The organism is Amorphus coralli DSM 19760 (genome assembly GCF_000374525.1).
Classification (GTDB): Bacteria; Pseudomonadota; Alphaproteobacteria; order Rhizobiales; family Amorphaceae; genus Amorphus; species Amorphus coralli.
Genome location: NZ_KB894571.1, coordinates 391,652 through 503,212, shown reverse-complemented (window position 1 = coordinate 503,212; position 111,561 = coordinate 391,652). Strand labels below are relative to the sequence as shown.

112 protein-coding genes and 1 pseudogene (1 of these 113 running past the window's edge) are annotated in these 111,561 nt (G+C 67.8%); 59 read left to right on the top strand and 54 right to left on the bottom strand.

Annotated elements, in window-relative coordinates; genetic code table 11:
* The 3 genes in view from C507_RS22295 to C507_RS0106480 are tightly spaced (at most 6 nt apart) and all read right to left on the bottom strand, a layout consistent with a single transcriptional unit that may run on beyond the window.
* On the bottom strand, positions 1-723 hold the beginning of the coding sequence (locus tag C507_RS22295) for a PP2C family protein-serine/threonine phosphatase (protein ID WP_018698861.1). Its footprint begins 1,407 nt before the window's first position; the window shows 723 of its 2,130 coding nt (coding positions 1-723); it begins with the start codon at positions 721-723; the stop codon falls past the left edge of the window.
* A 6-nt stretch (positions 724-729) separates the two neighbouring features.
* The gene (locus tag C507_RS0106485; protein WP_018698860.1) at positions 730-2,613 is read right to left on the bottom strand and encodes a hypothetical protein; all 1,884 of its coding nucleotides are present in this window, start codon (positions 2,611-2,613) and stop codon (positions 730-732) included.
* A complete protein-coding gene (locus tag C507_RS0106480; RefSeq protein ID WP_156829178.1) occupies positions 2,613-3,335 on the bottom strand; it encodes a hypothetical protein in 723 nt (240 codons plus the stop codon). Before C507_RS0106480 ends, C507_RS0106485 begins: the two co-directional genes overlap by 1 nt.
* A 211-nt stretch (positions 3,336-3,546) precedes the next feature.
* On the opposite strand from C507_RS0106480, the gene C507_RS0106475 reads away from it, so the two are divergent.
* The 4 genes from C507_RS0106475 to C507_RS0106460 are packed head-to-tail and all read left to right on the top strand — an operon-like array spanning position 3,547 to position 8,037.
* Positions 3,547-4,233, top strand: a complete 687-nt coding sequence (locus tag C507_RS0106475; RefSeq protein ID WP_018698858.1) for a hypothetical protein — start codon at positions 3,547-3,549, stop codon at positions 4,231-4,233.
* Positions 4,234-4,237: 4 nt separating this feature from the next.
* Positions 4,238-6,247, top strand: coding sequence for an MFS transporter (locus C507_RS22290; RefSeq protein WP_018698857.1), 2,010 nt, complete (start codon positions 4,238-4,240; stop codon positions 6,245-6,247).
* Positions 6,248-6,291: 44 nt separating this feature from the next.
* Entirely contained in the window at positions 6,292-7,326 is a 1,035-nt protein-coding gene (locus tag C507_RS0106465) for an ABC transporter substrate-binding protein (protein ID WP_018698856.1), read from the top strand.
* A 30-nt stretch (positions 7,327-7,356) separates the two neighbouring features.
* Positions 7,357-8,037 (top strand): GNAT family N-acetyltransferase, encoded by a 681-nt coding sequence (locus C507_RS0106460; protein WP_018698855.1) that lies wholly within the window; start codon positions 7,357-7,359, stop codon positions 8,035-8,037.
* 4 nt (positions 8,038-8,041) lie between these two features.
* Here C507_RS0106460 and C507_RS0106455 read toward each other — a convergent pair whose 3' ends face one another.
* Both C507_RS0106455 and C507_RS22285 read right to left on the bottom strand, forming a co-directional pair.
* Positions 8,042-8,389 (bottom strand): STAS domain-containing protein, encoded by a 348-nt coding sequence (locus C507_RS0106455; protein ID WP_018698854.1) that lies wholly within the window; start codon positions 8,387-8,389, stop codon positions 8,042-8,044.
* Positions 8,386-8,829, bottom strand: a complete 444-nt coding sequence (locus C507_RS22285; protein ID WP_018698853.1) for an ATP-binding protein — start codon at positions 8,827-8,829, stop codon at positions 8,386-8,388. Before C507_RS22285 ends, C507_RS0106455 begins: the two co-directional genes overlap by 4 nt.
* 296 nt (positions 8,830-9,125) lie before the next feature.
* Between C507_RS22285 and C507_RS0106445 the strand changes: the two genes are divergently transcribed.
* From C507_RS0106445 to C507_RS0106430, 4 genes are all read left to right on the top strand, one after another.
* Positions 9,126-10,433 (top strand): hypothetical protein, encoded by a 1,308-nt coding sequence (locus C507_RS0106445; RefSeq protein ID WP_040400647.1) that lies wholly within the window; start codon positions 9,126-9,128, stop codon positions 10,431-10,433.
* A 58-nt stretch (positions 10,434-10,491) separates the two neighbouring features.
* A complete protein-coding gene (locus C507_RS20565; RefSeq protein WP_156829177.1) occupies positions 10,492-11,370 on the top strand; it encodes a COG3904 family protein in 879 nt (292 codons plus the stop codon).
* Between the two features lie 122 nt (positions 11,371-11,492).
* Positions 11,493-11,774, top strand: a complete 282-nt coding sequence (locus C507_RS0106435; RefSeq protein ID WP_018698850.1) for a type II toxin-antitoxin system RelE/ParE family toxin — start codon at positions 11,493-11,495, stop codon at positions 11,772-11,774.
* 13 nt (positions 11,775-11,787) lie between these two features.
* Positions 11,788-12,087: a HigA family addiction module antitoxin gene (locus C507_RS0106430; protein WP_018698849.1), complete on the top strand. Its 300-nt coding sequence runs from the start codon at positions 11,788-11,790 to the stop codon at positions 12,085-12,087.
* 5 nt (positions 12,088-12,092) lie between these two features.
* On the opposite strand, the gene C507_RS0106425 is transcribed toward C507_RS0106430, so the two are convergent.
* The 4 genes from C507_RS0106425 to C507_RS0106410 form a co-directional block, all read right to left on the bottom strand.
* A complete protein-coding gene (locus C507_RS0106425; RefSeq protein WP_018698848.1) occupies positions 12,093-13,268 on the bottom strand; it encodes a vWA domain-containing protein in 1,176 nt (391 codons plus the stop codon).
* 91 nt (positions 13,269-13,359) lie between these two features.
* Positions 13,360-13,821 carry a GNAT family N-acetyltransferase gene (locus C507_RS0106420; RefSeq protein WP_018698847.1) on the bottom strand — a complete coding sequence of 154 codons (462 nt, stop codon included), beginning with the start codon at positions 13,819-13,821 and terminating at the stop codon, positions 13,360-13,362.
* The gene (locus C507_RS0106415; RefSeq protein ID WP_018698846.1) at positions 13,818-14,840 is read right to left on the bottom strand and encodes a YcjF family protein; all 1,023 of its coding nucleotides are present in this window, start codon (positions 14,838-14,840) and stop codon (positions 13,818-13,820) included. Before C507_RS0106415 ends, C507_RS0106420 begins: the two co-directional genes overlap by 4 nt.
* The gene (locus C507_RS0106410; RefSeq protein ID WP_018698845.1) at positions 14,837-16,288 is read right to left on the bottom strand and encodes a YcjX family GTP-binding protein; all 1,452 of its coding nucleotides are present in this window, start codon (positions 16,286-16,288) and stop codon (positions 14,837-14,839) included. The genes C507_RS0106415 and C507_RS0106410 overlap by 4 nt, the downstream gene beginning before the upstream one ends.
* A gap of 358 nt (positions 16,289-16,646) precedes the next feature.
* Here C507_RS0106410 and C507_RS0106405 point away from each other — a divergent pair, with 358 nt between their 5' ends.
* Positions 16,647-17,756, top strand: coding sequence for a histidine kinase dimerization/phosphoacceptor domain -containing protein (locus tag C507_RS0106405; protein ID WP_018698844.1), 1,110 nt, complete (start codon positions 16,647-16,649; stop codon positions 17,754-17,756).
* A gap of 42 nt (positions 17,757-17,798) precedes the next feature.
* On the top strand, positions 17,799-18,410 hold the full coding sequence (locus C507_RS0106400; RefSeq protein ID WP_018698843.1) for a LysE family translocator: 612 nt from the start codon (positions 17,799-17,801) through the stop codon (positions 18,408-18,410).
* A gap of 25 nt (positions 18,411-18,435) precedes the next feature.
* On the opposite strand, the gene C507_RS0106395 is transcribed toward C507_RS0106400, so the two are convergent.
* Complete coding sequence (locus C507_RS0106395; protein WP_018698842.1) at positions 18,436-18,951, bottom strand: SixA phosphatase family protein; 516 nt, start codon at positions 18,949-18,951, stop codon at positions 18,436-18,438.
* Between the two features lie 27 nt (positions 18,952-18,978).
* Complete coding sequence (locus C507_RS0106390; RefSeq protein ID WP_018698841.1) at positions 18,979-19,824, bottom strand: AAA family ATPase; 846 nt, start codon at positions 19,822-19,824, stop codon at positions 18,979-18,981.
* 223 nt (positions 19,825-20,047) lie between these two features.
* On the opposite strand from C507_RS0106390, the gene dksA reads away from it, so the two are divergent.
* Positions 20,048-20,464 (top strand): RNA polymerase-binding protein DksA, encoded by a 417-nt coding sequence (dksA, locus tag C507_RS0106385; RefSeq protein WP_018698840.1) that lies wholly within the window; start codon positions 20,048-20,050, stop codon positions 20,462-20,464.
* Between the two features lie 111 nt (positions 20,465-20,575).
* On the opposite strand, the gene C507_RS23240 is transcribed toward dksA, so the two are convergent.
* Complete coding sequence (locus C507_RS23240; protein WP_018698839.1) at positions 20,576-21,697, bottom strand: flagellar biosynthetic protein FliO; 1,122 nt, start codon at positions 21,695-21,697, stop codon at positions 20,576-20,578.
* Between the two features lie 370 nt (positions 21,698-22,067).
* On the opposite strand from C507_RS23240, the gene C507_RS20555 reads away from it, so the two are divergent.
* The 6 genes from C507_RS20555 (at position 22,068) to gyrB (ending at position 31,239) form a co-directional block, all read left to right on the top strand.
* Positions 22,068-24,338, top strand: coding sequence for an ATP-binding protein (locus C507_RS20555; RefSeq protein WP_051089704.1), 2,271 nt, complete (start codon positions 22,068-22,070; stop codon positions 24,336-24,338).
* Positions 24,339-24,662: 324 nt separating this feature from the next.
* Positions 24,663-24,974 carry an XdhC family protein gene (locus C507_RS0106370; RefSeq protein ID WP_018698837.1) on the top strand — a complete coding sequence of 104 codons (312 nt, stop codon included), beginning with the start codon at positions 24,663-24,665 and terminating at the stop codon, positions 24,972-24,974.
* A 7-nt stretch (positions 24,975-24,981) separates the two neighbouring features.
* The gene (locus tag C507_RS0106365) at positions 24,982-25,695 is read left to right on the top strand and encodes an XdhC family protein (RefSeq protein WP_018698836.1); all 714 of its coding nucleotides are present in this window, start codon (positions 24,982-24,984) and stop codon (positions 25,693-25,695) included.
* Complete coding sequence (locus C507_RS0106360; protein ID WP_018698835.1) at positions 25,692-27,332, top strand: NTP transferase domain-containing protein; 1,641 nt, start codon at positions 25,692-25,694, stop codon at positions 27,330-27,332. The genes C507_RS0106365 and C507_RS0106360 overlap by 4 nt, the downstream gene beginning before the upstream one ends.
* Entirely contained in the window at positions 27,329-28,663 is a 1,335-nt protein-coding gene (locus C507_RS20550; protein WP_018698834.1) for a cation:proton antiporter, read from the top strand. The genes C507_RS0106360 and C507_RS20550 overlap by 4 nt, the downstream gene beginning before the upstream one ends.
* A 143-nt stretch (positions 28,664-28,806) precedes the next feature.
* On the top strand, positions 28,807-31,239 hold the full coding sequence (gene gyrB, locus C507_RS0106350; RefSeq protein ID WP_018698833.1) for a DNA topoisomerase (ATP-hydrolyzing) subunit B: 2,433 nt from the start codon (positions 28,807-28,809) through the stop codon (positions 31,237-31,239).
* 70 nt (positions 31,240-31,309) lie between these two features.
* On the opposite strand, the gene C507_RS0106345 is transcribed toward gyrB, so the two are convergent.
* On the bottom strand, positions 31,310-32,440 hold the full coding sequence (locus C507_RS0106345) for a TauD/TfdA family dioxygenase (RefSeq protein ID WP_051089719.1): 1,131 nt from the start codon (positions 32,438-32,440) through the stop codon (positions 31,310-31,312).
* 281 nt (positions 32,441-32,721) lie between these two features.
* Here C507_RS0106345 and C507_RS0106340 point away from each other — a divergent pair, with 281 nt between their 5' ends.
* On the top strand, positions 32,722-33,180 hold the full coding sequence (locus C507_RS0106340) for an Rrf2 family transcriptional regulator (RefSeq protein ID WP_018698831.1): 459 nt from the start codon (positions 32,722-32,724) through the stop codon (positions 33,178-33,180).
* Complete coding sequence (locus tag C507_RS0106335; protein WP_018698830.1) at positions 33,167-34,066, top strand: NAD(P)/FAD-dependent oxidoreductase; 900 nt, start codon at positions 33,167-33,169, stop codon at positions 34,064-34,066. Before C507_RS0106340 ends, C507_RS0106335 begins: the two co-directional genes overlap by 14 nt.
* 52 nt (positions 34,067-34,118) lie before the next feature.
* Here C507_RS0106335 and C507_RS0106330 read toward each other — a convergent pair whose 3' ends face one another.
* Entirely contained in the window at positions 34,119-34,760 is a 642-nt protein-coding gene (locus C507_RS0106330) for an MBL fold metallo-hydrolase (protein WP_018698829.1), read from the bottom strand.
* A 282-nt stretch (positions 34,761-35,042) separates the two neighbouring features.
* Here C507_RS0106330 and C507_RS0106325 point away from each other — a divergent pair, with 282 nt between their 5' ends.
* The 3 genes from C507_RS0106325 to tsaA all read left to right on the top strand — a co-directional run bounded on the left by C507_RS0106325 (position 35,043) and on the right by tsaA (position 36,559).
* Positions 35,043-35,255 (top strand): cold-shock protein, encoded by a 213-nt coding sequence (locus C507_RS0106325; protein ID WP_018698828.1) that lies wholly within the window; start codon positions 35,043-35,045, stop codon positions 35,253-35,255.
* A 256-nt stretch (positions 35,256-35,511) separates the two neighbouring features.
* Entirely contained in the window at positions 35,512-35,859 is a 348-nt protein-coding gene (locus C507_RS0106320) for a BA14K family protein (protein WP_018698827.1), read from the top strand.
* Positions 35,860-36,055: 196 nt separating this feature from the next.
* Positions 36,056-36,559 carry a tRNA (N6-threonylcarbamoyladenosine(37)-N6)-methyltransferase TrmO gene (gene tsaA, locus C507_RS0106315; protein WP_018698826.1) on the top strand — a complete coding sequence of 168 codons (504 nt, stop codon included), beginning with the start codon at positions 36,056-36,058 and terminating at the stop codon, positions 36,557-36,559.
* A 65-nt stretch (positions 36,560-36,624) separates the two neighbouring features.
* Here tsaA and ettA read toward each other — a convergent pair whose 3' ends face one another.
* The 3 genes from ettA to serB form a co-directional block, all read right to left on the bottom strand.
* Entirely contained in the window at positions 36,625-38,280 is a 1,656-nt protein-coding gene (gene ettA, locus C507_RS0106310; RefSeq protein WP_018698825.1) for an energy-dependent translational throttle protein EttA, read from the bottom strand.
* A gap of 225 nt (positions 38,281-38,505) precedes the next feature.
* Positions 38,506-40,392, bottom strand: coding sequence for a KUP/HAK/KT family potassium transporter (locus tag C507_RS0106305; RefSeq protein ID WP_018698824.1), 1,887 nt, complete (start codon positions 40,390-40,392; stop codon positions 38,506-38,508).
* Between the two features lie 144 nt (positions 40,393-40,536).
* Positions 40,537-41,430, bottom strand: coding sequence for a phosphoserine phosphatase SerB (gene serB / locus C507_RS0106300; protein ID WP_018698823.1), 894 nt, complete (start codon positions 41,428-41,430; stop codon positions 40,537-40,539).
* A gap of 31 nt (positions 41,431-41,461) precedes the next feature.
* On the opposite strand from serB, the gene miaA reads away from it, so the two are divergent.
* The 3 genes from miaA to ilvN all read left to right on the top strand — a co-directional run bounded on the left by miaA (position 41,462) and on the right by ilvN (position 45,015).
* Positions 41,462-42,358, top strand: coding sequence for a tRNA (adenosine(37)-N6)-dimethylallyltransferase MiaA (gene miaA, locus C507_RS0106295; RefSeq protein WP_018698822.1), 897 nt, complete (start codon positions 41,462-41,464; stop codon positions 42,356-42,358).
* A gap of 304 nt (positions 42,359-42,662) precedes the next feature.
* Complete coding sequence (locus C507_RS0106290) at positions 42,663-44,438, top strand: acetolactate synthase 3 large subunit (protein WP_018698821.1); 1,776 nt, start codon at positions 42,663-42,665, stop codon at positions 44,436-44,438.
* A gap of 40 nt (positions 44,439-44,478) precedes the next feature.
* Positions 44,479-45,015, top strand: a complete 537-nt coding sequence (gene ilvN / locus C507_RS0106285) for an acetolactate synthase small subunit (RefSeq protein WP_018698820.1) — start codon at positions 44,479-44,481, stop codon at positions 45,013-45,015.
* A 69-nt stretch (positions 45,016-45,084) separates the two neighbouring features.
* Here ilvN and folK read toward each other — a convergent pair whose 3' ends face one another.
* Genes folK through folP form a run of 3 tightly spaced genes read right to left on the bottom strand, consistent with a single transcriptional unit; the run spans position 45,085 to position 46,782 of the window.
* On the bottom strand, positions 45,085-45,591 hold the full coding sequence (gene folK, locus C507_RS0106280; protein ID WP_018698819.1) for a 2-amino-4-hydroxy-6-hydroxymethyldihydropteridine diphosphokinase: 507 nt from the start codon (positions 45,589-45,591) through the stop codon (positions 45,085-45,087).
* Positions 45,588-45,968, bottom strand: a complete 381-nt coding sequence (gene folB / locus C507_RS0106275; RefSeq protein WP_018698818.1) for a dihydroneopterin aldolase — start codon at positions 45,966-45,968, stop codon at positions 45,588-45,590. The genes folK and folB overlap by 4 nt, the downstream gene beginning before the upstream one ends.
* Positions 45,961-46,782: a dihydropteroate synthase gene (gene folP / locus C507_RS0106270; protein ID WP_018698817.1), complete on the bottom strand. Its 822-nt coding sequence runs from the start codon at positions 46,780-46,782 to the stop codon at positions 45,961-45,963. Before folP ends, folB begins: the two co-directional genes overlap by 8 nt.
* 200 nt (positions 46,783-46,982) lie before the next feature.
* On the opposite strand from folP, the gene C507_RS0106265 reads away from it, so the two are divergent.
* From C507_RS0106265 to C507_RS0106250, 4 genes are all read left to right on the top strand, one after another.
* Complete coding sequence (locus C507_RS0106265) at positions 46,983-48,098, top strand: ATP-dependent DNA helicase (RefSeq protein ID WP_018698816.1); 1,116 nt, start codon at positions 46,983-46,985, stop codon at positions 48,096-48,098.
* 152 nt (positions 48,099-48,250) lie between these two features.
* On the top strand, positions 48,251-49,270 hold the full coding sequence (gene ilvC / locus C507_RS0106260; RefSeq protein ID WP_018698815.1) for a ketol-acid reductoisomerase: 1,020 nt from the start codon (positions 48,251-48,253) through the stop codon (positions 49,268-49,270).
* 34 nt (positions 49,271-49,304) lie between these two features.
* Positions 49,305-50,018, top strand: a complete 714-nt coding sequence (locus tag C507_RS20545; RefSeq protein WP_018698814.1) for an NUDIX hydrolase — start codon at positions 49,305-49,307, stop codon at positions 50,016-50,018.
* Between the two features lie 35 nt (positions 50,019-50,053).
* The gene (locus C507_RS0106250) at positions 50,054-50,971 is read left to right on the top strand and encodes a PhzF family phenazine biosynthesis protein (RefSeq protein ID WP_018698813.1); all 918 of its coding nucleotides are present in this window, start codon (positions 50,054-50,056) and stop codon (positions 50,969-50,971) included.
* 200 nt (positions 50,972-51,171) lie between these two features.
* Here C507_RS0106250 and rpsU read toward each other — a convergent pair whose 3' ends face one another.
* Positions 51,172-51,528, bottom strand: a complete 357-nt coding sequence (rpsU, locus tag C507_RS0106245; protein ID WP_018698812.1) for a 30S ribosomal protein S21 — start codon at positions 51,526-51,528, stop codon at positions 51,172-51,174.
* Positions 51,529-51,543: 15 nt separating this feature from the next.
* A complete protein-coding gene (locus tag C507_RS0106240) occupies positions 51,544-51,753 on the bottom strand; it encodes a cold-shock protein (protein ID WP_026318894.1) in 210 nt (69 codons plus the stop codon).
* 362 nt (positions 51,754-52,115) lie between these two features.
* On the opposite strand from C507_RS0106240, the gene C507_RS0106235 reads away from it, so the two are divergent.
* Positions 52,116-52,781 (top strand): hypothetical protein, encoded by a 666-nt coding sequence (locus tag C507_RS0106235; protein WP_018698810.1) that lies wholly within the window; start codon positions 52,116-52,118, stop codon positions 52,779-52,781.
* 120 nt (positions 52,782-52,901) lie between these two features.
* Here the strand turns inward: C507_RS0106235 and C507_RS22275 are convergent, their stop codons facing one another.
* Positions 52,902-53,249 (bottom strand): YjiS-like domain-containing protein, encoded by a 348-nt coding sequence (locus tag C507_RS22275; protein ID WP_018698809.1) that lies wholly within the window; start codon positions 53,247-53,249, stop codon positions 52,902-52,904.
* Between the two features lie 226 nt (positions 53,250-53,475).
* Here C507_RS22275 and C507_RS0106225 point away from each other — a divergent pair, with 226 nt between their 5' ends.
* Positions 53,476-54,363 (top strand): LysR substrate-binding domain-containing protein, encoded by an 888-nt coding sequence (locus C507_RS0106225; RefSeq protein ID WP_040400759.1) that lies wholly within the window; start codon positions 53,476-53,478, stop codon positions 54,361-54,363.
* A 92-nt stretch (positions 54,364-54,455) separates the two neighbouring features.
* On the opposite strand, the pseudogene C507_RS23425 reads toward C507_RS0106225, so the two are convergent.
* A pseudogene (locus tag C507_RS23425) lies at positions 54,456-54,614 on the bottom strand (YjiS-like domain-containing protein); the annotation flags it as partial.
* A gap of 146 nt (positions 54,615-54,760) precedes the next feature.
* On the opposite strand from C507_RS23425, the gene C507_RS0106220 reads away from it, so the two are divergent.
* Complete coding sequence (locus tag C507_RS0106220) at positions 54,761-55,627, top strand: LysR substrate-binding domain-containing protein (RefSeq protein WP_026318893.1); 867 nt, start codon at positions 54,761-54,763, stop codon at positions 55,625-55,627.
* 12 nt (positions 55,628-55,639) lie between these two features.
* On the opposite strand, the gene C507_RS0106215 is transcribed toward C507_RS0106220, so the two are convergent.
* The 7 genes from C507_RS0106215 to C507_RS20535 form a co-directional block, all read right to left on the bottom strand.
* Complete coding sequence (locus tag C507_RS0106215; RefSeq protein ID WP_018698806.1) at positions 55,640-56,296, bottom strand: hypothetical protein; 657 nt, start codon at positions 56,294-56,296, stop codon at positions 55,640-55,642.
* 129 nt (positions 56,297-56,425) lie between these two features.
* Complete coding sequence (locus C507_RS0106210; RefSeq protein ID WP_018698805.1) at positions 56,426-57,076, bottom strand: L,D-transpeptidase; 651 nt, start codon at positions 57,074-57,076, stop codon at positions 56,426-56,428.
* A gap of 161 nt (positions 57,077-57,237) precedes the next feature.
* On the bottom strand, positions 57,238-58,053 hold the full coding sequence (locus C507_RS0106205) for a DUF1194 domain-containing protein (protein ID WP_018698804.1): 816 nt from the start codon (positions 58,051-58,053) through the stop codon (positions 57,238-57,240).
* Between the two features lie 162 nt (positions 58,054-58,215).
* On the bottom strand, positions 58,216-58,887 hold the full coding sequence (locus C507_RS0106200; protein WP_018698803.1) for a LutC/YkgG family protein: 672 nt from the start codon (positions 58,885-58,887) through the stop codon (positions 58,216-58,218).
* Positions 58,884-60,302, bottom strand: coding sequence for a LutB/LldF family L-lactate oxidation iron-sulfur protein (locus C507_RS0106195; RefSeq protein ID WP_018698802.1), 1,419 nt, complete (start codon positions 60,300-60,302; stop codon positions 58,884-58,886). The genes C507_RS0106200 and C507_RS0106195 overlap by 4 nt, the downstream gene beginning before the upstream one ends.
* A gap of 16 nt (positions 60,303-60,318) precedes the next feature.
* Positions 60,319-61,107, bottom strand: coding sequence for a (Fe-S)-binding protein (locus C507_RS0106190; RefSeq protein WP_018698801.1), 789 nt, complete (start codon positions 61,105-61,107; stop codon positions 60,319-60,321).
* On the bottom strand, positions 61,104-61,973 hold the full coding sequence (locus C507_RS20535; protein WP_018698800.1) for an FCD domain-containing protein: 870 nt from the start codon (positions 61,971-61,973) through the stop codon (positions 61,104-61,106). The genes C507_RS0106190 and C507_RS20535 overlap by 4 nt, the downstream gene beginning before the upstream one ends.
* Before the next feature lie 495 nt (positions 61,974-62,468).
* Between C507_RS20535 and C507_RS0106180 the strand changes: the two genes are divergently transcribed.
* The 3 genes from C507_RS0106180 (at position 62,469) to C507_RS0106170 (ending at position 65,681) form a co-directional block, all read left to right on the top strand.
* Positions 62,469-63,569, top strand: a complete 1,101-nt coding sequence (locus C507_RS0106180) for a TRAP transporter substrate-binding protein (RefSeq protein WP_018698799.1) — start codon at positions 62,469-62,471, stop codon at positions 63,567-63,569.
* Between the two features lie 113 nt (positions 63,570-63,682).
* Complete coding sequence (locus C507_RS0106175; RefSeq protein ID WP_018698798.1) at positions 63,683-64,282, top strand: TRAP transporter small permease subunit; 600 nt, start codon at positions 63,683-63,685, stop codon at positions 64,280-64,282.
* A 43-nt stretch (positions 64,283-64,325) separates the two neighbouring features.
* Complete coding sequence (locus C507_RS0106170) at positions 64,326-65,681, top strand: TRAP transporter large permease (RefSeq protein ID WP_018698797.1); 1,356 nt, start codon at positions 64,326-64,328, stop codon at positions 65,679-65,681.
* Positions 65,682-65,811: 130 nt separating this feature from the next.
* Here the strand turns inward: C507_RS0106170 and C507_RS20530 are convergent, their stop codons facing one another.
* A complete protein-coding gene (locus tag C507_RS20530) occupies positions 65,812-66,177 on the bottom strand; it encodes a DUF6665 family protein (protein WP_018698796.1) in 366 nt (121 codons plus the stop codon).
* 222 nt (positions 66,178-66,399) lie between these two features.
* Between C507_RS20530 and C507_RS0106160 the strand changes: the two genes are divergently transcribed.
* From C507_RS0106160 to C507_RS0106140, 5 genes are all read left to right on the top strand, one after another.
* On the top strand, positions 66,400-67,653 hold the full coding sequence (locus tag C507_RS0106160) for a lytic murein transglycosylase (protein ID WP_018698795.1): 1,254 nt from the start codon (positions 66,400-66,402) through the stop codon (positions 67,651-67,653).
* Positions 67,654-67,657: 4 nt separating this feature from the next.
* Complete coding sequence (locus C507_RS0106155) at positions 67,658-68,065, top strand: (R)-mandelonitrile lyase (protein ID WP_018698794.1); 408 nt, start codon at positions 67,658-67,660, stop codon at positions 68,063-68,065.
* Between the two features lie 28 nt (positions 68,066-68,093).
* Positions 68,094-68,546 carry a DUF1801 domain-containing protein gene (locus C507_RS0106150; RefSeq protein WP_018698793.1) on the top strand — a complete coding sequence of 151 codons (453 nt, stop codon included), beginning with the start codon at positions 68,094-68,096 and terminating at the stop codon, positions 68,544-68,546.
* Between the two features lie 101 nt (positions 68,547-68,647).
* Entirely contained in the window at positions 68,648-69,916 is a 1,269-nt protein-coding gene (locus C507_RS0106145) for an MFS transporter (RefSeq protein WP_018698792.1), read from the top strand.
* Positions 69,917-70,007: 91 nt separating this feature from the next.
* Positions 70,008-70,919 carry a LysR family transcriptional regulator gene (locus C507_RS0106140; protein WP_018698791.1) on the top strand — a complete coding sequence of 304 codons (912 nt, stop codon included), beginning with the start codon at positions 70,008-70,010 and terminating at the stop codon, positions 70,917-70,919.
* Between the two features lie 406 nt (positions 70,920-71,325).
* Here C507_RS0106140 and C507_RS0106135 read toward each other — a convergent pair whose 3' ends face one another.
* A complete protein-coding gene (locus C507_RS0106135) occupies positions 71,326-72,396 on the bottom strand; it encodes a Glu/Leu/Phe/Val family dehydrogenase (RefSeq protein ID WP_018698790.1) in 1,071 nt (356 codons plus the stop codon).
* A 245-nt stretch (positions 72,397-72,641) separates the two neighbouring features.
* On the opposite strand from C507_RS0106135, the gene C507_RS20525 reads away from it, so the two are divergent.
* From C507_RS20525 to C507_RS0106120, 3 genes are all read left to right on the top strand, one after another.
* Positions 72,642-73,307 (top strand): DUF1007 family protein, encoded by a 666-nt coding sequence (locus C507_RS20525; protein ID WP_018698789.1) that lies wholly within the window; start codon positions 72,642-72,644, stop codon positions 73,305-73,307.
* Complete coding sequence (locus C507_RS0106125) at positions 73,304-74,425, top strand: nickel/cobalt transporter (protein ID WP_018698788.1); 1,122 nt, start codon at positions 73,304-73,306, stop codon at positions 74,423-74,425. Before C507_RS20525 ends, C507_RS0106125 begins: the two co-directional genes overlap by 4 nt.
* A gap of 66 nt (positions 74,426-74,491) precedes the next feature.
* Positions 74,492-75,181, top strand: coding sequence for an extensin-like domain-containing protein (locus tag C507_RS0106120; RefSeq protein ID WP_156829175.1), 690 nt, complete (start codon positions 74,492-74,494; stop codon positions 75,179-75,181).
* Positions 75,182-75,306: 125 nt separating this feature from the next.
* Here the strand turns inward: C507_RS0106120 and thpR are convergent, their stop codons facing one another.
* The 3 genes from thpR to acnA form a co-directional block, all read right to left on the bottom strand.
* The gene (gene thpR, locus C507_RS0106115) at positions 75,307-75,852 is read right to left on the bottom strand and encodes an RNA 2',3'-cyclic phosphodiesterase (protein WP_018698786.1); all 546 of its coding nucleotides are present in this window, start codon (positions 75,850-75,852) and stop codon (positions 75,307-75,309) included.
* Positions 75,853-76,094: 242 nt separating this feature from the next.
* Complete coding sequence (locus C507_RS0106110) at positions 76,095-76,904, bottom strand: Bax inhibitor-1/YccA family protein (protein WP_018698785.1); 810 nt, start codon at positions 76,902-76,904, stop codon at positions 76,095-76,097.
* Between the two features lie 179 nt (positions 76,905-77,083).
* Positions 77,084-79,783 (bottom strand): aconitate hydratase AcnA, encoded by a 2,700-nt coding sequence (gene acnA / locus C507_RS0106105; protein ID WP_018698784.1) that lies wholly within the window; start codon positions 79,781-79,783, stop codon positions 77,084-77,086.
* Positions 79,784-80,036: 253 nt separating this feature from the next.
* On the opposite strand from acnA, the gene ccmA reads away from it, so the two are divergent.
* From ccmA to C507_RS0106070, 7 genes are all read left to right on the top strand, one after another.
* Positions 80,037-80,714: a heme ABC exporter ATP-binding protein CcmA gene (ccmA, locus tag C507_RS0106100; protein WP_018698783.1), complete on the top strand. Its 678-nt coding sequence runs from the start codon at positions 80,037-80,039 to the stop codon at positions 80,712-80,714.
* Positions 80,714-81,382, top strand: a complete 669-nt coding sequence (ccmB, locus tag C507_RS0106095) for a heme exporter protein CcmB (protein WP_018698782.1) — start codon at positions 80,714-80,716, stop codon at positions 81,380-81,382. Before ccmA ends, ccmB begins: the two co-directional genes overlap by 1 nt.
* Positions 81,383-81,525: 143 nt before the next feature.
* Complete coding sequence (locus tag C507_RS0106090) at positions 81,526-82,293, top strand: heme ABC transporter permease (protein ID WP_018698781.1); 768 nt, start codon at positions 81,526-81,528, stop codon at positions 82,291-82,293.
* Positions 82,290-82,466 carry a heme exporter protein CcmD gene (gene ccmD, locus C507_RS22715; protein WP_156829174.1) on the top strand — a complete coding sequence of 59 codons (177 nt, stop codon included), beginning with the start codon at positions 82,290-82,292 and terminating at the stop codon, positions 82,464-82,466. Before C507_RS0106090 ends, ccmD begins: the two co-directional genes overlap by 4 nt.
* Positions 82,466-83,089: a DsbE family thiol:disulfide interchange protein gene (locus C507_RS0106080; protein WP_018698779.1), complete on the top strand. Its 624-nt coding sequence runs from the start codon at positions 82,466-82,468 to the stop codon at positions 83,087-83,089. Before ccmD ends, C507_RS0106080 begins: the two co-directional genes overlap by 1 nt.
* A 61-nt stretch (positions 83,090-83,150) precedes the next feature.
* The gene (locus C507_RS0106075) at positions 83,151-83,729 is read left to right on the top strand and encodes an NUDIX hydrolase (RefSeq protein WP_018698778.1); all 579 of its coding nucleotides are present in this window, start codon (positions 83,151-83,153) and stop codon (positions 83,727-83,729) included.
* A gap of 204 nt (positions 83,730-83,933) precedes the next feature.
* Entirely contained in the window at positions 83,934-84,719 is a 786-nt protein-coding gene (locus C507_RS0106070) for a DUF1223 domain-containing protein (RefSeq protein ID WP_051089703.1), read from the top strand.
* A 66-nt stretch (positions 84,720-84,785) separates the two neighbouring features.
* On the opposite strand, the gene C507_RS0106065 is transcribed toward C507_RS0106070, so the two are convergent.
* Both C507_RS0106065 and C507_RS0106060 read right to left on the bottom strand, forming a co-directional pair.
* Entirely contained in the window at positions 84,786-85,331 is a 546-nt protein-coding gene (locus C507_RS0106065; protein ID WP_018698776.1) for a DUF924 family protein, read from the bottom strand.
* Positions 85,332-85,377: 46 nt separating this feature from the next.
* Positions 85,378-87,222, bottom strand: coding sequence for a long-chain-acyl-CoA synthetase (locus C507_RS0106060; protein WP_281167837.1), 1,845 nt, complete (start codon positions 87,220-87,222; stop codon positions 85,378-85,380).
* A 112-nt stretch (positions 87,223-87,334) separates the two neighbouring features.
* Here C507_RS0106060 and C507_RS0106055 point away from each other — a divergent pair, with 112 nt between their 5' ends.
* Positions 87,335-87,613, top strand: coding sequence for a sulfurtransferase TusA family protein (locus tag C507_RS0106055; protein ID WP_018698774.1), 279 nt, complete (start codon positions 87,335-87,337; stop codon positions 87,611-87,613).
* A gap of 5 nt (positions 87,614-87,618) precedes the next feature.
* Here the strand turns inward: C507_RS0106055 and C507_RS0106050 are convergent, their stop codons facing one another.
* Positions 87,619-88,815: a CobW family GTP-binding protein gene (locus C507_RS0106050; protein WP_018698773.1), complete on the bottom strand. Its 1,197-nt coding sequence runs from the start codon at positions 88,813-88,815 to the stop codon at positions 87,619-87,621.
* Between the two features lie 28 nt (positions 88,816-88,843).
* A complete protein-coding gene (locus C507_RS22270) occupies positions 88,844-90,349 on the bottom strand; it encodes a D-alanyl-D-alanine carboxypeptidase family protein (RefSeq protein ID WP_169508953.1) in 1,506 nt (501 codons plus the stop codon).
* Positions 90,350-90,520: 171 nt separating this feature from the next.
* Between C507_RS22270 and C507_RS0106040 the strand changes: the two genes are divergently transcribed.
* Positions 90,521-90,796, top strand: coding sequence for a BolA family protein (locus tag C507_RS0106040; RefSeq protein ID WP_018698771.1), 276 nt, complete (start codon positions 90,521-90,523; stop codon positions 90,794-90,796).
* 9 nt (positions 90,797-90,805) lie between these two features.
* On the opposite strand, the gene C507_RS20515 is transcribed toward C507_RS0106040, so the two are convergent.
* On the bottom strand, positions 90,806-91,513 hold the full coding sequence (locus tag C507_RS20515; protein WP_210162096.1) for a class I SAM-dependent methyltransferase: 708 nt from the start codon (positions 91,511-91,513) through the stop codon (positions 90,806-90,808).
* Complete coding sequence (locus tag C507_RS20510) at positions 91,513-92,286, bottom strand: WecB/TagA/CpsF family glycosyltransferase (protein WP_018698769.1); 774 nt, start codon at positions 92,284-92,286, stop codon at positions 91,513-91,515. Before C507_RS20510 ends, C507_RS20515 begins: the two co-directional genes overlap by 1 nt.
* Before the next feature lie 189 nt (positions 92,287-92,475).
* Between C507_RS20510 and C507_RS0106025 the strand changes: the two genes are divergently transcribed.
* From C507_RS0106025 to C507_RS0106010, 4 genes are all read left to right on the top strand, one after another.
* Positions 92,476-94,638, top strand: coding sequence for a GumC family protein (locus C507_RS0106025; RefSeq protein WP_018698768.1), 2,163 nt, complete (start codon positions 92,476-92,478; stop codon positions 94,636-94,638).
* A 337-nt stretch (positions 94,639-94,975) separates the two neighbouring features.
* A complete protein-coding gene (locus C507_RS20505; protein WP_169508952.1) occupies positions 94,976-95,635 on the top strand; it encodes a polysaccharide biosynthesis/export family protein in 660 nt (219 codons plus the stop codon).
* Positions 95,635-97,077, top strand: coding sequence for a PilZ domain-containing protein (locus tag C507_RS0106015; RefSeq protein ID WP_083923382.1), 1,443 nt, complete (start codon positions 95,635-95,637; stop codon positions 97,075-97,077). Before C507_RS20505 ends, C507_RS0106015 begins: the two co-directional genes overlap by 1 nt.
* A gap of 46 nt (positions 97,078-97,123) precedes the next feature.
* Positions 97,124-97,981: an endonuclease/exonuclease/phosphatase family protein gene (locus tag C507_RS0106010; RefSeq protein WP_018698765.1), complete on the top strand. Its 858-nt coding sequence runs from the start codon at positions 97,124-97,126 to the stop codon at positions 97,979-97,981.
* Between the two features lie 28 nt (positions 97,982-98,009).
* On the opposite strand, the gene C507_RS0106005 is transcribed toward C507_RS0106010, so the two are convergent.
* The 8 genes from C507_RS0106005 to pheS form a co-directional block, all read right to left on the bottom strand.
* Positions 98,010-98,924: a lipid A biosynthesis lauroyl acyltransferase gene (locus tag C507_RS0106005; RefSeq protein ID WP_018698764.1), complete on the bottom strand. Its 915-nt coding sequence runs from the start codon at positions 98,922-98,924 to the stop codon at positions 98,010-98,012.
* Positions 98,925-98,928: 4 nt separating this feature from the next.
* Entirely contained in the window at positions 98,929-99,954 is a 1,026-nt protein-coding gene (locus C507_RS0106000; protein ID WP_018698763.1) for a zinc-binding dehydrogenase, read from the bottom strand.
* Between the two features lie 35 nt (positions 99,955-99,989).
* Positions 99,990-100,769: an SDR family NAD(P)-dependent oxidoreductase gene (locus C507_RS0105995; RefSeq protein WP_018698762.1), complete on the bottom strand. Its 780-nt coding sequence runs from the start codon at positions 100,767-100,769 to the stop codon at positions 99,990-99,992.
* A gap of 10 nt (positions 100,770-100,779) precedes the next feature.
* A complete protein-coding gene (locus tag C507_RS0105990) occupies positions 100,780-102,054 on the bottom strand; it encodes a beta-ketoacyl-ACP synthase (RefSeq protein ID WP_026318884.1) in 1,275 nt (424 codons plus the stop codon).
* A gap of 43 nt (positions 102,055-102,097) precedes the next feature.
* Positions 102,098-103,318, bottom strand: a complete 1,221-nt coding sequence (locus tag C507_RS0105985) for a beta-ketoacyl-ACP synthase (protein ID WP_018698760.1) — start codon at positions 103,316-103,318, stop codon at positions 102,098-102,100.
* A 1-nt stretch (position 103,319) separates the two neighbouring features.
* A complete protein-coding gene (locus tag C507_RS0105980; protein WP_018698759.1) occupies positions 103,320-103,784 on the bottom strand; it encodes a 3-hydroxyacyl-ACP dehydratase FabZ family protein in 465 nt (154 codons plus the stop codon).
* Positions 103,785-103,793: 9 nt separating this feature from the next.
* Positions 103,794-104,072 (bottom strand): acyl carrier protein, encoded by a 279-nt coding sequence (locus C507_RS0105975; RefSeq protein WP_018698758.1) that lies wholly within the window; start codon positions 104,070-104,072, stop codon positions 103,794-103,796.
* A gap of 295 nt (positions 104,073-104,367) precedes the next feature.
* Positions 104,368-105,480, bottom strand: coding sequence for a phenylalanine--tRNA ligase subunit alpha (pheS, locus tag C507_RS0105970; RefSeq protein ID WP_018698757.1), 1,113 nt, complete (start codon positions 105,478-105,480; stop codon positions 104,368-104,370).
* 238 nt (positions 105,481-105,718) lie between these two features.
* Here pheS and C507_RS22710 point away from each other — a divergent pair, with 238 nt between their 5' ends.
* From C507_RS22710 to C507_RS0105955, 3 genes are all read left to right on the top strand, one after another.
* Positions 105,719-106,408: a CPBP family intramembrane glutamic endopeptidase gene (locus C507_RS22710; RefSeq protein ID WP_169508951.1), complete on the top strand. Its 690-nt coding sequence runs from the start codon at positions 105,719-105,721 to the stop codon at positions 106,406-106,408.
* 69 nt (positions 106,409-106,477) lie between these two features.
* Positions 106,478-107,647, top strand: a complete 1,170-nt coding sequence (locus C507_RS0105960; protein ID WP_040400644.1) for a serine hydrolase domain-containing protein — start codon at positions 106,478-106,480, stop codon at positions 107,645-107,647.
* Between the two features lie 44 nt (positions 107,648-107,691).
* Complete coding sequence (locus C507_RS0105955; RefSeq protein WP_018698754.1) at positions 107,692-108,108, top strand: VOC family protein; 417 nt, start codon at positions 107,692-107,694, stop codon at positions 108,106-108,108.
* Between the two features lie 139 nt (positions 108,109-108,247).
* Here the strand turns inward: C507_RS0105955 and rplT are convergent, their stop codons facing one another.
* The 4 genes from rplT to C507_RS0105935 all read right to left on the bottom strand — a co-directional run bounded on the left by rplT (position 108,248) and on the right by C507_RS0105935 (position 111,415).
* On the bottom strand, positions 108,248-108,616 hold the full coding sequence (gene rplT / locus C507_RS0105950) for a 50S ribosomal protein L20 (protein ID WP_026318882.1): 369 nt from the start codon (positions 108,614-108,616) through the stop codon (positions 108,248-108,250).
* A 124-nt stretch (positions 108,617-108,740) separates the two neighbouring features.
* The gene (rpmI, locus tag C507_RS0105945) at positions 108,741-108,938 is read right to left on the bottom strand and encodes a 50S ribosomal protein L35 (RefSeq protein ID WP_018698752.1); all 198 of its coding nucleotides are present in this window, start codon (positions 108,936-108,938) and stop codon (positions 108,741-108,743) included.
* A 387-nt stretch (positions 108,939-109,325) separates the two neighbouring features.
* The gene (locus tag C507_RS0105940; protein WP_018698751.1) at positions 109,326-111,206 is read right to left on the bottom strand and encodes a pyrroloquinoline quinone-dependent dehydrogenase; all 1,881 of its coding nucleotides are present in this window, start codon (positions 111,204-111,206) and stop codon (positions 109,326-109,328) included.
* Entirely contained in the window at positions 111,203-111,415 is a 213-nt protein-coding gene (locus C507_RS0105935) for a hypothetical protein (protein WP_018698750.1), read from the bottom strand. The genes C507_RS0105940 and C507_RS0105935 overlap by 4 nt, the downstream gene beginning before the upstream one ends.
* Between the last annotated feature and the right edge of the window lie 146 nt (positions 111,416-111,561).

Genomic DNA, 111,561 nt, shown 5'->3' with positions numbered 1-111,561 from the left:
TCCCGCCATGTCCGCGACGGGCACGCCGGTGGCCAAGAGCAGCCGGTCGTCCGTGCGGATGATCTGGGCGTCCGCCGTGCGCGGCGGAATGTTTGGATCGACCTCCTGCCAAAGCAGTGGCGAGGTGCCCTCCACCATCCGGCCGCGGAGCGAAACCAGGTAGCTCGGCTCGCGCAGTGTTTCGGTGAAGCGGCCGAGGACGCGCTCCGCGTCGGCCGCCACGACGACGATCGCGACGATCTCTTCTCCCTGCAGCACGGGCGCGGCCGACGTCACGACGTAGGTGTCGGGGTTCGCCTGGCGCAGGCCGCCGAGCGGCGTACGCCGGCCGGAAATGACGCCGAGGGCCTTGGCGTCCAGGAGCAGGCGCTGCTCGATCTCCGCGGCGCTCGAATAGACCAGCTCGCCGGCTGGGCCGATGACCTGGATGTTGTCCACGATGTCATCGGGAAAGACGGCTTCGGCAAGAGCCGTTGAAACGGCATCGCGGGTGATCGGCTGGTCCGCCGGGATCCGGGAGGCGATCTCCACGGCGACGATCCGGAGATCGTCCGCTTCCTCTTCCACGAGGCTTTCCCAGAGGGAGCGCTGGCCGTCGATGGCGATCCGTGCAAGCCGCTCCTGCTCGAACTGGGAGCGCGCATAGCCCACCGCGACGAGGCCTGCGATGACCAGCAGGAAGGCGATGGACAGGAAGAGGGTGACGCGGGTGCGCAGGAGCATGGAGGGTCAGCTCCCTTCGCCGGTTGCGGTGTGGCCGGGCGCGCTGCGCGGCAATCGCTTGGAAATCAGGGCGTTCGCGGCGAGGGCGGCGAGAGCGGCGGTGGCGATGCCGGCGGTGAGGGTCAGCGGATCGGCGCCCGTCCAGAAACTCGCTCCGCCGAGCGCGCCGGCCCCGAGCAGCCCGAGCGTCATACCCGTCGCGGCGGGAAGGCTGTAGGTCCGCGATGCGAGCGCGGCCCAGACCAAGCCCAGCCCCAGGCCTGCGATTGGGGAGACGAGGAAGGCCGGCGCCGGGGTCAGGACGGCGAGCCAGACGGCGGCAACGGCGAGCGCCGCGCCGGCGGTCGCCGGGAGCCGTGTGGGCACCAGCCAGGGCAGGGTCATGGCGGTGGCGGCCAGGCCGAACTGCAGAGCCATGCCGGCATAGTTGTCGCGCATCACGTGGCCCGACAGGTGCACCTCCAGCCAGGCGGTGACCGCCAGGACCGCGATCAGCGGGGCAAGGATGTCGCTGGCCGCCGCCGGCCGCCAGGCGAACACCGTCCGGCTGGTCGGACGGTAGGGCTGCAGCAGACAGACGGCAGAGAGCGCGGCGATGGCGCCGCCGAGCGCAAGGAAGCCCGTCCGCCGGCCGAGGATTTCCGCGACAAGCCCGCCCAGGATCGGCCCGATGCCCCACAGGGCGACGAGCAGCAGGGCGCCCTGCCAGGGCCTTCGCGCCAGCCCGCCGGTCCGCGCGAGCAGGCTCCAGGCGCTTAGCCAGAGGCCGAAGCCGACGGCGATCCGGGCGGCCGCGAAGGGCAGGGTTTCGTGGATGGTGAAGGTGGCTGCGGTTCCGGCCGCGGCAACGAGAAGCCCGAGCACGACGCCGGCGCGCGGCAGCCACAGGGCGATGGCGTAGGCCGCGAGCACGCCGATCAGCCGGCCCAGGGCGTCGCCGGACAGGGCGAGCCCGATGGCCACCTCGGTGAGCGGGTCGGTGCCGATCCGGTCGGCCGCAAAACCGGCAACGAGCGGCCGAGCGGCCTCCACCAGGGCGAACACCGGAAGCGCCATCCAGCCGCCCCAGCCGTGCCGGCGCACGGGCTGCCGCAGATGGTCGAACCGGTAGGCGGCAAGCGGTTGCAGCGCGGCATCAACCCGACCGGAAAAGGTCTTGGTCACGTCGATGGCGCGGATCTCGTCGGCGAGCGCGGCGGCGTTTCGCGCCTGCCTGCGCACCGGGACGATGAGCCGGACGGCAGCCCGGCCGAGGGGGCGCAGCGGGCTGTCCTCGGGCGGCGGCGTGTAGTCGGCGAAGCCGCCGCGTCCGACAGCCCGGCTGGACGCGACGAAGCGGGCGCGCGGCAGATCGATGAGCTCGAGCCTGTAGATGCGGTACCACAACCCGGCCAGGAGGCCGGCGAACAGGCTCGCCGCCAGGGCGGCCGCCACGAGCCGCAGGCGCACCATGGTTGCTACGCCGTAGGACGGGTCGATGGCGATCTGGCCGACGACCGTGTCGCCCCGCCGGATGGGCACCGTCACCGTCGCGTCGAAGGCGACACCCGCGCGCCGGGTCTGCTGGAAGAGCGCCTTGCCGTCCGCATCGGTGATGGCGATCCCGTCAACCTCCGGATTGGCGGCGATGACGCCTTGGAGATAGCCGTCGACGCCATAGAGGTCGGCAAGCGGGATGCCGAGCTCGACAGCCCGGGAAACCAGACCGCCGATGGAATGGCCGATGGTGCCGACCACCTCGTCGGACGCGAAGCGAAGGCCGCTGCGGTCCAGCCGGTCGCCGGTCGTGAGCATCAGGGCGCCGACGGCAGCCACGATGAGGGCCACGGCGAAGCCGAACGCCGCCGCGGCGCGAGTGGATCTGTCCGAGCCGCTGAGATGCACCGCCATCAGATTTCGCTGTCGATGCGGCGCAGCGTGTCGACGGTAGCGTCGATTTCCTGCTTCGCGCGGTTCGATGTGGCAATGGCCTGCGGGAGGCCGCGGATCGCCGGATCGCCCGGGCCGGTCACGCCGTCCTGGCTGTCCAGCCGTCTGGCGAGCTGGCGGAAGTGGTGTCCGATTCTGCCGCCGAGGACGATCGCAAGCACGAGGGCGGCTGCGATGCCGAGGACAACGTATGGGGCCGCGCGCAAGGCGATGCCCGGCAGGTGGTGTCCGGGTTTGGGCTCCACCGAGCTGTCGAGGATCATGGTAATCCAGCCCGCCGTCATACCGAAATCATTCTCGATCGAGGTGCCGATCACCACCGTTTCCAGATACTCGACGCGCCATGGCCGTCCAGGGAGGCGCTCGTTGATGGCCTCCTGCCACGCCGGGGGGATCGGTTCGCCCAGCGCCCCGCGATCGGTTGAATAGAGCGCGGTTCCGTCCGGCCCGAGCACTTCGATCGCGTGCAGGCCGCTGTTGTTTGCGACGGTCTGTTCGAGAATCCGTTCGATGGGCTGCAGTTCGTTCAGCGGCAGCCCAAGGCTCAGATTGCGCTCGATCGTCTGGTCTAGGTCGGCAAGCACGAAACCGATCTGGGCATCGCGCAGCGACACCTCACCGCGCTCCAGCACGCGCGCCATCGTCGTCACCGACAGAATCAGCGCCACGACCGTCGTCGTCACGGCTATCAGGCTCACGGGTCGGGATACGCTCATCGGGAACCGCTGCTTCCTCGGCTTGCCGCGCGTGATCCTAGTCGCGGTGGGCGTTCGCGAACAGGGACGACCTTGTCCTGTTGTGGTCGTCGTGTACGGAGTATGCTACCGGACCGGTCAATAGTCGCATTCGGCGGAAAGTTCTACGCGTACGCGGCGACAACGGAAAGAAGGCGGCATGCGGCGACTTGCATTCGTCCTGATGGTGGCCCTTACCCCTGTCGTGCTCGCCGCGGTCGCGCTCGGCGCATACCTGAATTACGGAAGTATCCGCCAGAGCTATCTCGACATGGTGGGCGACCGGCTTGAGACCGTGGCCCGCCGCGTCGCCTCCGATTCGGAAAGTGCGCTGTCCATCGGCATCCCGCTGGCGGGACAGGCGACCCTGTCGCGACTGCTTCAGCGTGAGCGCGAAGCAGACCTCGTGCTTTCCTCCATCGATGTCGTCGACGCCACCGACACCATTCTCTTTTCCAGCGACAAGAGCCGGATCGGGATGAAGGAGACCACCGACCCGGAGCTGACCCTCGATCGCTCGGCGGCGATCCAAAACGCCTTCGAGACCACCGAAGGCACCGTGGTCGTTCGCGCCTCGCGCGCGGTCCTGGATTCCGAATTGCAGGAGCTGGCTGACGGCATCGAGCATGTCGCGATCTACGCCATGCTCGGCGCGCTGTTCGGCTCGTTTGCGGCCGTTCTGCTCGGGCTGAGGGTGCTATGGGCGCGCGTGTCGAACACCGCTGAAACCGCCGGTGGCCAGATCGTGCCGAAGGAAACCGTCGCCACCTTCCGGATGGTTGACGACGCGCACCGCTCCATTGCCCGCCAACTGGGTGTGGCCGAGGCCCCGAAAGAGGTGAGCTGATTTCATGCGGCGCTTCGACGTCATCATCCTCGGTCTGGTCACGGCCGTTCTGCTTGCCGCCCTCGGAGCCATCTCGTGGCAGTCCATCCGAGGCGCTGAGAATCTGCTGCTCCCTTCGCTGGACCGCAAGGCGGATGTCGTCGCGCGCTCTCTCTCCGGGCTGGTCGGCGAGGCGGTCGGCTACGGCATGACGCTCGACGAGATCGTCGGTGCCGACGAGGTCCTCGCCGAGGCGCTGACGGAGAATCCGGAATTCGCCTACGCGGCGATTGCCAAGCCCGACGGGCGGGTGGTGGCTCTTTCCAGCAATCAGCAGGATCACGATGGCGCCGCCGTCCTGTCCGACCTGATCGGCGAACTGCGCACCGTCACCGCGCCGGTCGAGGTCGATGGCCGCACCGTGGCATCCGTCGTCGTGGGCATTCCAAACGCGGTCGCGGAAACCCTGATCCGGCGCCTCTGGCTCGATATCGCGGTGCTGCTGCTGGTCTCGCTGCTGATCACGCTCGAACTCCTGTCCTTCGCCTTCACCATCTCGTCCGCCTCGCTGCTGCGTGGCCTGGCACGGCGTCTGAACGCTCTTGTGAAGCATGACTTCCGCCCGCACGCGCCGCTGGCCGGAACGGGGCCGCTGGCCGAGGAGGTCGCCAACGTCGACCACGAGATCGACCGGGTGCGCGCCGAGCACGCGCGCCTGACACGGGTCGCGGAAGCGAAGAACGACGAGGAGGCGCTGGCCGACCTGGAGCTGATGGAGCGACGCTACCACCTCTCCACGGAGCGCACGGATCCGCCGGTCAGCCTGATCGCCGTGCGCGCGCCGGTGTTTCTGTTCTTCTTCGCGGAAGAGCTCACCCGTCCGTTCCTGCCGAACTACATCAAGAGCTTTGCCGAACCGATCGCAGGCCTCTCGATCGAGATGGTCATCTCGCTGCCGATCGTTCTGTTCATGGCCATCGTCGCCATTGCGCAGCCCTCGCTCAACGGTATCACGGAACGCTACGGCCGGGCCCGCTCGCTGCGCGTCGGCGCGATCCTGGCGCTGTTGGGCTTCGTCGGCACCGCCTATTCCGCCGACATGCTGCAACTGATCCTGTTCCGGTCGATCACCGCGGTGGGCCTGGCGACCGTGTTTGTCGCCGCACAGGGCTACATCGTCGACCGGACCGGTTCGGTGAACCGGGCACGGGGCATCGGCCTGTTCGTGTCCGGCATCATGGTGGCCATGCTGTGCGGCCCGCCCATCGGCGGCATCCTGGCCGCCCGGCTCGGCCCCAGCGCGGCCTTCCTCGTCTCCGCCGGCCTGTGCTTCGCCGCCTATGTCTGCGCCTCGGTCGCCCTGCCCGGCGACAAGCCGGCGTCCGGCAGCGTCGCGCCGGGACTGCGGCTTTCCCAGGTGGGCGCCGTGTTGCGCCGGCCGGCAATGCTGCTGCTTCTCGCCGGCTGCGCGCTGCCGGCGAAGATGATGCTCATCGGCTTCTGCTTCTACTATCTGCCGCTGTCGCTCGCCTCGGCCGGCTTTGATTCAGCCACCATAGGCCGCGTGCTGATGCTCTACGGGCTGGCCATGGTGATCCTGATCCCGCTCGTCTCGCGGCTCAGCGACGATGCCGGCAAGCGCACGCTCTATGTGGTGATCGGTGCGATCCTGTCCGGTGCGGCCGTGCTGCACGTGTTCGTCTGGCCGGAGCCCTGGGGCGCGGCCATCGCCGTGCTGCAGATCGGCATCGCCCAGGGGCTGTCCACCACGCCACAGTCGGCGCTGGTGGGCGAGTTGGGCTCGCGCTACGTGCCGGACCTGTCCCAGGGCGGACTGTATGGCGTGTTCCGCCTGATCGAACGCGCCGGAACGGCCATAGGCCCCGCCGCGATGGCCTTTGTCTGGGGTGCCTACGGAGCAACCGCGGCGATCGTCGGCATGGGGCTTCTCGTGGCCGCCGGCGGCCTGCTGTTCGCGATTTCCGCGATCGTCACCGGGGGCGGGCGCACCGAAGCGTCGATGCCGGCCCGCTAGAAGGGAAGTCGGGGGGACCAATGAGGGGAAAGGGAAAAGACGCCATGACCGGCCGCACACTGACGCGCCGCGGCCTGCTTGCCGGCAGCGCCGCCGTCGCCCTGGCAGGCAGCCCGCTGGTCCGGACCGCGCTCGCGCAGGACGCGACGCCGCGCGAAGAGCCCTACACGATCTATCAGATCACCTTTCGCGGCCCCACCGACGTGGAGCGCGGCTTCGCCGATTATTTGAAGCAGCGTGGCATCCCGGTGGAGTTTATCGAGCGCAATGCCGATCTCGACCCCTCCCGCGTCGCCGACTTCGTCAAGGAAATCGAGGAAATCAAGCCGGACCTCGTCTACACCTGGGGCACGCCGGTCACCATCGCCACCTACGGCAAGGCCGCCGACAACGATCCGGCCCGCAACGTCACCGACATTCCCGGTGTCTTCACCATGGTGTCCACCCCGGTCGGGGCCGGAGTGGTGCCGACGCTGGGCTCGTCGGAGCGCAACATCACGGGCACCTCGCACGTGGTGCCGCCGGAGCCGCAGATCCGGGCGATGCAGTCCTACCGGCCGTTCAAGACGCTTGGCGTGCTTTACACACCGACGGAGCAGAACTCTGTCGTCATCGTGTCCTCGCTGCGCGAAATCGCCGACCGGATGGGCTTCAAGCTGGCCGAGCGCACCTTCCCGCTCGACGCTGACGGCAAGCCCAGCACCGACACAGCCGGCGACCTCGTTCGCGAGCTTCATGAAGATGGCGCAGAGTGGCTGTACTACCTGCCGGACACGTTCCTCTCCACCAACATCGACAAGGTGGCTCCGGTGGCGACCGAGCTCGGCATTCCCGGTTTCTCCGCGACGGAGCTCCTGAAGAACGACGCGCTCGTTAGCCTAATCAGCCGCTACTATTCGCTCGGCCAGCTGACCGCCCACAAGGCCGAACAGATCCTGGTGCAGGGCGTGGCGCCTGAAGACATCCCGATTGAAACGCTGAAGCGTTTTTCGCTGATCATCAACATGCCGCTTGCCCGCAAGCTGGAGCTCTATCCACCGCTTGCGATGCTCAATTACGCCGAAGTCATCACCGGCTGAGCCACCGCGCCGGGCGCCGAGGGAAGAAACATGGCCGCTCTTGCGACCCTGGACGAACCGATCGAAACCGTGGCGCTCGGCATGGGCGACATCGAGGCGATCGACGGTCTCTTCCGCGCCACGGTGGCGGCTGTCCCGAACCCGGCCGCCGTGCGACCGGACGAGCCGGCCTTCTTCGAGGAGGTCCTGGACAGGGGCGGGGAGATCGTGGGGCTCACGGTTCACGGTGCGCTGGTCGCCTACGGCGTGCTGCGACCGGAATTCCCGGATCAGCATGACCGGCGCGGCCTTTCGCGGCTGGTGCGCGACGACTGGCCGCTCTTCGTCACCGACGGGTCGGCGGTGCATCCGGCCTACTGGACCCATTCGCTGCAAAGGGTGCTGATCCGCGAACGCATCGACCGGGCCGTCCGCCAGGGCGCCCGGACGATCATCGCCAAGGTGTCCCCGGCGAACCTGCCCAGCATGCGCAATCTCCTGAAGGAGCACTTCCGCATCGTCGCGTTGGTGCGCAAGCCTTATGGCTGGCGCTATGTGCACCAGCGCTCCGCGGTGGACTATCCTGAGACGTCCGTCATTCCGGAGATCTGGCGGACCGCCGCGGACGTGGACGCGGCTCAGATCCTTTTCGAAGCCGGATATGGCGCGGTGCGCTTCCGCCTCGGCGAGGAGGCCCGACCCGAACTCGGTTTCGTGAAGGTAGGCGCCTGAGAGATCAGCCGCGCGCGGCGGCGATGGCGTCTTCCCGGCTGTCGTGAACCGGGAACAGCGAAATGAAGCCGGAAATCTCGAAGACGTCGTGGATGGTGGGGCCGAGCTTGCAAAGCGCCAGCACACCGCCCGTCGCCTTGACCTTCTTGCCGGCGATGAGCACCACCCGCAGCCCGGCGCTCGAGATATATTCCAGCTGATCGAAATCGAGCACGATGCGAGACATGCCGTCCTGGATCTTCTGCAGCACCTCGGTCTCGAACGCCTTGGCGTTGGCGCTGTCGACGCGGCCGACGGGGGCCATCACCACGACGCCGTCGATTTCCTCTTCCGTTACCGTGAGCGCGGTCACTGCGTTTCCTCCTTCCGGGGCGGCAATTCGTCGACAAGCGTGAAGCGGACGACGTTGGTGTCGCCGACGCGGGCATACGTCAAGTCGCGGGTCATGGTCAGGCTGAGATAGACGCCCAGCCCGCCGATCTCTCGCTCCTCGATCGAGGCCTCGACATCCGGCGGTGGCAGGCGGGTCGGATCGAACGCGGGAGCGTGGTCGATGATCTCGCCGACGATGAGCTCGCCCTCGTGCGCGATCTTGAGCGCGATTGGCTCTCCCTCGGTGCCCTTGTAGCCGTGGTTGACGACGTTGGTCAGCAACTCTTCCAGGATCAGGTTGAGCACGAAGCCGGTGCGGGGCGACAGGTCGTGCTCGTCGCAGAACGCCTCGATATCGGACTGGACCGACATGACCGCGTCGAGCGTCGCCTCCAGGCTCACATCGATCGCTTTTGGCATCGGCTGCGCACTCGATACAGGTTGTGTCGCGGGCACTCCGGATCCCGCCGGCACCTTGTGGGAGGACCGTAGCAACAAAAGATCGCGACACCAACGGAAACGGGAATCGCGATTAACGCCGTCTCCCGCCGGGCCGTCTCCGCCTCCCCGAAACGTGACTCAACCCTGGGCGCGCTGGCGCGTTACCCTAGCCTCGCTGTCGTCCGTTGGGGCGGCTGCGTCCGCTCGACCGGACCATCGGCCGCAACCGCGGTCACGTTCGGGATCCGGATCTCCAACCGCTCGGCCGAGGCGCCATGTCGCAAGCATTGAGAGCGGGCCTGTCAAGGCTCGACACCACCACGCGGATCACGCTTGCGGTTCTGGCGCTGGCGTCCGGCGTCTACACCTATCTGGGCGTCCGCGACCTCCTGGAGGGCGAGGGGCTGCCGGTCTTCTTCGCGGCGGTGGTCTATTCGGTGGCGGTGTCCGTCGGCATCTACGCCTTCTGGTCCTACCTGCTGTTCTTCCTGCCGCACGTCCGGAGCTGGAGGGACCGGCGCACGCTGACGCTGGCACTGATCCTCGGCAGCGCCATGATCGTCGCCATGTCGTCGTGGCTCAACGCGGCTGCGCTGGCGGGTGGGGCGGCGCTGGAGCAGCATCTCGCAACCACGGCGGAAGAATATCAGCACCGGCTGGACGCCGCCCATTCCAACGCGCTGGCCGCCCAGGGACTGCTGCCGGACATCGAGCTCGCCTCGTCGCGCTTCCGGAGGCTGGCCGAGGAGGAAGAGGCCGGCGGTGCGCTCACGGGCACATCCGGCTCCGGCACGGTGGTGCAGCTCCTGCGCCAGATGGCGGCCGACCTGGAGAGCCTGGCCGGCGAGGTGCGGGCCTCGCGGGATCTGGTCGACCGGCTTTACGAGGAGGGCGGCGAGAATCTGTCCGCCATGCGCACCATCGTGTCGGCCTCCGGTCCGGTTGAGGAGCGCTCCAACGCATTCGGCGAGGAGGCCGTGGCGCTCGCCGGCGTTATCGCCAGCCTGCAGCAGACCTCCATCGCGCCGGCCGTCAAGCGCGCCGCCGACGATCTCGCCGCCACCTTCGTCGCGCCGGCCGCGGGCGGTGGCACCGCCGATCTCGCCGCCCGCCAGAGCGAGGTGGTCGAGCGCGTTCAGGATGCCGTGGAGGCCCAGGCCCAGGCGCTGTCCGCGGCCGCCCAGCAGATCCTCGATCGCGAGCCGGTCCAGCCGCTGCGCTTTACCGCGCTGTCGGCGCCGGAGGCCGTGGTCCGCTACGCCCGGGATTTTCTCCCGAGCTGGGCCGGCGCCATTTCCATCGACCTCCTGCCGGCGGTGATGATCCTGATCCTTGCCGGCGTGCAGTCCGCGATCCGGCGCGAGGAAGGCGAGGAACTGGAGGAGCATTCCATGACGGCCGGCGAGCTGATGCGGGCCATGCGCCTCTATCACCGGATGCGCGACGAGGAGCGCGAGATCGAGGCCGGTATCCCGGAAGGCGCCGGACCAGCGCCGCTGGCCTCCGACGACCGTGATCATCCGCTCCATGTGACCCGGCTGTCGGACGCGGGCCCGCGCCGGTCGAGCCCGGGCAGCGACTAGGCTCATGGCGGGTCTTGTTTCTCCGGGCCCCGGCACCCCGCCGGCGGGCAAAAGCCGGTTGCAGAAGGCCGAGGACACCGTCCTGCGCCTGGTCTTCTTCGGGTTGCTTGTCGGTGCCGCCGTGGTGCTCGGAACGGACGCGCGGCCGGCCATCGAGGCGGCGCGGCAGAGCCTGCCGGAGGTGCTGAGCCCCGCGCCGACCGGGCCTGTCCCCATGCCGCCGGCGGAGCCCGGCGACCAGGTGCGCCGCTACAGCCCCGTCGCCGTGCCGGACCTGCCCCAGGACGGACCGGAGGCTTTGCCGGGCTATGTCGGACGGCCGGGCCGCGAGGCGCTTGTGGAGGCGATGGAATTCCGGCGTGGCACCGAAGGGCGGGCGAGCGCCGTCGGTCGCATCGACGTCGGCAGCGCGTCCGCGTTCGCCGAATTCCTGGAAAGCCAGGGCGACGAGCTTCAGGTGCTCGTCCTGCATTCGCCCGGCGGTTCGGTGCGCGATGCCATCGAGATGGCCCGGGCGCTGCGCGAGAAGGGGATCGCCACGGAGGTGCCGGCGAACGGCTACTGCGCCTCCTCCTGCCCGCTGGTATTCGCCGGCGGCACGGCCCGTCACGTCGGCGAGCCGGCCTGGGTCGGCGTTCATCAGGCCTTTGCGCCGGGCGAGCGGGAGGGCACCGTCGCCGACGGGCTTGCCGGCGGCCAGGAGATCAGCGCCGAGGTGCTGGCGCTCCTCGTCGACATGGGTGTCGACGCCGCCGCCTGGATCCCTGCCATGCGCACGCCCAAGGACCGGCTCTACGTCTACAGGCGGGAAGAGCTGGATCAGTACGGCTGGCTGGCGGAGGGGGAGGATGAGGCTGCCGCTGCGGAGGAGCAGGCGGGAATCTCTAGTGAGGAGGCGGAAGCCTCAGGCGAGCCTGAGGTTCGTTCCCCGAACTGACGGTCGCTATCTGCGACCTCCGCCTCATTGAAGCCTCGGTAGCGGTCGGGCAAATGTCTCCCTGACTGTCCCTCTTGAATCTGATGCGTATCGCCATATGATACGTTCCGAGGGTTGGTCGAATGATCGCATCGTTCAAGGGGAAGTGGACAGAAGCGGTTGCTGCCGGCCGCGGCTCGAAAGGCTTTCCCGCCGATCTCGTGCGAACGGCACAGAGAAAACTGTTCATTCTCCAGCACGCCACATCCCTGAATGATCTTCGTTCGCCTCCCGGCAATCGGCTCGAGGCTTTGAAAGGGGATCGGGCGGGACAGCATTCGATCCGGATCAATGACCAGTTCCGGATTTGTTTCCGCTGGATCGATGGAGACGCCCATGACGTCGAGATCACCGACTACCACTGAGAACGAGGCGCCCATGTTCATGGTCACGCCTCCTGTTCATCCCGGTGAGATCCTGCGCGAGGAGTATCTCGCGCCGCTCGGCCTCAAGCCCTACACGCTGGCGAAGAAACTGCACGTCCCGCGCACCCGCATCGAGAGGCTTGCGGCCGAGAAGACGCCGGTTACCCCCGATACCGCGCTTCGGCTTGCCCGGTTCTTCCGCACCTCGCCACGCTACTGGTTGGGAATGCAGGCGACCTACGATCTCGCGATCGAGGGGGAGGCGAAGCGGGCGGAGATCGACGCAATCGATCCGCTTGGTGAGGTTGCCTGACGCCCCTACCGCGCCAGCTCCCGCATCGCGCCATCCAGCCCGTCGAGGGTCAGCGGGTACATCCGGTCGCCGACGATTTCGCGGATCATCTGGATGGAGCCGGTGTACTGCCAGAGCCGGTCCGGCACCGGGTTGATCCAGGCGAGCGACGGGTAGGTGGCCACGAGGCGCTGCAGCCAGACCTGGCCGGCCTCCTCGTTCCAGTGCTCCACCGAACCGCCAGGCAGGGCGATCTCGTAGGGGCTCATGGAGGCGTCGCCGACGATGACGATCTTGGTGTCGGCCGGATAGGTGTGCAGCACGTCCCAGGTCGGCGTCCTGTCGGAATGGCGGCGCCGGTTGTCCTTCCACAGCCCCTCGTAGAGGCAGTTGTGGAAGTAGAAATGATCGAGCGACTTGAATTCCATCCTGGCGGCGGAAAACAGCTCCTCGCAGACGCGGATGTGGTCGTCCATGGAGCCGCCCACGTCGAGCAGCAGCAGCACCTTCACCGCGTTGCGCCGTTCCGGGCGCATGCGGATGTCGAGATAGCCCTTCTCGGCGGTGGCCTTGATGGTGTCGTCGAGGGCGAGCTCCTCGGCCGCGCCCGTCCGGGCGAAGCGGCGCAGGCGGCGCAGCGCGATCTTGATGGTGCGCGTGCCGATCTCGACGGTGTGGTCGTAGTCCTTGAAGTCGCGCCGGTCCCAGACCTTCACGGCGCGCCGGTGGCGGCTTTCGTGCTGGCCGATGCGCACGCCCTCCGGGTTGTAGCCATAGGCGCCGAAGGGCGAGGTGCCGGCCGTGCCGATCCACTTGGAGCCGCCCTGGTGGCGCCCCTCCTGCTCGGCGAGGCGCTCCTTGAGCGTCTCCATCAGCTTCTCGAAGCCGCCGAGCGCCTCGATTTCCGCCTTCTCCTCCTCGGTGAGGTATTTTTCCGCGAGCTTGCGCAGCCACTCCTCGGGGATCTCGGCCTCGATGGATTCGCCCACCGTCTCCACCCCCTTGAAGACAGTGGCGAACACCCGGTCGAAGCGGTCGATGTTGGTCTCGTCCTTCACCAGAATGGCGCGCGAGAGATAGTAGAAATCCTCCACCTTCTTGTCGGCGAGATCGGCCTCCAGCGCCTCCATGAGCGTCAGGTACTCGCGCAGCGTGACGGGCACGCCGGCGCGCTTGAGGTCGTGGAAGAAGGTCAGGAACATCGACGCTCTCGGGGTTCTGGGTAGGCGCGGCAAGACTATACCAGCCGTCGGCCGATGGCACGGGGGAGGCAAGCTGCCTCGGCTGACAAGCCTATGCCAGAGACAGCTTCATGCCCTCGTGGCTGGCGACGAAGCCGAGGCGTTCGTAGAAGCGGCGGGCATCGGCGCGCGACTTGTCGGTGGTGAGCTGAACGAGGCCGCAGCCGCGCTCCCGGCAGCGCTCGATCGCCCACGCCACCATGGCGCCGCCGAGGCCCGTGCCGCGCTCCGATGCCGCGACGCGCACCGCCTCGATCTGGCCGCGCCACATGCCGAGCCGCGACAGGCCGGGGACGAAGGTGAGCTGAAGCGTTCCCACGACCGTGCCGTCCTGGTCGGCCACCACCAGGAGCTGGTTCGGATCGGCGTCGAGGGCGGCGAAGGCATCGAGATAGCGGCGGTCGAGCGGCAGGCCCGGGTTCTCGCGGCCCTGGCCGAGCCCGTCGTCGGCCAGCAGGGCGACGATGGGGGCCACATCGGCTTCGGTGGCGCGGCGGAAGACGGGTGTGCTCATTTCTTCCCCTTTGCCTCGTCGCCGGCAAAGGAGCCGAGTTCGGAGACAATGTCGGACACCCGCGGGCGTCGGGCGCTGACGAAGGGCAGGGGCCGGCAGACGTCCATGGCGGCAAGGCCGAGCCGGGCCGTCATCAGGCCGTTGACGACGCCCTCGCCGAGCTTGGTGGAGAGGCGCGAGACCACCGATCCGCCAACCACCTCGTGCAACAGGGAATCGCCCGCCGCCATGCCGCCGGTGACGGCGAGATGCTGGATGGTGTGGCGGGCGAGCCGCAGGAAGCCCAGCGTTCCCGGCCGTCCCGAATACAGCGCCGCGAGCCGCCGCATCAGCCGGAACGCTTCGATCCCTACATAGAGGATGTCGACAAGCGCGCGTGGCGACAGCGCGGTGACGACGGAGACGCGCTTGGCCGAGGCGACGATCATGGCCCGGGCCTGGGCATCGATCGGGGTCAGGATCTCGCGCTCCGCGAGACCGATCAGGTCGCGCCCGTCGATGATCTCGTCCATGTGTTCCGCCAGTGCCGCGCGTCCGCGCGCGGTCGACGTTCGGGACGCGTAGAGCGCGGTCAGGTCGCGACAGACGGACAACGCGCGGGCCCGGTCGTCGGCCTCCGCGGCTTCGCGGGCAGCGATGCGGAGGTGCTCGATCCTGGCGATCTTGCGCAGGGCGAATGCTTCCTTGAGCGCCAGGCCGAGCGCACCGATGGCGGCCATCGCGGCGAGCGCGACAGCCACCCAGCCGAGCCACGGCGCGCGCTCGAAGAGATCGGCGATCAGACGATCCACGGCGAAGCCGACGCCGAGGCTGACAAGACCGCCGAGCCCGATGGTGAAGAGCGTGCCGAGTGACCAGCCGCGCCTCTTCGGGAAGGCCGGTTCGTCGACGGGCACCAGGTCGCCGTGGCTCGCCATCTCGTCGAACGGGGTCTCCGGCTCCGCTTCGAAGGGGGGCGGGGCGGAGGACAGCTCGGCGTCCTCGACGCGGAAGGCGGTGGGTCGACGCGGCCCGCTCATGCCAGTCGGTCTCCGATGAGGAACTGCAGGACCCGGTCGAGCCGGATGTGGGGAAGCGACAGGGTGGTGCCGCCGGCGGTGGTCTCCAGCTGGGGCGGCCGGAAGCGCAGGAAGGCCAGCGCGCCCGCGTCCGCCGCCTCGTGACGGAGCACCGAGCGCGGCTCGGCGGGCAGGTCGCCCGGGAAGAGGGCGATCTCCGTCTTGCCGTCATAGACGGTGCCGTCGACGCGCTCACCGGGCAGCGGGGTGCCGATGATGGCCGGCAACTGCTCCAGCCCCTGGCGGACGCGGCCCTCGCGGGTGGCGCGCACGGCGGCGATGGCGGCAACGTCCACCTCGGCGCCGGAGAAGGTGGCGCGGTCGGTGGCGCTCTCCACCAGCGTGGCGAGAATGGCCTCCAGCTTGTCGTGGTCGGTGTGGTGGACGTGGTCGGCCTTGGTGGCGGCGAACATAAGCCGGTCGACGCGCCGGTCCACCAGCCGGGTCAGCCAGGACAGGCGTCCCGGCCGGAAGCAGGCCATCACTTCCGACAGCGTCGACTGCAGGGCGCGCACGGCCTCGGGCCCGGCGTTGAGTGCTGCAAGCACGTCGACGAGCACGATCTGCCGGTCGAGCCGGGCGAAGTGGTCGCGGAAGAAGGGCCGCACCACGTGCGATTTGTAGGCCTCGTAGCGTCGCTCCATCATTGCCCACAGCGCGTCGCGGGAGCGTTCGCCGGTGGGCGGGTCGATGGGGGCGAAGGTCAACGCCGGCGAGCCCTCAAGGTCGCCGGGCATGAGGAAGCGGCCCGGAGGAAAGGCCAGCGGCGTGGTGGATTCCTCGCGCACCGCCTTCAGGTAGCCGGTGAAGGCCTCGGCCAGGCGGCGGGCGGTGGCCTCGTCGGCCGGGGCGCCCGCATCGATGCCCTCAAGCGCTGCCAGCCAGGGCGTAGCGCTGTCGGCATGCAGCGGGCGGCGCGCCTCCTTGAGCGACTCCTCCGCCCACGTCCGGTAGTCCTTGGCGAGCAACGGCAGGTCGAGCAGCCACTCGCCGGGATAGTCGACGAGGTCGAGGTGCAGCCGCCCGGGGCCGATGTTGCGCTGGAAGAAGGACGCGGATTCGTACTCGATGGTCACCCGGAGCTCGGCGATGCGATGGGTCGATTCCGGCCAGACCCGGTCGTCGATCAGCGCCCGGACATGATCCTCGTAGGCGAAACGCGGCACGGCGTCGTCGGGCTGCGGCTCCAGATGGGCGCGCGCCATGCGACCCTGGGCGTAGGGTTCGAAGACCGGAAGTCGGCCGCCATGGACGAGGTTGTGGACGAGGGCGCTGAGAAAGACCGTCTTGCCGGAGCGGGCAAGCCCGGTCACGCCCAGGCGCAGGCTCGGCGAGACGATGCCGCCGGTCCGGCTGGCGAGCGTCTCCAGCGCGAGGCGCGCATCGTCGGTCAGGGTCGTGATTCGCATGCGGAGACCGGGTTCTTCCTCATTGGTGCCGGCAGGGCGGGGGCGGGCATCGTGCAGAACCGTCGCGCGCGGGCGCACCGGCCGATTTCCAACATGGGCATTGAAGTGTCCAGGCGGAAGGTTCAGACTCGGAGAGTTCGCATCCCTTAACCGCAATGCGGACGAGTCCGGTGGGGTTTCAATTGACTCTCGCGCCCACCGGCGCGTTATGTGCGGGGTGCAACTGCGCGTGGTGAGGCCTCAGGGCATGCCCGCGTCGTTGGCCGTGCGGCCATGCGGCCCAGATCCGCCCGCCCTTGCCGTTTACCAGATCCACCCCTCAGCCGCCGTGCGAGTCGGCGCAAAGCTCGAAAATCCCATGGAAGCTGGCCATCATCCCCGTCAGGGCGAACGCCTGAGCGCGCTCTACTCCTACGAAATCCTCGACACGGACCGGGAAAAGGATTTCGACGACATCGTCGAACTCACGGCAAAGCTGTGCGACGCGCCGATCTCGGTGGTGAATTTCATCGACGCCGAGCGGCAGTGGTTCAAGGCGGAAACCGGGCTGGGGACGCGCGAAACGCCGCTGGCCACGTCGATCTGCTCGCACATCATCCTTGAGGAGGAGTTCGTCGAGATCCCCGACACCCTCAAGGATCCTCGCATGGTGGACAACCCGCTGTGCTGCGGCGATCCGGGGCTGCGCTTCTACGCCGGCGCGCTTCTGAAGACGGAAGACGGCCTGCCGCTGGGGACCCTGTGCGTGCTGGACACTCGGCCGCGGACCCTGACACCACTCCAGCGCGATACCATCCGGGTGCTGGCTCGCCAGGTCATGGTGCAGCTCGACATGCGCAAGGCGCTGGCCTCGGCCTCCGCGTTGCGCCAGGAGGTCGACCACCGGGTCAAGAACTCGCTGCACGCGCTCTCCGCCCTGATCCGCGTCCTCAAGCGCCGGACCACCTCGGAGGAGACCCAGGTGGCTCTCACGACCATTCATTCGCGGATCGAGGCGGTGGCGGCGGTACACGCCGAACTGCACCGCACCGATGCCGGGCCGGTCATCGACCTGGAGCGCTACGCGCGCAATCTCGGCCAGCATCTCCTGGCGCTCGCGCCGCAGGACGTGACGCTCGACCTGTCGCTCGATGCGGTCAAGGTCAGCTCACGGCAGGCTGTCGCGGTGGGAACGCTGGTCAACGAATTCGTGGCCAATTCCTTCAAGCACGCCTTCCCCGGCGAACGCGCCGGCACCGTCCGCATCGAGATCCGGGATGCCGACGAGGGGCGGGCGGTCCGGCTGACCTGTCGCGACGACGGAGTGGGGCTGCCCGCGGCGAGCGAGACGACCACCGGAGGCATCGGCATCAAGATCGCCCAGGTGATCTGTTCGGAGCTCCAGTGCGAGCTCAACATGAACTCCACGCCGTCCGGCCTTGCGGTCTGGGTGGAGTTCCGGAAAGAGCATCAGTCTCTTGGCGCATGAGGCGGCGCACGATCCGCGCCGCCGGTCGAAGAAAGCCGCACGATGATGCTCGATTATCTCCCCTATGCCGTTGCGCTGGCGATTGCCGCGGCCATTCCGGGGCCGGGCATCGCCGCTGGCGTGGGCAAGGCACTGGGCTCGGGCTTCCGGCCGGCCTTCTTCTACATGAATGGCCTGATCCTGGGCGACCTGACCTACCTGACATTCGCCGTGCTCGGGCTGGCGGCCATTGCCGACATGTTCGGTGAGGTCTTCATCGTGGTCCGGATGGCGGGTGCGGCCTATCTGGCTTGGCTGGCCTGGCACTTCTGGAGGGCCGGCATCGACCCGGAGGCGGTTGACGCGCGCAAGGGATCCGGCTTCTGGCCGTCTTTCCTGTCCGGCTTCACCATCACGCTTGGCAACCCGAAGACCATCATCTTCTACATGGCGCTGCTGCCCACCGTGGTGGACCTGCATTCGGTGACGGTCGGCTCCTACGGCGTGCTGGCGGCGCTGACGGTCGTGGTGCTCTACGCCGTGGTGACGCCGTACATCGCGCTGGCGAGCCGCGCGCGGATCATGCTGCGCAACCCGCGCGCCCTGAAGATCATGAATCGCAGCGCATCGGCGGCCATGGCCGGCGCGGCCGCGGCCATCGTCGCGCGGCACTGAACGCCGGCGATCCGTGGCCTGAAGGTCAGTCCAGATCCTTGGGGCGGACGAAGGCGGAGAGATGGCCGCCGTCGGGCGCCAGGGCCTCCCAGGCGTCGATCTCGAAGTCGATCACCGCGACGGTGGCGGTTGGAAACTCCGTGGCGAAGGCCTCGGCGAGCCCATCACCGGTGCTGCCGACCAGCGTTTCCGCGCATTCTTCCATGCCCGGGTTGTGTCCGATGACGAGGACCGTTCGCGCGTCGCCTCCGAGGCGGCGGATCGCGTCGATAATGGCCGTTTCGCTGGCCTCGTAGATCTCGTCGATGAGCCGGATGTCGAGCGGGCCGCGTACCTCCGGGAGGAGGGCGGCGAGCGTCTCGCGGGTGCGCTGGGCGGTGGAGCAGAGGATGCGGTCCGGCACGAGATCGTGCGCGGCCATGTACCGCGCCATGATCGGCGCAACGCGACGGCCGCGCCGGTTGAGCGGCCGGTCGAAATCGGCCTGGGTCGGGTCGTCCCAGGACGACTTGGCGTGGCGCAAGAGAATCAGCCGGCGCATGGCTCAGCCTCCCGTCGGTTCGATGCGTCAGCGGCCGTCGCGGCGGGCCATGAAGGCGAGCCGTTCGAACAGGTGCACGTCCTGCTCGTTCTTCAGGAGCGCGCCGTGCAGCGGCGGGATCAGCTTCTTCGATTCGTGCTCGCGCAGGACGGTCTCGTCGATGTCCTCGTTGAGGAGCAGCTTCAGCCAGTCCAGGAGCTCCGAGGTGGAGGGCTTCTTCTTCAGGCCCGGAAGCTCGCGCACCTGGAAGAAGATCGACAGCGCCTGGGACAGGAGCCGCTGCTTGATGCCGGGGAAGTGGACCTCGACGATCTCCGCCATGGTGTCGGCATCGGGGAAGCGGATGAAGTGGAAGAAGCAGCGGCGCAGAAACGCGTCCGGCAGATCCTTCTCGTTGTTCGAGGTGATGATGACGATGGGCCGCTGGGCGGCTTTGACCGTCTCGCCGGTCTCGTAGACAAAGAATTCCATGCGATCGAGCTCCTGCAGGAGGTCGTTCGGGAATTCGATGTCGGCCTTGTCGATCTCGTCGATCAGAAGCACCGGGCGCTCCTCGGAGGCGAACGCCTCCCACAGCTTGCCGCGCTTGATGTAGTTGGAGATGTCGGACACGCGGGGATCGCCGAGCTGGCTGTCGCGCAGGCGCGAGACGGCATCGTACTCGTAGAGGCCCTGGTGCGCCTTGGTGGTCGACTTGATGTGCCACTCCAGCATCGGCAGGCCCAGCGAGCGGGCCACCTCGTGCGCGAGCACCGTCTTGCCGGTCCCGGGCTCGCCCTTCACGAGAAGCGGACGCTGCAGGGTGATGGCGGCGTTCACGGCCACCCGCAGGTCCTCAGTCGCGACGTAGTCGGCGGAGCCTTCAAAGCGCATGGAGATCCTCGTCGTTCGGGAAGTGCTGGTGGGCGCGTGCCGGGGGGGGGGGGGCGCTGGCCCAGCACTATACGAAGGCACGCCTCTCGCAAAGCCGGGCTGGCGGTCTGTGCGAGGCGGCCAAAAACAGGAAAGCGTGAATCTGCGGCCGTATAGCCGTTGTGGCGCCGGAAGGCCGCAGCTATAAAGGCGCCGCTTTCAACCCGAGTGCCGAGGACGATCTATGGCGGTTGAGATCGACGAAGACTACCGACCCTCGGAGGACGAGCCGTTCATGAACGAACGGCAGCGGACGTACTTCCGCAAGAAGCTCAACGCCTGGAAGGACGATATCCTTCGCGAGGCGAAAGAGACGCTCGAACAGCTTCAAGAGGATTCGAGCAATCATCCTGATCTCGCCGACCGGGCCTCCTCGGAGACCGATCGGGCCATCGAGCTCAGGGCCCGGGACCGGCAGCGCAAGCTGATCGCGAAGATCGACGCGGCGCTGCAGCGTATCGATGATGGCAGCTACGGCTACTGCGAGGAGACCGGCGAGCCGATCTCTCTCAAGCGGCTGGATGCTCGCCCGATCGCCACGCTGTCCATCGAGGCACAGGAGCGACACGAGCGTCGCGAACGAATCTACCGGGACGACTGAGGCCGCATTCGGGCCTCTGCCCTCGATCCCGCGTCAAGACCACCTGAAACGATGCCGGCGCCGCCCCTGCGGTCGCCGGCATTTTCTTGTCTGGAGTACCGTGACCGGGCCTCAGCGCTGGTCGCCGACGCCGCGCAGCAGGCGCGCCATCTCGTCGTCGAGATCGAGATCGTCGTCCTTTCCGTCCGCCGCGTCGTCCTTTTCCGTGGAGGCGGAGGTGTCCGCTGCGTCGGAAGCGGACGCGGGACCGCCGGCAGCCTCTACACCGGACGAAGTCGGCTGGCCGCGCTCGGCCGTCGCTTCCGGTGCCGCAGCGTCGGCGGCCTTCTTCTCGGGCTCGTCGGCGGCCGGTGAAGCTGCGGCAGACGCCGCCGCGGTGGTCGGCGCGGAGGCGGAAACGAAGCCGGGAGCGGGTTTGGTTTCGCTCGCCGGACCGGTCTTTGCCGGCTGTGGAGCAGGGGCCGGAGAGGCGGCGGGTGGACGCGCCGCGACCGGGCGTTGCGCCTGGGCCGGGCGGGCCGGAGCCGCCGGAGCGGGCGGGACCTTGCTGGCTGCCGGCCGCGCGGCGGGCGCCGCTGCGCGCGCCGGAGCAGCCGGGGGCTGCGCGGCTTCGGTGCCCGATACCGGACGCGAGGAGCGCCAGCGCCGCGGTTCGCCGGCATCCGCGGTGCCGGGTGGCTGGGTGCGCGGTGCGGGCTGTACCGGTGCGCGGGGCGCGGCTGGGCTGCCATTGCCGTTGCCGTTCGCGCGGGCAGCGGGAACCGCGGCAGGCGCCGCGCGAAGCGGCGCCTCGACGGGAGCGGCGGGCATGGAGGGTGCGGCTGGCTCCAGCGGCGCCTCCGGATCGGGCGACAGGCTGTCGGTCGCGTCCTCCTCGCCGTACCCTCTTGCGCCGCGGCGGCCGCTCCTGCCGTGGAGGTCGGTGGCGGCGTTGCGGATAATGTTTTCCTCCACCACGACGTCGACCGGTCCGCCGATGAGGATCAGATGCTCCACGTGGTCGCGGCGCACCAGCACGAGCTGGCGGCGATGATCGATGTCTGTCGTGTCCATGACGGCCAGTCGCGGCTGGCGGTTGCGCCGGGAGCGGCTCAGCCGGCCGGAGGTCAGACCGCGCACGAAGGCGATGATGGCCCAGATGATGGCCACGAAGATCGCGGCGGTGAACACGAACAGGACCCCGCGCGCAAAGCCGGGATCGATACCGAACGTCGATGCAAACCAACTCGCCATGCCGTCCCCCGAGACGCAACTTAAACGGTAGCCGGCCGCCTCGGCGGTCCAGCGCGATGGAAGTGCCGACGGATCGCGGCAGCCGATGCCCCACCACCAGCTGTCATCCGTTCGTCACTCGATGACTGGTTAAAGAACGTCAGGCTGCATTTGGCAAATCTAGAATGGCGGAGTTGGGGATCGCGACCCCGATTGCCGGTCCCGCACGCCCCTTTCGGACGTCTGGTCACCCTGTGCTTGCCACAATCTCACGTGAACGCTTCCAAAGTGGGATGGACGTCTGATTCGGCGCGGGATCGGGCCGAATGGGTCATCGATCCGCCGACTCTGCTATGGATCGGGCGGTGTGAGTCTGGGAGGCGACGGCTTGGTGGACATCCGAACGGGGGAAACGAAGGTCGACGGGGCGCAGAAGGGGGGAGCGGCCCTGCTGCTCGCGGCCCTCGTGCTGGGCGTTTCGGCCGCGGCCGGCGCCACGGCGATCCTTCTGGCGGATGCGGCCATGGCCGGACCCGTAGCGGTCGGCGCCGCGGCGCTTACTGCCGGCGTGGCGCTCGCCGTGATGGCGGGACTACGCGGACGCCGGGACCGGTCGGGTGGGCTGGCAGCCGGCGCCCTGGTGGATGCGCTCGCGAATCCGGCCCTGATTGCATCGCCGTCCGGCGTTCCGCTTCACGCCAACGCGGCCTATGCCGATGCAAATCGCGCCCTCGGCTTCGCCCGGCTGGTATCGCCGTTGCGCTGGGCAGCGGGCGATCCCGCCGCCGCTGCTGGCCTTTATGCGGCGCTCAAGCGGGCGCGTGCCGGCGAGACCGTGACGACGCCGCTCGGCCAGCCCGATCCCGCTGCGCCTACGGTGGCGGTCCGCCTGAGCCCGGTTCTGGGCGGAGAGGGTGGCATCGCGGCGCTGCTGTTCGTGATCGAGGACATGGCCGCCACAGCGGCACCCGAGCCGATCGCGGCCGCCCCTGTCGAAGCCGTCGCGCCCAACGAGGCGCTCTTCTCGCAGATGTTCAGCCGGATGCCGGTGGCGGTGGGCCTGGTAACGGGTGCCGGCGAGGTGCACGAGGCGACGCCGCGCTTCTGGAGGCTCCTGGACCGCAGGGAGACCGGATCGGAAAACGGGCGGCGGGTTCTGGACATGATCGCGGAGCCGGACCGGGAGAGCGTGGCCGCGGCCATCGCGGGTGCGGCGGCCGGCGAGCCAAGCCCGGCGCCCATCGATGCCTCGCTGTCCGAGGAGGCGCCGCGCGACGTGCGCCTGTACGTCGCGCCGTTCCCGGAGACGGACGATGCACCGGGGCGGGCGATCCTCTACGCCGTCGACACCACCGAGCAGCGCGCGCTGGAGATGCAGTTCGACCAGAGCCAGAAAATGCAGGCAGTCGGCCAGCTCGCCGGCGGTGTCGCCCACGACTTCAACAACATCCTGACGGCGATCATCGGTTTCTCCGACCTCCTGCTGATGAACCACCGGCCGACCGATCCGTCCTTCCAGGACATCATGAACATCAAGCAGAACGCCAACCGGGCGGCCGGGCTGGTGAAGCAGCTCCTGGCGTTCTCGCGCCGGCAGACGCTGCGGCCGAGCCGGCTGCGACTGCCCGACGTGCTGGCCGACCTGTCGGTGATGCTCGACCGGCTGCTCGGCGAGAAGGTGACGCTGACCGTCGTGCACGGGCGCGACCTGTGGCCCGTTCTGGTCGATCAGAGCCAGCTTGAACAGGTCATCACCAACCTGTCGGTCAACGCCCGAGACGCCATGCCCGAAGGGGGCCGGCTCACCATCCGCACCGCCAACGTGCCGGCGACGGAGATGGCGCGCTACGGCGACGAGGGGCTGGAAGGGGATCACATCCTGATCGAGGTCACCGACACCGGCACCGGCATTCCGCCCGACGTGCTGGCGAAGATCTACGAGCCCTTCTTCTCCACTAAGGAAGTGGGTCAGGGGACCGGGCTGGGGCTGTCCACGGTCTACGGCATCGTCAAGCAGACCGGCGGCACCATCCAGGTGGACAGCCGGGTGGGGGAGGGCACGACGTTCCAGGTGCTCCTGCCGAGGGCCGGCGAGGTGGTGATGCCCGTAGCCGTGCCGCCCGCGTCGGGCGAGGGGGAGCCGGTGGAGGCCGCGACGGTGGAAGCCATCGCCGCCATCGAGGCGGATGCGGCGACCGACGCTGCCGCGGCCGGAGGCAGCGCGCCAGAACCGGCCACGCCTGCCCCGTCCCCGCCTCCGGTGGAGGATCTGACCGGCAGCGCCACCATCCTGCTTGTGGAGGACGAGGACACCATCCGCGCCTTTGCCTCGCGCGCACTGGAGGCGCGGGGCTACCGGATCCATGCCGCCCCCACGGGCGAGGACGCGCTGGCCATCGCCCGCGAACTCGACGGGCGGATCGACCTGCTGGTGTCCGACGTGGTGATGCCGGAAATGGACGGTCCGACGCTAGCGATCGAGGTGAAGGCGCTGAACCCGGCCGTGCCGATCATCTTCATGTCGGGCTACGCGGAGGACGTGTTCTCGCGCACGCTGCCCAGCGAGATGGAGTTCGCCTTCCTGCCCAAGCCGTTCTCGCTGAAGGCGCTGGCCACGGCGGTGAAAGAGGCCCTTGAGCCTGCGGCAGCCACGAAGCACTGAGCAAAGCAGGCGCCGTCCGGCTTTGCGGGGGTGAAAGGAGCGAACGCAGGAAAAGTGCTCTTGCGGTTATCCGTCCGCGATTGCGGGGTGAGAATTGCCCCTCACGCCGAGTTCGCTTGCGCTCACCGGCTCCGGGTGGGCGGCGCATAAGCGCCGGCGCGCGGTCGCGCGCTGGCTCCGCGATCCCAGGAAACGTGGAGGCCGGTTCTCCGTACGGGATTGTTGGGAATAGCTGTCCTACCTTGGCGTCGCCGCCCGCGACCGCCATATTCCATGGTATACAGCCCTTCCGGCGTTCAGGCCGCGTGGCAAGGAGCAACGAGCATGGACGATCCGCTGACGATTGCCGAACAGTGGAGCGAGGCCGGGCACCAGGTCGCGCTGGCCACGGTCGTGGACACCTGGGGTTCGGCGCCGCGCCCGACCGGCAGCCATCTGGTCATCGACGAGGGCGGGCGCTTCGAGGGCTCCGTCTCCGGCGGCTGCGTGGAAGGCGCGGTGGTGGCCGAGGCGATGGACGTCATCGAGACCGGCAAGCCGCAGATGCTGGAATTCGGCGTCGCCGACGAGACCGCCTGGGAGGTTGGCCTGTCGTGCGGCGGCACCATCCGCGTCTACGTCGAGAAGGTGACCTGAGGCGGCCATGGACCTCGCACTCCTGAAAGAGCTCAACGCCGAGCGCGCCGCGCGCCGGGCCGCTATCCTGGTGACCGATCCCGACAGCGGTGCGCAGCGCCTCGTCCGGGAGGCCGACGACCTGTCCGGCGATCCGCTCGCCGAGACGCTTCGCTCCCGGTTTCGGTCCGGCAAGTCCGGTCGCATCGAGCTGGACGACGGCAGTTCGGCCATCCTCACCGTCAGCGTTCCGTCGGCCCGCATCGTCGTGATCGGGGCAGTGCACATCTCTCAGGCTTTGGCGCCGATGGCGACGCTCGCCGGTTTCGACGTGACCGTCATCGATCCGCGCACCGCCTTCGCCACTCCGGAGCGCTTCGCGGGCGTGACCCTGCACGCCGAGTGGCCGCAAGACGTGCTGCCCGGGATCGCGCTCGATCCTTACACGGCGGTTGCCGCGCTCACCCACGACCCGAAGATCGACGACCCGGCGCTCACCGAGGCTCTGGCGAGCGGTTGCTTCTATGTCGGCGCACTCGGCAGCCGGAAGACCCATGGCAAGCGGCGCGAGCGGCTCGCGGCCCTGGGAGTGCCGGAGGCCGCGCTTGACCGGATCGCGGCGCCCATCGGCCTTGCGATCGGTGCGGCGAGCCCTGCGGAGATCGCCGTTGCTGTGCTGGCGCAGATCATCGAGACGCTCAGGATCCGCCCGGCCGAAACACGGACGAGCGAGGCGGCGTGAGGTTCGGCCCTGTCCCGACCGCCGAGGCGAAGGGGGCTGTGCTTGCCCACAGCATCCGGCTCGCTTCCGGCGCCATCAAGAAGGGCACCCTTCTGGACGATGCTGCCATCGCGCGGCTCGACGACGAGGGCGTGGCCGAGGTCGTCGCTGCGGTGCTCGAGGCGGGCGACGTCGGTGAGGATGCGGCGGCCGAACGGTTGGCCGGGCGGCTTGCCGGAGAAACCGTCCGCGCCGATGCCGCCTTCACCGGCCGTGCCAATCTCTTCGCCGAGCAGGCGGGCGTGCTGTGCGTCGACCGCGATGCGGTGGACCGGCTCAACCGGGTCGATCCCTCGGTCACCCTTGCCACCCTGCCGGCCTTCGAGGCGGTGGAGGCGGGGCGCATGGTCGCCACCGTCAAGATCATTCCGTTTGCCGTCGATGGCTCGGTGATGGAACGGGCGGAGGCGGTGCTGGCCGAGGCCCCGCGGACGCTGTCCGTTGCCCCGTTCAAGCCGATGAGGGTCGGGGTGGTCTCGACGCTTCTGCCCGGCCTCAAGCCGGCGATCGTCGACAAGACGCTTGCCATCCTCACGGACCGGCTGGCCCCGGCCGGCGCGACCATTGTCGCCGAGGAGCGGGTGGCCCACGAGGCACCGGCCCTTGCCGCCGCGCTTCGCGGTCTGTCCGAGGCGGGTGCCGAGCTGCTGATTGTGTTCGGGGCATCGGCGGTGGTCGACCGCAAGGACGTCATCCCATCGGCGATCGAGGCGGCGGGTGGCACGGTCGCGCATTTCGGCATGCCGGTGGATCCGGGCAACCTGCTCCTCCTCGGCGACCTCGATGGTCGGCGCGTCATTGGCGCGCCCGGCTGTGCGCGGAGCCCGAAGGAGAACGGCTTCGACTGGGTGCTTCACCGCACGCTCGCCGGCCTGACCGTCACCCCGGACGATATCGTCGGCCTGGGCGTGGGCGGCCTCCTCATGGAGATCGTGTCGCGGCCGCAGCCGCGCGCCGAGCCCACCGCCGAGCGCGAGGCGGCCGAACGCTCCGTCGCCGCCGTGATCCTTGCGGCGGGCCGCTCGTCGCGCATGGGCAGCCACAAGATGCTGGCCACCGTCGATGGCGTGCCGCTGGTCCGGCGCACGGCTGAAACCGCTCTTGCCAGCCTTGCCGAGCGGGTCGTCGTGGTGACCGGCCATCGCGGCGACGCGGTGGCCGCGGCGCTGGAGGGGCTGGACGTCGAGCGCGTTCACAATCCCGGCTTCGCCGACGGGCTGGCGACCTCGCTGGAGGCCGGGCTCGGCGCGCTCGGCGATGAGGTCGAGGCGGCCGTCGTCCTGCTCGCCGACATGCCGATGGTCGACACGGCGATGGTCGACCGGCTGATCGATGCGTTCGATCCGGAAACCGGCGCGCTCATCGTGGTGCCGACCCATGGCGGCAAACGCGGCAACCCGGTTCTCTGGTCGCGGCGCTTCTTCCCGGAGCTGATGGCGGTGACCGGCGACAAGGGCGGTCGCGAGATCCTCGCCGGCTATCCCGATGCCATCGTCGAGGTGGAATTGGGGGCAGCGGCGGCCCTCGATATCGACACGCCGGAGGCGCTGGCCGATATTGGCGGACGCGCGGCCGGCGAAGGGGAGCAGGGCGGTTGAACATCGAATCGGTGACGCTCGCGGCCCTGGCCGTGCTTTTGTTCGCGGGGGTCGGCGACCGTCTCGCCCGATCGCCGCTCAGCCCGCCGATGCTGTTCATCCTGTTCGGGGCGGCGATCGGTCCGCTCCTGCTCAACGTCGCCGAAATCGACGCCGAAGCCGATTCCGTCCGCGTGGTGGCGGAGCTCACCCTCATCCTGGTGCTGTTCACCGATGCATCGCGCATTCGGCTCGGTGAGGTGGGGCGTTACCACAACCTGCCGCTCCGCTCGCTGGCGATCGGCATGCCGCTGACCATTCTGGCCGGCACGCTTGCCGCCGTCTGGCTGTTTCCCAACATCACCGTCTTCGAGGCCGCTCTCCTGGCTGCGGTGCTGGCACCCACCGATGCGGCCCTCGGCCAGCCGGTGATGACGGACCGCTCGGTGCCGCCGCGCATCCAGCAGTCGATCAACGTGGAAAGCGGCCTCAACGATGGCCTGGCCCTGCCGGCGGTCCTGTTCTTCATCGCCTGCGTCGGGGCCGAGGGCGAGATCATCGGCCAGGAGGGCCGTGGTGTCGGAGCCTGGATGGTGTTCGCGGCCGCGCAGGTCGGTTTCGGCGCGCTTGTCGGGATCTTGGCCGGCGGCGGTGCCGCCCATGCCCTGCGGCGGCTGGCCGGCCGGGGCGAGGAGGCGGAGCCCTACGAGGGGCTCGGTGCGCTGGCCACGGCCATCCTTGCCTACGGCGTTGCCCACCTGATCGGCGGCAACGGCTTCATCGCCGCCTTCGTGGCAGGGCTCACCTTCGGCAACACGCTCGGCCGGCCGGCGCGGTTCCTCTATGCCTTCATGGAGACCGAAGGCCATCTGCTCGTGCTGCTCACCTTCATGGTGGTGGGCGTGGCGCTGCTGCCGGACGCGATTGCGCTCTTCAATCCGTGGATGCTCGTCTACGCCGTGCTGAGCCTGACGGTGATCCGCATGGTGCCGGTGCTGATCGCGCTGCTGGGCACCGACGTGCGCTGGCCGACGCGCCTCTTCCTCGGCTGGTTCGGGCCGCGCGGCATCGCGTCGATCCTGTTTGCGTTGTTGATCGTGGAGCGGGAGGACATCGAGCATGGCTCGGTGCTGATGGCCGCAACGGTGGTGACGGTGGTGCTGAGTGCCTTCCTGCACGGCGTCAGCGCTCCCGGCCTTGCGGCGCGCTACGGGGCCTGGGCCCGGCGCATCGGCGACGCCGCGGAAACCGTGCCGGTTCCGGAAATGCGCATCCGCCAGGGGCCGCTGATGCGGGCGCTGGCGAGGCGGCGCAATGGCGCGGAACCCGGGGTCGACGAACCGCCGCGCTGAGGCCGGTTCGCGTCCGTGCCAAAGTGCCCTGTTTCGGCCGAAAATTAGACCTATATATCAGAAGCTTGCGCTGTCCTTTGATGCACCCTGCCGAGCCCTTATAAGGGAGCAGGTCTTCTCCTCTTGATTCGGACGACACACTCTTGGTGACGGAACCCACTCCCGCCGACTCTTCCGCTGACTACGGTGCCGATTCCATCAAGGTCCTTCGCGGCCTGGATGCGGTGCGCAAGCGGCCGGGCATGTATATCGGCGACACCGACGACGGCTCCGGCCTGCACCACATGGTCTACGAGGTTGTCGACAACGCCATCGACGAGGCGTTGGCCGGCTACGCCGATCTGGTGCTGGTCAGGCTGAATCCGGACGGCTCCGTCAGCGTTTCCGACAACGGCCGCGGCATTCCCACCGACGTGCACTCGGAGGAAGGGGTTTCGGCGGCCGAGGTCATCATGACCCAGCTGCACGCCGGCGGTAAGTTCGACCAGAATTCCTACAAGGTCTCCGGCGGTCTGCACGGCGTGGGCGTGTCGGTGGTGAACGCGCTCTCCAGCGAGCTCGATCTGCGCATCTGGCGCGCCGGCAAGGAGCACTTCATGCGCTTCCGCCATGGCGTGGCAGAGGCCCCGCTGGAGGTCGTCGGCGATGCCGACGGCAAATCCGGAACCGAAGTGCGCTTCCTGCCGTCCACGGAGACCTTCTCGAAGGTCGACTTCGACTTCACCATCCTCGAGCGCCGCCTGCGCGAGCTCGCCTTCCTCAACTCCGGCGTCAAGATCACGCTCGTCGACGAGCGTGGCGTGGAGCGCAAGGAAGAGGTGATGATCTATGACGGCGGACTGGAGGCGTTCGTGCGCTGGCTCGACCGCACCAAGCAGCCGGTCCTGTCGATCCCGGTCGCCACGCGCGGCGAGCGCGACGGCGTGGTCGTGGAAGCCGCCATGTGGTGGAACGACAGCTACCACGAGAACGTGCTCTGCTTCACGAACAACATCCCGCAGCGCGACGGCGGCACACATCTCGCGGGTTTCCGCGCGGCGTTGACCCGGCAGATCACCTCCTATGCCGACAGCCACGGCATCGGCAAGCGCGAGAAGGTCTCGCTCACCGGCGACGACTGCCGCGAGGGCCTGACCTGCGTGCTGTCGGTGAAGGTGCCGGACCCGAAATTCTCGTCGCAGACGAAGGACAAGCTGGTCTCCTCCGAGGTGCGGCCGGTGGTGGAGAACGTGGTCAACTCCGCGCTCGGCACCTGGTTGGAGGAGAACCCCAACGAGGCGCGCTCCATCGTCACCAAGGTGGTGGAAGCGGCCTCGGCCCGCGAAGCGGCGCGCAAGGCGCGCGAGCTGACGCGGCGCAAGGGTGCGCTCGACATCGCCTCGCTGCCCGGCAAGCTGGCCGACTGCCAGGAGCGGGATCCGACCAAGTCGGAAATCTTCCTGGTCGAGGGTGACTCGGCAGGCGGGTCGGCCAAGCAGGGCCGGCACCGCAACTACCAGGCGGTGCTGCCGCTGCGCGGCAAGATCCTCAACGTGGAGCGCGCGCGCTTCGACAAGATGCTGTCGTCGAACGAGATCGGCACACTGATCACCGCGCTCGGCACGGGCATCGGCCGGGAAGAGTTCAATCCCGACAAGCTGCGCTACCACAAGATCATCATCATGACGGACGCCGACGTCGACGGCGCCCATATCCGCACGCTGCTCCTGACCTTCTTCTACCGGCAGATGCCGGAGCTGATCGAGCGCGGCAATCTCTACATCGCCCAGCCGCCGCTCTATAAGGTGCGGCGCGGCTCCTCCGAGCAGTATCTCAAGAACGATGCGGCGCTGGAGGACTACCTCACCGATACGGGCCTGGAAGACACGACCCTGACGCTCGCCTCCGGCGAGGTGCGGGCCGGGCCGGACCTGCGCGGCGTGGTGGAGCGTGCGCGCACCGTGCGCAACGTGCTGGAAGGTCTGCACTCGCGCTATCCGCGCTACGTGGTGGAGCAGGCGGCGATCGCCGGCGCCCTCAACGAGGAGATCCTCCACGACGCCGACAAGGCGAAGGAAGCGGCCGCCTACATCGCCCGCCGTCTCGATATCCTTGCCGACGACTGGGAGAAGGGCTGGGAAGGCTGGGCCGAGGAGGACGGCAGCCTGCGCTTCGAGCGCACCGTGCGTGGCGTGAAGGAAGTGGCGCTGATCGACGCCGCCCTGATCGGCTCGTCGGATGCCCGTAAGCTCGACAGCCAGGCCGCCCACCTGAAGGAAATCTACGGCAAGGCGGCACTGCTTTCGCGCAAGGACAAGACCACCGAGATCCGGGGGCCGCGGGCGCTGGTCGAGGCCGTCTACGACGTGGGCCGCAAGGGCATTTCCATCCAGCGCTACAAGGGGCTGGGCGAGATGAACGCCGACCAGCTGTGGGAGACGACGCTCGACCCCGATGCGCGCTCGCTGCTGCAGGTGCGGATTTCCGAGGCCGACGACGCCGACGATGTGTTCACCCGGCTGATGGGCGACGCGGTTGATCCGCGCCGCGAGTTCATCCAGGACAACGCGCTCCAAGTGGAAAACCTGGACGTCTGAGGCCGCACGGTCTCAGACCGTCGATGGCGCACCCGGGCGCGCAGCCCGGATGCGCTGATCGTGGTCGCGGTCAGGCCGCCTGGCTGGCCCCTTCCGCGCGTGCCAGAAGGCGCAGGCGCGAGGCGAATTCGCCCCGGTCGACATAGCATCCGTGCAGATGCCGGAAGCCGGTGGTCGGATCGAACGCTTCCCGGCCGTGCAGGATGCGCCGGTTGTCGAATACGACCATCTCGCCGGCCTTCAGCTTCAGGGTCAGGTGGTAGCGCGGGTCGCGCGTGCGGGCCATGTAGGCGCGATAGGCGCGGTAATAGTCCGCCATGATTTCCGCCGGCATGTCGAAGATCCCGGCCAGGTGGGCGTTGTAGCGGATCTCGATCACGGCCCCCGACCGGTCCAGGGTGATCACCGGCTCGTGCACCCGGATGTCCGCCTCGCCGTCATGGAAGCGGAACGGGATCGGCACCTCGCAGAGAAGCCGGAACGCCTCTGGGTCGTCCGCCCGCAGGTCCTCCGCCATGGCAAAGCCGTCGGCGAAGACCGAGCCGCCGCCGGTCGCCTCGTTGGCGAGGCAGTGCAGGAACTGGTAGCCGGGTGGCACCTCCTGGTTGGGCAGGTCCGTGTGCAGCGGCAGCGCCACCGAGGTGTAGGCGAGGTTGTTCGGATCCGGCTTGTTGATCACCTCGAAGGTCGTGCCGAAGTTCGTCTTCCGCAGAAAGCCGATCCGTTCGGCCACGTCGACACCGGCGCTGGTTCGGTCCTCCAGGTTGTCGACGATCGACAGGCCATAGGCCGAAGTCTCCTGCATCCACGCGCCGAGGGCGCGATCGTCCGCCATGATCAGGCCGCCGCGATGGCGCGGCAGCGTTGTCTCCGTCAGATCGTTGCGCCACAGGCGGGGCGCGATCGCTGCCGGATCCGTCGCGCGCTGGCCCGGCCGGTGGGCGTCGAGCAGCGACGTCGGCATGTGGCTGATATGGCCGTCGGCGTAGGTCAGGACGGCATGGCCCGCCGCGAGCCGGGCCTCGGTGAGCGCCGGTGCATCGTCAAGTTCCAGGAGATCGAGCAAGCGCTCGTGGGTCTGCGGATGCAGCCCGGACGGGCAATTGTCGCGCAGCCAGATGGTCGGGAATGCAGTCGTGGTGTCGTCCGCCCAGGACACGACGAGCGTGTCGGCGCGGACCGTGAGGTCCTTGATGGTCATCGGGAATCCCATTTGGTTCAGCGTGTTGATCGACAGTCGGCGGATCAACGGCGGGGCGGCGGCCACCACTCCTGCATCTTGGCGTAGGGCGCGCCGGAGGCGGGCCCGCCAAGCTCTGAACATGGGAATTCGGATTGCATGGTCTGAGGCTACGGCTGACGCGCCGCGCCGGCAAGCCGCCAGATGACACGGACGCCATGCCGACGCCGGCGATCAGCCCGCGCGAAATCCTTCGATCGTCCCTCTTGCGCTCGGTCATTTAACGTAACATATGAAGTTACATGAAGCTCGACAGCCGCCTTTCCTCCGTACTCCACGTCCTTCTCCACATGGCGGAGAAGGAGACGCCCGCGACCTCCGAGATCCTGTCGCGCTATCTGGGCACCAACCCGGTCGTCGTCCGACGGACGATGGCGAGCCTTCGCGAGGCGGGACTGGTGCGCTCGGAGCGCGGCAGGGGGGGCGGCTGGACGCTGGCGCGTCAGCTCTCCGCCATCACGCTGCGGCAGATCTACGAAGCGCTCGGCGCGCCGGCGCTGTTTGCGTTCGGCAATCGCAACGACCGTCCCGACTGCCTCGTGGAACAGGCCGTCAACGCGCGGATCGAGGGAGCCATGGAGGAGGCGGAAGCGCTGCTTCTCGCCCGTTTCGAAGCCGTCACCCTGGCCGACCTCCAGGCCGATTTCCGGGCGCGGCTTCCCGTTCACCTTCAGGAGATACACGTTCATGGACGCGCATGACGTTCTCATCGTTGGCGGCTCGTTCGCCGGACTCTCCACCGCGCTGACCCTGGCGCGCGCCCGCTTCACCGTGGCGGTGATCGATGCCGGCGCCCCGCGCAACCGGTTTGCCTCCGCTTCGCACAACGTCCTGGGCAGCGACGGGGAGAACCCGGCCGCGATCCTCGAACGCTCCCGCGCCCAGGTCGCCGCCTATCGCGAGGTGACATTCGTGAACGCAGAGGCCGTCTCGGTGCGCGGCGCGCGTGGCGCCTTTACCGTCGAAATGGCCGACGGCTCAACGGTCCACGGCGGTGGCCTTGTGCTCGCCACCGGCGTCACCGACGTGCTGCCGCCTATTCCCGGTCTGGAGGCGTTGTGGGGTGACAGTGTCATTCACTGCCCGTTCTGCCACGGCTACGAGTTCGACGGCGGGCCGCTTGGCGTTCTGGCGACCGGCCCCGCCTCTCTCGGCCAGGCCAGGGTCATTCCCCGCTGGGGCCCGACGACCTTCTTCCTCGACGGCAAGATCGAGCTGTCCGACGACGGCCGGCGCGACTTTGTCGCCCGCGGCGTGACCATCGAGGAAACGCCGGTGCACTCGGTGGAGGCGGAGGACGGAGCGCTCGCCGCCGTGCGCCTCGCCGACGGGCGCCGGGTGGCGCTGGTCGGTCTCTATCTCGTTCCGCAGATGCGGATGACCGGTGGGCTCGCCGAGCGCCTCGGCTGCGCTTTCACCGACACGCCGCTCGGACGGATCGTCCAGGTCGGTGCGGACAAGCGCACCAGCGTCCCAGGCGTCTTCGCGGTGGGCGACATGGCGCGGGTGCCGCACTCCGTGACCTTCGCGGTGGCCGACGGGACCTTCGCCGCCATGTCCATCGTGCACGACGCGGTCATGGGCTGATCGCGTCGCATGGTTCCGACGCTTCGGCCACGACCGAAGCGTCGGAGCCGGCTTAGCCCTGCAGGAAAGGGTTAGACTGGCGCTCGCGGCCGATGGTGGTCGCCTGGCCATGCCCCGGCAGCACCACCGTCTCGTCGGGGAGCGGCAGCAGTTTTTCCTTGATGCCCGAGATCAGCGCATCGTGGTCGCCATAGGGAAAGTCGGTGCGGCCAATGGAGCCGTCGAACAGCACGTCGCCGCCAATCACCACCTCCTTGTTGGAGAGGACCATTACCACGTGGCCCGGCGAGTGGCCGGGGATGTGCAGGACGGAGAAGCGGCAGTCGCCGATGGTGACCTCGTCGCCTTCCTCGAGCCAGCGTCCCGGTACAACCTTACGGCCGGGGATGCCCATGCGGGCGCCGTGCGCCTCGAGGTCGTCGAGCAGGAACTTGTCGGCGAGGTGCGGCCCCTCGATGGGCAGGCCAAGCTCCTCCGACAGGGTGGTGGCGCCGGCCGCGTGATCGATGTGACCATGGGTCAGAAGGATCTTCTCCGGCGTCGCGCCAGTCTCTTCCAGAGCCGCCTTTACGCGGTCAAGATCGCCACCGGGATCGACAATCGCCGCCCGATTGGTGGCTGTGCAGACGGCCACCGAACAATTCTGCTGAAAAGGCGTGACGGGGACGATCAAGAACTTGATGGGATAGGACATGGGCGGATGAAGAACCTTTCCAATTTACGAGCGAGATCTTGCTAACCGGTCGATCCGGAAAGCACAACGCGGCCGGATGTCTCAATTTCGCTTGTGCATAACCCGGTTCCGCGTCATATGTGGAGGCGTCGGTGCCTCGGACGAGGACGAGGTGCCCTCGGAATTTTGGTTAAGACGTGTCACCCGCTGGGTGGGCCTGGCTTTCCCGAGGTTTCCGAGATCGGTCCGGTCTCGGGCCGATGCGCCGCACCAAACTGTGACCATCGGGAAAGGGACTTCCCCATGCGCCAGAACGGCACAATGAAATTCTTCAATACTACCCGTGGTTTCGGGTTCATCACCCCGGACGACGGCGGCAAGGACGTGTTCGTCCACATCACCGCGCTCGAGCGGTCCGGGCTGCCGGCTCTCGACGAGGGGGCCAAGGTGTCCTTCGAGGTCGAGAACGATCGCCGGGGACGGGGTCCGCAGGCGGTCAACATCCAGATGGCCTGAACCGCCGGCCTGCCTGAACGAACCTTCAAACGAGACCCTTCGGGTCGCAATCATAAAGAAACCTTCCAGCGCCGTCGCCCAGCCGACGGCGTTTTTTGTTGGTCGTCACCCCGCTTCCGCTTTGCAACTTCCGGCTATCGACCGTCTTGTGACTGCCGTCACTTCGGTTTCGTTAAAACTTCTCCATCTTCCAATCATCAGGCACCGCAGAGGACGCGCCGAAGCGGGCCGATACCTGAAGGAACGGAGAAGATCCATGAACAAGTCATTTCGCAATACTGCATTCGCCGGTGCCGTTACTGCCGCAATGGCCGCTGCCTTCGTCGGTGCGCCGATGGACGTGGCCGAGGCTGGGCGCAAGCATCACCACTACGGTTCGGCCGCCGCCGCCGGCGTGATCGGTTTGGCCACCGGCGCCATCATCGCCGGCTCCCTGGCGCAGCCGCGCACCGTCACGGTCTACGAGGAGCCGGTCTATTATGGCGGCCGCCCGCGCCCCTGGACCCCGAGCTGGTACGCTTACTGCAGCGAGCGCTATCGCTCCTTCGATCCGCGCACCGGCACGTTCCGGGGCTATGACGGCCGCAATCACTTCTGCCGGTGATCGGTCGAAACCGGCCAGGACATCGCGCCGGACATCGACGGGGCATGCACCGACCGCCTTCCGGCATCCGGAGGGCGGCGGTTGCCGTTCCGGGATGGGGCACCGCCGTTGACTTCGCTATATGGTGGGTTCCGGGCGGGCGCGGACCCGCCATGCTGCGCGGCGCGGGCAGATGCGGGATCGGAAGGAAGCGGGTATGGCGGACCGGATGACGCGGATCGATCCTCCGCCGGCGGCTGCCGCCAACGCCGGGCTGGTCTTCATAGGGGCCATCCGCACGCCCTGGAGCGAACGCAGCCGCTGCCCGAAGAACAGCGCCGAAAGTGCCGAGACCGCCCGCATCGTGCTCGAGGGCCCCTACCGGCCGGGCCTCGCCTCGCTGGAAACCGTCTCCCACGTCATCGTGCTGACCTGGCTGGACCGGGCGTCGCGCGATGTGATCGCACTGGTGCCGCCGATGGACGACGTCCGCCACGGCGTCTTCGCCACCCGCTCGCCGAACCGGCCGAACCCGATCGGTGTTGCCGTCGCGGAAATCGTCACGGTTCACGAGGATGGCCTGACCATCCGCGGCATCGACTGCCTGGACGGCACGCCGCTCCTCGACATCAAGCCCTATTTCGCCTCCACCGATGCCCGGCCGGACGCGCGTGTCGGCTGGCACGAGCAGCGCGCGAAGCCGCTGCCACCGTCGGGCTGACCGGGACCCGCGGCGTCGGCAGGCACGAAAAAGGGGCCGTCGCCGGCCCCTCTCGTCGTCTGCGCTCAGCGCGTCAGCCGCTTGTATTTCACCCGGCGCGGCACGATCGCGTCAGGCCCGAGGCGGCGCTTCTTGTCCTCCTCGTAGTCGGCGAAGTTACCCTCGAACCACTCCACGTGGCTGTCGCCCTCGAAGGAGAGGATGTGGGTGGCCAGCCGGTCGAGGAAGAAGCGGTCATGCGAGATGACCACGGCGCAGCCGGCGAAATCCTCCAGGGCGTCTTCCAGGGCCGCCAGCGTCTCGGTGTCGAGATCGTTAGTCGGCTCGTCGAGGAGCAGCACGTTGGCGCCCGACTTCAGCATCGTGGCCAGGTGCACGCGGTTGCGCTGGCCGCCGGAGAGGTTGCCGACCTTCTGCTGCTGGTCGCCGCCCTTGAAGTTGAAGGCGCCGACATAGGCGCGCGACTGCATCTCGCGCTTGCCGAGCTGGATGACGTCGTTGCCGCCGGAGATCTCCTCCCAGACCGTCTTGTTGGGGTCGAGGGAGTCGCGCGACTGGTCGACATAGCCGAGCTGCACCGTCTCGCCGACGGAGATCTCGCCCTTGTCCGGCGTGTCCTGGCCGGTGATCATGCGGAACAGGGTGGTCTTGCCCGCGCCGTTCGGACCGATCACGCCGACAATGCCGCCGGGCGGCAGCTTGAAGGTCAGGTCGTCGATGAGCAGCCGATCGCCGAAGCCCTTCGAGATGTTCTCGAAGGTGATGACGGTGTCACCGAGGCGCGGCCCGGCCGGAATGATGATCTGGGCGTCCGACGACTGCGTGCGGGCGTCGTTGCGCTTCAGAAGTTCGTCATAGGCCTGGATACGAGCCTTGGACTTGGTCTGGCGGGCCTTGGGGCTCGACTGGATCCATTCGCGCTCGCGATCGAGCGCCCGCTTCTCCGCCGCCGATTCCCGCTTCTCCTGCTCCAGCCGCTTGGACTTCTTCTCCAGGTAGGCGGTGTAGTTGCCCTCGTAGGGAATGCCACGGCCGCGGTCGAGCTCCAGGATCCAGCCGGTGACGTTGTCCAGGAAGTAGCGGTCATGGGTGACGATCAGGATCGCGCCCGGATATTCCCGCAGATGGTTCTCCAGCCACGCCACCGTCTCCGCGTCGAGATGGTTGGTGGGCTCGTCGAGGAGCAGCAGGTCGGGCTGGTCGAGCAGCAGCCGGCAGAGCGCCACGCGACGCTTTTCGCCGCCGGAGAGCTTGGAGACGTCGGCCTCGTCCGGCGGACAGCGCAGCGCGTCCATCGCCTGGTCGACCTGGCTGTCCAGATCCCAGAGATTTTGGCTGTCGATCTCGTCCTGGAGCTGCGCCATCTCGTCGGCGGTCTCGTCGGAGTAGTTCATGGCGAGTTCGTTGTAGCGCTCCAGGATCGCCTTCTTCTTGGCGACGCCGTCCATGACGTTGTCACGGACCGAGCGGCTTTCATCGAGCTCCGGCTCCTGGGCGAGGTAGCCGACACGGGCGCCCTCGGCGACCCAGCCGTCGCCGGTGAACTCGGTGTCGATGCCGGCCATGATGCGCAAGAGCGTCGACTTGCCCGAGCCGTTGGGGCCGAGCACGCCGATCTTGGCGTCCGGGTAGAAGGAGAGGTGGATGCCGTCGAGGACCTTCTTGCCGCCGGCGTACGACTTGGTGAGGCCCTGCATGTGGTAGATGAACTGGCGTGCCATGGAAATCCTGTGAGAGGCTGAACGGCCCCTTGCGGGGCGGAGAGGCGGGTGCCCGGCGGAGCGGTCGGCTCCCGTCCTTGCGACCCCGGCCCGAAATCTTCGAAGCCTGGCGCCTGTCCCGCTTGACGGCGGAACCATCTTCGCGCCGTGTTCTACGCGAGGCGCGGCCTCGCTTCAATTGTGTCGCTATTCATCACCGCGCAAGGCAACCTGGCTCAGCCGTCCTCACAGCCGCACCGGAACCCCGACCTCCAGCGTGCGCCGCTGCGGCAGATTGAAATGATCGGTGCTCCGCTCCGTGAAGCGGGCGAGGAAGGCGAAGACCGCGGCCAGAACGTCGCCCGGCGTGCGCACGCGCTCCGGAAACACCGGGCGCTCGAAGCCGACCACGTAGACCAGCCTGTCCGCGTCGATGCCGTTGTCCTTGAGCACCGGACCGAGGATGGCCGGCAGGTTGACGCTCTGCATGTAGCCCACGGTGACGTCGATGCGCAGGATGCCGCCTGCGAGCGCTTCGACCTTCAGCCGGTCGTCGGGCGAGACCCGGGGGCGGCCCGCCACGCCGACGGAAACGACCACGGCACGGGAGAAGGTGGTGTCGAGCAGCCTGTCGAGCAGCACCAGCGTGTTGGGCGTCGCCGGTCCGGCCCGTCGGGAGATGAACGCCACCGGCTGCGAGAGGTTGGCTTCCTGCCTCTCTTCCCTGTGGGCGAAGACGGCGAGCGGCACCTGGTTCGGGGCGAGCCACTTGGCCGTCCGGCGGTTGCCGACGCGCCAGGCGCCCATCGCCAGAAGGGCGACGGCGGCCAGCGACAGCGGCAGCCAGCCACCGCTCTCGATCTTGCCGAGATTGGCGGAGAAGAAGAGGAGATCCACTGCCAGCAGCACCGCCGCCACCGCCCAGGCCAGCGGCTTCGGCCAGACGCGGCGCCGGATCAGCGCGGCGGCGTAAAGGACGGTGGTGGTGATCATCGCAGTGGCCACGGCCAGACCGTAGGCGCCGGCCAGCTCGCTCGACGACCCGAAGCCGACCACCACGAGGATGGAAAGCAGGCCGAGGATCGCGTTGACGGTCGGGATGTAGACGTGGCTCTCGTGCTCGGCGGCGGTGTGAACGGTGCGCAGCGGCACCAGGTAGCCCACGTCCATGGCCTGCCGGGCGAGGCTCATCACGCCGGTAATGACGGCCTGCGAGGCGATCACCGTCGCGGCGGTGGCGAGAAGCAGCAGCGGGATGCGCAGGGCGTGCGGCGCCAGCAGGTAGAACGGATTCTCGAGCGCAGACGGGGTCTGCAGCAGAAGCGCCCCCTGGCCGTAATAGTTGAGGAGCAGGCCCGGCATCGCGATCCCGTACCAGGCCCAGGCGATCGACCGCCGGCCGAACTGGCCGAGATCGGCGTAAAGCGCCTCGCCGCCGGTGATGGCGAGGAAGACGGCGGCGATGACGAACAGGCCGCGGGCCGGGTCGTGGACCAGGAGCAGGATGCCGTGATGCGGGGACAGCGCCGCGAGGATGCCCGGATTGCCGGCAATGCCAACCAGCCCCAGCGCGCCCAGAACCACGAACCAGACCAGCATGACCGGGCCGAAGAAGCGCCCGATCCGATTCGTCCCGGCACGCTGGGCGACGAACAGGACCGCGAGCACGGCGACCGTCAGCCCGACCACGAAGGGTTCGAGCGCCGGGGCGGCGAGCTTCAGCCCTTCCATCGCCGAAAGCACGGAGATGGCCGGGGTGATGACGCCGTCGCCGAACAGCATGGCGGCACCGACCAGTGCCGCGCCCATAAGCGCCATCCCCCAGCGCTGCGGGCTGGAGTGGACGCCGAGCAGGGTGGCGAGCGCCAGGATGCCGCCTTCGCCTTCGTTGTCCATGCGCAGCACCAGGCCGACATATTTCACCGCGATGGCGAAGACGATGGCCCAGGTGATCAGCGACAGGACACCGGGTACGGCGATCTCGATGGGCAAATGGCCGGCGGCGAGCACCGCCTCGCGCAGCGAGTAGAGCGGGCTTGTGCCGATATCGCCGAAGACGATGCCGAGCGCGCCGACGACGACGAGCGCGCCCTTGCGCTTGGGCTCGCTGGCTTGGGCCGCGTGATCGGTCATGCGCTGGCCTTCCCGGGCGTGACAGGCGCTGATGGTGACGGGTCGGGTTCCGGAGCGGGAAGAGGGGACCCGGCGATCAGGCCCGACCGTTGTTACCGATCCGGCCCGCCGCCGCAACGCTTCCGGGACGGCAATGGCGGTGCGTCAGTCGACGAAGGCGTCGCGCGAATAGCCCTGGAGGTAGAGAAGCGCGGTGAGGTCGCCGTGATCGATGCGCGCGTCGGCGCCTTCCGCCACCTTCGGCTTGGCATGGAAGGCGACACCGATGCCGGCCGCCTCCAGCATGGCGAGATCGTTGGCGCCGTCGCCCACCGCGATCACGTCGGCGGCCGCGATGCCCCGTTCGGCCACCAGTTCCTCCAGCCGGGTGCGCTTGGCGTCGCGACCGAGGATCGGCTCCGCGACCGTGCCGGCCAGCGTCCCGTTTTCCACATGCAGGATGTTGGACTGGTGCTCGTCCATGCCGAGCGCGTCGCGGACGTGGCCGGTGAAGGCGGTGAAGCCGCCGGAGACCAGCGCCGCGTAGGCGCCGTTCGCCTTCATGGTCTGCACCAGGGTACGAGCGCCCGGCGTCAGCGTGATGCGCTCGGCCAGCACCGTCGCGATGACCGCCTCCGGCAGCCCCTTGAGCAGGCCGACGCGTTCCTTGAGCGCCGGCTCGAACTCGATCTCGCCGCGCATGGCGCGCTCGGTGATCGCGGCGATCTGCGGCTTCAGGCCCAGCTCGTCGGCCAGCTCGTCGATGCACTCCTGGCCGATCAGGGTGGAATCCATGTCGGCGATCAGAAGCGCCTTGCGCCGGGCGAGCGGAGCCTGCACCACCACATCGATGGGGCGGTCGCCCATTGCCGCACGCAGCCGGTCCTGCCAGGTGCGGGCATCGGTGGCCGAGGCATCGACAAAGGCGAGATCCACCGCCACGCTGTCGGCGAGCACGGTGATGTCGGCGTCGGGCAGCAGCGTCTGGGCGGCGGCCACGGCGGCGGTGTCGACGGCGGGCTCGGCCGGGGACGCAATGAGGGTGGCGACGAGGTCCATCGTGGAGCGATCTTTGGAAACGGCAGGGGAAATGCGGGCCGTCTTGATAGCTGGGCCGACCGCGAGCGGCAAGTCGGCGCTGGCGCTCTCCGTCGCCAAGCGCACCGGCGGTGCCATCGTCAATGCCGATTCCATGCAGGTCTATCGCGAGCTCCGCATTCTCTCCGCGCGACCCGATCCGGATGAAGAGGCCCGCGCGCCGCATCGCCTCTATGGCCACGTGTCCATCCGCGAGGCCTATTCCGTCGCGCGCTGGCTCGAGGAGATCGCGGTGGTGCTCGAGGAGCTTCGGGCCGAAGGCCGGCTGCCCATCCTGGTTGGCGGCACGGGCCTCTATTTCACCGCGCTGACCGAGGGCCTGTCGCAGGTGCCGGAGATCCCCGACGCAATCCGCGAGCACTGGCGTTCCCGTGGCCGGGAGGAGGGCGGCGAGGCGCTGCACGCCATCCTCGCCGAGCGCGATCCGGTAATGGCCGAGCGGCTGCGGCCCTCCGATCCGCAGCGCATCGTGCGGGCGCTGGAGGTGCTGGAGGCCACCGGCCGTTCGCTCGCCGACTGGCAGGCGGAGACCGGCCCGGCGCTGCTGCCGGCGGCGGACTGTCGCCGCATCGTGCTTGCCCCGGAGCGGCCGCACCTGCGCGAGCGCATCGCAGATCGCTTCGATGCCATGATCGCCGCAGGAGCGCTCGACGAGGCCCGCGCCATCGCGGCGATGGACGTCGACCCGTCCCTGCCGGCCATGAAGGCCATCGGCCTGCCGCCGATGATCGCCCATGCGCTCGGTCTCGTAACGCTTGAGAACGCCCGCGAGCGCGCCGTGGCCGATACCGCCCGCTACGCCAAGCGTCAGGAAACCTGGTTCCGCAACCGCTTCGCCGACTGGGAGCGGCTGGAGCAGGGCGAAGCATTCGCAAAGCTTGGGCTCTGATTGCTTCTTTACGCCGCAAAGCCGGACGGCGAACCGGTTCCCACTTCGCCTGGCTTTGCTCGGCAAAACTTTCCGCTTGACCGCCAAGGCGACCCTTTCTACCGTGCTGCCGACCAGACAACCGGGGTTTCGATGAAACACTCGCTTCTCGTAATTCGCACGCGCATCGCCAGGACGGGGTAATTCCCCGGCCGCGATTGGTGGTGCGCGTATCCAAGGGCCCTCGGGGCCCTTTTTTATTTTCGGCAGTGCCGCGGCCGGCGGCTCCCACACAACCGGCCACCAGACAGGGTTGGAGGATGACATGCAGCGGGAGATGACAGGCGCCGAGATGGTCGTTCAGGCGATGATCGACCACGGGGTCGACAAGCTCTTCGGCTATCCGGGCGGCGCCGTGCTGCCGATCTACGACGAGATCTTTCAGCAGTCGGAGGTCCAGCACATCCTCGTGCGCCACGAGCAGGGCGCCGGCCACGCGGCCGAGGGCTATGCCCGCTCCACCGGCAAGCCGGGCGTCTGCCTGGTGACCTCCGGCCCGGGCGCCACCAACGCGGTGACCCCGCTCACCGACGCGCTGATGGATTCCATCCCGATGGTCTGCATCTCCGGCCAGGTCGCCACCCACCTGATCGGCAATGACGCCTTCCAGGAATGCGACACGGTCGGCATCACCCGGCCGTGCACAAAGCACAACTGGCTGGTGAAGCGCATCGAGGACCTGCCGCGCATCCTGCACGAGGCCTTCTACGTCGCCACCACCGGCCGTCCCGGCCCGGTCGTCGTCGATATCCCGAAGGACATCCAGCTGGCGCGCGGCGTCTACACCGGCCCGCAGAACATCGTCCACAAGACCTACCAGCCGAAGGTGAAGGGCGACCTCGACCACATTCGCGCGGCGGTCGATCTGATGACGACGGCGAAGCGGCCGATTTTCTATACCGGTGGCGGCGTCATCAACTCCGGCCCACAGGCCAGCCAGCTGTTGCGCGAGCTCGTCAAGCTCACCGGCTTCCCGGTGACCTCGACGCTGATGGGCCTGGGCGCCTTCCCGGCGAGCCATCCCAACTGGCTCGGCATGCTGGGCATGCACGGCACCTACGAGGCCAACCTCGCCATGCACGGCTGCGACGTGATGGTCTGCGTCGGGGCGCGCTTCGACGACCGCATCACCGGCCGGATCGATGCCTTCGCGCCGACCGCCAAGATCATCCACATCGACATCGACCCGTCCTCGGTCAACAAGACGGTTCAGTGTGACATCCCGATCATCGGCGACGTTGCCCATGTCCTGGAGGACATGATCCGGTTGTGGAAGGCGGCGGCAGTGACGCCGGACAAGAAGGCCGAGAAAGCCTGGTGGGACCAGATCCAGGCGTGGCGGGGCAAGGATTGCCTGGCCTACAAGACGCGCCCGGACGTGATCATGCCGCAGCAGGCGATCGAGGCGCTCTACAACGCCACCCACGACAAGGATGTCTACATCACCACCGAGGTCGGCCAGCACCAGATGTGGGCCGCCCAGTTCTTCAAGTTCGAAGATCCGAACCGGTGGATGACGTCCGGCGGTCTGGGAACCATGGGCTACGGCCTGCCGGCTGCGGTCGGCGTCCAGGTGGCGCATCCCGACAGCCTCGTCATCGACATCGCCGGTGATGCCTCGGTGCTGATGACGATCCAGGAGATGTCGACGGCGGTCCAGCACGACCTGCCGATCAAGATCTTCATCCTGAACAACCAGTACATGGGCATGGTCCGCCAGTGGCAGCAGCTGCTGCATGGCAACCGGCTGTCGCACTCCTACAACGAGTCGCTGCCGGACTTCGTGAAGATGGCCGAGGCCTATGGCTGCGTCGGCATCCAGGCGACCAGACCGGACGAGTTGGATGACGCCATCGCCGAGATGATCTCGGTGAAGAAGCCGGTCCTGTTCGACTGCCGGGTCGCCAACCTTGCCAACTGCTTCCCGATGATCCCGTCGGGCCGCGCGCACAACGAGATCCTGCTCTCTGCCGATGTCGACGACGTCGAGGCGGAAGCGCTGGAGAACGCCATCGACTCCACGGGCGCCGCGCTCGTCTGACGACGCGCGAGCCCCGAGTGCACAGACGACGGATATCGAGATGCTGATGAAACCGATCCAGCCCGCCCGCGACCCCGACCCGGTCGAACGCCACACCCTGTCGATCATCGTCGACAACGAGCCCGGCGTTCTCGCCCGGGTCATCGGGCTGTTCTCCGGTCGTGGCTACAACATCGACACCCTCACGGTGTCGGAGACCGAGCACGAGCGCCAGGTCTCGCGCATCACCATCGTCACCACCGGCACGCCGATGGTGATCGATCAGATCAAGCATCAGCTGGAACGGCTGGTGCCGGTCCACCGGGTCGCCGACCTGACGGTGGAGGGCGAGGCCATCGAGCGCGAGCTGGCGCTGGTCAAGGTGGCCGGACGCGGCGAGGCGCGGGTGGAGGCGCTGCGGCTCGCCCAGGCGTTCGATGCCAGCACCGTGGACGCGACGCTGGAGTCCTTTATCTTCGAGCTGACCGGGTCCACCGTCGAGATCGACCGCTTCATCGGCCTGATGAGCGAGATCGGCCTGGTGGAAGTATCGCGCACCGGCATCGCCGCCATCAGCCGCGGCGCCAAGGGAATGTGAGCGGGCGGCTTCGGCCGCCGGGCACGCTCCTGAGCTGAACGAAGGCGGGCGCTTGCGTCCGCCTTTCGTCTATCTGGGGGAGGGCGCCCACCCCGGCGCGATCTCGCGGATCGGATCGTCGGCGAAGCGCGCCGCGGCGTCCGCCACCTTTTCGCCGGCGACCTCGATGTCCGGCCGGATGGTCGCCAGCGGGATCAGCACGAAGGCGCGGTTCAGAAGCTCCCGGTGCGGGATGATCAGGTCCGGCTCGCCGATTTCGCTGTCGCCATAGGTGAGGATATCGATGTCGATGACGCGCGGGCCCCAGCGGAAGGTTTCCGTGCGTCCCAGCTCCGCCTCGATGGCCTTGCATGCGGCGAGCAGATCGCGCGGCGACAGGGTCGTGCTGCCGGCCGCGCAGGCGTTGACGAACCAGTCCTGCGCCTCGAAGCCCCACGGCGGCGTCGCGAAGAAGGGCGAGGCGGTCTGAAGCACGATGCTGTCGGTCGCGTGCAGCCGGTCGAGCGCCGAGCGCACGGTCGCTTGTGCATCGCCGACATTGGCGCCGAGCCCGAAGGTGACGGAAACGGGACTCATCCGGAGGCGCGGTCTCGCCGGATGGACAGGCCGATGGTGTCGAAGATGCCGGCCACCGGCGCCGACGGCTTGCGGATCTCGATCTCCACGGCGGTGAGGCGCGGAAAGTCGGCCAGAAGCCGCTCCGCGATGGTTTCGCCCAGCGCCTCGATCAGCTTGAACCGCTCGTTCTCGGCAATCGCCCGCACCGTCTCGAAGACAGTGCCGTAGCAGACGGTCCGGGAATAGTCGTCGGTGCGGCCGGCCTCGCTGGTGTCCAGTTCGAGCACCAGGTCGATGTCGAAGCGCTGGCCGAGCTCGGCTTCTGCCGCGTGCAGGCCGTGTCGGGCGAAAACGGCGATGCCGCGAATGAAGAGACGGTCGGAACGCTCAGGCACGGTTGACGGCCTCCACCAGGGTTCGGGCGGCCACATGCTCGGCCACGTCGTGCACGCGAATGATGTCGGCACCGCCGGCCAGCACCAGCGTGTCGAGAACCAGGGTGCCCACCAGCCTGTCATCCACCTCCGCGCCGAGCAGTTTGCCGATCATCGACTTGCGCGACAGCCCGACCAGCACCGGGTAGCCCATGGCCCGGATCCGCCGAATGTCTCCGATCAGCGCCAGATTCTGCTGCAGCGACTTGCCGAAGCCGATGCCCGGATCGAGCACGACGCGTCGGTCAGAAAGCCCGGCCTTGCGCGCGATCGCCAGGCTTTTCTCGAAGAACCGCTCCAGGTCGTCGAAGATGTCGATCGTCGGATCGATTTCGGTGCGGTTGTGCATGACCACCGTTTCGGCATCGAAGGCGGCAGCGACGGAGGCGATCTCCGGCTCGCGCTGAAGGCCCCAGATGTCGTTCAGGATGGCAACGCCGGCGCTCAGTGCGCGTTCCGCCACGGCCGCCTTGGTGGTGTCGATGGACATGGGCCGCTGCAGCCGGTTGCGCAGTTCGCGGATCACCGGGATCACCCGGGCAAGCTCCGTCTCCACGTCGACCTTGCTGTGGCCGGGCCGGCTCGATTCACCGCCGATGTCGATGATGTCGGCGCCGGCGGCTTCCATGGCGAGCGCGTGGTCGATGGCCGTGGACAGCCGATCGTGCTGGCCGCCATCGGAAAAGGAATCGGGCGTGACGTTCAGGATCCCCATGATCCTGGCGCGGGCCGGCGGAGCCGGCGGGGCTTCCTCGAAGCCGGAGAGCGCGGTCATGGGCGGTGGCCGGGTCGGACCATGGGCGGACGTTTCCTCGATCGTGGTCTGAAATCGGTTGATGCAAACGGAGGATGGCTGGACCGGTCGCGCCGTCACGTCAAGAAAGTTCGGCGCCGCAGTCGGCTTGCGGGTGGCCGTTCGGGGTCATTCGTGCAAACTCCCCCGGTTTCCGGATCGTAAGCGAATCGAGACGTTTCATGGAGTGGTCCCAGCAACAGGAGGCTGCGCTCACGGCGGTGAGCCGCTGGCTGAAGCGCGGCGACAGTCAGGTGTTTCGCCTGTTCGGCTATGCCGGCACGGGCAAGACGACGCTGGCGCGCGAGATCGCGGAAGGCGTCGACGGCGACGTCCTGTTCGCCGCCTTCACCGGCAAGGCGGCCCAGGTCCTGCGCGAGAAGGGGGCGGAAAGCGCCCGCACCATCCACTCGCTGATCTACCGTCCACGCGGCGAGACCACCGAGGACGAGGAGGGGCAGGTCTCGCCCACCTTCTCCCTCAACAAGCAGAGCTCGGTCTCCAAGGCGGCGCTGCTGGTCATCGACGAGTGCTCGATGGTCGACGAGGCGCTCGGCAAGGATCTCCTGTCCTTCGGCACGCCCATCCTGGTGCTCGGCGATCCGGGTCAGCTTCCTCCTGTCGCCGGCGGCGGCTTCTTCACCGAGACCGAGCCGGACTTCATGCTGACCGAGGTGCATCGGCAGGCCCGCGACAACCCGATCATCGATCTGGCCATGCGGGTGCGCGAGGGCAGCCCAATCGAGCATGGACGCTACGGCGATAGCGCCGTCATCAGCCGTGCCGACGTGGACCAGGACATGGTGCTGGCCGCAGACCAGGTGCTGGTCGGCACCAACCGCACGCGCCGCGCCTACAATGGCCGCCTGCGCCAGCTGAAGGGCTTCACCGACGTGCTGCCGGAATCCGGCGACAAGCTCGTCTGCCTGCGCAACAACACCGAGAAGGGGCTCCTGAACGGCGGTCTGTGGACGGTGTCGTCGGTGTCGCGCAAGCCGGGCCAGTCGGTGCAGATGCTGGTCAGGGCCGAGGATGGCGGGGCCAAGGGGCCGGTCGCCAAGATCAAGGTGCTCAAGCAGGCCTTTCAGGAAGGACCGGAATCCATCCCCTGGCAGATGCGCCGCGGCACAGACATGTTCGACTACGGCTATGCCCTCACGGTGCACAAGTCGCAGGGCTCGCAATGGGACGACGTGGTGCTCTTCGACGAAAGTTTTGCCTTCAAGGAGCACCGCGATCGCTGGCTTTACACGGCGATCACCCGGGCGGCGAAGCGTCTGACCCTGGTCAGGTCCTGATTTTCTAGGATTTCAGGGTCCCTCACCATTTGCATTCGCCCTGAGGAGCGGTACAACGCGCCACGCTGTCGTTCGGCCGACGGCCGCTAGAAGGGCCGGGCCAGAGGCTGCCCGCCCGTTCGGCATGCATATTCAAGGAGAACACTGCGGTCATGCGCGTCTATTACGATCGGGATGCCGACCTGAACCTCATCAAGGGCAAGAAGATCGCCATCGTCGGCTACGGCAGCCAGGGCCACGCTCATGCCCTGAACCTGCGCGATTCCGGCGTGGCCGAGGTGGCCGTGGCGCTGCGTGAAGGTTCGTCTTCGGCTCGCAAGGCGGAGGCCGAGGGCTTCAAGGTGATGTCCGTTGCCGACGCGGCCAAGTGGGCCGACGTGGTGATGATGCTCACGCCGGACGAGCTCCAGGCCGACATCTACAACGAGAGCCTCGCGGCCAACATGAAGGAGGGCGCCGCCCTCCTGTTCGCGCACGGCCTCAACGTCCACTTCAACCTGATCGAGCCGCGCGCCGACCTCGACGTGCTGATGGTCGCCCCGAAGGGCCCGGGCCACACGGTGCGCTCCGAGTATCAGCGCGGCGGCGGCGTGCCCTGCCTGATCGCCATCGCCCAGGATGCCTCCGGCAACGCCCACGACATCGGCCTGTCCTACGCCTCCGGCGTTGGTGGCGGCCGCGCCGGCATCATCGAGACCACCTTCCGCGAGGAATGCGAGACCGACCTGTTCGGTGAGCAGGTGGTCCTGTGCGGCGGCCTGGTGGAGCTGATCCGGGCCGGCTTCGAGACCCTCGTCGAGGCGGGTTACGCCCCGGAGATGGCCTACTTCGAGTGCCTGCACGAGGTGAAGCTCATCGTCGACCTCATCTACGAGGGCGGCATCGCCAACATGAACTACTCCATCTCCAACACCGCCGAGTACGGCGAGTACGTCACCGGCCCGCGCATCGTGACGCCGGAGACCAAGGCGGAGATGAAGCGCGTCCTGGAGGACATCCAGTCGGGCACGTTCACCCGCAACTGGATGCTGGAGAACAAGGTCAACCAGACCTCGTTCAAGGCGACCCGCGCCCGCAACAACGCCCACCAGATCGAAGAGGTGGGTGCCAAGCTCCGCGACATGATGCCGTGGATCCGCGAGAAGGCGCTGGTCGACAAGGACAAGAACTAGCGCATCGCGCGCCGCTCGGGGCGGGGAGGGCAGCATGGCCGGAGACGACACTGTCCCGGTCCGCACCCTCCGATCCGCCGCGATCGGGTTCCGGGACGGGGCACCGTCCTTCGCCATTAGCCGGCGCGCCGAGATCGAGGCGCGCTGGCACTCCGCCGTCGCCGCCAACCCGGCCCTCTTCAACGGCACCGTCCTGATCTTCGAGGACATGGCCGTGGACGACGAGACGCTGACGGCCACGGGCCGTCCCGTCGACTATGCCACCTTCTCCGCCTTCATCGCCTGGAACGGGCCCGATGCGGGTCTGGTCAACCTGTTCGGCGCGGCCGCGATCGTCTCTGCCGACGGCCACCTGCTGCTTGGCCGGATGGGAGCCTCCACCGATGATGCCGGCACCATCAAGCTGGTCGGCGGCACGCCGGACCTGAGCGATGTCGGCGCCGACGGCGTCGACCTCACCGGCTCCATCGCCCGGGAAATGGAGGAGGAGACAGGGCTCAGGGCCGCCGATGCCACGGCCGATCCCGACCTCCTGTTCGTGTTCGACCATCCCTATGGCGCCGTGGCGCAGGTCCTGCGCTTTCCCCAGTCGACCGACGCGCTCGTGGCCCGCATCGAGGCCCATCTGGCGGCCGAGGCCGATCCGGAGCTCGCCGGCATCGTCGTCGTCCGGACACCCGGCGACGACGCCGTGCTAACCTGTCCGCCCTATACACGGGCGATCGCCCGCTTCATCCTGCCGGACTGACCCGGCCGCCGACGAACCATCCGAGAGAGGCACCGATGGACCGACGCTATGCCGTGCTCGACGTCTTCACCGAGGAAGCGCTGAGCGGCAATCCACTCGCGATCGTGCTGGATGCGGAGGGGCTGGACACGGCGCGGATGCAGGCCATTGCCGGCGAGTTCAATCTGTCCGAAACGGTGTTCGTGCTGCCGCCGGAACACACGGCCCATACCGCGCGGCTGCGCATCTTCACGCCTGGCACGGAGCTGCCCTTCGCCGGCCATCCCACCGTTGGCACGGCCATCTATCTCGGCCAGCAGCGCTTTGCCGATGCCGGTGCGGACGTTGATGCCATGATCGTCTTGGAGGAGGAGGTCGGGCCCGTGCGCTGCGGTGTCGTCCTGCGGCCGGGCGGTACCCATTATGCGGAGTTCGATCTGCCGCGCCTGCCGGAGGTGTCGGATACCGCGCCCGGAGCCGATGCGGTGGCCGAGGCCCTCGGGCTGGCGCCGCACGAGATCGGCTTCGGCCACTACCCGGTTTCCGTGGCGAGTGCGGGCGTCCCGTTCCTGATCGTCCCGGTAAACGGCCTCGACGCCGCGCGCCGGGCGCAGCCCCGTCCGGAGAAATGGGCGCAGGTGTTCGGCGAAGGCGGCGGCGGCCACGATTCCATCTATGTGTTCACAGCGGAGGTGGAGCGGCCGGACGCCACGCTGCATGCACGCATGTTCGGGCTCGGCATGGGGATCGGCGAAGATCCGGCCACCGGCGCTGCCGCGGCAGCCCTTTCGGGCGTGCTGCATCGCTACGGCCAGCTGACCGAGGGCAGCCATCGCTATCTCATCGAGCAGGGTGTGGAGATGGGGCGTCCGTCGCTGATCAGCCTGGAGCTGGACGTGGCGGACGGCGACCTGCACGGCGCGCGCATCGGCGGCTCGGCGGTGGTGATCGCCGAGGGCACGCTCCGGATCTGACGGGGCAGGTCGGAAAAGGACTGCAGGGCGGGAGCGAGGACCAGCCTCCGTCGAGGAGGCGGTCGCGGGCTCCCGGCTGCCTGTCAGCGGCGGGCAGGCCGTGTCGGCTCCGTCCGCTGCCACGATACCGCCGATCGATCCGGCCGGGCCGGAGGCGGATATCGCTCGTGATCTGTCAGGCTACGGGAACAAGCCGCGTATCAGCGGCGGCCACCGGCCGTCTTGGCACGCGGCTTGGCGATCAGGCCCTCGCGCTGCGCCTGCTTGCGGGCGAGCTTGCGGGACCGACGCACGGCCTCGTTTTCCTTGCGGACGCGCTTTTCAGACGGCTTCTCGTAGGCGCGGCGACGCTTGAGCTCGCGCATGACGCCTTCGCGCTGCAGCTTCCGCTTCAGCACCTTGAGGGCCTGGTCGACGTTATTCTCTCGGACTTCGACTTGCAGGGGAATTCTCCTTTCAACGGGTTGGCGGACCGTTTGAGCCGATCCGACCCGAAGGATCAAGAGCGGCTCGGCGACATAACGAAAAAAGCCCGGCCGGCCGGCCGGGCCTTTCATTGGCGTGCGGCCGAATCAGGCGTTGGCGAGATTCGTCGCGGCGTTCTTGCCCGAACGACGATCCGGCTCGACGTCGTAGCTGATGCGCTGACCTTCCTCGAGCGGAGCCATGCCGGCGCGCTCGACAGCAGTCGCGTGAACGAACACGTCAGGACCACCCTCGGCCGGCGTGATGAAGCCGTAGCCGCGCGTGTGGTTGAAGAACTTAACGGTACCGATAGCCATGTTGGCCTCCATGTAGACTAACGCAAATCTTTGCGTCACCTGCGCAACCAGCGCGCAGGAACTTACCCGAATTCAGCTTTAACTTGGGAGGCCGTTCTGAGCCAACACAGCAAGGCAGCGTGAAATCGCGACAGCACCGTATATGAGCCTCTTCCGGCCTGCGGTCAATGCCGATTGGGGCCTTCGGGGCGGTTTAAGGTGCAGCCGTAGGGTGTCGGTCGCACGGTTTGCGCCTCGGTGTCCGGCGCGGCGTTTTTTCAGGCAGAGCGCGGTGGTCGGCCGGTGGGGCGGGGCGACCGCGATTTGACGAATGCATGGCCGTGCGTGACAGTTGCGCCAGTGCAGCGTGTTCAGGGCGTTCGATGGGACCGGAACTGGACTTCTCGAACTTTGCCAGTGCCGGATCGTCGATCGCGGCCATGGCCGACAAGCTCGACCTTTCCACCGCCGAGACGAGCCGTGCGCTGACCGCGCTGATGCCGGCCTTCGCCGTCGCCTATCAGAGGGCGGCGGCCGACCCCGAACGCCTCAAGGAAGCGATCCAGGAGGCGATGCCGGTGGGCCGTTTCGACGACGACAGCGAACGGCTCAGCAAGGCCTTCTTCGGCCAGGACGATCTCGCCCGCGCGGTCATCGATCAGGCGGCGCGCTCAAGCGGTCTCGGGGCCGACATCGTGCGGACCCTGTTTCCGGCTGTGGCGGCCGACTTCGCGACCTCGCTGACCCGCAGCAACCGTTTCGGCACGGCCGGCGATCTGATGATCGCCTTCTTCCGCGGGTACGCGCGCGGGCGGTCCGGTGATCGCTCCGCCCCCAGCACCTTCAATCCCTGGCTCGATGCCATGTCGGCCTTCACCGACGGCTTCATGCGCAGTCAGGGCGATGAGGGGCCGACGGTCGCCACGAACACCGCGGCAATGGTGGACTCCGCCAACAACGCCGCAGCCGCCATGGGCTTTCCGGATGTCCAGGCCTATCAGCGGCTGTTCGACCAGTTCAGCGCGTTTGGCAAGACGGGCAAGTCATAGGGCCGGGCGCGACGCTGCGCGAATGCAGAACGGCCGGCGCTGGGGCCGGCCGTACTCGTCTCGTGCGTGGCCGTCGAATGGCCAGCGTGTGTTGAGGCTCGCGCTCGACGACGGGTCGGGTCAGGCTGCGCGATCGGCCGGTGTCGTGGCGGCGACCGCCTGGGTCCGTGCGTCGACGATCTGGCGCAGTTCCTCACGCTCTGCGGCCCGGCGGGAGACCGCACGCAGCCGCAGATAGGCCGTCGGGTCCTGCGAGGTGGGAGCGTCGAGCGCCCAGCGCACGTCGTCCCGGGTCACGCCGATGTCGCGCAACATGCGGTCGTCCGCCTCGATCAGCGTGTGCAGGGCGCGGCGGCCGCGATAGGCGCGCCACAGGCCCAGGGCCGCCGTGGCCAGGCGCGCGGTGAGGCCGGCACGCGGCGCGGCCCGGTGAATGGTGTCTTCGCTCAACCTCGTTTCGATCGACATCGTCTCTGTCCTCTCGTCCCTGGCCGCCCGGCCTCGGAGCCTGCTGCTCCATCTGCGGCCACTGCCGTCCCGTCACTTTCGACCGGATGCGGCTGCCGGTGCTTCGGTCGGTTCCGAAGCCTTCCCCACGCTGCAACTCAGGGTCAGGCTTCGATGCGCCCTTCCAATCCATTCGTCCAGCGAATATAACTGATGCCATATATCAATAACTTTGATGTGGGCGTTCATGGCCGCAAACCTCGACCTCGATCAGCTGCGCACCTTTCTCGCCATCGCCGACACCGGCAGCTTCACGCGTGCCGCTGAAATCGTTCACAAGACCCAGTCCGCCGTTTCCATGCAGATGCGGCGGCTGGAGGAGCGGGTCGGCAAGCCGATCTTCCTCCGCGATGGCCGCCAGTCGCGGCTCACGGAGGAGGGCGAGCGGCTCGTTCATTTCGCCAACCGGATGGTCAAGCTGAACGACGAGACGCTGTCGGCCTTCGACGACACCGAGCTTGCCGGACGGGTCCGGCTGGGGACGCCCGACGACTATGCCGACCGGTTCCTCCCGGAGATCCTGGCGCGCTTTTCCCGCTCCAATCCGCGCTCCGAGGTTACCGTGGTCTGTGCCCCGACCCCGCTCCTGATCGATGCGCTGCGGACCCGTGAGCTCGACGTCGCCATCGTCACCCACATTCCCGATCGCCGCCCCGGCATGGGCGAGGTCGTCCGCCGGGAGCCGCTGCTCTGGGTCTCCTCGGCCCGGCACGCCGTGCACGAGGAAGACCCGCTGCCCCTGGCCCTCGGCCGCCCGACCTGTGACTGGCGGGCCGCCGCCGTGGCGGCGCTGGAAGAGGTGCGCCGGCCTCATAAGGTGCTGTTCGCCAGCTGGAATTCCACCGGCGTCGGCGCGGCGGTCCTCGCCGGCCTTGCCGTGTCGGTCCTGCCGGAATCAGCCGTCAGGCCAGGAATGCGGGTCCTCTCTGAGAGCGACGGCTTTCCGCGCCTTCCCATGTGCGAGATCGCCCTGGCGCGCTCCTGGCTCGACCGCTCGCCGCTGATCGATGCGCTGGCGGGCCACATCGTCTCCTCGCTCGACAATCTGGCGGTGCCCGACGTCGCGATGGCGTAGTCCGCAGCCCGGCGCTTCTCGCTCAGCTCTGCGAGACGGCGAGCGGGCGTGACGCGGTCACGCGTGTCCAGGGCGACGCCGATGTCCCCGCGCGTCAGCCCGATGTCCGTCAAGATGTGGTCGGGCAGCTCAGCCAGCGTCGCAACCTCCGGCCGTGCCAGCCGCCGCCGGATCGCGGTCCAGGTCTGACCGACACGGCCAAAGCCGTCGCGGACGGCCCACAGCTTTTCGGCGGTCTCTTCCACACTCATCTCGATCTGAAGTCGCATGTGAAATCTCCATGCATTTGCCGTTTCCTATCGACGATGAGTATGTGAGATTGGGTATTGATCGGACTAACGAATATTTTTAGAAATATGCATGACGAAACGCGATTGATGGAGCCGGGACCATGGTGATGCGCAGTCTTGACCCCGATTTGCTGCGGACGTTCATGGCGGTGGCCGAGGCGCCGAGCTTTGCCGACGCAGGCCAGCGCCTGAACAAGACGCAGTCCACCGTGAGCGTGCAGATGCGCCGGCTGGAGGAGATCCTGCAGGTGCCGCTGTTCCAGAAGCGGGGGCGCAAGAACGAGCTCACCACGGCGGGGCAGGAACTGCTCGATTACGCCGTGCGGATCGTGCGCCTAAACGACGAGGCGGTGGGCCGCTTCCTGCGGCCGGCCATGAGCGGGCGGATCCGCATCGGCTGCCCGGACGACTACGCGGAAAGCTACCTTCCCGAGATCTTCGGCCGGTTCTCCCGCAGTTTTCCCACGGTGGAGGTCTCGCTGGAGTGTCAGTCGAGCGACGCGCTGCTGCGCCTCGTGGACGAGGGCGAACTCGACATCGCGCTCGTCACTCTCGTCAAGCCGAACAACCGCGCGCGTGTCGTCTACCGGGAGCAGCTTCAGTGGGTGGCGGGCACGTGTTGCGACGCGGAGAAGCAGTCGCCGCTGCCGCTTGCCGTCTGGCAGCCGGGCTGTGGTTGGCGGACGCTCACCATGCAGGCGCTCGACGGAGCCGGGATCCCCTACAGGATCGCCTATTCGGGCACCAACGCGGCGGCGCTCAGCATGGTGGTCCGGCAGGGGCTCGCCGTCGCCACCATGCCGCTGTGCATGGCGGGTGCCGGTTTCAGGACGCTGGGGCGGGCCGACGGCTTGCCGCCACTGCCCTCCTTCGACATCGGCCTGGTGCGTGGCAGCGACGACAACCCCATCGTCGAGGCTTTCTATGACCACGTCGTGGAGTGTTTCGACCGGCTGGAGCCCGTCGCCGCCTGAGGCAGCCTGGCTTCAGGTCTCTGACGAGGGGTGCCAGATCGGCTGGTAGCCGTTGTCCAGGACCGCGATCACCGACGGAGGGGTAAGGGCATAGGCGATCCCTGCGCCCGGACGCGGCTGGATTTCGGTGTAGCCGCCGCCCTCCCATTTCAGCAGCCGGTCGCCCCGGATCGCCCAGGCCTGCCAGATGGCGCCGGGGTCGTCGGGATCGCTTTCGGGGTTCGGCAACGCGATCATCGTGCCGTCGGGCAGGTCGGGGATCGGCTCCAGAAAGTGCTGGCGCATGCCGAGCGGCGTGCGTTCGCGGTGAAGCACCCGATCCATCTCCGGCGCCCGCGGCGGGCGCGGAAGGCCTTGGGCCTGGGCCCAGGCGGCGGCAAAGGCACGGGCCGCTGCCCGCCGGCAGCGGTAGCAGGGACGATGGCCGGCCGTCAGCGCTGTGACCTCGTCGGTGAAGAACAGCTCCGTGTAGCCCGGCCCCATCACGTGCCGTTTGGTGTCGCCGTGGTGCAGCGAACAGGAGATCCAGGCGCGCGACGTCCAGCGGCGTCCGCTGAGGAGCTTCGTTTCCGGATCGTGCAGGCGTCCGCCGCGATTGCCCATGAGCAGGCCGCGGGCGGAGATCGCCACGATTTCTCCGAACGGAGTGACGCGATTCTGAAGGGGCATGGCCGTGTGTCTCATGGCGCACAGAATGCACGCCATGAGGTTAACAGACGGTTAACCCTTTCGCCCAGCCGGCAAGTAAGCCTTTGAAAAGACGCCGAATAACCGGTTCGTCAACAGGGTAGGCGGGTCTCAGGCCCTGGCGCGTCGGTCCTGCAGGACGACGACCTTCGTGCCGAGCGGGACACGCTCGTACAGGTCCACCACGTCCTCGTTCATCAGCCGGATACAGCCCGACGAGACCGCGTTGCCGATGGACTTCTCCTCCGCCGTGCCGTGCAGCCGGAACAGGGTGTCGCGGTTGCCCTCGTAGAGATAGAGCGCGCGGGCGCCGAGCGGGTTCTTCGGTCCGCCGGGCATGCCGCCGGCATATTTCTTCGTCTCGGGCTGGCGAGCGATCATTTCTGCCGGCGGTGTCCAGGTCGGCCACTTCGCCTTGCGCTTGATGGTGGCGCCGCCGGCCCACGACATGCCTTCCCGGCCGACGCCGATGCCGTAGCGGATCGCGGTGCCATCGTCCTCGATCAGATAGAGAAAGCGGCTCTTGGTATCGACCACGATGGTGCCGGGGTCGAAGCCGCGCGGGGCGCGCACGCGCTGGCGGCGATAGGCAACCGGGATGGCGTTGGTGTCGGTCTTCGGGACGGGGAAACGTTCCTTCCCCTTCGGCTCGAGCGGCGGCACCGGCTGGTAACCGAGCGGCGACGTGGCCGTGGACATGCAGCCCGACAGGGACACCGCCCCCGCCAGGGCTCCAAACGCAAACAGTCGCCGCGTGAGCATTCACCAACCTCCAGAAAACCGAATCCCGTCTTGGGTTGGTCAATCTACTCGCACAGAAATCGTTCGAAGGGATCACCGAAACCTTATGGGATCGGCCCTTGGCCGTGCCTGGCTTGCCTGGCGCGCGCGGCAGCGGCCGGGAGAAACGCAGGCCCGGGTGCTCAGCGCCGGGCGGTGGCGCGCTCGCCGACGGTGCACAGGTCGCCGCCGTCATTGGCCCCTGGCGCGGCGGCCTGCATCACCAGCGGCGTTTCCTCCGGCTCCACCCCGACGATCTCCAGCACCAGCTTGCGGCGGATCGCGGCGGCGAAATCCTGACGGTTTCGGATCGGAACCTGGAAGGAGCCGGCACCGCCGATCACGCAGTTGCGGTAATAGCGTTCCAGATCGTCGACCACCGACCAGCGCTTGCCGTGTTCGTCCAGGACGATCGGCAGGCCGTTGATGGTGACGTTGCGCGCCACCGCCAACTCCCGAGCCTGGGTGACGGGGCGGCCATGGTCGTTCGGCCCGTCGCCGGAGACGTCAATGACCCGGCGCAGCCCCTCGTAGGCGTTGGTGTCTATCTGGTTGATGGAGAAGATCACCGCCTCGGAAATGGAGGTGCGGGTCTCGCCGCGGATCGGGGCATCCGCCAGTGCGTCCGCAAAGGCCTTGGCGGTGGTCTCGTCCTCGACGATACGCCAGTCGATGAGCACCCGCTCTTCGCCGGCATTGCCCCATTCCACGTAGGTCAGGGCGATCTTGCCGAGCAGGCCCGATTGGACGGCGGCGAGGAATTCCGGAGAGCGGATCGCGTCGACATAGCCCTTTCGCTGTAGGATCTGCTCGCCCATGGCCATGGAGCGCGAGACGTCGACCGCCATCACCAGTTCGACGTCGACCTCTTCGAGGCCGGCGGCCGCCGGGTTGGCCGAAAATGCGGCCAGGGCGCCGGCAAAGCCGACCGCAGCGAGATTGCGCCAGATGCTTGCCATGCCGTGACCTCCGACTCACGATGCGCACTCAATGCGTCATGTGACAGGAAGATGACGGCGCAATCAAGCAAAAGCGCACGATGTGCGTTCACATCGCTGTGCGCACTGGGTGCATCGCTTCGGGTCTGTGGATAACGGGGGAGGGTGCAGGCGGGACCGGCCTCAGCCCACAATCAGCACGTGGAGCGCGCGCGGGCCGTGCGCGCCCAGGAGCAGCGTCTGCTCGATGTCGGCGGAGCGCGACGGGCCGGTGATGAAGTTCACCGTGCGCGGCAGCGCCGTGCCGTAGCGGGTGCGCAGGGCCGACAGCACCGTCTCCATGTCGCCGGCGATGGTGTCGGCGTCGACGAGGATGATCGCTTCCTCGGGCAGGAAGGAGAGGGTGGTCGGGTTGTCGGCGCCGGAAACGGCCACCGATGTCCCGGTCTCGGCGATGCCGGCGAAGGCATAGACCAGCCCCGCCGTATCGCCGTCCTCGGCCGGTCCGGTTGCGACCTCGAGCGCCCCGGCCCGCTCCCACGGCATCTCCTCCAGCCGCGGATCGCTGCCCCGGCGCAGGCGGAGCGGCAGGCCGCGCGCCTCCAGGTGGGCGGCCAGCGCTGTCGGCACCTCGGCGCGCGATGTCACCCGCCCGGTGGTCCCGGCGACGGCTTCGAGCATCCGCCGGAACAGCGCGATCCGCTCCTCGTCCGGAAGCTGGCCCCGCGCGGGAACCGTATGGCGGCCATGCCGTTGCAGCCGCTCGGCGACGGCGCGCCGCCGCGCTGCGTCGTGTGACGGATCGACCTCCAGCGCCCGCTGGATCTTTCCCAGAATGTGCTCGCGCGCCTTCATGCTCCGCGCCTCGCCTTCCAGTCCGCCATGAAGGTGCGCGGTGCCGGCGCAGGCAGGTCCCGGTGCTTCGTCCAGCCTCCGGCCAGCGGCAAACTGGAGAGCCGCCCCTTCGTGCCGCCCGCCAGCGACAGGGCGCGGGCAGCCAGGCCGGTCAGCATCCGGTAGGCGCGCGGTCGGCGGGCGAGGAAGGCCCAGGCGCCGAGCCCCGTGCGTGCGGCGCGCGGCTGCAGATGGCGGGCGAACTCGTCCTCGCGCCAGTGTCGCATCAGCTTCGGCAACGGGATGCGCACCGGGCAGACGCTCTCGCATCGTCCGCAGAAGGTGGAGGCGTTGGGAAGCTGTCCCGCCTGGTCGACGCCGACCAGCGACGGCGTAAGTACCGAACCCATCGGGCCGGGATAGACCCAGCCGTAGGTGTGGCCGCCGACGGCGTGGTAGACCGGGCAGTGGTTCATGCAGGCGCCGCAGCGGATGCAGCGCAGCATCTCCTGGAAGTCGGTGCCGATCATGCCGCTCCGGCCGTTGTCCACCAGCACCACGTGAAAGGCCTCCGGCCCGTCCGGGTCGCCCTCGCGCCGCGGCCCCGTCGCCATGGTCGTGTAGACCGACATGTCCTGGCCGGTGGCGGAGCGCGCCAGCACCCGCAAGAGCGTGGCCGCGTCCTCCAGCGTCGGCACCACCTTCTCGATGGACGCGACGACGATGTGCACCTTCGGCAGCGACTGGGTGAGGTCGGCGTTGCCCTCGTTGGTGACGATCACCGCCGAACCGGTTTCCGCCACCAGGAAGTTGGCGCCGGTGACGCCGACATCGGCGGTCAGGAACTTCTGGCGCAGGATGGTGCGCGCCTCGCCGAGCAGCGTGGCCGGCTCGGCCAGGTCCCGTTCGTTCGGAAGATGGGTGTGGACGCGGCGGAAATCGGCCTCGATCTGGTCGCGGTTGAGATGGATCGCCGGCGCGATGATATGGCTCGGCGCCTCGTCGCGGATCTGCAGGATGTATTCGCCGAGATCGGTCTCGACCGGCGCGATGCCCTTCTTCTTCAGATAGCGGTTGAGCTCGATCTCCTCGCTCACCATGGACTTGGCCTTGGTGACCGTCTTCGCCTCGTGCTCGCGGCAGATGTCCAGCACCGCCCGGCGCGCATCGTAGGCGGTCTCGGCAAAGGTGACCGTCCCGCCCCGGGCCTCGACCGTCTCGCAGAAGGCCTCCAGATAGAGGTCGAGATGCGCCAGCGTGTGATCCTTGATCGCCTTCGCCTCGTCGCGCAGTTGCTCGAACTCCGGCAGCGCGTCCGCCGCCACCCGGCGCTTCTCGACGAAGCCGTGGCGGATGTTGCCGAGCGCGCGCTGCAGCTGCGCGTCGTCGAGAGCGCGTGCGGCGTTCTCCTTGAATGCGGGGGAGGTGACGTCCATTCCGCGTCTCCCGTTGTCAGCCCTTGCGGCCGGCCGCGATCGCCGGCGCGTCGCCCATGCCCGCCAGCACCTCGGCCACGTGGCGCGCGGCCACCGGCGAGCCCTTCCTCGACAGCTTGCCTGCGATGTTCATCAGGCAGCCGAGGTCGCCGGCCAGCACGGTGCCGGCCCCGGACGCCTCGATCGAGGCCACCTTGCGCTCCACCATCTCGTTGGAGATGTCGGGATACTTGACGCAGAAGGTGCCGCCGAAGCCGCAGCAGACCTCCGCGTCCTCCATTTCCGCCAGCGTCAGGCCGTCGACGCTCTCGAGCAGCTTGCGCGGCTGCGCCTTTATGGAAAGCTCGCGCAGGCCCGAGCAGGAATCGTGGTAGGTCACGCCGCCCTCGAACCGGCTTGCGACCGCGTCGACCCCGCGCACGTCCACGAGGAACGACACGAGCTCGTAAGTCTTCGCCGCCAGCGCCTCGGCGCGGCCGTGCCATTCCGGATCGTGGGCGAACAGCTCGACATAGTGGCGGGACACCATACCGCCGCACGAGCCGGACGGGACCACCACGTAGTCAAACTCCTCGAACGCCTCGATGACCTGGCGGGCGATGGCGGTGGTGGTGGCGCGGTCGCCGGAGTTGAAGGCCGGCTGGCCGCAGCAGGTCTGCGCCTCCGGCACTTCCACCGTGCAGCCGGCGTCTTCCAGCAGCTTCACGGTGGCGAAGCCGACCGCGGGGCGGAACAGGTCCACGAGGCAGGTCACGAACAGTCCCACGCGGGGAGGGGCGGCGCTATCGTCCGGCACGGCGCTCATTCGGATGCTCCCGTCGCGGGTTCGGCGTCTTCGGTCGGCGCCTCCGGCGTGCGCTCGGCGGCCTTCTTCCGGCTCGAGCCGGTGGCTCTGGACGCTCCGCGCGCGGTATCGAGGCGGGACAGGCGGCGCTCGGCCACGTCTTCCCAGGCGCCGACCCGTTCGATTTCGCGCAGCGTGCCCTCAACGTAACTCATGTGCCGCCGGGCGGCGAGGCGCGCCGCCTCCGGGTCGCCGGCCATGATGGCGCGGTAGATGGTGCAGTGCTGGTCGAGCAGCTTGTCGCGCGCCTCGGCGCTCTGGTAGAGGCGCGCGCGGCTGTAGAAGACGCCGTCGGCGAGCAGCCGGTAGCAGCCCCGCAGCGTGTGCAGGAGCACGATGTTGTGGGCGCTTTCGCCGATCGCGTGGTGAAACTCCACGTCGATCTCCGCTTCCTCGTCGAACGCCCCGTCCTGGTGCGCCGCCTGCATCTTCTCGATGAGATGGGTGAGGATCTCGCGGTCGGCGGCGGTGGCGCGGGTGGCGGCGAGTGCCGAGGTCACCTGTTCGATCTCGCAGCGGAAATCCAGGTAGTCGAAGACGGCCGAGGGATGGCGGTTGAAGAGCCGCACGATGGGCTCTGAGAAAACGGTGCCGATCACGTCGGCCACGAAGGTGCCGCCGCCGTGGCGCGCCACGATCAGGTCGCGCTCCTCCAGCGTTTTCAGGGCCTGCCGCAGGATCGGTCGCGACACGTCGAGCGTCTTGGCGAGGTCGCGCTCCGGGGGCAGCCTGTCGCCCGTCCTCAGGACGCCCTGCAGGATCAGATCCTCGATCTGATGCACGATCGCGTCCGCGGTGCGGTTGTGCACGATACGGTCGAATACCATGGCCGATTGCGGTTCTTGTTCTTTGCTCCGCCGACGGGTGATCTGCCGCCGACGGTGGTCTCCCTATCCCTCGAAGTATGCGGCGTGCGCGAGAGAGGTCAACGATCTTGTCCATTGCCGTACTGGTCGAATGGGTGACGTGTGCGTCGCGTGAAACTTAGAACGCTGCAAAATGCAAGTTTTGAGTGAGCCGGATTCCCGCCACTTTCGCGGACCTTTGCCCATGGAAAATCGGGGGAAGCAGCCGCCACGTCCCCGCTGCTGTCCGGGTTTTGCGGCCTTCTCAAGGTGCTGCGAACGCCGCGCGTGCGACAGACCGCTTGACACTGGTGGTCGGTCCGGCAAACCATTCCATCAAGGCGGGGCCGGGGTGGATGCATCCTTGCGTTGCTTCGGGGCATCGGCGGCACGAGACGGGAGCAACCCGTCCGGAGCGGACCGCGTCGGTCGCCTCCAACGATAACAATTCAGAGCATTCCAAGGGAGAGAGACAGCATGCAAGTCGATCACAGGATTCGTACGGCGGGCGCCTGCGCGTTCGCGGCCCTGATGGGCCTTGCCGGGGCCGTGTCCCTGGCCACCGATGCCGACGCGGCGGATCGCGTCCGCTGGCCGATGCCGATGTCGTTCGCCTCGACCCTCACCGCGCTCGGCGACACTGCGCCATGGGTGGCGGAGCAGGTCGACAAGATGAGCGGCGGCACCATCCGCCTGGAAGTCTTCGAGCCGGGCAAGCTCGTTCCGCCGCTGGAAATCTTCGATGCCGTGTCGGAAGGCAAGGTGGAGTCCGGCTACGCCTGGATGGGCTACGAGCAGGGCAAGGTCCCGGCCTCGGCCCTGTTCGGTGCGCGTCCCTTCGGCCTCGAGCCCGACCAGTATGCCGCCTGGATGTATTTCGGTGGCGGTGACGAGCTTCTGAAGGAGCTCTACAAGCCCTACAACGTTCACCCGATCTTCTGCGGCACCATCGCTCCGGAAGCGGCCGGCTGGTTCACCTTCGAGATCGAGAATCTCGACCAGGTGAAGGGCCTCAAGTTCCGTGCGGCCGGTCTCGGCGGCAAGGTGATGGAGAAGGTCGGCGCCTCGGTGACCGTGCTGCCGGGCGGCGAGCTCTACCAGGCGCTCGAAAAGGGCGTGCTCGACGCCACCGAGTTCTCGCTGCCGACCGTCGACGAGCAGCTCGGCTTCTACAAGGTGGCCAAGTTCTACCACCTGCCGGGCTGGCATCAGCCGTCCACCAGCCAGTTCCTCTACGTCAATCTCGACGCCTGGAACGGGCTGGACGAGCAGCAGCAGGCGATCATCAACACGGCCTGCTACGCCGGCGTGACCCATGCCATCGCCAAGGCCGAGGCGCTCCAGGGTGCGGTGCTCAACCGCTTTCAGGAGGAGTACGGCGTGAAGGCGGTGCAGCTTCCCGACGAAGTGCTGACGGCCCTGCAGGCCGCATCCGCGGAGGTCTTCGCCGAGGAGTCCGCCAAGGACGAGATGTTCAAGAAGGTCTACGAGTCCCAGCTCGCCTTCCAGAAGGAGAACAAGGGCTGGCACGAGCTCGGCTACCTGCCGCGCAGCTGGCCCGTCGAGGCCCAGCAGTAGGCCTCGTCCTCTCCTGACGTGAGCCTGCGGCGGGCCTGGTCCCGCCGCAGGCCGACTTGCCGTCGGCGCCACCGCCACGTGCAGAGCATCCAAGCCCGGAAGGAGCCGTTCCGTTGAGCGACGCGCACGACCGCATCATCGAGGCCGTCGAGGCGGCCGAACACGGCAAGACCGCGATCCCGCTTCCCGAGACGACCCTGTCGCGGGCCATCGATGCGGTGGTCAACTTCTTCGGGCGTGCGGTGTCGTGGCTCTGGGTGGTGCTGATCGGCATCATCCTGGTCAACGTGATCCTGCGCTACGTCTTCAACGAGGGTCTGATCCTGTTCGAAGAGCTGCAATGGCACGTCTACGCCATCGGCTTCATGATCGGCCTTTCCTTCGCCGTTGTCGGCGACCGCCATGTGCGCATCGACGTCTTCGCCGAGCACCTGTCGACCCGTGGCCGCGCCTGGATCGAGCTCTTCGGTCTGCTGATCTTCCTGCTGCCGGTGTCGACGCTCATCGCCATCGAGGCGGTTCCCTTCGTCCAGCGCGCCTGGGACATGAACGAGGTGTCGATTGCGCCGGGGGGCCTCAGCCATCGCTGGGCGCTCAAGTCGGTGATCGTCGTCGCCTTCGCGCTGATCGCGCTGGCCGCGCTCGCCCGCCTGTCGCGGGTGACGTCCTATCTCTTCCGCTTCCCCCGCCCGCTCGCGCCGCGCGAGTCCTAGACCCCGTCCCGGAACCGCACCCAGCGACAGGCCGACAGGCGCCATGGAAACCTACGAGATCCTCGTCATCGCCCTTCTGGGCTCGTTCATCGTCCTGCTTCTCACGGGATTTCCCATCGCGTGGATCCTGGCGGGGCTGTCGCTCGTCTTCACGCTGATCGGCATCGCGGGGCCGGAATATTTCGGCATCGATACCTACTTCCTGGATTCCTGGTCCGACTTCGCCATCGTGGTGAACCGGATCTGGAACCTCATGGAGAACTGGGTCCTCACGGCCTTGCCCATGTTCATCTTCATGGGGCTGATGCTGGAGCGCTCGGGCCTCGCCGAATCCCTGATGAAGAACTTCGTCCAGGTGTTCGGCCGCTTCCGGGGCGGCCTCGCCATCGCGGCGATCCTCATCGGCATCCTGTTTGCGGCCTCCACCGGCATCGTGGGCGCCTCGGTGGTGCTGCTCACGGTTCTGGCCATGCCGATCATGCTGGAGCAGGGCTATTCCAAGAGCCTCGCCGCCGGCGTGCTCGCTTCGTCCGGTACGCTCGGAATCCTCATTCCGCCGTCCATCATGCTGGTCATCATGGCCGACCAGCTGTCGCTCTCGGTGGGCGACCTCTTTCTCGGCGCCGTCATGCCGGGGCTGATCCTCGGCACCCTCTACATTCTCTACGTGCTCATCACCGCGGCGCTGAACCCGAAGGCGGCCCCGGCGCCCACCCATCTGGAGCCGCTCACCTTCGCCGTCATCGGCCGCACGCTGATCTCCGTGCTGCCGCCGCTGATCCTGATCTTCGCCGTGCTCGGCACCATCTTCTTCGGGGTCGCGACGCCGACCGAGGCCGCCGGCATCGGAGCCTTTGGCGCGCTCATGCTGGCGCTGGTCAACGGCCGGCTGAACTTCAAGGTCCTGAAGGAGGTCAGCTACGAGACCACCTACACGACCGCCTTCATCTTCGGAATCTTCGTCGGCGCCACGGCATTTGCGCTGGTCATGCGCTCCCTCGGCGGCGACCAGTTCATCGAGCACATCCTGGAATCGCTGCCCTTCGGCCCGAGCGGCATCGTCATCTTCGTGCTGTTCCTGGCCTTCATCATGGGCTTCTTCCTGGACTGGCTGGAGATCACGCTGATCTTCCTGCCGCTCATGGCGCCGGTGATCATCACGCTGGGCTTCGACCCGGTCTGGTTCACCGTGATGTTCGCCGTGGCCCTGCAGACCTCGTTCCTGACACCGCCGGTGGGCTTCTCGCTCTTCTATCTGAAGGGCGCCGCGCCACCGGAAGTCACGACGGTGGACGTCTACAAGGGCGTCATCCCGTTCGTGATCCTGCAGCTGATCGCCTTGGGACTGGTGTTCTCGTTCCCGCAGATCGTGCTCTGGCTGCCGGCGCAGGCGTACTGAGCAATCCCAGGAAAAGTGGGAACCGGTTTTCCGTCCGGGATTGCGGGGTAGGGAGCAATCGCAGGAAAAGTGGGGACCGGTTTTCCGTCCGGGATTGCGGCTAGAGGAATCCCCGCGCTCCGGGTTGGCTTCAGGCCTCCTGCCCCGTGCTCTTGGAGGATGGATGCGGGCGCATACCCATCCTGAGACGGACCTCGCGAGGGATGGCGTATTCGTCCAGGAATGCGTTGGTCCGGCGCAGGCCCATGAGTTCGCGCTGGACGACGATGTGCCAGAGCGCCTCGCCGGCCGCGGCGACCAGGGCGTCACGGTCTGGCGTCGCCTCGGCGCTGTGTTCCGCGTCGTGGTCGGCGAGCGCCTGAAGCTGCTTCTGCAGCACGCGCATCAGGCGGCCATGGGTACCGGCCATCTCGCCCCGGATCTCGTGGTCGAGGGCTTCCTCGAAGGCCGTGGTGTGCGATTTCGGCGCAAGCGACCGGGGTGGTCTGACGGACATTCCGCGCCTTCCGGCTGGAGAAATGGATCCAAGACGCCCGTGTGGCGGGGTGCTGGAGCCGCCATCACGGGACCATAAGTGTCCGATCCTACTTGAGGCGGAGAACCCGAATGCGCAAGGGCGGGGCGGCCGTTCCGTCCCTTGCGGCGTTGATGGAATTCTCATGCTTTGATCCTATCCTCGTTCGGATCGTTGCCCGCCCTTTTGTCACGGAGCCTTTCCATGCGGACGTTCATGCCGGCCCTCTTCGGCGTCCTCGGCGCGCTGACGCTGTCCGTCGCATCCGCCGAGGCCAACTTCTCTTCCTGCGTGGCCGGCCTGAAGCAGGCGGCGGTGCGGGCGGGGATCAGCCCGGACCTCGCCGCGCGGGCGCTGGATGGCGCAAAGCCGGATCCGGACGTGATCCGCTTCTCCCGCTCGCAGCCGGAGTTCAAGACGCCGATCTGGGACTACATGGCCTTCCTCGTCGACGAGGAGAGGGTGCGCGACGGCAAGCAGATGTTGCGCAAGTACGACCGGGTGCTGCGCGACGTGGAGCGCCAGTACGGCGTCGACAAGCACGTGGTCGTGGCGGTGTGGGGCGTGGAGACCGATTACGGCAAGACCGTCGGTGAATTCTTCCTGCCGCACGCCCTCGCCAACATGACCTGCCAGGGCGGCCGGCGTGCCGACTTCTGGCGCGGCGAGCTGATCGCGTCATTGTCGCTGGTGCAGGGCGGCGACCTCGATCTCGACGAGCTCTACGGCTCCTGGGCAGGCGCCTTCGGCCAGACCCAGTTCATCCCGTCCACCTACAAGCGTCTGGCGGTGGACTTCGACGGCGACGGCCGGCGCGATCTCGTTCGCTCGGTTCCCGACGCGCTCGGATCGACCGCGAACTATCTGCGCAAGGCCGGCTGGCAGCCGGGGCAGCCGTGGATGATCGAAGTGAAGGTTCCGGCCAGCTATTCCGGACCGTCGGGCCGCAAGGCGAAGGCATCGCTATCGACCTGGGGCAGCCGCGGCGTGGTGCGCGCCGACGGGCGGCCGATCTCCGGCGGCGGGTCTGCCGGCCTCCTGCTGCCTGCCGGCCCGCGCGGCCCGGGCTTCCTGGTGTTCCGGAACTTTGACGCGATCTACTCCTACAATCTGGCGGAATCCTACGCGCTGGCGATCTCGCATCTGGCCGATCGTCTCGCCGGCTATCCGACCTTCCGCACGCCCTGGCCCACGGACGATCCCGGCCTGTCGCGCGCCGAGCGGCTGGAGCTGCAGAAGCTTCTCAACGCCAAGGGCTTCGATGCGGGCAAGCCGGACGGCAAGGTCGGTCCGCAGACCCAGGCGGCGATCTCCCGGGCGGAGGCGCGCTACGGTATGGAGCAGACCGGCCGGGCGGGCCGCAAGATCTACGAGGCGCTGGGCGGCAAGGGGGCTGCTGGCGGCACCGGCTTCCGGATGCCCAACATCTTTCGCGGCCTGACAGGGCAGAAGGACTGACGCCATGAAACTCATGCGAGCGGGATCGACCCCGAGCAAGGTGGCGCCGGCGGACTATTTCACCGGCACCGTCTGGATGGATCCGGTCGGCGAGGCCGAGGAGCCCGGTCGCGCCCGCGCGCTCCTGGTGACCTTCGCGCCGGGCGCCCGCACCAACTGGCACACCCATCCCTATGGACAGATGCTCTTCGTCGCCTCCGGCACCGGGCGCTGCCAGAGCGAGGGCGGCCCGGTGCGGGTGCTGCGGCCGGGCGACCGCGTCTGGTTTCCCGCAGGCGAGCGCCACTGGCACGGCGCCGCCCCCGACGCGGTCATGAGCCACATCGCCATCCAGGAGGCGGAGGACGGCGAAACGGCCACCTGGCAGGAGCCGGTCTCCGACGCCGATTACGCCGCCGCACCGGCGGACTGAGGGCCGCCATGGCCAGCCCTTTGCCCCGATGACCGTCCGCGCTCCGGTTCCGGACCCGCCGGCCGAGGTGGCACGGGCCTTCGACGCCTTTCCCGCCGCGGTGCGTACCCGGCTCCTGGAGGTCCGCGCGCTGATCTTCTCTACGGCGGACGGCCTCGACGGCGTCGGTCCGCTGACCGAGACGCTGAAATGGGGCGAACCGGCCTACCTCACCGAGGCAAGCCGGAGCGGCACCACCATCCGGCTCGGCGTGCTCCGCGACGCGCCGCCGACCCCGGCCCTCTTCGTGAACTGCCAGACGACGCTCGCCGACGATTTTCGCGCGCTTGCACCGGAGCTCGAATGCCGGGGCAGCCGCGCGCTGCTTCTGCCCGCCACCGGCCCGCTCGACGCCGAACCCCTTCGCCGCTGTCTGGCGCTCGCGCTGACCTATAAGCGGCGACGGCGGGGCGGCCCCGCGTCCCCCACCGAACGGCGTTGAGCGGGGAGGTCATCCGCTTCCCCGCACGCCGTCCGATGTGCCAGTGTGGCGGCGCTGCCCGGGGTGTTGTGCGGGCGGGGCAGGGGATCTCGGGGGTAGGTATGGGTCTGGTGACGGCGCGCGAGCGCAGGCGGGCACTCCTCTTCGGCAGTCTTGGCGGTGGGCTGGAGTTCTATGACTTCGTCATCTACGCCGTGTTCGCGCAGACCATAGGCCAAGTCTTCTTCCCGGCGGACGACGACCGCGTGCGGCTCCTGGCAGCCTTCGCGGTGTTCGCCGCCGGCTATCTCGTGCGGCCCATCGGCGGCCTGCTCTTTTCCCATTTCGGCGACCGTTATGGCCGCCGCCAGGCGCTGCGTGTTTCCATCGGCGGCATGGCCGCGGCGACCATTCTGATGGCCGTGCTGCCGGGCCATGCCCAGTGGGGCGTGGCGGCGGCGGTGATCTTCGTGATCCTCAGGCTCGTCCAGGGCCTCTGTCTCGGCGGCGAGATCCCCGGCGCGATGACGCTTGTGACGGAAACCATGCCCCGACGCCGCGCCTTTGCCTGCGGCACGCTGTTCCTGATGATCAATGTCGGCCTGGTGCTGGCGCAGGCGGTGCAATGGGTGATCCTTCACTCCCTGTCTCCCGACCAGGTGGTCGCCTATGGCTGGCGCCTCGGTTTCTTGGTCGGCGGGCTTGTGGCGCTGGTGGCGTTCTTCCTCAGGCGGTCACTTGCGGAAAGCCCGGCCTTCGCGGAGATGGGCGGCAAGACCCATGCGGTGCCGATCCTGGCGCTCTGCCGAAACCATCCGCGCGCGATCCTGGCCGGGTTCCTCGTCACCGCGCTGGGGGCGGCCACGGTGTCGCTGCTCTACCTCTTCATGAACAGCTACCTGACCGGCTTCCTTCACTACGGTGCATCGACCGCGGCGACGGCCGGGCTGGTGGCCATCGTCGTCTTCTCGCTGCCGATGCCGCTTGCCGGAATGGCGGCGGATCGGATCGGCCTGAAGGGGCCGGCGCTCGTCTCGGCCCTCGTTCTCGCGGCCATCGCGATCCCCGTCTATGCGTGGATCGCCTCGGGCGAGAGCCAGGTGTTGCCAGCCATGGTCGTCATCTCGCTCGTCGCCGCCGCAGCCTGGGCGGTGGGGACAGCCGTCCTCTCGGCGATCTTTCCTACCGACGTGCGCTATTCCGGCATCGCCTTCGTCTACAATCTCGGCTTCGCTGTGATCGGCGGCCTGACGCCTCTCACCGCCACCTGGCTGATCGGGACCACCGGCAGCATCATGCCGCCGGCCTGGCTGCTTGCCGGCTTCGCCTTCCTCGGGGCGGTCGGTGTCCTCTTCGCGCGGATCATCCCGGCCGAACCCCGCGGGGACTGACCGTCAAAGACTTGACAATCCGGCCCGCCATGGCTGCTTCGTCTCATAATCGGTGACGACGGGCGGCACCGCTGACGGCGGAGGGACAGGCTTGGACACGCTCTCGCGGATGGCGGCCTACGTGGCCGTGGTGGATGCCGGCGGCTTCTCCGCCGCGGCGCGGCTGGAGGGCCGCTCCAAGGCGATCCTGTCGAAATATGTGGCGGAGCTGGAGAACCGGCTGGGCGTGCTGCTTCTCAACCGCACGACCCGCAAGCTGTCGCTGACGGAGGCCGGGCAATCCTATTACAGCGAGGCGGTGGAGATCCTGCAGCGGATTTCCGATCTGGAGGCTTCGGTTCAGGACAGCCACGTGGACGTGCGCGGCGTGCTTCGGGTCGCTGGACCGCGAACGATGGGCGAGGGGCCGATCATGGCGGCCATCATGGACTTCGTCCGCCGCTCCCCGCAGGTGAGCCTCGACCTGAAGCTGGAGGACCGGTTCGTCGATCTGGTGGAGGAGGGGTTCGACGTGGCCATCCGGATCTCCGAACTCGCCGATTCCAGCCTGATCGCCAGGAAACTCGCGCCGCTGCGCATGGTCGTCGTGGCCACCCCGGAGCGGATCGCCGCCAGTGGCCGTCCTTCCCGTCCCGCCGACCTCTCCGCTGTGCCGTGCGCCATCGACACCAATGCCCGGTGGCGGGCCAACTGGGGGTTCGTCGTCGATGGCAAGCGCCAGTCCGTCCCGGTGTCCGGGCCGGTGGAAGCGAACAGCCCGCTCGCCGTGAAGATGGCCGCGCTCGAGGGGATCGGATTCGCCATGCTGCCCTACGCCGTGGCGCGCGAGGAAATCCAGGCCGGAAGGCTCGAGATGGTGCTGGAGGACTTTATCTGCGACGGCGCGGCCATCTACGCTGTCTATCCGCACCGCAGGCACCTTTCGGGCAAGGTCCGCGCCTTCGTCGATCACCTGGCGGTGTGGTTCGAGGATCCCGCCCATCGCGAGGCCGTGGGGGGCTAAACAAGCAATCGCAGGAAAAGTGCTCTTGCGGTTTTCGGTCCGCGATTGCCACTTACAAAGCCAATCGCAGGAAAAGTGGGAACCGGTTTTCCGTCCGCGCAAAGCAAAGCCAGGCGAAGTGGGCATCGGTTCGCCGTCCGGCTTTGCGACTTTAAGAATCCCCTCGCGCCGAGTTCGCTGCGCTCACCGGCTCCGGGTGGGCGGCCTGACCGGCCGGCGCGCGGTCGCGCGCTGGCGGGCGCTGTCCGGCCAAGCCCGAATTTCTCCAGACAGCGACCGCCCCAACCTCCGCTCATTCCCGCGAAGGCGGGAATCCAGGGCCGCACGCCGCAGCCTGTGCCTTTCCCCTCACGCCGACTTCGCAATCGCTCACCGGCTCCGGCTTTGTGGGAAAACCTCCTGCCGCTCAGGCCGCGCGCTTCGTCCCGGTCCGCTCCAGCCGCTCGCGGGCGATCCGGTCGGCGATCTCGCCGGTCGGTCGTTTCTCGCTGTCCGCGCGCGCGAAGAGTGACGACAGCGTCGTCCGGATCTCCATCACCTTGCTCACCACCGCCTCGTCGGTCCCGCCCGGCGTCGCCAGGGCGATGGAAATCACACCACCCGCGTTGATGGCGTAGTCGGGCGCATAGAGGATCCCGTGCTCGCTCAGGCGGCGGTCGTCCTCGTCCGTGGCCAGCTGGTTGTTGGCTGCCCCGGCAACGATGGGGGCGCCGAGTTCGGGGATGGTGCGCGCGCTCAGCCCGGCGCCGAGCGCACACGGTGCGAACACGTCGGCTTCGACCCGGTGGGCCTCGCCGGCGGCGACGACGGTGGCCCCGAACGTTGCCTGGGCCCGTTTCACCGTGTCGCGGCGGATGTCGGCCACCACGAGCTCTGCGCCATCCGCGTGGAGGCGTTCGGCCAGGTGCCAGCCGACATTGCCGAGGCCCTGGACGACCACGCGCCGCCCGGCAAGCCTGTCGGTACCGTGGCGATGGGCGAGCGCGGCCCGGATGCCCTCGAACACACCGAGCGCGGTATAGGGAGAGGGATCGCCCAGACCGGTGGCGGCGGTGCCGCGCGCATGGGCCGTTTCGCGGGCGGCGTGCTCGATGTCCTCGGTGCAGATGCCAACGTCTTCCGCCGTGATGTAGCGGCCGGAGAGCGCCTCCACGTGGCGGCCGAATGCGGCCATCAGCTCAGGTGTCTTGCGGCTGCCGGGATCGCCGATGATGACGGCCTTGCCGCCGCCGAGATCGAGGCCCGCCAGAGCGTTCTTGTAGGTCATGCCGCGCGACAGGCGCAGCGCGTCCGTGAGGGCGTCGGCGGCGGTGTCGTAGGCCCACATGCGGCAGCCGCCCAGTGCCGGTCCGAGCCGGGAATCGTGGATCGCGATGATAGCCTTCAGACCACTCGCCGCGTCGCGGCAGAACATCACCTGCTCGTGGTCGTCGAAAGCGGGATGATCGAATACGGTGCTGCCGTGCTCAACCGACATGGCGCATCTCCCAAGCGTTGCCCACATTCCCCTTGTGAGGAGATAGTTTGGTTCGATTGAATGGGATTTATTGATCAATCATCCGCGCGGACAATCTGAATGCGGATGATTGATGCGCCACAGAGGGAATACGCGGAATGAAATTCCGATCACTTTCCGGCGGCCGAACGCGGCGGCCATTCTCTCGCCACGCTGCGTGCTAACAAGCGGGGGCACGCGGCCGAGTCACGCTAGGGAAACGCGAGATGAACAGGGCGGTTGCCCTTTTCGGTGCAGGCATTGTCACGCTGTCTCTCTTTGCCGGAGAGGCGGCGGCGCATCCGCACGTCTTCGTCGAGGCCAAGAGCGAGCTGGTCTACAACGAGGCGGGTGAGCTCGCCGGCGTCCAGCATGCCTGGCGCTTCGACGGACCGTTCTCCGCGTTCGCTGTTCAGGGTCTCGACGCCAACGGTGACGGCGACCTCAGCCATGAGGAACTCGCCGAGCTGGCGCAGGTGAACGTGGAATCGCTGGACGAGTACTCCAACTTCACCTTCCTCAACCGCGACGGCGTGGACCTGCAGAATCCGTTCTCCGAGGCGCAGGACTACTGGCTCGACTATTCCGACGGGCGGTTGACCCTGTTCTTCGCCCTGCCGCTGGCCGAACCGATCGACGTCTCCGGTGTGCCGGTGACGGTCGACGTCTACGATCCGGAATATTTTGTCGCCTTCGAGATGAACCAGGACGAGCCGTTCGCCCTGCTCAACGCGCCGGCCGAGTGCGACCTCAGCGTGGAGCTTGCAGGGTCGCTCGATCCGATGACGCAGACGCAGCTTGCTGCGATCCCCAGCGACCAGCGGACGATCCCGGATGAATACCGGTCCGCGACTACCGTGCTTGCCAACACCGCGCTGGTGACCTGCCCGTGACCGCCCGGGGCAGACGTCTCGCCATCGCGCTGCTGCTGCCGGCGCTCTGTTTGGCGGTCTCGATGGTGCCGGCGCTTGCGGCCGGCGGCCCGTTCGGCGTGGGCGCTCCCGAACCGGCGGCGTCCCCCGCCGGCGGCCCGTTCGGTGCCTTCTTCGTCTGGGTCGCCGCGTGGCAGTCGAGCTTCTACCGCCTGCTCACCGACTCCATCGAAGCCATGAAGGAAAGCGGGTCGGCCCCTTGGCTGCTGATCGGCCTGTCCTTCGGTTACGGTGTCTTTCACGCCGTCGGACCGGGTCACGGCAAGGCGGTGGTTTCCTCCTACATAATGGCCAACGAAGCGACGGCGAAACGCGCGATCGCGCTTTCTTTCGCCGCCTCCGCGGTTCAGGCGACGACGGCGGTGGTTCTGGTGCTTGTCGGCGCGGTGGTGCTGAACCTGTCCAGCATCGCCCTGTCGCGCTCCGTGGAAACCATCGAGATCGGTGCCTACGCGCTGGTGACGGCGCTCGGCGCGGTGCTCACCTGGCGCAAGATCCTGCGGCCGCTTCTGCGCCGGGCAGGCGAGCGGCGCAGGGCCGGGGCTGCACCGGCATCGCTGTCGGCGGCGTCCGTTGCACATGCCGATGGTCACGCCGGACACGCCCACCATCATCACGATCACGATCACGACCATCACCAACACGGCCACCACCACCATGGCCATGGTCACGACCATCATCATCACGATGCAGCCGAAGCGGAAGCCTGCGGGTGCGGCCATGTCCATGCGCTCGACCCGGCCACGGTGGCGCAGGCGAGCAGCGTCCGGGAGATGGCGGCGGCCGTCTTCTCCATCGGCCTGCGGCCCTGTTCCGGCGCGGTGATCGTGCTCGTCTTCGCCATGGCTCAGGGCCTGCCGGCGGCGGGGATCCTGTCGGCCTATGCCATGGGGCTGGGCACGGCGATCACGGTTTCGGCGCTGGCGCTGGCGGCTGTCGGCGCGAAGGGGCTGGCTGTGCGGCTGTCGGGGCCGGACTCGCGGCTCGCCGGTCGTGTCCACGCGACCATCGAGGGAGGCGGGGCGTTGCTGGTGCTCGTCCTCGGCGCGATCCTGCTGGCGGCGGCCCTGTCCGCCTGAGCCGGCCGATCTGCGTTAACCAATCCTCTTAGGCTCGTGTTTGCCCGGCCGGGTTTTCCTGCGGCCATGAGCCCGTTCAATTTTATCGATCGCAAGACCTGGCTGAAGGCCGCGCTGGCGGTGGTGGCGATTGCGCTCGTCGCCGTCGGCTGTTCGCGCGGCCCCCAATATGGCGAAAAGCGCGCCGCCTGGCGCAACATCGCCGAGCGCAACTGCCTGCGCTCCGGCCAGGTCACGCCGAATGCCTACATCGAGACGGCCCCGAAGATCCGCGTCGGCGCCTGCGGGGCGAACAACCCGTTCAAGGTCATGGCGGCCGACGGGGGGCGCGTGGGGCTCTCGCCGCCGGCGACGCTCGCCTGTCCCGTGATCCCGGCCTTCGACCGGTGGCTTGCCGATTCCGTCCAGCCGATGGCCTACGCGCTTTTCGGTTCGCCGGTGGCGGAGGTCAACATCGCCGCATCGTACGGCTGCCGCACCCGCAACCACAAGCGCGGCGCGCCGCTCTCGGAGCACTCCTTCGCCAACGCCATCGACATTGCGTCCTTCGAGCTTGCCGACGGGCGCACGATCTCGGTCCTGGACGACTGGCACAGCGACGGATCGGACGCGATCTTCCTGCGTACGGTTCACGGCGACGCCTGCAAGGAGTTCACCACGGTGATCGGCCCGGATGGCGACCGCCACCACGCCGACCATTTCCACTTCGACCTCGCCCGCCACAACAAGGACGGCAGCTACCACCATTGTGAGTAGAGCAAAGCCAGGAAAAGTGGGTACCGGTTTTCCGTCGCGCCCCGCTCGCTCTTGCTCAGCGGATCCGGGCGGTCACGGAGGCATGCCGGGAGCCGCTGCCCCCGGCGCCGATCACGGCTCCCGCCTCAGGCGGCGACCTGCAGCAGCGGGTAATCTTCCTCGACCACGTAGGGGCCACCGCCCTGCGAGGCGCGCGAGGAGAACAGCACGAAGCGCGAGGCGATGAAGGTCGGGGCCTGGAAGTCGCCTCTGAGCGACAGCCAGTTCGCCACCTCGCGGGCCGACGTGCCCTTCACCCTGGCGATCGTGACGTGCGGGGTGAACTTCCGCCCCTCCGCCGGCAGGCCGATGCGCTGGAGCAGCCGTTCTTGCTCCGCCTGCAGATCCAGCAGCGCAGGGGATGGCTCCACCCTTGCCCAGATCGAGTGCGGCTTGCGCGATCCGAACGCGCCGAGCCCGGACAGCCGGACCGGCACCTCGGTGCGCCGGACGGTATCGAGCATCGCCGCGACTTCGTCGGCCGTGCGGTCGTCGATATCGCCAATGAAGCGGAGGGTGATGTGGAAGTTCTCGGGATCGATCCAACGCGCGGAGCGCAGACCCCCGCGCAGCATCGACAGCTGCATACGGACGTCCGGGGGGATCTCGAGCCCCGTGAACAAGCGCGGCATGGGTGAAAAACTCCCCGCTTGTGTTTGCGGCGACGACTGATTCGATGCCTTCATACAGTCTCTAGAAGCGGGCAGGGGAGCGCAACCCGCTGCGGCGCATCATCACAGTTCGATGGTCCTGGCCGGATCCGCCCGCCTGCCTCTTCGATCCTCCGAAACGCAAAAGGCGCGGCCGATGGGCCGCGCCTTGCGTTGGTGGCGATGCACCGGGCGGACCTGTCCGCCCGGCTGAGGTCCGCAGCCTAGTTCCGGTTGCCGAACAGCTGCAGCAGCATCATGAACAGGTTGATGAAGTCCAGATAGAGCCGCAGGGCGCCCATGATGGCCTTCTTGCCGGCCACCTCGCCGCTGTCGCCCGCGTAGTACATCTCCTTGATCTGCTGCGTGTCGTAGGCCGTGAGGCCGGCGAACACGAGCACACCGATCACCGAGATGGCGAACTGCAGGGCGCTGGAGGCGATGAACAGGTTCACCAGCGACGCGATGATGATGCCGATCAGGCCCATGAACAGGAAGGAGCCCCAGCCGGAGAGGTCCTTCTTGGTCGTGTAGCCGTACAGGCTCAGCGCGCCGAACGAGGCGGCGGTGATGAAGAACACCCGCGCGATCGAGGCCCCGGTGAAGACCAGGAAGATCGACGACAGCGACAGGCCCATCAGCGCTGCGAACACCCAGAAGGCGGTCTGCGCGCTGGCGGTGCTCATCTTATGCACGCGGAAGCTCAGGAAGAACACCATGCCGAGCGGTGCGAGCATGACCAGCCACTTCAGCGGCGAGGCATAGAGCGCCAGGCCGAGGCTCGTCAGGTACATGTTCTGGCCGATCTGGGCGACCTGTCCGCCGGCCATCTGGGCGGCGGCGCTCGGGTCGCCGGTCACGGCGAAATAGGCGGTGCCAAGGGCCACGAGGCCAGTGACCACGAGGCCTACAGCCATCAGGTTGTACACCTTCAGCATGTAGGACCGCAGGCCCTGGTCGATGACGCCGGCCTCGGCGCGGCCGGCAGCGTAGCCCTGGGCCCGCGCGTAAGAATTCCGGTCGAAGGTCGACATCCAGTTTCCTCTCTACGTCGTCCACACGGGAAGGCGGCGATCGGTCATCGGTCGCTCTCCCCCACGTCGGGAAATATGGTTGTCCCCGTCGGCCGCGACAAGCGGGAAAACGTAGCATTGTCGTGAAAACGGGGCCGCGCGGGCCCCGTTTCCAAGTCGGATCGTGTGAATGCGGCCGATCAGGCGGCGCGGGCGAGGTTGCGCAGCACGAAGTGCAGGATGCCGCCATTCTCGAAGTAGTCCATCTCGTCGGCCGTATCGATGCGGCAGAGAAGCGGCACCTCGAGGGTCTCGCCGTTGGCGCGGGTGATCTTCGCCGTCAGCACGGCGCGCGGCTTGATGCCGCCGGCCAGCCCGGCGATCGTCACCGTCTCGTCGCCGGTCAGGCCGAGGCTCTTCCAGCTGTCGCCTTCGTTGTTGAAGACCAGCGGCAGCACACCCATGCCCACCAGGTTGGAGCGGTGGATGCGCTCGAAGGATTCGGCGATCACGGCGCGAACGCCGAGCAGCCGGGTGCCCTTCGCGGCCCAGTCGCGCGAAGAGCCGGTGCCGTATTCCTTGCCGGCCAGAACCACCAGCGGCACGCCCTCGTCGCGGTAGCGCATGGCCGCGTCGTAGATGTCGAGCTGGTCGCCGGAGGGATGGTGGATGGTCACGCCGCCTTCGACGCCCGGCACCATCTGGTTCTTGATGCGGATGTTGGCGAAGGTGCCGCGCATCATGACTTCGTGGTTGCCGCGGCGCGAGCCGTAGGAGTTGAAGTCGATCGTTTCGACGCCGTGCCCGGAGAGGTAGCGGCCCGCCGGCGAATCCTTCTTGATCGAGCCGGCCGGGGAGATGTGGTCCGTCGTGATGGAATCACCGAAGAGACCCAGCACCCGGGCGTTCTCGATGTCCTTCACCTTGTCCGGCGTCATCGACATGCCCTCGAAGTAGGGCGGGTTCTGCACGTAGGTGGAGTTGGTGTCCCAGCCGTAGGTGAGCGAACCGCCCTCCACGTTGATCGACTGCCAGTGCTCGTCGCCCTTGAAGACGTCGCCGTAGCGGTTCTCGAACATCTCCTCGTTGATGTCGTCGCGGACGATCTGGGCAACCTCCTTGGAGGACGGCCAGATGTCCTTCAGGTAGACGTCGTTGCCGTCCTTGTCGGTGCCGATGGCGTCCTTGGTCAGGTCGACGAACAGCGAGCCGGCAATGGCGTAGGCGACCACCAGCGGCGGCGAGGCGAGGTAGTTCGCCCGCACGTCGGGGTTCACGCGGCCTTCGAAGTTGCGGTTGCCGGAGAGCACCGAGCACGCGACGAGATCGCCGTCGGCAACCGCCTTGGAGACCTCTTCCGGCAGCGGGCCGGAGTTGCCGATGCAGGTGGTGCAGCCGTAGCCGACCAGGTTGAAGCCGAGCTTGTCGAGATCGTCCTGCAGGTCGGCCTTGGCCAGGTAGTCGGTGACGATCTTGGAGCCCGGGGCCAGCGAGGTCTTCACCCACGGCTTCACGGTGAGGCCCTTGGCCACCGCGTTGCGGGCGACGAGGCCGGCGGCAACCATCACGCTCGGGTTCGAGGTGTTGGTGCACGAGGTGATCGCGGCGATCACCACGTCGCCATGGCCGAGGTCGTGGTCACGGCCGGGAACCGGAACGCGCTTGCCGATCTCGTCGGCCTTGTTCCACTCGCTGCCCATCGCGCCCTCGAAGGCGGACTTGGCGGTGTCGAGGGTGACGCGGTCCTGCGGGCGCTTCGGGCCGGCGATGGACGGCACCACGTCGCCGAGGTCCAGCGCCAGCGTGTCGGTGAAAACCGGGTCCGGCGTCTCGTCGGTGCGGAACATGCCCTGCGCCTTGCAGTAGGCTTCCACCAGCTCGACACGGCCGGGATCGCGGCCGGTGGAGCGCAGGTAGTTCAGCGCCTCGTCGTCGACCGGGAAAAAGCCGCAGGTCGCGCCATATTCCGGCGCCATGTTGGCGATTGTGGCGCGGTCTTCCAGGCTCATGGACGACAGGCCCGGGCCGAAGAACTCCACGAACTTGCCCACCACGCCCTTCTTGCGCAGCATCTGGGTGACGGTCAGCACGAGGTCGGTGGCGGTGACGCCCTCGTTCAGCGTGCCGGTCAGCTTGAAGCCGATCACCTCGGGGATGAGCATGGAGATCGGCTGGCCGAGCATGGCCGCCTCGGCCTCGATGCCGCCGACGCCCCAGCCGAGAACGGCGAGGCCGTTGATCATGGTGGTGTGGGAATCGGTGCCGACCAGCGAGTCGGGATAGGCGATCTCCTCGTCACCGTCCTTGCGCGACCAAACGGTCTGGCCAAGATATTCCAGGTTCACCTGGTGGCAGATGCCGGTTCCGGGGGGCACCACGCGGAAATTGTCGAAGCCGCCCTGGCCCCACTTCAGGAACTCGTAGCGCTCGTTGTTGCGCTCGTACTCGCGCTCCACGTTGGTCTCGAAGGCCATCGCGTTGCCGAAGGCGTCGACCATCACGGAGTGGTCGATGACGAGATCGACCGGCACCAGCGGGTTGATCTTCTTCGGGTCGGTGCCGAGGTCCTTCGCCGCGTCGCGCATGGCGGCGAGGTCCACCACGGCCGGCACGCCGGTGAAGTCCTGCATCAGAACGCGGGTCGGGCGGAAGGCGATCTCGCGGTCGGAGCGCTTGTTCTTCAGCCACTCCGGCATCGCCTTGATGTCGTCGGCGCTGACGCTGCGGCCGTCCTCGTAGCGCAGCAGGTTCTCCAGCAGAACCTTCAGCGAGAAGGGCAGCTTCTCGATGTCCGCCAGTCCGGCCTTCGCTGCGTCCGGCAGGCTGTAATAGACGTAGCTGCGGTTGCCGACCTGCAGGTCCTTGCGGGATTTGAAGCTGTCGAGAGAGGAAGCGGTCACGGGACTTACCTTCGGTTTGCGGGCGTTCGGCCGGGGGCGCGTCGCATGACATGCGCCGCCGTCGCGGACAGGGAATCGCGCCGTCGGACGCGGAGCCCGGGGAGGCGATCAAAAGGCGCACTCGGGTCGGCTGAGCCGCCGGAAAAACCGGGCGCCGACCTCCAGTTGCCTGCCCTATACCCAATTTCGTAGACCGATTCCAGCCAAGCAAGCGTTGCGGCCGGGACCGAGACGGGGGCATTGTCCGTTCGCGATGGCCCAAGACCCACATCAGCCGCGGATATCCGACATTTCCCCGCCCCCGCCTTTCCCTCCGATCGAGCGCCTGGAGATCCGCGATCTCGCCGTCGACCGTGGCGGACGCCGGGTTCTCGACGGCGTGTCCGGCGCCGTCGCAGCCGGGCACGGACTCGCCGTCACCGGTCCCAACGGCACCGGCAAGTCGACGCTGCTCCGGGTACTGGCCGGGCTGTTGCGCCCGGTGGAAGGGAAGGTCGACCTGATCGGAGCCGATCCGGAGCGACCGGCAAACGCCAACGTCCACTATGTCGGCCACCTCGATGCGGTGAAGACCCAGGAGACGGTGGGCGCCAACATGGCGTTCTGGGCGCGCTGGCTCGGCGGCGATGCCGACCCGGAAATTCTGGAGGAAGCGCTGAGCGCCTTCGAACTCGATCACCTGTTCGACCTGCCGGCGGCCTATCTGTCGGCCGGTCAGCGCCGGCGCCTGTCGCTGTCGCGGCTGCTGGCCGCGCCGCGCGCGGTCTGGCTGCTCGACGAGCCCACCGTCGCGCTCGACGTCCGCTCCGAGACGCGCCTCGCCGCCGTCATGGATCGTCATCTCGATGCGGGCGGCATCGTCGTGGCGGCCACCCACAGCCCGATTGCCGTGGACCGGCTCGGTGCGTTTCCCATCGCAGCGCCGGCCTGATGAGCGCGCTCGCAGCTCTCTTTGCCCGCGACGTGAGGCTGTCGGTCAAGGCCGGCGGCGGCGCCCCCATGGGCGTCCTGTTCTTCCTGGTCGTGGTCACCCTGATGCCCTTCTCCATCGGGCCGGATCTGCCGCTGCTCGCTCGCATCGGACCGGCGGTGCTCTGGGTGGGGGCGTTGCTCGCAACGCTCCTCGGCCTCGACCGGATGTTCCAGATCGACCAGGAGGACGGCACCCTGGACATCCTTCTCACCGGCGGCCAGCCGCTGGAACTGGTGGTCCTGGTCAAAGCCGCGGCCCATTGGGTCGGAACCAGCCTGCCGCTGGTGATCGCCGCCCCGTTCATGGGCCTGCTGGTCAACCTGGATGCCGCCGGCATCGGTGCGGTCACGCTGACGCTGCTGGCTGGAACCCCGGCGCTGACGCTGATCGGCACCATCGGCGCCGCGCTGACGGTGTCGCTGCGCCGGGGCGGCGTCCTGATTGCCATCCTGGTGCTGCCGCTCACGGTGCCGACGCTGGTCTTCGGGGTGGGCGCCGTGCTCGGTGCCACCACCGATCCCGCACCGTTCCTCTCGCCGTTCCTGGTCCTGTGCGCGTTGACGCTGGTCGCCGGCGTCATCGGCCCCATCGCCGCGGCGGCCGCGCTGCGCCAGTCGGAGGGGTAGGGGTGCCTGTCGCGGGGATGTGACGCCGGGTCCGCTTGCGCAAACCGGCACGCGCGCCAAAGTGTCATCCGGATTTCAGCGGACTTGACGTCATCGGGCGCAGGCCGCACCACCAGCGCCGATACGCATTTCGAGAGAGACCGTTGGCCAACGTCACCGCCTCCCAGTCCACCCTGCAGTCGCTTGCCAATCCGACCCGGTTCGTGGCGATCGCCGACCGCGTGCTGCCCTGGCTTCTCGGGCTGACGCTGGTCCTGTTCGCGATCGGGCTGCCGCTCGCCTTCTTCATGGCGCCGGCCGACTACCAGCAGGGCCAGACGGTGCGGATCATGTTCGTCCATGTGCCGGCCGCCTGGATCGCCATGTTCACCTACGTGGTGATGGCGGCGGCGGCGCTCGGCAGCCTGGTCTGGAAGCACCCGCTTGCCGATGTCTCGGCGCGGGCCGCCGCGCCCATCGGTGCCGCGTTCACGCTGATCTGCCTGGTGACGGGGTCGCTTTGGGGCCGGCCCATGTGGGGCGCCTGGTGGGTGTGGGACGCGCGGCTCACCTCCATGCTCGTCCTGTTCATCATGTATCTCGGCCTCATCGCCCTCTGGCACACCATCGAGGATCCGATCCGGGCCGGGCGCATCGCCGCGATTCTGATCCTCGTCGGCATCATCAACATCCCGATCATCAAGTTTTCCGTCGACTGGTGGTACACGCTGCACCAGGCGGCCAGCGTCTTCCGGTTCGACGGGCCGACCATCCACACGAGCATGCTGATCCCGCTGCTGGTCATGGCGGTGGCGTTCATGGGCCTGTTCGGTGTGCTGCACCTGATGGCGATGAAGAACGAGATCCTGCGTCGGCGCATCCGCGCCATTGGCATGCGGGCGGCCTACGAAGGCCGCCGGGGAGTGGCATGATGGGCGGCGTTGACCATCTGGGCTTCATCATTGCGGCCTACGCGGTCACGGTGGTGGTGCTGGGCGCACTGATCGGCTGGATCGTTCTGGAAGGGCGCAGCCTGAGGCGGCAGCTCGCCCGGTTGGAAAGGCGCGGCTACGGCAGCCGCCGCAAGTCTGGGGATGCGGGCTGATGAGCGCGACCGAACCCAGGGCCGGGACGGGGGACGGACAGGCGGGCAAGCCGCGGCGCGGCCGCGTGTGGATCGTGCTCCTGCCGCTGGTGGTCTTCCTTGGCCTCGCCACGGTCTTCATGGTGCAGCTTCTTTCCGGCAACGACCCGTCGAAAATCCCGTCGGCGCTTATCGACAAGCCTGCGCCCGAGACGGCGCTGCCCGCCCTTGCCGGTATGGCACGCGATGGCGTGCCGGTGCCGGGCCTCGACCCGGCCGATTTCCAGGGCGCCGTCACCGTGGTCAACGTGTTCGCGTCCTGGTGCGCGCCTTGCCGGGTTGAGCATCCGCTCCTGATGAAGCTCGCCGAGGACGACGGCATCCGGATGGTGGGCATCGACTACAAGGACGAGCCGGCCAACGCGCTGCGCTTCCTCGGCACCTTCGGCCTGCCCTACGATGCCGTCGGCGTGGATGCCGATGGCCGCGCCGCCATCGAGTGGGGGGTCTACGGCGTGCCGGAAACCTTCATCGTCGGGCCGGACGGGCGGATCCGCTACAAGTTCGTCGGACCTCTCTCGGAGGAGGCGCTAGCGGGTCCCTTCGGCCAGGCGCTGGCCGCGGCGAAGTCCGAGGCCTCCTGACGGCGCGCGCTTCGTGTCGTCGCGGTTGATCTTTGGCCGTCCCCGACCAATTCTCACCGCCATGAGCGACACCGATCCAACCCCGGACTTCCGCACCATCGTTCCCGAAGGCGAGGATCGCGAGCGCGCGGTTTGCAACCAGTGCGGCTTCATCGCCTACGAGAACCCGAAGATCGTCGCTGGGTCGGTGGTGCGCTCGGAGGGTCGGATCCTGCTCTGCCGGCGGGCCATCAACCCGCGCATGGGCTTCTGGACCATTCCCGCGGGCTATCTGGAGCTCAACGAGTCGCCCGAGGAAGGCGCGGCCCGCGAGGCGCTGGAGGAAGCCCGCGCGACCATCCGGCTGTCGGAGCTGCTGGCGGTCTACACCATTCATCGGCTGTCCCAGGTGCAGATCATCTATCGGGCGACGCTGGAGAGCGGCTTCGAGCCGGGGCCGGAGAGCCTGGAGGTTCGGCTCTTCGACTGGTCGGAGATCCCGTGGGACGAGATCGCGTTTCCGTCCGTGGTCTGGGCGCTTCACCACGATCGATCCGTTCTCGAGACCGCTGCCGCCGCGCCGTTTGCCAATCCCGACGGCGCAACCGGAGATCTCTCCGCCTTCGCCGCGCGCCATGCCGGCGAGGATCATGGCTCGTGACGAAAGGAAACCGAAAACGCGATCGGCATCAAGGAGATAGCCGTCCGGCCTTCTGGGATGAATACCGCAACTGATCAGTTTAGAGTGACAGTCCGTCACCCGACCGTGACTCGCTATTGAGCCGGTCCATCCGTAGAGTCCGTCGAACCAACAGGCCGCCTGGAGCGCTTCCGGGGCAGGGTCTCAAGCGGGAAACCAGCTCACATGGTCGGACACAGATGCGTTCTCTTGCTCGGCATGGCGTTCGCCGCCCTTGCCGGTCAGGCGGTCGCCGATGACGCGAAGCCGGCGAGCGTCAGTGTGGTGGAGCTGTTCACCAGCCAGGGCTGCTCGTCCTGCCCGCCGGCCGACAAGCTGCTCGGCCGCCTCGCCGAGCGCGACGACGTCATCGCGCTGACCTATCCGGTGACGCTGTGGGACTATCTCGGCTGGCCGGACACGCTGGCCTCGAGGGACAACACCGAGCGTCAGTTCGCCTACGCCCAGGTGCGGGGCGACTCGGCCGTCTACACGCCCCAGATGGTGATCAACGGCCGTGAGGACGTGGTCGGCAACAAGGAACACCGGGTGCTGGCGGAGGTCGAGCGCCAGCTTGCCCAGGACCTGGCGCCGTCGGTTCAGGTCGACCTGGAGAGCAACGGCGACATTCTCGAACTGCGGATCGGCGAATCGAAGACGGGCGCGCCGGACCGGCCGGCCACGATCTGGCTCGGCACGGTCGAGCCCGAGGTGTCGGTACAGATTGGCCGCGGCGAGAACACCGGCCGCTCCATCGCCTACCACAACGTCGTCAGGTCGCTGCGTGCGATCGGCATGTGGAAGGGCAAGCCGCTTTCCATCGACCTGCCTCTGGGCGAACTGAGCCGGCACGGCGACACCGCCTGCGTGGTCCTGGTGCAGCTTGAAACCGATGCGGGTCCGGGCGCCATCGTCGGCGCTGCGTTCGCGCGCTGGCCGGCTCCGGTCACCAACGCACGCGTCGCGCAATAACGCGCAGAACTGCGCAAGTCTGCGCACATTTGCGCAGGCGCTGCGCAGCGCCCCCGGGCGGGGCGTTCAGGCGGCAAACCCACCCGTATCCAGATAGTCCTGTTCCGCCTCCGTGGTGGTGCGTCCCAAGACGGTGTTGCGGTGTGGGAACCGCCCGAACCGGCGCACCGCATCGTAATGCACCAGTGCGAAATAGTAGGTGTCCTGGTCGCCGGCGACCCGGTAGAGGTCGAGCGAGCGTTCCTGCGCGGCCAGGTCCTCCGCATGCATGAAGGGCAGGTAGAAGAAGCCTTTCGCCGGCATAGGGTACGCCCTGTCGAAGCCGCGCGCGATGGCGTCTCCCGCGAGCGCGAGCGCCTTGTCATCGGTCGCGAAGGCCTGGGCCGAATCCCGGTGCAGGTTGCGCGGGAACTGATCCAGAAGCAGCAGCAGCGCCAGCGCGGTGGCCGGGTTTTCGGCCCAGTCATCGAGCTCGCCGCGCGCGGCCCGCTCGTGCAGCGGGCGAAACCGCTCACACTTCCCGTCAAAGGCTTCGCCACCGGAGAACCAGGCGGCCGGGCCCGCCTTCCACCAGAAGTCCAGAAGGTCGAGGGCCTCGCTCGGCAGGGTCATCCGATCCATCCGTTGCTGGGTTTCGGGCAGCGGTCGGGGGGCGGCTCTACAGTCGAACCTCGCCCGCTTGGACGCGATCATAGAGGTCGCGATCGAGCCGCACAAAGCCTCCGGCCACCGGGTCTGAAACAAAGACGGGATCGGGGGAGGCCCCGGGATCGTAGGCTTCCTCGACCAGTTCGAGCTTGCGCTGCTTCAACGTTGAGGTGGTGTCGAGCCGGGACCTGAAGCGCAGGAACAGCGGCCGCGCATAGTCGGGCAGGCCGCGCTCCAGATGCGCGGGAAGGCCGGCCAGATCGAAGGTGTCCTCATCGACCACCAGGGCCGCCATACCGGCGCGGCCGTCGCGGCCGGGGACGGCGACGCCGTAGACCGTGGCTTCCAGAACACCCGGGATGCCGCTCAGCGTGCCCGCGACCTCGGTCGTGGAGACGTTCTCGCCCTTCCAGCGAAACGTGTCGCCGATCCGGTCGACGAAATAAAAGTACCCACGGGCGTCCCGCCGCACGAGATCGCCGGTGCGGAACCAGCGGTCTCCGCGTCGGAACACACCCGACAGGATCTTCTTCTCGGTCTCCGACCGGCTGGCATAGCCATCGAAGCGCTGGCTGGGCTTGCTGAAGTCGTTGAGGACCTCGCCGATCAGTTCGCCGGTCTCGCCCGGTTCGCAGCGCGAGCAGAAGCCCTCCGTGTTGCGTTCGGGCGCGCGCGAGAGCGGGTCGAAGCGCACCACCTCGATGGAGAACAGCGATTTCGCCCAGCCGGGGATACGGCCGATGGCGCCCACCGTGCCGTCGAAGTTGAACAGCACGGCGTTGCCTTCCGTCGCGGCATACCATTCCAGGATCCGGGGGATGGCGAAGCGCGCCTGGAAGGCCTCCCAGATGTCGGGCCGAAGCCCGTTGCCATCAACGATTCTCAGGCGGTGAGCGCGTTCCTTCGGATGCGGCGGTGCGTTCAAAAGATAGCGGCAGAGCTCGCCGATATACTGGAAGACGGTGCAGTCGTTATCGACCACGTCGTCCCAGAAGCGGGCGGCGGAGAAGCGCTCGGCGATCAACACGGAGCCGCCGACGCTGAGCGCGATGCCGACCCCCAGTACGCCGCCAGCGGAGTGGTAGAGAGGCAGGCAGACATAAACCCGGTCGTCCGCGCGAGCATTCACCGCGGCGGAGAAGCCGTTCATGATCGCCAGCACCCGATAATGATTCAGCTTTGCCGCCTTGGGCAGGCCGGTCGTCCCGCTGGTGTAGATGTAGAGGCAGAGGTCCTCGATGGTCAGGTCGACGCGTTCGCTGGCGGAGAGGCGCGTGCCGGAGACCGCATCGAGGGCCGCTCCGAGATCGTTGCAAGCGGCGTCTTCGGCGACCGGTCCCAGCACCCAGGTCTCTGGCGCGGGATCGGTGAGCCCGCTGGCCGTGTCGTAGGCTTCCAGCAGGCTTGCATCCACCACGGCAAGCTTGGGGCTCACCAGCCTGATGGAGTGGGCGAGCGCGTCGTGGCGGAGATTGGTGTTGAGCAGCGCCGTGACGCCGCCGGCCCGGGCGATGCCCAGCCAGACCGCCAGATATTCCGGGCGGTTCGGCATGAGCAGCGCGACGCAGTCACCCTTGCCGATCCCCTCCGCACGCGCCCAGCGCGCATAGCGGTTCGCGCGCTCGTCGAGCTGACGGAAGGTCAGCGTTTCCTCGTCCGACAGAAGGGCGGGCTTGTCGCCGAAGCGGTCGGCAAGATCCTCTGCGAGATCGCACCAGGTCCGGTTCGGCGCGCGGGCAATCGGCTTGACGCGCTTCAGGGCCCTCAGCGCGCCGGAGAGATAGGCCCATTCGCTGCGCAGGCGTGCGAGCATCGGCGTTTCCTTCCGCCGGCTCCGCCTCTGTCGGGCGCTGATTGCCGGGCGGCCGTTCCCGTATTCTCCTGCGACTATGACGCACTCCGCGCGCCTTCATAAGAGGGAGAATTCAGGTTTGACGCGAAGGGTCCCGGCGTGCGGATGTGCACCGATGAGCAATCGATCCCAGCCCGCTGCGCCGTCGCCTTCCGGCGACGACGTGTTTCTCGACCTGAAGGGGCTCAACTGCCCGATGCCGGTCCTGCGGCTGGCCAAGGCGGTGCGCGACGTCGCGCCCGGCACCCGTGTGCGGGTGATCGCCACCGACCCGATGGCGAAACTCGATGTCGCCCACTTCTGCCGCACCAAGGGACATGTGCTGCTGGAAACCGGCGAGGAGGAGGGCGTCCTGAGCTTCCTGGTGGAAACCGGAGAAGACGCGGCCCGGTAGGCGCCTCAGCGGCCGGGGGCGCCGGGAATTGCGAGCGGATTGTCCGTGAGCGCCGCCGCGTCCGGCGTGTCGACGGCCGGCGTTCCGGTGAAGGCGTTGAACAGCGAACGGACGAAGCCTTCGGGCAGGCCGTCGACGATGAAGACGAGACGCGATGTCCGCCGCTCGTCCGGCCATGCCGGCAGGCGCACCGGGGGATGCAGCACGTGCTGCACCGCGTGCAGGACGACCGGCCGCTCCGGATCGTCGGCCAGCTTCACGATGCCCTTCACGCGCAGCAGCTTCGGCCCATGGCTCTCCACGAGGAGTTCCAGGAACATGTCCAGGGCACGGACCTCGATGGGTCGGTCGGTCTCCAGCGTGAAGGCGCGGACGCTGTCGGAGTGACGGTTCACCTCGTGGGCATGACCGTGGTCATGATCGTGAGAATGGCCATGCTGGTGATCATCGTGATGGTGATCGTGCCCTCCGTGCGCATGGCCGTGACCGTGTGCTTCCGCCCCGGGCCGATCCTCGCCGAGCCAGTCCGACACGTTGGCGATCCGCGTCTCCGGATCGTAAAGGCCCGCGTTGAGAAGTGACGGCACTTCCGCTTCGCCACGGCTGTTGTCGAGGATTCGGGCGAGGGGATTGATGCTGCGCAGACGGGTGCGCAGCGGCTCGGCGTCAGAGGGATCGTCGAGCATGTCGGTCTTGGTGAGGACGATGCGATCGGCCACGCCCACTTGCGCAAGCGCCTCCTCGTGCTCGTCGAGGGTCTGCATGCCGTTGACCGCGTCGACCAGGGTGACGACACCATCCAGCCGGAAGCGCTTGACCAGGTAAGGATGCAGCATCACCGCGTGCAGGATCGGGGCAGGGTGGGCCAGCCCGGTCGTCTCGATGACCACGCGGGACAGGCGCTCCAGTCGGCCGTTGTCGAGCCGGCGCAGGAAGTCTTCGAGTGTCGATACCAACTCGCCGCGCACCGTGCAGCACAGGCAGCCGGAGGACAGCTCCACCACGTCGTCGGCCACGTTGGCCACGAGCAGATGATCGAGGGGAATGTCCCCGAACTCGTTGACGATGACGGCTGCCTCGGCAAGCTCGGGTGCCGCGAGCATCCGGTTGAGCAGCGTCGTCTTGCCGGCTCCGAGAAAGCCGGTGATCACGGTCAGCGGGATCGGCTGCAGCCGGTCCGGGGCAAGGGATTTGGTTGTCACGGGCTAAAGATCCGGCCGCTCTTGCGGCTTACTGTGCGGGTTTGGGCCTGGGGATCCAGGACGCCGACAGGCTCTCGCCTTCGACCTGACCGTCCCCGACCGAACCGCTGTCAGCCGGTTCGGATGAGGCTGCGGAGGCCGTGGAGACCAGCCCCAGCGGGGAGCCGGCGTTGCCGTCCGGCGGTGCCGTTCCCGGCTTGCCGCTGGCGTTGCGCCGGACGCTCTCGGCAATGGCCACCACCTCGGCCGGGTCGATCCGGTCCGCGGACGCCAGCATCGACGGCAGAAGCGGGCGCGGCCGGGGCACCGGAATGGAGGCAGCCGACACGCTGACCAGTTCGCCGCTGTCGGGATCGAGTGCCACCTGCGGGCCTTCCGCGCCCCCCATGAAGATCTCGGTCGGGGGCGCCACCGGCAAGTCGTTACGCAGGTAGGAAATCACCTGGCCACCGGCAGAGTTGAGAAGCACGGGCTGCTTGCCACCCGGAAGCAGCTTGGAGAACGGGTCGCGGCCGTTGGCGCCGTTCGCGGCATAGGCGCTGGCCAGTTCCTCCTCGTCGAGTTCGTCGAAGGCAACGATGTTCGAGCGATCGGAATAGCGCGTCTTGGGACGCTTGCCGCCACAGACGATCGGCCGCAGATCGACCGGGGTCCCGGCGGTGACCGGCATGCGGCGAAGATCGTCGATCGTCTTGCGCTTGCCGGAGAGGAAGCCGGTACGGGTGCGGAAGCCGAGCTCAAGATGTTTGGCGGTTTCCTCGTTGCGCTCGCGCGAGGTGTAGCCACCGAGCACGATAGCGGCCAGCTCGCGTCCGCCACGCTTGGCGGTGGCGGCAATGTTGAATCCGGAGGAACAGATATAGCCGGTCTTCATTCCGGTCGTGCCGGGGAAGTGCCGCACGAGATAGTTGTGATTTTTGTAGAGCCGGTCACCGAGCTTCAGCGAGCTTATGGTGAAATAGTCGCCGTACTGCGGGAGCTCCTCGCGGATCTGCTGGACAAGGATCGCCAGGTCGCGGGCCGAGGACACGTTGTTCTTGTTCGGAAGGCCATGCGGGTTGGCGTAGTTCGACTGGGTCATGCCGATGCGCCGCGCCTCGCGGTTCATGGCCCGCACGAAATTGGCCTCGGAGCCGGAAACGGCCTCAGCGAGGGCAACGGAGACGTCGTTGGCCGACTTCACCATCAGGATCTTCAGGGCGGTGTCGACCGTGATGACGCTGCCGGCCGGGAAGCCCATCTTGCTCGGCGGCGCGCGCAGCGCTTCCGGTGACATGACCACCGGCGACTTCATGGTGATGCGGCCCTCTTCCACGGCGCGGAAGGTCACGTAGGCCGTCATCAGCTTGGTCAGCGAGGCGGGATACCAGGGCTTTGTGGCATTGTGCTCGTCGATGATCGCGCCCGTGTTCACGTCGAACACGAGGTAGGAGCCGATCTCCGCGCGGGCCGTCCCGAGGGTGGCAGCACCGGCCAGGACAACGAGGACCACGAGGTTGCGAATCCGGCTGAACATGGCTACGCGGTCTGACAAGGACAGCTCCTCGGCTGAGGGGGCGCTAGTGTTCGGATCGCCACGGCTGTCATAGCCGATGACACGGTCAGACGCAAAGAATCCGGCCGATGCCGCGGGACGAACCATCCCCCAGATCATGACCTGGGGTCATAAGTTCACCGCGCAGATGGCAAAAGGAGGGCACCGCCCATGCCGACCACGCGTGACACGATCGAAGCGAAGCTGACCGAGGCGCTCCAGCCCAACGAAATCGAGATCACCGACGAGTCGCACCTGCATGCCGGCCACTCCGGCTGGCGCGAGGGCGGCGAGACCCATTTTCGGGTGCGGGTGGTCTCGGAGGCGTTCTCCGGCAAGGGCCGGGTTGACCGGCACAGGCTGGTGAACGCGATCCTCGCCGACGAGCTCGGCGGCGGGGTTCACGCGCTGGCCATGAAGACGCTGGCCCCCGGCGAGCCGGGCTGACGCGCCCGGTCATCGATCGCGGCGTTCGTCCGACCGGTTCCGGCTCATCGTGCGCTCGTGGCCGAACTTGGCCGCAAAGCTGCGGAACTGGCCGCGGGCAAGCAGGGCGGCCGCATTGCGCGCCTTGCGCAGGCGCTGGGGCCAGACGCTGCGCCGATAGACGGCCGGCTGGCGGGTCCACTCGTTGAGCGCGAACGGAGCAGTCTTCGTGAATATGGCGGTGCGCCCGCGGCGGATGGCGACCAGCTCCCAGCCGGGCTCTTCCTTCAGGAACGAAACGAGCATCGCCCCGGTCCACAGGTCCACGTCGTCGACGATCAGGGTTCCGCCGATGTCGAGGCGCGGTGCCGTGTAAAGCCAGTCGACGGCGGGAAGCGGAAATCCGTGACCGCCGTCGATGAGCACCAAAGAGAGCGCGCCTGTCTTGCCGGGCAGCACATCCTGGGACGGGCCGATCGCGAAGCTTACCGTTCCAGGCAGATCCTCTGCATCGAGCACGGCGCGGACACGCTCCATCTCCTCGCCGGACGGCGTCACGCAGACATGATTGGCGCCGGCAGCGGCGAAAGCGACAGTGGAGGCACCGCAACCGGTCTCCAGCGTCTGCATGTCGGGAGTGACCTTTTCCGCGATCAGGTCGAGCACTTCCGGCTGCAGCGTCCAGTTCTGGGTGCCGTGCTTGTGGAACAGATGATCGGAACCCAGGCGGGACGTCATCATACGCCCCTCCTCTTGCGGCGGTCGAGGAAGTGGTCCTTCAGCAGCAGTGGCGCGAGGGCCAGGATGCGCCCGTAGCGAGGCGCGAGCCGCCTCGGCTCCTGCAGCGTCCGCCACACCCATTCCAGCCCGGTCCGGCGCATCCAGGTGGGGGCTGCCTCGATGTCGCCGGACAGGAAATCCAGGCCGGCGCCAATGCAGAGGGCCACGCCGCAATCGAGCGTCTCGCGCCAGGTCTCCACCCAGATCTCCTGGGTGGGAGGACCGAGGGCGACGAAGAGGATGTCCGGGCTGACCCGGGAGACCGCCTCCGCCGCGACGTGCTGGGCTTCGGGGTCGTCCCGGAAGCCGAAGGGCGGGGCGTGCCGGCCGCAGATCACCAGGTCGGGGGCCGCTTCGCGGAGCGCCTCTTCGGCGGCCGTCAGCCGTTCTTCGGTGGATCCGAGCAGGAACACGGTGAGGCCTTCATGTGCCGCGGTGCGACACAGAGGCACGATCAGTTCGGAGCCGGATATCCGGGCAGGGAGCGGCGTTCTCGTCGTCCGGGCCAGCCAGACGAAGGGCATGCCGTCGGCCACCACCAGGTCGGCGCCGGCGTAGGCCTCGCCGAACGCCCTGTCGGAGCGGAGCTTGACCACGTGATCGAGATTGCAGGTGAAGACAGTGCGGGCCGGCCGCTGGTGGGCCCAATGGACGATCTGAGCGATCGCTCCGGCGAAGTCTTTCACCGCGACGTCGATACCGAACAGGCGAACGGTTTCCAACTGGCCCATGGCGAAGTCGGATAAGCGAGGCAGGGAAGGCTGTCGAGCCCAATCTGTGGCCGCCACAACTTGGTCAATGGATAGTTAATAGGTTGCTGGCATGGATCGTCGGCATGCGGTGGCCAACCTCTCGGGGAGGGTCACGCCGACGGACATGCCCGGGATTCGCGGCGAAGGGCCGGGCGATCAGGAACGCAGATGGACGAGGGTTCCGACAAGAGGCGCGAGGCGCGACCGGCCGCCGAGCGCTGGAGCGACGGGGACGGGGGCATGTCCAACCCGATCCTGTGGCTTGTCCGCGTCCTGCGCCAGCGCCTCTTCCTGATCGTGGCGATCGTTGTCCTCGGCGTCGCGGCCAGCGTGGCGTTCGCCCTGTCGCTGCCGCCGAATTATCGCGCCTCGGCCCTGGTGGAAATCGATCCGCAGGCGGAGCAGGTTCTGGAGAACACCGCGCCGCAACGGGCCTCACCGTTTCCAGACGTGATCGCCGAAACCGAGGTGCAGGTGATCGGGTCCGAGGCGATTCTCGCTCGCGCGATCACCGAACTCGACCTCCAATACTACCCCGCCATCAACCCGACGCTGAAACAGCCCGGGGGGCTTCTGTCCCGCATCCTGCCGGCCTCCACCGAAGACCGGCCGACGAACCCGGTCCAGCTGGAAACCCAGATGGTGCGGGCCCTGCGCAACAATCTTTCCGTCTCGCGCGTCGGGCAGTCCAATGTGGTTCGGGTGTCGTTCGAGTCCCAGTCGCCGAGGTTGTCTGCGGACATCGCCAACGGCATCGTCGCCGTCTATCTGGAGGACGAGATCGCGCGGTCGCGCGATCTATCGCAAAACGCGCTCGACCTGCTCGGCGAGCGCGTCGCCAACCTGCGCCGCGAGGTGGAGGAGCGCGAGCAGGCCGTTGAACAGTGGCGGCGGGAGTCCGGCATCTCGGAAGGGGTCTCCTCGACCGTACTGCGAGAACGGATCACCCAGTTGAGCGGCGAGCTGAGCCGGGCGCAGGCCGCACTCGCGGAGGCGCGTGCGGTCAGCCAGAATGTCGACGCCAGCGCCCGCTTCGACGGCACGGATCCGCAGGTGGTCGGCTCGCGCCTGATTCAGAACCTGTCGGAGCGCGAGGCGGACCAGGAGCAGGAGGTCTCGCGGCTGGAAGCGCTCTACCAGCCCTCGCACCCGCGCCTCATCGCCGCGCGCGCCTCGCTGCAATCGCTACGCGACGCCATCGAGACGGAAACCCGCAAGATCTCCTCCAGCCTCGGCCGCAGCGAGCGCATTCAGTCGGAACGCGTGCGCGAACTGCAGGCAGATGTCGAGGAGTTGCGCCAGGAACTCGATGGCCAGCGTGAGGCGGAGATCCGGTTGCGGGCGCTGGAGCAGGAGGCGGAAGCCTCCCGAGGCGTCTACGAATCCTTCCTGGCGCGCCAGAATGAACTGCAGAACCGGATGGGGCTGGAGCGGGCGAGGGCGCGGGTCGTGGCCCGGGCAACGCCGCCGCTGGATCCGAGCGGCCCGAACCGCAAACTGATCGTTGCGGGAGGGCTCTTTGCCTCGTCCTTCTTCGCCGTGGCGCTGGCGATCCTCCTGGCGCAGCTGCAGCCAGCGGTACGCGTCGCAGAGGACGTGGAGGACGTGCTGGGCGTGCCGCCGCTCGCCGAGGTGCCGTGGCTGTCTGGTCGGGAAGGGTCGCCATTCGCCCCGGTGGAACGGGTTGTGGAGGCGCCGGAGGGCCAGTTGGCCGAGGCGATCCGCGCGCTCCGGGTGTCGCTCCTGATCGGGCGCGCTCACGACCGTGCCACCATCGTCATGGTGGCCTCCGGCGAAGACGGTGAGGGCAAGACGTCGGTGGCCGCCGCCCTGGCGCGCGCGGCGGCGCAGGCGGGGGACCGGGTTCTTCTCATCGACTGCGATCTCGATCGCCCGACGATCCATACCATTTTCGGCGGCAACGACCGGATCGGTATCGCCAACGTCCTGCTCGACCGGGCCGACAGCGAAAGCGCGATCCAGATCGACGGGGTCTCGTCGGCGTTGTTCATGTCGTGCGGGCTGACGGGGTCGGGCGACAGCGAGATCTACCGCTCGCTGAACTGGGAGGACCTCCTGGCCGCGCTCTCCGGCCATCTCGACCTGATCATTCTCGATACACCTTCGCTGGCGAGGGTTCCGGACGCGCGCTTCCTGGCCGGTGTCGTCGATGCCACCCTCGTCGTGGCGCTGGCTCGGTCGACGTCCCGGGAAGCCCTGCGCGAGACGGTCCGCTTCTGCCAGATCCCTGGCGGCAGCGCGGAAACGGCGATCGTTCTCAACGGCGTTGAGACCGGCGAACGGCTCACCTTCGGCAACCGCCGGGTCTGACGGCCTCCCCCATTTACCCGCCGCTAACCTTAATGAGCGATGACTGCGAGACGTGTCGCCCGCGGGCCGACGGCTTTCGTCGTTGGCCATTTTCCCGAGAACGGGCCGGTCGGTGCGATGGAGGGGCGTGAAGCGCGATCGGAAGGCGATCGCTCGTGTCCGTTTCCTTCGCGAGTAGAGCGAGTCGGGTCCGTTGAAGAAGCTTGCCCTGGCGATGATAGGCGTGCTCGCGGTGAGCGGTTGCGGACACAGGTCCGCGGACCGGCCGACGGGTTCGGCATGCGTCTCGCCCGACGGCACGACGCGCGTGGCCGTCTGCAAGGGAGATCCGGGACCCGTGGTCCTGCCGACGGCCTATGCGGCGCCGGCCGACAATTACGGCTTCCGCCCCTGGAACGATGCGATCGCCTACGGCTTCCGCTTCGTCATCGGCGACGAGGTCGCCATCAACCTGCCCTTCTACGAGGAAGAGAGCACCACCACCCAGGTGGCGCCCGACGGCCGCATCTATCTCAGCCTGATCGGAAGCGTCCGGGCAGAAGGGCGCACGCCCGGCGAGCTCGAAGCTGAGCTGGAGGAGCGTTATCGCAAGTATCTGCGCTTCCCCACTGTCGGGGTGGTTCCGAAAAGCTTCGGTACGCGGCAGATCTTCGTCGGCGGCGAGGTCGAACAGCCTGGTGCCCTGTCTCTGCCCGGACCGCTCGGTGTCATGGAAGCCGTGATCATGGCCGGCGGGCTGAAGGACACGGCGGGTCTTCGCAAGATCGTCCTGATCCGGCGTGGCCAGGACGGCCAGCCGATGATGCGCGTCGTCGACCTCGACCAGTTCACCGATACCGCGACACCCGACGAAAACGTGATATTGCAACCGTTCGACATTGTTTTCGTGCCGCGTTCGACGATTGCCGAGGTCAATCTCTGGATCGACCAGTACATCAACAAGACGCTGCCGTTCAGCCGCGGCTTCAGCTACACGATACAGAAGACCCTCTACTGATGACCCCGCCCGGCACCCCATCCAACCCGAGTGTAAGCGGAGATCCTGCCGCCAGCTCGGAAGCGGATGCCGGGACGGCCACGGCGGCAGCCATGTCCGATGCGCCGAGCGCAGAGGACGATCTTCGCCGCGTTCGCGAGGAGCTTGAGGCCATCGACGCGTCTCGCAACCGGTCCGTGATGGGCTCCATCAAGGGCGTGTTCGGAAAGCGCGACGACAAGCCGCCGGACCAGTCCGCCGCCGATGGGCATGATGGCGTTCCGACAGCGCCGGCGGACCGGGACGGCCGGGCCGAGACGTCCGATCCCCATCCGACAGCGGCCCCGCCCGCGGCGGCAGACAGGCCCAGCGACCCGACCGCGTCGCCGCTGTTCGCCTCCCGCTCCGGCGCCCCGGCTCCGCCCCGCGACAACGACCCGTCGAGCCGAAGGCTGGCTTACCGTCTCGAAACACCGGCGCGGTTCGAGACGGGCGGCGAGACTTACAAGACACTGGACTGGTCGCTGGGCGGTTTCGCGATCCCGCCAGGGCGGCAGACCGTCCGGCAGGGGCAGCGCCTGGAAGGCACTTTTACGGTGCAGCTCGACGACTTCGTTGTCTCCACGCCGGTGACGGTGGAAGTCGTCTATGTGGATCGCAAGCGCATCGGCTGTCATTTCACAGCGCTCAGCCACTCGCAGATCCGGATGCTCCGTTCGCTCGCCGGAGCCCTCATGGCCGGCCACCTGCCGCTGACGATCGGGGTCGGCGACGCCGCGCGCAAGCGCCGCCTCGCCCAGGCGCGGGACAAGAGCCGGTCGGCCCGCCCGTCTGCTCTGGTGCGCGCCGCTTCCGGTCTCCTGAACGGCATCCTCGCGGTGGTCGTGGTCGGTATCGGCCTGTTCGTCTTCTTCACGCCGATTGAGCCCTCCTTCACCTCGCAGACCGGCGCCGTCGCGGTTCCCCGCATCGCGGTGTCGGCCCCGGTGGCCGGAACGGTCCTGGAGATGGTGGTTGAAACCGGCGAGGAAGTGGTGCCGGGCAGCATGCTCGGCTCTCTGCGTACACCGGAGGGCGAACGCGTCCGCTTGGAGAGCGAATGCTATTGCGTGGTCCGGGAGCTTGCCGAGCGCGGTGAACCCGTCGGCGAGGGGGAGCCGGTGGCCGCGCTGTTCTCCTCATCCGCGCAGCCGGTCGTCCAGGCGATATTCTCGCGCAAGGATGAAGCGGTACTGGTGCCGGGTCGCCGCGTCAGCATCCGGCTTCCTTACGCCGGGCGGACGATCGACGGCACCATCGAGAGGGTAACACCCGGGCTTGAAGGCGACTGGATCGGCATGCCCCCGGCCATTGCCGATGCATCCGACACGGTTGTGGCCTGGGTGGAGCCCTCGACGGCCCTGGACATTGCCGCGGTCGGAGAACCGGTCACGGTGACGTTCGAGCCCTCCACCGGTCTCTGACCGCCCGATCTGCGAAAGTCGTCTGTTCCATGGTTCTGCCTTCGCAATGACCGGCTGGTTCCTCGACAGCAGCGTCAACTTCCTGCCGCAGATCGTGGTGGGGCTGGCGCTCGTTCTGGCCCTTCTTGCCATCGCGACCCGGCGGCGCCGACCGCTGGCGGTTGCTGCCGTCCTGATCGTTGGACTGGTGGTCGCCTTGACCGGCTACAAGGCGACGCTGCAGGGGCGCGCTGGTCCGGGTGATCTGCGTCTCATGACGGCGAACCTGCTCTTCTCCAACACCAATGTCGGAGCGGTCATCAGCGCGATCCGGTTGCGCGATCCAGACATCCTGGTGGTCCAGGAGCGCGTTCCGTTCTGGGTCGAGGTGCTGGAGAGCCTGGAGCCGGAACTGATCTTCCTGGTGCAGAGCCCATCCAGCAACACCGCGATCTATTACCGTCCGGAACGGGTAAGCGCCTGCGCGCCGCCGACGCTGGACCAGCCACAGATCTCCAACGCCGCCGTCGGCTGTCTCCGCCTGAACGGCCGCGAGACGCTCGTTCTCGGGGTTCATGCGCCCAGGCCCAAGGATAGCTTCGCGGTGGGCGAGCGTGCCGCGTCGTTGGCGAGCTACCGCGCCGTTCTCGCCGAGGCGAGAACGTCGGCCCTCGTGGCAGGGGATCTGAACGGAACGCCGCTGGCGCCGAGTGTCGCGGGCTTCATCTCCGACACACGGCTCTCCGTGCCGCTGGAAGGCGGTCCCTGGTTCGTCCCCTCCTGGCCGGCGGCCATGCCGGCGCTGGGCGTGCGGATCGACCAGGTGCTGACCAGTTCAGAGTTCGGGGCGCGGCTCGTGGCGGTCGGTCCGCCCATCGGATCCGACCATCTGCCGGTGACGGTCGAGATCAGCCTGCCTGAGTAGGGCGATCGGCAAGGGCCCCAGCGGTTCGTCAGAGGCGCCAGCGCCGGTGCAGCCACAGCCACTGTTCGGGGTGCTCGCGCACCCAGCCTTCCACGACGTCGTTGACGAAGGCCGTGGTGGCCTCCACGTCAACGGCCCCTTCGGCATCGCGCGGGAGGTCCAGAGGCCCGTTCAGCTCCATGTAGAAGCGGCCTTCCGGCTTGCGCACGGTGCGCGCGGCGTAGACGTTGCAGTCGTGGCGCCGGGCAAGCTTGGCGAGGAGCGGATTGGTCTTCGCCGGCTGGCCGAAGAAGGGCAGGGTGAGGCCGCGGCCGAAACGCTGGTCGACCAGGATGCCGACATGGCCACCTTTCGCCAGAATGCCGTCGAGGGCGGCAACGGCGCCCGGCTGGGAGGGCACGAGACCGCCCATCACGCCGCCGCGCACCACATCCAGCTCGCGTGCCAGCCGGGCGTTGTTGAGCGGCCGGAAGAGAACCGACACGTCGAGGCCGAACGTCGCGGCGCAGACCGGCAGAAGCTCCCAGTTGGCGAGGTGCGCGGTGAAGACGATGCAGGGCGTCTCGGAGTCGCGGATCTCGATGAACTGCTCGATGCCCTGCACGTCGAAGTGGCCAGCGGTCGGGTTCTCGAAATCGAAGTCGAACACCTCGTCGAGGAACAGGAACTCCGTTGCCGTGCGGCCGAGGTTGTCCCAGACCCCGTTCAGGATGCGGCGACGCTCGGCCTCCGGCATGTCGGGATAGGCTGCGGCGAGATTGTCGCGGCCGGTCCGGTCGGCCGGCAGAAGCGGGCCGACGGTCCGCGACGCCCAGCCGCCGAAGTCGATCGCCCAGCGCGCCGGCAGGAGCCTGACGAGGCGGACGAGGGCGACGACGGTCTTGGCGAACAGCCAGTCCGCGGCCCGCAGCGTGCGGGCCTTCAGGGCGCGCCTGGAGACCACGGCCTCAGCCCATCGTCATGACGATCTTGCCGAACACCTTGCGGCTCTCAAGGCGGGCAAGGCCCTCCTCGATCCGGTCCAGGGTGATGGCAGTGTCGATGACCGGCAGGACGCCTTCGTCCATCTTGGCGAGGCTTTCCGACAGGTTGTGGATGGCGCAGCCGAACGAGCCGAAGATCCGGTATTGCTGCTGGAAGAGCTGCATCAGGTTGATCTCGGCGGTGATGCCGGTGGTGGAGCCGCAGGTGACCAGCCGGCCGCCGCGCTTCAGCGAGAACAGGCTGCCCTGCCAGGTGTCGACGCCGGTGTGCTCGAACACCACGTCGACGCCGCGCTTCTTCGTGAGCTTGCGCACCACGCCTTCGAAGCGCTCGGTGTTGTAGTTGATCACGTGCTCGGCGCCGAGTGCGCGCGCCTTCTCCGCCTTTTCGTCGGAGCCGACGGTGGTGATGACCGTTGCGCCAACCGCCTTGGCCATGCGGATGGCGGCGGTGCCAATGCCGGAACCGCCAGCCTGCACGAGCACGGTCTCGCCGTCCTCCAGCTTCGCGTTGTCGAACAGCATGTGCTGAACAGTGCCGAAGGTGATCGGGGCGCAGGCGGCGTCCATCATCGTCACGTCGTCCGGGACGGGTACGCACAGGCGGGCCTTGGTAACCATGCGCTCGCGGGCGAACCCGTCCAGGTGGAAGCCATGGATGCCGCCGACATTTTCGCAGAGATTGTCGCGCCCTTCGCGGCAGGCGCGGCATTCGCCGCAGGTCTGCGCGCCGTAGATTGCGACCTTCTGGCCGGGCTTGAGATCCTCGACCCCGGGGCCTACCTCGACCACGGTGCCAGCGGCTTCCGCACCGACAACCAGCGGCAGCTTGCGGCGCGCGAACGCCATGCCGCGCCAGCCCCACACATCGATATGGTTCAGGGCGACGGCGCCGATCTCCACCATCACCTCGCCGGCGCCGGGCGCCTCGGGTTCGGGCATGTCGACGATCTTGAGATTGCGGTCGCTGACAAGCTGAAGGGCGCGCATCGTTCGGGAAATCCGTTGTCTGGCAGTGAAGCGGTTCAGGGCCGCCGGTTGATGAGATTGGCCGACAGTCCGCCGTCGATGGTGAGGACGGAGCCGGTCATGTATCCGGCGAGCGGCGAAAGCACAAACCGGACGAGATGCGCGATCTCTTCCGGCTGGGCGAGGCGGCCCGCCGGAATCTGCCGTTCCATCTTCTCGCGATAGGGCAGGTAGGGCTCGATCAGCTTCGTCTCCACGAAGCCTGGCGCGATGTAGTTTACCGTCACGCCCTTGCGGGCGATCTCCACGGCAAGCGTGCGCACGTAGCCGAGCAGCGCGCCCTTGGTGGCGGCATAGGTGGCGTTGCCGGATACGCCGTAGCTGGCGGTGATGGAGCCGGTGGCAACGATGCGGCCGGCGCGGGCGCGCACCATCGGGCGCATGGCGGCCGACGCGAGCCGCATGAAGCCCAGCGCGTTGATCTCCATCAGCTCGGCCGCCCGGTCCGCCTCGATAGACGCGGCCAGCCGGTCGTAGGACTGGCCGGCGTTGTAGACGAGGCCGTATGTGGCCTCGTCCTCTTCGATGAGCGCGGCGAGTGCGGCCACAGAGGCGCGGTCGCCGGTGTCGGCCTGGTGTACGACGAAGTCCCGGCCCGGATGCGCGGCGGACAGCTCGGCGGCGACCTCCGCCACGGGCCCCTGCGGTTCGCGCGAGGTCAGCGTGACGTCGTAGCCGTCCTCGGCTGCTGCCTGGGCGATCGCCGCACCGATGCCGCGGCTCGCGCCGATGACGTAGACCCGCCTGCCGGCGCCGGGAAGGGCGGTTACCGTCATCGCCCGGCCGTCAGAAGGGTTCGGCCGAAAGGAGCAGTGACACGTTCTGGCCGCCGAAGCCGAACGAGTTCGACATCACCGTGCGGATCGGCACGTCACGGGCGGCATTCGGGATCACGTCGAGCGGGATCGTTGGATCGGCTTCCTCGTAGTTGATCGTCGGCGGCAGCCGGCCGGTCTTCAGCGAGAGCACGGAGAACACGGCCTCCACAGCGCCGGCGGCGGTGATGGTGTGGCCGATCATGGACTTGTTGGAGGACACCGGGATAGAGGGCAGCGCCTCGCCGAACACGGCCTCGAGCGCCAGATACTCCATCTTGTCGTTTTCCGGCGTCGCGGTCCCGTGGGCGTTGACGTAGTCGATGTCCTCGATCGACATGTCGGCGTCCTTCAGCGCCTCGCGGAACACGCCGATGATGGACGAGCCGTCCGGCTTGGAGCGGGTGCGGTGGAAATCATCGGCGCGCTCGCCGATGCCCGACACGATGGCCAGCACTTCCGCACCGCGCGCCCTTGCGCTTTCCAGGCTCTCCAACACGAAGGCGCCGCCGCCCTCGGCGACAACGAAACCGTCGCGGTTCTTGGCGAAGGGCTTGGATGCCTTCTCAGGCGGCTCGTTCTGGCCGGTGAGCGCCGACAGAAGCGAGAAGCGGACCACGGTCTCCGGGTGAACCGAGCCGTCGGCGGCCAGGCAAAGCGCGGCATCGCAGTCGCCGCGCCGGATGGCTTCCACGCCGAGCTGGATGGAGGTGGCACCTGAGGCACAGGCGGTGGTCAGCGAGATCGGGGCGCCGCGGGTGCCGAAGCGGTCGGCGACGCGCTCCTCCACACCGGCGAAGGAGAAGGCGCGGTGCATGCCGACCCAGTCGCCGTTGCGGACACCTTCCAGCATCCGCTTCCAGCCGTCTTCCGTCTGACCGGCCTCATAGAGCGCGAGCCGATGCTCCCACTCCAGCTCTACCGGCGGTACTGCGATGAACAACGGGCCGGGAAAGTCGGTGTCGGAAAGGCCAGACTGGGCAAGCGCTTCCTCACCGGCGAGGACCGCGAGCTTCTCCGTCAGGGCCGGCGCGCAGAAATCGTCGATCTGAAGAAAGTCGATGGTGCCGGCAACGGTGGTGCGCAGGCCTTCTGTCGGGAAACGGGTGATCGTCTTCAGGCCGGAACGGCCGCTGGTCAGGGCGGCCCAGTTGTCGTCCTTGCCCTGGCCGAGCGAGGTGACAACGCCAAGGCCGGTCACGGCGACGATCGGGCGTCCCTTGTGGTCGTGGGTGGCGCTGGTCATGGTCACAATCCGATCCCTGGGCCGGCCGGTCCGATGCGGCCGGTCAGTCTTCCGACCCCAATATGGTCAGGCTTTCGCCGCGCCACGAGCCCCAGCCGGTGACGGCGATGGTTGCGGTCGCCTCCGGTGCATCTGTCTCCAGTGCATCGTCCGCGAACGGCGGATAAAAGGTCTTCTCGAACAGCGCGGCGGCGGCAAGCGCGACGCCGGCAGGAACCTGGGCTTCCATGCCGTGCCCGAGCACGGTTCCGGTGCCGCGCACGGCGGTGGGCCGTGCCTGCGCCATCGTCTCGAGCATCCGGCGCTCGAGGCCAAGGGCCTCGGGCGCGCCGCTGGTGCCGGACAGGATACCCACCGGGGCGTCTCCGGCGGCGGCGGCGAGATGGTCCACCTGGCGTGCGATGCGGGTCTCGCAGCGCTCTGATCCGTCACGGGGACCGCGGTCGGTGACCACGTCGTCGATGCGGGCGTAGATCCGGGCGCCGCGCGCCTCGGCGTGCTCGCGGCTCTCGATGACGAGGAAGGCGCCCATGGAGGCCGGCACCATGCCGCCGGTCTGGCCGGTGCGATGCCAGACGTCCGGCACGTTGTCGCCGGTCCACAGGCCGCCGGACATGGCCAGGAAGACGACCATGTCATAGCGTACAGCGTTATAGGCGCCGCCGACGAGGAAGAGGTCGTTCTGGCCGGCGCGGATCTGCCGCCAGGCCGTCTCAATGGCCATGGCACCGCCGAGTTCCTCGCCCATGAAGGTGCGCGACGAGCCGGTCACGTGGTGAACGATGGAGATGTTGCCGGCGAGCAGGTTGGACAATTGCGCTAGGAACAGCGTCGGGCGCAGGTCCGACATCAGCCGTTCGTTGAGGAACGCGCCGGTATCGGCCGCGTCACGCCAGCCCTGGACGACGTCGCCATCGACCGTGGCGTCGCGTTCGCCGCCGCCGGCCGCTACGATCAGGTTCATGCGTTCCAGGAACTCGGTCTCGCCGGCCAGGCCGGCGTCGCTCAGCGCAAGCCCGGCGGCATAGGTGCCGTAGCGCTGCCAGTTTTCCATCTGGCGCTGGTCGCCGCGCCGCGGGATCTGGGTCGAGAGGTCGACCTCGACCAGCGGATGCACGGGGTAGGGCGCAAAGGTCTCCGCGTCCACCCGCGGCCGGGGCGTCGCCTCGCCGGTCAGGAGGCTGATGTGCTGCTCAATCCCGTCGGCCAGCGGCGAAACAAGGCCAATGCCGGTAACAACGGCGTCGCGCGGATTGCCCGCCATCTCAGCCCACGCTCCCTGCCAGACCAATCGTCTCGGCCTGCTGGCGCATCATGCCCTCGAACTCCGGGGTCGGAAACGCCATGGTCTTGAAGGTGAGGGCGGCATCGCAGACGCGTTTGCCATCGACCGCGATCTTCGCGTCGGTGACGGAGAAGCCCGATCCGTCGTGGGCGAGGCTCGCGGTGATCACCAGCTTGGTCCCCGGCTCGATGAAGGTCCTGAGCTTGCCCTGCTTGACACCGGCAAGGAAGGGCATGCGCGTAAAGCCGTTGTGAGCGAGCACCAGATAGCCCGATGCCTGGGCCATGGTCTCGATCAGGAGCACGCCCGGCACCAGCGGGTGGCCGGGAAAGTGCCCCTCGAAGACCGTGCTTTCCATCGGCACGGTCGCTCGGGCTTCGATCGTCTTCGCCGCCTCGTCGTACGCCGAGACCTCGTCGATCATCTGGAAATATTCGAGACGCATGCGCCCGGGTCAGCCCTTGGCAGCAACCAGTTCGTCGATGCGGGCGCAGAGGTTCTTCAGCACGAAGTAATCCTCGGCCGCTGCGCTGCCGCTGTTGACTTCTTCGGTCCAGGATTCGAGCGGAATCTTGATGCCGAACTGCTTGTCGATCGCGAACACGATGTCGAGAAAGTCGAGGCTGTCGATGCCCAGGTCATCGATGGCGTGACTTTCCGGCGTGATGTTCTCGCGGGGGATCTCGCAGGTTTCGGAAATGATGTCCGCGACTTTGTCGAAGGTCGAATCCATCGAACGCTCAACTCCTTGCTGTCTTCGGGCGGCTGCCCGCTCGGTCGAACCCGGTTCGACCGGGGCACCCGACGCCTCACGCAACCACTTCAGCGGGACAGAGCGGCGGATCGGCGGGAAACGGATCGAAATCGGCGGTCTCGGTCGAGCCGGTCTCCGGGTGGTGAGGACCCGAATGGGGCGCGGTCGCGACGCGTCGGTCTTTGGACGGGTTCCATAGCACAAGTCGTGCGCGATGGAACACCTATGGAACCTGCGGGAACCCCGGCTTTCTCCGGGCTCCCGCGCGGTCGTTCTACTGCTGGCTCAAGCCGGAGAACAGCGTCGGCATGTCCAGCGGGCGGAAGCCGTAGTGCGAGAGCCAGCGTACGTCGGCCTCGAAGAAGGCGCGCAGGTCCGGCATCCCGTACTTGAGCATGGCGATCCGGTCGATGCCCATGCCCCAGGCGAAGCCCTGGTAGCGGTCAGGATCGAGGCCACAATTGCGCAACACGTTCGGGTGAACCATCCCGCAACCGAGGATCTCCAGCCAGTCGTCGCCCTCGCCGAAGCGAATCTCGCTGCCCGTGCGGCGGCAGCGGATATCCACCTCCATGGAGGGCTCGGTGAACGGGAAGAAGGAAGGGCGGAAGCGCATCTGCGCGTTGTCCACCTCGAAGAAGGCCTTGCAGAACTCCTCCAGGATCCACTTCATGTTGCCGATGGTGGCGTTCTCCTCGATGACGAGGCCTTCCACCTGGTGGAACATCGGCGTGTGAGTCTGGTCCGAATCACAGCGATAGGTGCGACCGGGAACGATGATACGGATCGGCGGCTCCGCCGTCTCCATGGTCCGGATCTGCACCGGGGACGTGTGGGTGCGCAGCAGGCGCCGCGTACCGTCCTCCTTCTCGTTGAAGAAGAAGGTGTCGTGCATGTCGCGGGCCGGATGGCCCTCCGGGAAGTTGAGGGCGGTGAAGTTGTAGTAGTCGGTCTCGATGTCCGGGCCCTCGGCAATCTCGAAGCCCAGGTCGGCGAAGATGGCGGTGAGCTCGTCGATCACCTGGCTCACCGGATGAACCCGGCCGGTCTCGATCGGCGCGGGACGTACCGGCAGGGTCACGTCGACGGTCTCCGCGGCGAGACGCTCGGCCAGCGCCTGGTCCTGCAGATGGGTCCGGCGGAGCCCGATGGCGTCGTTGATGCGGGTCTTCAGGCCGTTGACCGCGGGTCCAACGACGCGACGCTGGTCCGGATCCAGCTTGCCGAGTTCCTTCAGGCGCTCCGAAACGACGCCCTTCTTTCCGAGCGCGTGGATGCGAACCTCTTCCAGTTCGCCATCCGTGCCGGCCGCCGCGATCCGTGCGGTCAGGTCCGCTTCCAGCGCTGCCAGATCCTCGGGCATGGTGTCGGTTGCGGTGTCGGTCATCGTCGGTCCTTGTCGGCGCCGAATGGGGCGGGCGTGCGGCACACCCCAGCGGATAGCGGAAGGCGGAGGGCGCGATCGGTGTCGCGCGTTCCCGTCGGTCGGTCCGACCTATAGAAATCGCGAACGCATTCTGCAATGCGCCAGGCACGATCTGTCATGCGCGGGCTGGAGAAAGCGGCCGCGCGTTCCATTTCACCGAGCGCGTCGGGATTGCCGACGCGGAGCGAGAGCATGGTACGTGACAACCACATCCTTGCAGACGCCGGGCCAGCCGTTGCCTCCGATCACGCATGCCCGCCGCGTCCGGCTGTGGGTGGAGCTGGTGCTCCTGTTCGTGGTGGCCCCGCCCCTCGTCTTCCTGATCGCCCGTGAACTGAATGTCCGGGTCTTCGCGGTGATGGCGTTCGTCCTGCCGATCTTCGTGGTGCTCCTGATCGGCGACCGCACATTCTCCTGGCGCGCCACCTTCTGGGCGATGCCGCGGCTGCGCGATTTCGCGGCCGTCCTCGCCCTGTTCGCACCGCTCGCTGCGGCGCTGGCGCTGCTTGTCTATCTCACTCTCCCCGGCCGCTTTCTGTGGCTGCCGCGCCGCCTGACGGATCTTTGGCTGACCATCATGATCTTCTATCCGCTGGCCTCGGCTGCCAGCCAGGAGGTCATCTACCGGGTGCTTTTCTTCCATCGCTACGAGGTGCTTTTCGGCGGCCATCGCCATGCGATGATCGCCGCCAACGCGGTCCTCTTCGGCGCCGCGCACATCCTGTTCGGCAACTGGATCGCCATCGTGCTGACCGGCATCGGCGGCGTCCTGTTTGCCTGGCGCTACGAGCGCACCCGCTCCTTCTGGCCGGTCTGGCTGGAACACAGCCTCTATGGCAACCTGGTCTTCACCGTCGGCCTCGGGCGCTATCTCTACTCGGGAGCGTGATAGGGTTGATCCATCGTCATGCGGGCGTGACTTGGAGCGGTGAGCTTGGGAACCCAGGGAGGGGGCGTGATGCGAGCAATCAGATACGGACTGCTGGCCTTGATGCTGGTGGGGGCGGCATCGACGGCCCGGGCCATGGATGATCTGGATACGGTTCTCGAGCCCATCCGCGAGGAGTACGGACTACCAGCGCTTGCCGCTGCGGTGGTGGAGAACGGCGATATCGTTGCAGCGGGCGCAGTAGGCACCCGTGTCCATGGAATGGACATTCCGGTGGAGCTCGACGATCGCTTTCATCTCGGCTCCGACACCAAGGCAATGACGGCGACGATCGCAGGAACGATGGTCGAGGAAGGGTTGATCCAGTGGGACAGCACGGTCGGAGAGGTGCTGGGTGAGCGAATCGAAGGCATGAGCCCCGAGTTTGCCGCGATTACGCTGGCGCAGTTGCTCTCCCATTCGAGCGGGATTCCGACCGACACCGAAGAGATCGTGAACCTCTATTTCGGGCCCGAGGCGCTCGATCTGCCGCCGACGCAGGATCGGCTCCGCGTGATCGACGGCTGGAAGACCAATGTGCCGAAGGTGCCGGAAGGCCCGCCATTCCAGTACGCCAATCTCGGCTATATCACCGCCGGCGCGATGCTGGAGGAGGTCTCGGGATATCCCTGGGAGCAACTCATCACGGAGCGGATTTTCGACGCGCTCGAACTGGAGACCGCGGGCCTCGGGGGAACCGCGACCGATGGGCGCTACGATGCGGCGATCGGCCATGAGGTGCTTGCGGACGGGACCATCGTGCCCCGGCCCTGGGGGGCGTCAGCAGATGCTCCGTCCTCACTCGGCCCGGCAGGGACCGCTCACATGTCGATTCTGGATTTTGCCCGGTGGGCCGCCTGGAATGCAGGGGGCGGTAAGCGGGGACCTGCCATCGTCTCCCCGGAAACGCTGGCGGAAATCCAGCGCGCACATGTGCATACACCCCACCGCGAAAATCCTCCGCCCGGCACGCCCGGCGACGGTGACTACGGCTTTGGCTGGGGAGTCGTCGATTTTCCCGGATCGGATGGCCCGATTCTCGTCCACAACGGGTCGAACGGGATGAACATCGCCAAGATCCTGGTGGACCGATCGAAGGATCTCGGAATCGTGGTGGCGACGAACTTCCCGACCCGGGACGCCGACCGGGCGGCGGGGTATATCCTGGAGAAACTCTATAGCAGCTACCGCGTTGACTGACCGGCCGTCCCGGGAGGGAGCGAGCGGCGTCACGGGTGAGGCAGATGCGTCCGGAAATCCAGGGAATCGTCGAGACCGTTCTCTACACGGACGATGTCGACCACACTGCCGCTTTCTACGAGGGAGTGCTGGGCCTCGAGCCCGTCGCCAGCCACGGCGGCATGCGAGTCTTCAAGGTCGGCACCGCACAGAACCTGCTCCTGTTCGATCGCAAGGAGGCGGAAACTGACAAGCCTCTGCCGGGCGGACTGGTGCCGGGCCACCGCAGCGATGGTCCGGCGCATATCGCCTTTCATGTCTCGGTGGCGGATTTCGACAGATGGGTGGAGGCGCTGCAGGCAGCCGGCGTTCCGATCACCGGGCGGGTCGCGTGGCCGTCAGGCGGGCGAAGCCTCTATTTCGACGATCCGGCCGACAACGTCATTGAGCTCGCGACACCGGGCCTCTGGCCGAACTTCTGACGGTTCCCGCCGGACGCGCCCTCGCCGGGCGCCTGCGGCCCACCTGCGAAGCCTACGGCACACGCAAAGAGCCCGGCCGCACTTGGCAGCCAGGCTCCCTGGACGTTCGAGAAGATCGAGTAGGTGAGGGCGAAAGCCCTCAGCGCAGCTCGGCCGGCAGCGCGCCGCGCGCCTGGTCGAGAACCGCCTTGAACGCTTCCGGCTCGCTGTAGGCGAGGTGGGCCAGAACCTTGCGGTCGATCTCGATGCCGGCCTTGTTCAGGCCGTCGATCAGCCGGCTGTAGGTCATGCCGTGCTCGCGGGCCGCCGCATTGATGCGCTGAACCCAGAGGGCCCGGAACTCGCGCTTGCGGACCTTGCGGTCGCGGTAGGCGTACTGACCGGCCTTCTCCACCGCGGCGCGTGCCGTGCGGATCGTGTTCTTGCGCCGGCCGTAATAGCCTTTGGCGGCCTTCAGGACCTTCTTGTGCCGGGCGTGGGCAATCACGCCACGCTTTACGCGTGCCATCGTTCGATCTCCAAATGTCTCCAGGTCGTCTCCCGCGCGGTTGTCTGCCCGCACATGGGATTGCGACCCGTCTCGTCCAACGTCTCAATCGCCACCGCCATCCGGCGGGGGCAAGGCCCTACGCTCAGGCGTAGGGCAGGAACTTCTTGACGATCTTCGCGTCCTGGTCGGCGAGCACGGTGGTGCCGCGCGCGTTGCGAATGAATTTCGTCGTCCGCTTGATCATGCCGTGGCGCTTGCCGGCCTGAGCCACCTTCACCTTGCCGGTGGCGGTGAGCTTGAAGCGCTTCTTCGCGCCCGACTTGGTCTTCAGCTTGGGCATCTTCGGTGACCCTTGAGTTCAACGGTTCATTACAGCTCTGGGCGCGTCCCAGATAACTCGTGCTCGATCCGCCATCGCGTCGTCACCACCCGATCGGCGGGGTGCGGGCAACGGTCGGGCGGGCCGAACGTGTCTTCCGAACGCGGCGAGCCGTCGGCCGGTTCACCCGGATCCGCAAGCCAAACCTCTTTCGGACAAGCCAACACCGAGCGCCGACTGACCACCCGATTTCCAGAAGATCACGATCCGCTGGAACCAGGCAAACCGGCCGTCGCGCTCAGGCGAGGATCCCGGACCGGGCCAATGCGCCCGTTCGGAAGGCGCACGATATAGCCGCGCCTGAGCCGGATTGCAAGGAAGGCGGAGCGGGAAAAACCCGCGCGCGCGTCATTTCTCGTTCGGCAGCCGGAACGCAACCAGCGCGTCTCCCAGCCTGGGGCGCAGTAGAGCGCTGCCACCGGCGGCGATGACCAGATATTGCCGCCCGTCGCGCCTGGACACGAACGTCATCGGCGTTGCCGCCCCGTCAAAGGGGATCTCGTGCTCCCAGACCTGCTCTCCGGTCCAGATGTTGAACGCGCGGATTCGCGAATCCATCGTCGCGGCAATGAAGACGAGCCCGGTGGCCGTCGCAATGGGGCCGCCGATGTTCGGGCTGCCCCACGTCTCCGGTCCGGTGAGGCCGAATGCCAGCGGCACCTTACCGAGCGGCACCTGCCAGCGCGTCTCGCCGGTGTCGATGTCCACCGCCGTGAGCGCGCCCCAGGGCGGCGCGTTACAGGGCACGCCGAGCGGCGACAGAAGCACGCCACGCCGCATCATGTAGGGGGCGCCCTTCTGGCGGCCGAGTTCGCCCTCGCCCGCGGGATCCGCGTCGGCCGGGATGAGACGCACCCACTGGACGAGGTTCATGGCGTTGCCGACGATCAGCCGGCGCTCGGGGTCGACGGCGACGCCGCCCCAGTTGGAGCCGCCGCCATAGAACGGCATCTGAATGGAGCCGCGCACGCTCGGCGGGGTGAACAGCCCGTCGGCGCGGTGGCGCTCTGCCTCGCGCTTGCACCAGAGCCGATCGAGCGGGGTGATTCCCCACGCGTCGCGCGGGGCGAATCCCTGCCGGGCGATGGGCTTCGGCAGTACCGGGACCGGCTGCGTCGGGGCGCTCTGCTCGCCGTCCACGGTGCTTTGCGGCACTGGCCGCTCCCGCGTCTGGAACAGATAATCCCCGTTCGCCTTGTCGAGCACGAAGAGCTGACCGGTCTTGGTGGCCTGGACGATGGCCGGCTCACGCCGTCCGTCCCGCATCTGGTCGGCGACGACCGGCTGGGCTGGCAGGTCGTTGTCGAACAGGTCGTGGTGGATGAGCTGGCGAACCCAGATTTCCGATCCGGTGCGGGCATCGAGTGCCACAACCGCGTTGGTCGCGCCGAGATTCGGGGCCCGGTCGCCACCCCAGTAGTCGGGGCTGGGGGAGGAGGTGGGCACGAACAGCGTGGCCGTGTCCGGATCGACCGACATTGGCGCCCAGGCATTGGCGGCGCCGGAGCGGGACCGGTAACGGTCGGGAATCGGATTCCATGCCCAGGCTTCCTTGCCGGTGCGCACGTCGAAGGCGCGCACGATGCCGTCGGGCATGTCGGCATTCTGGTTGTCGCCGATGGCGGTGCCGACGATGGCAAGGTCCTCGAAGATCACCGCCGGGGAGGTGACGTTGACCACGCCCACCCCCATCGGCGGGAAGTCAGCGTTGAGGTCGATGACGCCGCCGGTGCCGAAATCGGGGCAGGGGGCGCCGGTGCGGGCGTCCAGCGCGACGAGGCGGCCGTCGAGAACCGGCGCGATGATGCGTCGCTCGCAGGCGCCGTCCTGCCCGCTCTCCCAGTAGCTGACGCCCCGGCAGATCAGCGAGTGCTGCTGGTTGTAGTCGCGCGGCAGTGGCGGGTTCGGCTCATAGTCCCATTCCACCGCCCCGGTCTCAGCCTCAACCGCGATGACGCGGTTGTAGGGCGTGCACACGTACAGGCGCCCGTCGGCATAGATCGGGTTGGCCTCGAAGGTGGTCTTCCGGGTGCCGTCCTCGCCGTTGGAAAAGTCACCCGTCCGGAGCGTCCAGGCGACTTCGAGCCGATCGACATTCTCTGGCGTGATCTGGCCTGCGCCGGAATACTGGCCGCCGCCCGGGGCGCCGCCATAGGTGGGCCAGTCCTGGGCCGAAGCGGGAACGGCCAGGGCCAGCGCTGCGGCGGCCAGCGTCAGGGATCGGTTCATCGGTTGCGCTCCCGCCGGGCCCGCCGCGCGGCGCGGGCGGCCGCGATGGCCGTCAGGAAACCGAGAAAGGCCGCGCCGGTTGCCAGCACAGCGGCCATGACCGCTGGCCCCATGGCAACCTGATCGAAGACGCCGTAGACCATCATGACGGTGACGGCGATGCCGAACACGAACCAGACGAAGAATCCGAAGGCGCACAGGGCGAGCATCAGCGGCCGACCCGGCAGGAAATGAAATGTTGCAGCGTCGCCTCCCCTGCGGCGCGCTGAGCGCACGCCGTCCGATCAGTGCCCTTGCCAATCTTTTTGGCCGGTAAGGCGCGATGTCAATCGCTGGACGCCGCTAGTCCTGGCGG

Bases quoted from the DNA above. Each gene is read 5' to 3' on its own strand.
- C507_RS0106485 (WP_018698860.1), bottom strand. From the start codon at position 2,613: ATGGCGGTGCATCTCAGCGGCTCGGACAGATCCACTCGCGCCGCGGCG.
- C507_RS0106475 (WP_018698858.1), top strand. From the start codon at position 3,547: ATGCGGCGACTTGCATTCGTCCTGATGGTGGCCCTTACCCCTGTCGTG.
- C507_RS22290 (WP_018698857.1), top strand. From the start codon at position 4,238: ATGCGGCGCTTCGACGTCATCATCCTCGGTCTGGTCACGGCCGTTCTG.
- C507_RS0106465 (WP_018698856.1), top strand. From the start codon at position 6,292: ATGACCGGCCGCACACTGACGCGCCGCGGCCTGCTTGCCGGCAGCGCC.
- C507_RS0106460 (WP_018698855.1), top strand. From the start codon at position 7,357: ATGGCCGCTCTTGCGACCCTGGACGAACCGATCGAAACCGTGGCGCTC.
- C507_RS22285 (WP_018698853.1), bottom strand. From the start codon at position 8,829: ATGCCAAAAGCGATCGATGTGAGCCTGGAGGCGACGCTCGACGCGGTC.
- C507_RS0106445 (WP_040400647.1), top strand. From the start codon at position 9,126: ATGTCGCAAGCATTGAGAGCGGGCCTGTCAAGGCTCGACACCACCACG.
- C507_RS0106435 (WP_018698850.1), top strand. From the start codon at position 11,493: ATGATCGCATCGTTCAAGGGGAAGTGGACAGAAGCGGTTGCTGCCGGC.
- C507_RS0106430 (WP_018698849.1), top strand. From the start codon at position 11,788: ATGTTCATGGTCACGCCTCCTGTTCATCCCGGTGAGATCCTGCGCGAG.
- C507_RS0106425 (WP_018698848.1), bottom strand. From the start codon at position 13,268: ATGTTCCTGACCTTCTTCCACGACCTCAAGCGCGCCGGCGTGCCCGTC.
- C507_RS0106420 (WP_018698847.1), bottom strand. From the start codon at position 13,821: ATGAGCACACCCGTCTTCCGCCGCGCCACCGAAGCCGATGTGGCCCCC.
- C507_RS0106415 (WP_018698846.1), bottom strand. From the start codon at position 14,840: ATGAGCGGGCCGCGTCGACCCACCGCCTTCCGCGTCGAGGACGCCGAG.
- C507_RS0106410 (WP_018698845.1), bottom strand. From the start codon at position 16,288: ATGCGAATCACGACCCTGACCGACGATGCGCGCCTCGCGCTGGAGACG.
- C507_RS0106405 (WP_018698844.1), top strand. From the start codon at position 16,647: ATGGAAGCTGGCCATCATCCCCGTCAGGGCGAACGCCTGAGCGCGCTC.
- C507_RS0106400 (WP_018698843.1), top strand. From the start codon at position 17,799: ATGATGCTCGATTATCTCCCCTATGCCGTTGCGCTGGCGATTGCCGCG.
- C507_RS0106395 (WP_018698842.1), bottom strand. From the start codon at position 18,951: ATGCGCCGGCTGATTCTCTTGCGCCACGCCAAGTCGTCCTGGGACGAC.
- C507_RS0106390 (WP_018698841.1), bottom strand. From the start codon at position 19,824: ATGCGCTTTGAAGGCTCCGCCGACTACGTCGCGACTGAGGACCTGCGG.
- dksA (WP_018698840.1), top strand. From the start codon at position 20,048: ATGGCGGTTGAGATCGACGAAGACTACCGACCCTCGGAGGACGAGCCG.
- C507_RS23240 (WP_018698839.1), bottom strand. From the start codon at position 21,697: ATGGCGAGTTGGTTTGCATCGACGTTCGGTATCGATCCCGGCTTTGCG.
- C507_RS0106370 (WP_018698837.1), top strand. From the start codon at position 24,663: ATGGACGATCCGCTGACGATTGCCGAACAGTGGAGCGAGGCCGGGCAC.
- C507_RS0106365 (WP_018698836.1), top strand. From the start codon at position 24,982: ATGGACCTCGCACTCCTGAAAGAGCTCAACGCCGAGCGCGCCGCGCGC.
- C507_RS0106345 (WP_051089719.1), bottom strand. From the start codon at position 32,440: ATGACCATCAAGGACCTCACGGTCCGCGCCGACACGCTCGTCGTGTCC.
- C507_RS0106340 (WP_018698831.1), top strand. From the start codon at position 32,722: ATGAAGCTCGACAGCCGCCTTTCCTCCGTACTCCACGTCCTTCTCCAC.
- C507_RS0106335 (WP_018698830.1), top strand. From the start codon at position 33,167: ATGGACGCGCATGACGTTCTCATCGTTGGCGGCTCGTTCGCCGGACTC.
- C507_RS0106330 (WP_018698829.1), bottom strand. From the start codon at position 34,760: ATGTCCTATCCCATCAAGTTCTTGATCGTCCCCGTCACGCCTTTTCAG.
- C507_RS0106325 (WP_018698828.1), top strand. From the start codon at position 35,043: ATGCGCCAGAACGGCACAATGAAATTCTTCAATACTACCCGTGGTTTC.
- C507_RS0106320 (WP_018698827.1), top strand. From the start codon at position 35,512: ATGAACAAGTCATTTCGCAATACTGCATTCGCCGGTGCCGTTACTGCC.
- tsaA (WP_018698826.1), top strand. From the start codon at position 36,056: ATGGCGGACCGGATGACGCGGATCGATCCTCCGCCGGCGGCTGCCGCC.
- ettA (WP_018698825.1), bottom strand. From the start codon at position 38,280: ATGGCACGCCAGTTCATCTACCACATGCAGGGCCTCACCAAGTCGTAC.
- C507_RS0106305 (WP_018698824.1), bottom strand. From the start codon at position 40,392: ATGACCGATCACGCGGCCCAAGCCAGCGAGCCCAAGCGCAAGGGCGCG.
- serB (WP_018698823.1), bottom strand. From the start codon at position 41,430: ATGGACCTCGTCGCCACCCTCATTGCGTCCCCGGCCGAGCCCGCCGTC.
- miaA (WP_018698822.1), top strand. From the start codon at position 41,462: ATGCGGGCCGTCTTGATAGCTGGGCCGACCGCGAGCGGCAAGTCGGCG.
- C507_RS0106290 (WP_018698821.1), top strand. From the start codon at position 42,663: ATGCAGCGGGAGATGACAGGCGCCGAGATGGTCGTTCAGGCGATGATC.
- ilvN (WP_018698820.1), top strand. From the start codon at position 44,479: ATGCTGATGAAACCGATCCAGCCCGCCCGCGACCCCGACCCGGTCGAA.
- folK (WP_018698819.1), bottom strand. From the start codon at position 45,591: ATGAGTCCCGTTTCCGTCACCTTCGGGCTCGGCGCCAATGTCGGCGAT.
- folP (WP_018698817.1), bottom strand. From the start codon at position 46,782: ATGACCGCGCTCTCCGGCTTCGAGGAAGCCCCGCCGGCTCCGCCGGCC.
- C507_RS0106265 (WP_018698816.1), top strand. From the start codon at position 46,983: ATGGAGTGGTCCCAGCAACAGGAGGCTGCGCTCACGGCGGTGAGCCGC.
- ilvC (WP_018698815.1), top strand. From the start codon at position 48,251: ATGCGCGTCTATTACGATCGGGATGCCGACCTGAACCTCATCAAGGGC.
- C507_RS20545 (WP_018698814.1), top strand. From the start codon at position 49,305: ATGGCCGGAGACGACACTGTCCCGGTCCGCACCCTCCGATCCGCCGCG.
- C507_RS0106250 (WP_018698813.1), top strand. From the start codon at position 50,054: ATGGACCGACGCTATGCCGTGCTCGACGTCTTCACCGAGGAAGCGCTG.
- rpsU (WP_018698812.1), bottom strand. From the start codon at position 51,528: ATGAAAGGCCCGGCCGGCCGGCCGGGCTTTTTTCGTTATGTCGCCGAG.
- C507_RS0106240 (WP_026318894.1), bottom strand. From the start codon at position 51,753: ATGGCTATCGGTACCGTTAAGTTCTTCAACCACACGCGCGGCTACGGC.
- C507_RS0106235 (WP_018698810.1), top strand. From the start codon at position 52,116: ATGGGACCGGAACTGGACTTCTCGAACTTTGCCAGTGCCGGATCGTCG.
- C507_RS22275 (WP_018698809.1), bottom strand. From the start codon at position 53,249: ATGTCGATCGAAACGAGGTTGAGCGAAGACACCATTCACCGGGCCGCG.
- C507_RS0106225 (WP_040400759.1), top strand. From the start codon at position 53,476: ATGGCCGCAAACCTCGACCTCGATCAGCTGCGCACCTTTCTCGCCATC.
- C507_RS0106220 (WP_026318893.1), top strand. From the start codon at position 54,761: ATGCGCAGTCTTGACCCCGATTTGCTGCGGACGTTCATGGCGGTGGCC.
- C507_RS0106215 (WP_018698806.1), bottom strand. From the start codon at position 56,296: ATGCCCCTTCAGAATCGCGTCACTCCGTTCGGAGAAATCGTGGCGATC.
- C507_RS0106210 (WP_018698805.1), bottom strand. From the start codon at position 57,076: ATGCTCACGCGGCGACTGTTTGCGTTTGGAGCCCTGGCGGGGGCGGTG.
- C507_RS0106205 (WP_018698804.1), bottom strand. From the start codon at position 58,053: ATGGCAAGCATCTGGCGCAATCTCGCTGCGGTCGGCTTTGCCGGCGCC.
- C507_RS0106200 (WP_018698803.1), bottom strand. From the start codon at position 58,887: ATGAAGGCGCGCGAGCACATTCTGGGAAAGATCCAGCGGGCGCTGGAG.
- C507_RS0106195 (WP_018698802.1), bottom strand. From the start codon at position 60,302: ATGGACGTCACCTCCCCCGCATTCAAGGAGAACGCCGCACGCGCTCTC.
- C507_RS0106190 (WP_018698801.1), bottom strand. From the start codon at position 61,107: ATGAGCGCCGTGCCGGACGATAGCGCCGCCCCTCCCCGCGTGGGACTG.
- C507_RS20535 (WP_018698800.1), bottom strand. From the start codon at position 61,973: ATGGTATTCGACCGTATCGTGCACAACCGCACCGCGGACGCGATCGTG.
- C507_RS0106180 (WP_018698799.1), top strand. From the start codon at position 62,469: ATGCAAGTCGATCACAGGATTCGTACGGCGGGCGCCTGCGCGTTCGCG.
- C507_RS0106170 (WP_018698797.1), top strand. From the start codon at position 64,326: ATGGAAACCTACGAGATCCTCGTCATCGCCCTTCTGGGCTCGTTCATC.
- C507_RS20530 (WP_018698796.1), bottom strand. From the start codon at position 66,177: ATGTCCGTCAGACCACCCCGGTCGCTTGCGCCGAAATCGCACACCACG.
- C507_RS0106160 (WP_018698795.1), top strand. From the start codon at position 66,400: ATGCGGACGTTCATGCCGGCCCTCTTCGGCGTCCTCGGCGCGCTGACG.
- C507_RS0106155 (WP_018698794.1), top strand. From the start codon at position 67,658: ATGAAACTCATGCGAGCGGGATCGACCCCGAGCAAGGTGGCGCCGGCG.
- C507_RS0106150 (WP_018698793.1), top strand. From the start codon at position 68,094: ATGACCGTCCGCGCTCCGGTTCCGGACCCGCCGGCCGAGGTGGCACGG.
- C507_RS0106145 (WP_018698792.1), top strand. From the start codon at position 68,648: ATGGGTCTGGTGACGGCGCGCGAGCGCAGGCGGGCACTCCTCTTCGGC.
- C507_RS0106135 (WP_018698790.1), bottom strand. From the start codon at position 72,396: ATGTCGGTTGAGCACGGCAGCACCGTATTCGATCATCCCGCTTTCGAC.
- C507_RS20525 (WP_018698789.1), top strand. From the start codon at position 72,642: ATGAACAGGGCGGTTGCCCTTTTCGGTGCAGGCATTGTCACGCTGTCT.
- C507_RS0106120 (WP_156829175.1), top strand. From the start codon at position 74,492: ATGAGCCCGTTCAATTTTATCGATCGCAAGACCTGGCTGAAGGCCGCG.
- thpR (WP_018698786.1), bottom strand. From the start codon at position 75,852: ATGCCGCGCTTGTTCACGGGGCTCGAGATCCCCCCGGACGTCCGTATG.
- C507_RS0106110 (WP_018698785.1), bottom strand. From the start codon at position 76,904: ATGTCGACCTTCGACCGGAATTCTTACGCGCGGGCCCAGGGCTACGCT.
- ccmA (WP_018698783.1), top strand. From the start codon at position 80,037: ATGGCCCAAGACCCACATCAGCCGCGGATATCCGACATTTCCCCGCCC.
- ccmB (WP_018698782.1), top strand. From the start codon at position 80,714: ATGAGCGCGCTCGCAGCTCTCTTTGCCCGCGACGTGAGGCTGTCGGTC.
- ccmD (WP_156829174.1), top strand. From the start codon at position 82,290: ATGATGGGCGGCGTTGACCATCTGGGCTTCATCATTGCGGCCTACGCG.
- C507_RS0106080 (WP_018698779.1), top strand. From the start codon at position 82,466: ATGAGCGCGACCGAACCCAGGGCCGGGACGGGGGACGGACAGGCGGGC.
- C507_RS0106075 (WP_018698778.1), top strand. From the start codon at position 83,151: ATGAGCGACACCGATCCAACCCCGGACTTCCGCACCATCGTTCCCGAA.
- C507_RS0106070 (WP_051089703.1), top strand. From the start codon at position 83,934: ATGGTCGGACACAGATGCGTTCTCTTGCTCGGCATGGCGTTCGCCGCC.
- C507_RS0106065 (WP_018698776.1), bottom strand. From the start codon at position 85,331: ATGACCCTGCCGAGCGAGGCCCTCGACCTTCTGGACTTCTGGTGGAAG.
- C507_RS0106055 (WP_018698774.1), top strand. From the start codon at position 87,335: ATGAGCAATCGATCCCAGCCCGCTGCGCCGTCGCCTTCCGGCGACGAC.
- C507_RS0106040 (WP_018698771.1), top strand. From the start codon at position 90,521: ATGCCGACCACGCGTGACACGATCGAAGCGAAGCTGACCGAGGCGCTC.
- C507_RS20515 (WP_210162096.1), bottom strand. From the start codon at position 91,513: ATGACGTCCCGCCTGGGTTCCGATCATCTGTTCCACAAGCACGGCACC.
- C507_RS20510 (WP_018698769.1), bottom strand. From the start codon at position 92,286: ATGGGCCAGTTGGAAACCGTTCGCCTGTTCGGTATCGACGTCGCGGTG.
- C507_RS0106025 (WP_018698768.1), top strand. From the start codon at position 92,476: ATGGACGAGGGTTCCGACAAGAGGCGCGAGGCGCGACCGGCCGCCGAG.
- C507_RS0106015 (WP_083923382.1), top strand. From the start codon at position 95,635: ATGACCCCGCCCGGCACCCCATCCAACCCGAGTGTAAGCGGAGATCCT.
- C507_RS0106010 (WP_018698765.1), top strand. From the start codon at position 97,124: ATGACCGGCTGGTTCCTCGACAGCAGCGTCAACTTCCTGCCGCAGATC.
- C507_RS0106000 (WP_018698763.1), bottom strand. From the start codon at position 99,954: ATGCGCGCCCTTCAGCTTGTCAGCGACCGCAATCTCAAGATCGTCGAC.
- C507_RS0105995 (WP_018698762.1), bottom strand. From the start codon at position 100,769: ATGACGGTAACCGCCCTTCCCGGCGCCGGCAGGCGGGTCTACGTCATC.
- C507_RS0105990 (WP_026318884.1), bottom strand. From the start codon at position 102,054: ATGACCAGCGCCACCCACGACCACAAGGGACGCCCGATCGTCGCCGTG.
- C507_RS0105985 (WP_018698760.1), bottom strand. From the start codon at position 103,318: ATGGCGGGCAATCCGCGCGACGCCGTTGTTACCGGCATTGGCCTTGTT.
- C507_RS0105980 (WP_018698759.1), bottom strand. From the start codon at position 103,784: ATGCGTCTCGAATATTTCCAGATGATCGACGAGGTCTCGGCGTACGAC.
- C507_RS0105975 (WP_018698758.1), bottom strand. From the start codon at position 104,072: ATGGATTCGACCTTCGACAAAGTCGCGGACATCATTTCCGAAACCTGC.
- pheS (WP_018698757.1), bottom strand. From the start codon at position 105,480: ATGACCGACACCGCAACCGACACCATGCCCGAGGATCTGGCAGCGCTG.
- C507_RS0105960 (WP_040400644.1), top strand. From the start codon at position 106,478: ATGCGAGCAATCAGATACGGACTGCTGGCCTTGATGCTGGTGGGGGCG.
- C507_RS0105955 (WP_018698754.1), top strand. From the start codon at position 107,692: ATGCGTCCGGAAATCCAGGGAATCGTCGAGACCGTTCTCTACACGGAC.
- rplT (WP_026318882.1), bottom strand. From the start codon at position 108,616: ATGGCACGCGTAAAGCGTGGCGTGATTGCCCACGCCCGGCACAAGAAG.
- rpmI (WP_018698752.1), bottom strand. From the start codon at position 108,938: ATGCCCAAGCTGAAGACCAAGTCGGGCGCGAAGAAGCGCTTCAAGCTC.
- C507_RS0105940 (WP_018698751.1), bottom strand. From the start codon at position 111,206: ATGAACCGATCCCTGACGCTGGCCGCCGCAGCGCTGGCCCTGGCCGTT.
- C507_RS0105935 (WP_018698750.1), bottom strand. From the start codon at position 111,415: ATGCTCGCCCTGTGCGCCTTCGGATTCTTCGTCTGGTTCGTGTTCGGC.